103 protein-coding genes and 3 pseudogenes (2 of these 106 cut by a window edge) are annotated in these 115343 nt (G+C 38.4%); 54 read left to right on the forward strand and 52 right to left on the reverse strand.

What is annotated here, in order from left to right; all coding sequences use genetic code 11:
- Positions 1 to 178: the 5' end (the start) of a LysR family transcriptional regulator gene (locus I9192_RS16195; protein WP_200149933.1), read on the reverse strand. Its footprint begins 707 nt before the window's first position; the window shows 178 of its 885 coding nt (coding positions 1–178); its start codon is at positions 176 to 178; its stop codon lies beyond the left edge, outside the window.
- A gap of 177 nt (positions 179 to 355) precedes the next feature.
- Here I9192_RS16195 and I9192_RS16200 point away from each other — a divergent pair, with 177 nt between their 5' ends.
- A complete protein-coding gene (locus I9192_RS16200) occupies positions 356 to 937 on the forward strand; it encodes a chromate transporter (protein WP_199959930.1) in 582 nt (193 codons plus the stop codon).
- A gap of 6 nt (positions 938 to 943) precedes the next feature.
- Positions 944 to 1462 carry a chromate transporter gene (locus I9192_RS16205; protein WP_004829527.1) on the forward strand — a complete coding sequence of 173 codons (519 nt, stop codon included), beginning with the start codon at positions 944 to 946 and terminating at the stop codon, positions 1460 to 1462.
- Between the two features lie 139 nt (positions 1463 to 1601).
- On the opposite strand, the gene I9192_RS16210 is transcribed toward I9192_RS16205, so the two are convergent.
- Positions 1602 to 2075, reverse strand: a complete 474-nt coding sequence (locus I9192_RS16210) for a hypothetical protein (protein WP_005033084.1) — start codon at positions 2073 to 2075, stop codon at positions 1602 to 1604.
- Positions 2076 to 2328: 253 nt separating this feature from the next.
- On the opposite strand from I9192_RS16210, the gene I9192_RS16215 reads away from it, so the two are divergent.
- Both I9192_RS16215 and I9192_RS16220 read left to right on the forward strand, forming a co-directional pair.
- Positions 2329 to 2907, forward strand: coding sequence for a DJ-1/PfpI family protein (locus tag I9192_RS16215; RefSeq protein WP_100885734.1), 579 nt, complete (start codon positions 2329 to 2331; stop codon positions 2905 to 2907).
- Between the two features lie 179 nt (positions 2908 to 3086).
- The gene (locus tag I9192_RS16220) at positions 3087 to 3275 is read left to right on the forward strand and encodes a hypothetical protein (protein WP_004829530.1); all 189 of its coding nucleotides are present in this window, start codon (positions 3087 to 3089) and stop codon (positions 3273 to 3275) included.
- Between the two features lie 140 nt (positions 3276 to 3415).
- Here the strand turns inward: I9192_RS16220 and catM are convergent, their stop codons facing one another.
- Positions 3416 to 4330 (reverse strand): cis,cis-muconate-binding transcription regulator CatM, encoded by a 915-nt coding sequence (gene catM, locus I9192_RS16225; RefSeq protein WP_009586366.1) that lies wholly within the window; start codon positions 4328 to 4330, stop codon positions 3416 to 3418.
- Positions 4331 to 4451: 121 nt separating this feature from the next.
- Here catM and I9192_RS16230 point away from each other — a divergent pair, with 121 nt between their 5' ends.
- The 7 genes from I9192_RS16230 (at position 4452) to pcaD (ending at position 10610) form a co-directional block, all read left to right on the forward strand.
- Positions 4452 to 5561, forward strand: coding sequence for a muconate/chloromuconate family cycloisomerase (locus tag I9192_RS16230; RefSeq protein ID WP_139422395.1), 1110 nt, complete (start codon positions 4452 to 4454; stop codon positions 5559 to 5561).
- 14 nt (positions 5562 to 5575) lie between these two features.
- Entirely contained in the window at positions 5576 to 5866 is a 291-nt protein-coding gene (gene catC, locus I9192_RS16235) for a muconolactone Delta-isomerase (protein ID WP_005033095.1), read from the forward strand.
- A gap of 150 nt (positions 5867 to 6016) precedes the next feature.
- Positions 6017 to 6937 carry a catechol 1,2-dioxygenase gene (gene catA, locus I9192_RS16240; RefSeq protein WP_005033098.1) on the forward strand — a complete coding sequence of 307 codons (921 nt, stop codon included), beginning with the start codon at positions 6017 to 6019 and terminating at the stop codon, positions 6935 to 6937.
- A 133-nt stretch (positions 6938 to 7070) separates the two neighbouring features.
- A complete protein-coding gene (locus I9192_RS16245) occupies positions 7071 to 7754 on the forward strand; it encodes a 3-oxoacid CoA-transferase subunit A (protein WP_200149934.1) in 684 nt (227 codons plus the stop codon).
- The gene (locus I9192_RS16250; protein ID WP_200149935.1) at positions 7751 to 8407 is read left to right on the forward strand and encodes a 3-oxoacid CoA-transferase subunit B; all 657 of its coding nucleotides are present in this window, start codon (positions 7751 to 7753) and stop codon (positions 8405 to 8407) included. The genes I9192_RS16245 and I9192_RS16250 overlap by 4 nt, the downstream gene beginning before the upstream one ends.
- Before the next feature lie 132 nt (positions 8408 to 8539).
- Positions 8540 to 9745: a 3-oxoadipyl-CoA thiolase gene (pcaF, locus tag I9192_RS16255; RefSeq protein ID WP_200149936.1), complete on the forward strand. Its 1206-nt coding sequence runs from the start codon at positions 8540 to 8542 to the stop codon at positions 9743 to 9745.
- An 85-nt stretch (positions 9746 to 9830) separates the two neighbouring features.
- On the forward strand, positions 9831 to 10610 hold the full coding sequence (gene pcaD / locus I9192_RS16260; protein ID WP_005033106.1) for a 3-oxoadipate enol-lactonase: 780 nt from the start codon (positions 9831 to 9833) through the stop codon (positions 10608 to 10610).
- Between the two features lie 264 nt (positions 10611 to 10874).
- On the opposite strand, the gene mobR is transcribed toward pcaD, so the two are convergent.
- Positions 10875 to 12557, reverse strand: a complete 1683-nt coding sequence (gene mobR / locus I9192_RS16265) for a phenol degradation transcriptional regulator MobR (protein ID WP_005033109.1) — start codon at positions 12555 to 12557, stop codon at positions 10875 to 10877.
- 415 nt (positions 12558 to 12972) lie between these two features.
- Between mobR and I9192_RS16270 the strand changes: the two genes are divergently transcribed.
- The 10 genes from I9192_RS16270 (at position 12973) to I9192_RS16315 (ending at position 21203) form a co-directional block, all read left to right on the forward strand.
- Positions 12973 to 13263 carry a phenol hydroxylase subunit gene (locus I9192_RS16270; protein WP_005033111.1) on the forward strand — a complete coding sequence of 97 codons (291 nt, stop codon included), beginning with the start codon at positions 12973 to 12975 and terminating at the stop codon, positions 13261 to 13263.
- Between the two features lie 18 nt (positions 13264 to 13281).
- The gene (locus tag I9192_RS16275) at positions 13282 to 14283 is read left to right on the forward strand and encodes an aromatic/alkene monooxygenase hydroxylase subunit beta (protein ID WP_005033113.1); all 1002 of its coding nucleotides are present in this window, start codon (positions 13282 to 13284) and stop codon (positions 14281 to 14283) included.
- Positions 14284 to 14295: 12 nt separating this feature from the next.
- Entirely contained in the window at positions 14296 to 14565 is a 270-nt protein-coding gene (locus tag I9192_RS16280) for an MmoB/DmpM family protein (RefSeq protein WP_005033116.1), read from the forward strand.
- A gap of 69 nt (positions 14566 to 14634) precedes the next feature.
- The gene (locus tag I9192_RS16285; RefSeq protein ID WP_004829543.1) at positions 14635 to 16161 is read left to right on the forward strand and encodes an aromatic/alkene/methane monooxygenase hydroxylase/oxygenase subunit alpha; all 1527 of its coding nucleotides are present in this window, start codon (positions 14635 to 14637) and stop codon (positions 16159 to 16161) included.
- Positions 16162 to 16256: 95 nt separating this feature from the next.
- The gene (locus I9192_RS16290) at positions 16257 to 16619 is read left to right on the forward strand and encodes a phenol hydroxylase subunit P4 (protein ID WP_005033119.1); all 363 of its coding nucleotides are present in this window, start codon (positions 16257 to 16259) and stop codon (positions 16617 to 16619) included.
- 11 nt (positions 16620 to 16630) lie between these two features.
- On the forward strand, positions 16631 to 17692 hold the full coding sequence (locus I9192_RS16295; protein WP_005033121.1) for an NADH:ubiquinone reductase (Na(+)-transporting) subunit F: 1062 nt from the start codon (positions 16631 to 16633) through the stop codon (positions 17690 to 17692).
- Between the two features lie 103 nt (positions 17693 to 17795).
- Positions 17796 to 18716 carry a catechol 1,2-dioxygenase gene (gene catA, locus I9192_RS16300; protein ID WP_010590966.1) on the forward strand — a complete coding sequence of 307 codons (921 nt, stop codon included), beginning with the start codon at positions 17796 to 17798 and terminating at the stop codon, positions 18714 to 18716.
- Between the two features lie 96 nt (positions 18717 to 18812).
- On the forward strand, positions 18813 to 19694 hold the full coding sequence (locus tag I9192_RS16305; protein ID WP_004829547.1) for a SphA family protein: 882 nt from the start codon (positions 18813 to 18815) through the stop codon (positions 19692 to 19694).
- Positions 19695 to 19893: 199 nt separating this feature from the next.
- Positions 19894 to 20307: a MerR family transcriptional regulator gene (locus I9192_RS16310; protein WP_005033127.1), complete on the forward strand. Its 414-nt coding sequence runs from the start codon at positions 19894 to 19896 to the stop codon at positions 20305 to 20307.
- An 89-nt stretch (positions 20308 to 20396) separates the two neighbouring features.
- On the forward strand, positions 20397 to 21203 hold the full coding sequence (locus tag I9192_RS16315) for a type 1 glutamine amidotransferase domain-containing protein (protein WP_005033129.1): 807 nt from the start codon (positions 20397 to 20399) through the stop codon (positions 21201 to 21203).
- A 605-nt stretch (positions 21204 to 21808) separates the two neighbouring features.
- Here the strand turns inward: I9192_RS16315 and I9192_RS16320 are convergent.
- Positions 21809 to 22876 (reverse strand): saccharopine dehydrogenase family protein, encoded by a 1068-nt coding sequence (locus tag I9192_RS16320; RefSeq protein ID WP_005033131.1) that lies wholly within the window; start codon positions 22874 to 22876, stop codon positions 21809 to 21811.
- Between the two features lies 1 nt (position 22877).
- Entirely contained in the window at positions 22878 to 24119 is a 1242-nt protein-coding gene (locus I9192_RS16325; protein WP_005033132.1) for an NADH:flavin oxidoreductase/NADH oxidase family protein, read from the reverse strand.
- A 314-nt stretch (positions 24120 to 24433) separates the two neighbouring features.
- On the opposite strand from I9192_RS16325, the gene I9192_RS16330 reads away from it, so the two are divergent.
- On the forward strand, positions 24434 to 26671 hold the full coding sequence (locus I9192_RS16330) for a TonB-dependent siderophore receptor (protein WP_200149937.1): 2238 nt from the start codon (positions 24434 to 24436) through the stop codon (positions 26669 to 26671).
- Positions 26672 to 26779: 108 nt separating this feature from the next.
- Here I9192_RS16330 and zigA read toward each other — a convergent pair whose 3' ends face one another.
- Genes zigA through I9192_RS16345 form a run of 3 tightly spaced genes read right to left on the reverse strand, consistent with a single transcriptional unit; the run spans position 26780 to position 29159 of the window.
- A complete protein-coding gene (zigA, locus tag I9192_RS16335; RefSeq protein ID WP_005033137.1) occupies positions 26780 to 28006 on the reverse strand; it encodes a zinc metallochaperone GTPase ZigA in 1227 nt (408 codons plus the stop codon).
- 8 nt (positions 28007 to 28014) lie between these two features.
- Positions 28015 to 28419: a hypothetical protein gene (locus I9192_RS16340; protein WP_005033139.1), complete on the reverse strand. Its 405-nt coding sequence runs from the start codon at positions 28417 to 28419 to the stop codon at positions 28015 to 28017.
- 2 nt (positions 28420 to 28421) lie between these two features.
- Positions 28422 to 29159: a D-Ala-D-Ala carboxypeptidase family metallohydrolase gene (locus I9192_RS16345; RefSeq protein ID WP_005033141.1), complete on the reverse strand. Its 738-nt coding sequence runs from the start codon at positions 29157 to 29159 to the stop codon at positions 28422 to 28424.
- A 753-nt stretch (positions 29160 to 29912) separates the two neighbouring features.
- Between I9192_RS16345 and fimA (I9192_RS16350) the strand changes: the two genes are divergently transcribed.
- The 17 genes from fimA (I9192_RS16350) to I9192_RS16430 all read left to right on the forward strand — a co-directional run bounded on the left by fimA (I9192_RS16350) (position 29913) and on the right by I9192_RS16430 (position 47664).
- A complete protein-coding gene (gene fimA / locus I9192_RS16350; RefSeq protein ID WP_005033142.1) occupies positions 29913 to 30470 on the forward strand; it encodes a type 1 fimbrial major subunit FimA in 558 nt (185 codons plus the stop codon).
- 54 nt (positions 30471 to 30524) lie between these two features.
- Positions 30525 to 31004, forward strand: coding sequence for a hypothetical protein (locus tag I9192_RS16355; RefSeq protein ID WP_005033145.1), 480 nt, complete (start codon positions 30525 to 30527; stop codon positions 31002 to 31004).
- A 19-nt stretch (positions 31005 to 31023) separates the two neighbouring features.
- The gene (locus tag I9192_RS16360; protein ID WP_005033147.1) at positions 31024 to 31725 is read left to right on the forward strand and encodes a fimbria/pilus periplasmic chaperone; all 702 of its coding nucleotides are present in this window, start codon (positions 31024 to 31026) and stop codon (positions 31723 to 31725) included.
- 4 nt (positions 31726 to 31729) lie between these two features.
- A complete protein-coding gene (gene fimD / locus I9192_RS16365) occupies positions 31730 to 34336 on the forward strand; it encodes an outer membrane usher protein FimD (RefSeq protein ID WP_005033149.1) in 2607 nt (868 codons plus the stop codon).
- A 13-nt stretch (positions 34337 to 34349) separates the two neighbouring features.
- Entirely contained in the window at positions 34350 to 35360 is a 1011-nt protein-coding gene (locus tag I9192_RS16370) for a fimbrial protein (protein ID WP_200149938.1), read from the forward strand.
- A 189-nt stretch (positions 35361 to 35549) separates the two neighbouring features.
- Positions 35550 to 36554 (forward strand): fimbrial protein, encoded by a 1005-nt coding sequence (locus I9192_RS16375; protein WP_026040303.1) that lies wholly within the window; start codon positions 35550 to 35552, stop codon positions 36552 to 36554.
- A gap of 9 nt (positions 36555 to 36563) precedes the next feature.
- Positions 36564 to 37106 (forward strand): fimbrial protein, encoded by a 543-nt coding sequence (locus I9192_RS16380; RefSeq protein WP_200149939.1) that lies wholly within the window; start codon positions 36564 to 36566, stop codon positions 37104 to 37106.
- A 278-nt stretch (positions 37107 to 37384) separates the two neighbouring features.
- On the forward strand, positions 37385 to 38407 hold the full coding sequence (locus I9192_RS16385; RefSeq protein ID WP_005033158.1) for a helix-turn-helix domain-containing protein: 1023 nt from the start codon (positions 37385 to 37387) through the stop codon (positions 38405 to 38407).
- A 522-nt stretch (positions 38408 to 38929) separates the two neighbouring features.
- Entirely contained in the window at positions 38930 to 39133 is a 204-nt protein-coding gene (locus I9192_RS16390) for a hypothetical protein (RefSeq protein ID WP_005033160.1), read from the forward strand.
- A 549-nt stretch (positions 39134 to 39682) separates the two neighbouring features.
- Positions 39683 to 40231, forward strand: coding sequence for a type 1 fimbrial major subunit FimA (fimA, locus tag I9192_RS16395; protein WP_005033162.1), 549 nt, complete (start codon positions 39683 to 39685; stop codon positions 40229 to 40231).
- A 55-nt stretch (positions 40232 to 40286) separates the two neighbouring features.
- Complete coding sequence (locus I9192_RS16400; RefSeq protein WP_005033165.1) at positions 40287 to 40778, forward strand: hypothetical protein; 492 nt, start codon at positions 40287 to 40289, stop codon at positions 40776 to 40778.
- Positions 40779 to 40797: 19 nt separating this feature from the next.
- The gene (locus tag I9192_RS16405) at positions 40798 to 41502 is read left to right on the forward strand and encodes a fimbria/pilus periplasmic chaperone (protein ID WP_005033167.1); all 705 of its coding nucleotides are present in this window, start codon (positions 40798 to 40800) and stop codon (positions 41500 to 41502) included.
- Positions 41503 to 41507: 5 nt separating this feature from the next.
- A complete protein-coding gene (gene fimD / locus I9192_RS16410; protein WP_200149940.1) occupies positions 41508 to 44123 on the forward strand; it encodes an outer membrane usher protein FimD in 2616 nt (871 codons plus the stop codon).
- Positions 44124 to 44134: 11 nt separating this feature from the next.
- Positions 44135 to 45145 carry a fimbrial adhesin FimH gene (locus I9192_RS16415; protein WP_005033170.1) on the forward strand — a complete coding sequence of 337 codons (1011 nt, stop codon included), beginning with the start codon at positions 44135 to 44137 and terminating at the stop codon, positions 45143 to 45145.
- 5 nt (positions 45146 to 45150) lie between these two features.
- The gene (locus tag I9192_RS16420; RefSeq protein ID WP_005033173.1) at positions 45151 to 45687 is read left to right on the forward strand and encodes a fimbrial protein; all 537 of its coding nucleotides are present in this window, start codon (positions 45151 to 45153) and stop codon (positions 45685 to 45687) included.
- A 257-nt stretch (positions 45688 to 45944) separates the two neighbouring features.
- Entirely contained in the window at positions 45945 to 47003 is a 1059-nt protein-coding gene (locus tag I9192_RS16425; RefSeq protein WP_005033175.1) for a helix-turn-helix domain-containing protein, read from the forward strand.
- 454 nt (positions 47004 to 47457) lie between these two features.
- Positions 47458 to 47664 carry a hypothetical protein gene (locus tag I9192_RS16430; RefSeq protein WP_026040301.1) on the forward strand — a complete coding sequence of 69 codons (207 nt, stop codon included), beginning with the start codon at positions 47458 to 47460 and terminating at the stop codon, positions 47662 to 47664.
- A gap of 83 nt (positions 47665 to 47747) precedes the next feature.
- Here the strand turns inward: I9192_RS16430 and cntB are convergent, their stop codons facing one another.
- The 6 genes from cntB to I9192_RS16460 all read right to left on the reverse strand — a co-directional run bounded on the left by cntB (position 47748) and on the right by I9192_RS16460 (position 55261).
- The gene (gene cntB, locus I9192_RS16435) at positions 47748 to 48704 is read right to left on the reverse strand and encodes a carnitine monooxygenase, reductase subunit CntB (protein ID WP_005033180.1); all 957 of its coding nucleotides are present in this window, start codon (positions 48702 to 48704) and stop codon (positions 47748 to 47750) included.
- Between the two features lie 105 nt (positions 48705 to 48809).
- Complete coding sequence (locus I9192_RS16440) at positions 48810 to 50261, reverse strand: NAD-dependent succinate-semialdehyde dehydrogenase (protein WP_005033183.1); 1452 nt, start codon at positions 50259 to 50261, stop codon at positions 48810 to 48812.
- A gap of 63 nt (positions 50262 to 50324) precedes the next feature.
- A complete protein-coding gene (gene cntA, locus I9192_RS16445; RefSeq protein ID WP_005033186.1) occupies positions 50325 to 51440 on the reverse strand; it encodes a carnitine monooxygenase subunit alpha in 1116 nt (371 codons plus the stop codon).
- Positions 51441 to 51505: 65 nt separating this feature from the next.
- Positions 51506 to 52459: an alpha/beta hydrolase gene (locus I9192_RS16450; protein WP_005033189.1), complete on the reverse strand. Its 954-nt coding sequence runs from the start codon at positions 52457 to 52459 to the stop codon at positions 51506 to 51508.
- The gene (locus I9192_RS16455) at positions 52456 to 54111 is read right to left on the reverse strand and encodes a BCCT family transporter (protein ID WP_142952384.1); all 1656 of its coding nucleotides are present in this window, start codon (positions 54109 to 54111) and stop codon (positions 52456 to 52458) included. The genes I9192_RS16450 and I9192_RS16455 overlap by 4 nt, the downstream gene beginning before the upstream one ends.
- Before the next feature lie 37 nt (positions 54112 to 54148).
- Positions 54149 to 55261, reverse strand: a complete 1113-nt coding sequence (locus I9192_RS16460) for a tartrate dehydrogenase (RefSeq protein WP_005033195.1) — start codon at positions 55259 to 55261, stop codon at positions 54149 to 54151.
- 100 nt (positions 55262 to 55361) lie between these two features.
- Between I9192_RS16460 and I9192_RS16465 the strand changes: the two genes are divergently transcribed.
- Positions 55362 to 56342, forward strand: coding sequence for a LysR family transcriptional regulator (locus I9192_RS16465; protein WP_004829585.1), 981 nt, complete (start codon positions 55362 to 55364; stop codon positions 56340 to 56342).
- Positions 56343 to 56420: 78 nt separating this feature from the next.
- Complete coding sequence (locus I9192_RS16470) at positions 56421 to 57254, forward strand: DMT family transporter (protein ID WP_005033197.1); 834 nt, start codon at positions 56421 to 56423, stop codon at positions 57252 to 57254.
- A gap of 121 nt (positions 57255 to 57375) precedes the next feature.
- On the opposite strand, the gene I9192_RS16475 is transcribed toward I9192_RS16470, so the two are convergent.
- The 8 genes from I9192_RS16475 to I9192_RS16510 form a co-directional block, all read right to left on the reverse strand.
- Positions 57376 to 58560: a TonB-dependent receptor gene (locus I9192_RS16475; protein WP_005033200.1), complete on the reverse strand. Its 1185-nt coding sequence runs from the start codon at positions 58558 to 58560 to the stop codon at positions 57376 to 57378.
- A gap of 394 nt (positions 58561 to 58954) precedes the next feature.
- Positions 58955 to 59440: a DUF4189 domain-containing protein gene (locus I9192_RS16480; protein WP_010590958.1), complete on the reverse strand. Its 486-nt coding sequence runs from the start codon at positions 59438 to 59440 to the stop codon at positions 58955 to 58957.
- Between the two features lie 542 nt (positions 59441 to 59982).
- Complete coding sequence (locus I9192_RS16485) at positions 59983 to 61041, reverse strand: 2,3-butanediol dehydrogenase (RefSeq protein ID WP_005033205.1); 1059 nt, start codon at positions 61039 to 61041, stop codon at positions 59983 to 59985.
- 122 nt (positions 61042 to 61163) lie between these two features.
- Complete coding sequence (locus tag I9192_RS16490; protein ID WP_005033207.1) at positions 61164 to 61949, reverse strand: acetoin reductase; 786 nt, start codon at positions 61947 to 61949, stop codon at positions 61164 to 61166.
- Between the two features lie 11 nt (positions 61950 to 61960).
- Complete coding sequence (lpdA, locus tag I9192_RS16495) at positions 61961 to 63361, reverse strand: dihydrolipoyl dehydrogenase (RefSeq protein WP_005033210.1); 1401 nt, start codon at positions 63359 to 63361, stop codon at positions 61961 to 61963.
- A 10-nt stretch (positions 63362 to 63371) separates the two neighbouring features.
- A complete protein-coding gene (locus tag I9192_RS16500) occupies positions 63372 to 64937 on the reverse strand; it encodes a 2-oxo acid dehydrogenase subunit E2 (RefSeq protein ID WP_005033212.1) in 1566 nt (521 codons plus the stop codon).
- 1 nt (position 64938) lies between these two features.
- Positions 64939 to 65958 (reverse strand): alpha-ketoacid dehydrogenase subunit beta, encoded by a 1020-nt coding sequence (locus I9192_RS16505; protein ID WP_004829597.1) that lies wholly within the window; start codon positions 65956 to 65958, stop codon positions 64939 to 64941.
- 15 nt (positions 65959 to 65973) lie between these two features.
- On the reverse strand, positions 65974 to 66936 hold the full coding sequence (locus I9192_RS16510; protein ID WP_004829598.1) for a thiamine pyrophosphate-dependent dehydrogenase E1 component subunit alpha: 963 nt from the start codon (positions 66934 to 66936) through the stop codon (positions 65974 to 65976).
- A gap of 360 nt (positions 66937 to 67296) precedes the next feature.
- On the opposite strand from I9192_RS16510, the gene lipA reads away from it, so the two are divergent.
- Together lipA and I9192_RS16520 are read left to right on the forward strand one after the other, a co-directional pair.
- Positions 67297 to 68289, forward strand: coding sequence for a lipoyl synthase (gene lipA / locus I9192_RS16515; protein ID WP_139420353.1), 993 nt, complete (start codon positions 67297 to 67299; stop codon positions 68287 to 68289).
- Positions 68290 to 68544: 255 nt separating this feature from the next.
- On the forward strand, positions 68545 to 69642 hold the full coding sequence (locus I9192_RS16520; protein ID WP_004829600.1) for a helix-turn-helix domain-containing protein: 1098 nt from the start codon (positions 68545 to 68547) through the stop codon (positions 69640 to 69642).
- A 16-nt stretch (positions 69643 to 69658) separates the two neighbouring features.
- Here the strand turns inward: I9192_RS16520 and pdxR (I9192_RS16525) are convergent, their stop codons facing one another.
- A complete protein-coding gene (gene pdxR / locus I9192_RS16525; RefSeq protein ID WP_200150432.1) occupies positions 69659 to 71137 on the reverse strand; it encodes a MocR-like pyridoxine biosynthesis transcription factor PdxR in 1479 nt (492 codons plus the stop codon).
- A 162-nt stretch (positions 71138 to 71299) separates the two neighbouring features.
- Between pdxR (I9192_RS16525) and I9192_RS16530 the strand changes: the two genes are divergently transcribed.
- Positions 71300 to 72490 carry a benzoate/H(+) symporter BenE family transporter gene (locus tag I9192_RS16530; protein ID WP_151960502.1) on the forward strand — a complete coding sequence of 397 codons (1191 nt, stop codon included), beginning with the start codon at positions 71300 to 71302 and terminating at the stop codon, positions 72488 to 72490.
- A gap of 234 nt (positions 72491 to 72724) precedes the next feature.
- Positions 72725 to 73180, forward strand: coding sequence for a GNAT family N-acetyltransferase (locus I9192_RS16535; protein WP_042066058.1), 456 nt, complete (start codon positions 72725 to 72727; stop codon positions 73178 to 73180).
- A 563-nt stretch (positions 73181 to 73743) separates the two neighbouring features.
- Here I9192_RS16535 and adeS read toward each other — a convergent pair.
- A complete protein-coding gene (gene adeS / locus I9192_RS16540) occupies positions 73744 to 74814 on the reverse strand; it encodes a two-component sensor histidine kinase AdeS (RefSeq protein WP_026040291.1) in 1071 nt (356 codons plus the stop codon).
- 146 nt (positions 74815 to 74960) lie between these two features.
- On the opposite strand from adeS, the gene I9192_RS16545 reads away from it, so the two are divergent.
- Positions 74961 to 75224 (forward strand): transporter suffix domain-containing protein, encoded by a 264-nt coding sequence (locus I9192_RS16545; RefSeq protein ID WP_010590925.1) that lies wholly within the window; start codon positions 74961 to 74963, stop codon positions 75222 to 75224.
- A gap of 15 nt (positions 75225 to 75239) precedes the next feature.
- On the opposite strand, the gene adeR is transcribed toward I9192_RS16545, so the two are convergent.
- Positions 75240 to 75986, reverse strand: coding sequence for an efflux system response regulator transcription factor AdeR (gene adeR, locus I9192_RS16550; RefSeq protein ID WP_200149941.1), 747 nt, complete (start codon positions 75984 to 75986; stop codon positions 75240 to 75242).
- 146 nt (positions 75987 to 76132) lie between these two features.
- On the opposite strand from adeR, the gene I9192_RS16555 reads away from it, so the two are divergent.
- From I9192_RS16555 to I9192_RS16570, 4 genes are all read left to right on the forward strand, one after another.
- Entirely contained in the window at positions 76133 to 77320 is a 1188-nt protein-coding gene (locus tag I9192_RS16555; protein ID WP_009586780.1) for an efflux RND transporter periplasmic adaptor subunit, read from the forward strand.
- Positions 77320 to 80442: an efflux RND transporter permease subunit gene (locus tag I9192_RS16560; protein WP_005033224.1), complete on the forward strand. Its 3123-nt coding sequence runs from the start codon at positions 77320 to 77322 to the stop codon at positions 80440 to 80442. Before I9192_RS16555 ends, I9192_RS16560 begins: the two co-directional genes overlap by 1 nt.
- Before the next feature lie 82 nt (positions 80443 to 80524).
- On the forward strand, positions 80525 to 81934 hold the full coding sequence (gene adeC / locus I9192_RS16565; RefSeq protein WP_026040293.1) for an AdeC/AdeK/OprM family multidrug efflux complex outer membrane factor: 1410 nt from the start codon (positions 80525 to 80527) through the stop codon (positions 81932 to 81934).
- Between the two features lie 316 nt (positions 81935 to 82250).
- A complete protein-coding gene (locus I9192_RS16570; RefSeq protein ID WP_005033226.1) occupies positions 82251 to 83402 on the forward strand; it encodes a DUF1624 domain-containing protein in 1152 nt (383 codons plus the stop codon).
- A 109-nt stretch (positions 83403 to 83511) separates the two neighbouring features.
- Here I9192_RS16570 and I9192_RS16575 read toward each other — a convergent pair whose 3' ends face one another.
- Positions 83512 to 84456: a LysR family transcriptional regulator gene (locus I9192_RS16575; protein ID WP_004829611.1), complete on the reverse strand. Its 945-nt coding sequence runs from the start codon at positions 84454 to 84456 to the stop codon at positions 83512 to 83514.
- An 89-nt stretch (positions 84457 to 84545) separates the two neighbouring features.
- Here I9192_RS16575 and I9192_RS16580 point away from each other — a divergent pair, with 89 nt between their 5' ends.
- Positions 84546 to 85187: an alanyl-tRNA editing protein gene (locus tag I9192_RS16580; protein ID WP_005033227.1), complete on the forward strand. Its 642-nt coding sequence runs from the start codon at positions 84546 to 84548 to the stop codon at positions 85185 to 85187.
- Between the two features lie 54 nt (positions 85188 to 85241).
- Here the strand turns inward: I9192_RS16580 and I9192_RS16585 are convergent, their stop codons facing one another.
- The 7 genes and pseudogenes from I9192_RS16585 to I9192_RS16610 all read right to left on the reverse strand — a co-directional run bounded on the left by I9192_RS16585 (position 85242) and on the right by I9192_RS16610 (position 89445).
- Entirely contained in the window at positions 85242 to 85967 is a 726-nt protein-coding gene (locus tag I9192_RS16585) for a GAD-like domain-containing protein (RefSeq protein ID WP_005033229.1), read from the reverse strand.
- Between the two features lie 210 nt (positions 85968 to 86177).
- Positions 86178 to 86273 (reverse strand): annotated as a pseudogene (locus I9192_RS22595) (RHS protein); the annotation flags it as partial.
- 153 nt (positions 86274 to 86426) lie between these two features.
- On the reverse strand, positions 86427 to 86819 hold the full coding sequence (locus I9192_RS16590; RefSeq protein WP_005033231.1) for a hypothetical protein: 393 nt from the start codon (positions 86817 to 86819) through the stop codon (positions 86427 to 86429).
- Positions 86820 to 87183: 364 nt separating this feature from the next.
- Positions 87184 to 87687 carry a hypothetical protein gene (locus I9192_RS16595; RefSeq protein WP_005033232.1) on the reverse strand — a complete coding sequence of 168 codons (504 nt, stop codon included), beginning with the start codon at positions 87685 to 87687 and terminating at the stop codon, positions 87184 to 87186.
- A 386-nt stretch (positions 87688 to 88073) separates the two neighbouring features.
- A pseudogene (locus I9192_RS16600) lies at positions 88074 to 88534 on the reverse strand (RHS repeat domain-containing protein); the annotation flags it as partial.
- Positions 88535 to 88616: 82 nt separating this feature from the next.
- The gene (locus I9192_RS16605) at positions 88617 to 89168 is read right to left on the reverse strand and encodes a hypothetical protein (RefSeq protein WP_200149942.1); all 552 of its coding nucleotides are present in this window, start codon (positions 89166 to 89168) and stop codon (positions 88617 to 88619) included.
- A gap of 40 nt (positions 89169 to 89208) precedes the next feature.
- Positions 89209 to 89445 (reverse strand): hypothetical protein, encoded by a 237-nt coding sequence (locus tag I9192_RS16610; RefSeq protein ID WP_005033238.1) that lies wholly within the window; start codon positions 89443 to 89445, stop codon positions 89209 to 89211.
- 322 nt (positions 89446 to 89767) lie between these two features.
- Here I9192_RS16610 and I9192_RS16615 point away from each other — a divergent pair.
- Positions 89768 to 90927 (forward strand): IS3-like element ISAbe12 family transposase gene (locus I9192_RS16615; protein WP_100250477.1). Its coding sequence is split into 2 segments (ribosomal slippage): positions 89768 to 90005 and positions 90005 to 90927, totalling 1161 coding nucleotides; the frame shifts between segments, so codons are not numbered across the junction.
- Between the two features lie 3 nt (positions 90928 to 90930).
- A pseudogene (locus I9192_RS16620) lies at positions 90931 to 91029 on the forward strand (IS5/IS1182 family transposase); the annotation flags it as partial.
- A gap of 143 nt (positions 91030 to 91172) precedes the next feature.
- On the opposite strand, the gene I9192_RS16625 reads toward I9192_RS16620, so the two are convergent.
- From I9192_RS16625 to I9192_RS16690, 14 genes are all read right to left on the reverse strand, one after another.
- Entirely contained in the window at positions 91173 to 91511 is a 339-nt protein-coding gene (locus tag I9192_RS16625; RefSeq protein WP_005033244.1) for a hypothetical protein, read from the reverse strand.
- Positions 91512 to 91706: 195 nt separating this feature from the next.
- Positions 91707 to 92153 (reverse strand): hypothetical protein, encoded by a 447-nt coding sequence (locus I9192_RS16630; RefSeq protein ID WP_005033246.1) that lies wholly within the window; start codon positions 92151 to 92153, stop codon positions 91707 to 91709.
- A 9-nt stretch (positions 92154 to 92162) separates the two neighbouring features.
- Complete coding sequence (locus I9192_RS16635; protein WP_005033247.1) at positions 92163 to 97040, reverse strand: RHS repeat-associated core domain-containing protein; 4878 nt, start codon at positions 97038 to 97040, stop codon at positions 92163 to 92165.
- A gap of 10 nt (positions 97041 to 97050) precedes the next feature.
- The gene (locus I9192_RS16640; RefSeq protein WP_005033249.1) at positions 97051 to 99984 is read right to left on the reverse strand and encodes a type VI secretion system Vgr family protein; all 2934 of its coding nucleotides are present in this window, start codon (positions 99982 to 99984) and stop codon (positions 97051 to 97053) included.
- 181 nt (positions 99985 to 100165) lie between these two features.
- Positions 100166 to 100768, reverse strand: coding sequence for a hypothetical protein (locus tag I9192_RS16645; protein WP_005033250.1), 603 nt, complete (start codon positions 100766 to 100768; stop codon positions 100166 to 100168).
- Positions 100769 to 101089: 321 nt separating this feature from the next.
- The gene (locus tag I9192_RS16650; RefSeq protein WP_005033251.1) at positions 101090 to 102397 is read right to left on the reverse strand and encodes an aminotransferase class I/II-fold pyridoxal phosphate-dependent enzyme; all 1308 of its coding nucleotides are present in this window, start codon (positions 102395 to 102397) and stop codon (positions 101090 to 101092) included.
- Positions 102398 to 102417: 20 nt separating this feature from the next.
- Positions 102418 to 103116 carry a glutamine amidotransferase gene (locus I9192_RS16655; protein ID WP_005033254.1) on the reverse strand — a complete coding sequence of 233 codons (699 nt, stop codon included), beginning with the start codon at positions 103114 to 103116 and terminating at the stop codon, positions 102418 to 102420.
- 10 nt (positions 103117 to 103126) lie between these two features.
- The gene (locus I9192_RS16660) at positions 103127 to 104302 is read right to left on the reverse strand and encodes an aspartate aminotransferase family protein (protein WP_005033256.1); all 1176 of its coding nucleotides are present in this window, start codon (positions 104300 to 104302) and stop codon (positions 103127 to 103129) included.
- Positions 104299 to 104559: a hypothetical protein gene (locus I9192_RS16665; RefSeq protein ID WP_005033258.1), complete on the reverse strand. Its 261-nt coding sequence runs from the start codon at positions 104557 to 104559 to the stop codon at positions 104299 to 104301. The genes I9192_RS16660 and I9192_RS16665 overlap by 4 nt, the downstream gene beginning before the upstream one ends.
- 6 nt (positions 104560 to 104565) lie before the next feature.
- On the reverse strand, positions 104566 to 105303 hold the full coding sequence (locus I9192_RS16670; protein WP_005033259.1) for a YggS family pyridoxal phosphate-dependent enzyme: 738 nt from the start codon (positions 105301 to 105303) through the stop codon (positions 104566 to 104568).
- A 186-nt stretch (positions 105304 to 105489) separates the two neighbouring features.
- A complete protein-coding gene (locus tag I9192_RS16675; RefSeq protein ID WP_005033261.1) occupies positions 105490 to 106470 on the reverse strand; it encodes an aliphatic sulfonate ABC transporter substrate-binding protein in 981 nt (326 codons plus the stop codon).
- 119 nt (positions 106471 to 106589) lie between these two features.
- Positions 106590 to 108188 (reverse strand): sensor domain-containing diguanylate cyclase, encoded by a 1599-nt coding sequence (locus I9192_RS16680; RefSeq protein WP_200149943.1) that lies wholly within the window; start codon positions 108186 to 108188, stop codon positions 106590 to 106592.
- A gap of 537 nt (positions 108189 to 108725) precedes the next feature.
- A complete protein-coding gene (locus I9192_RS16685) occupies positions 108726 to 109334 on the reverse strand; it encodes a GNAT family N-acetyltransferase (protein ID WP_005033266.1) in 609 nt (202 codons plus the stop codon).
- 34 nt (positions 109335 to 109368) lie between these two features.
- A complete protein-coding gene (locus I9192_RS16690) occupies positions 109369 to 110007 on the reverse strand; it encodes an FMN-binding negative transcriptional regulator (protein WP_005033268.1) in 639 nt (212 codons plus the stop codon).
- A 125-nt stretch (positions 110008 to 110132) separates the two neighbouring features.
- Between I9192_RS16690 and pdxR (I9192_RS16695) the strand changes: the two genes are divergently transcribed.
- Positions 110133 to 111635 (forward strand): MocR-like pyridoxine biosynthesis transcription factor PdxR, encoded by a 1503-nt coding sequence (gene pdxR, locus I9192_RS16695; RefSeq protein WP_171498291.1) that lies wholly within the window; start codon positions 110133 to 110135, stop codon positions 111633 to 111635.
- 124 nt (positions 111636 to 111759) lie between these two features.
- Here pdxR (I9192_RS16695) and I9192_RS16700 read toward each other — a convergent pair whose 3' ends face one another.
- From I9192_RS16700 to I9192_RS16715, 4 genes are all read right to left on the reverse strand, one after another.
- On the reverse strand, positions 111760 to 112146 hold the full coding sequence (locus tag I9192_RS16700) for a carboxymuconolactone decarboxylase family protein (RefSeq protein ID WP_004829624.1): 387 nt from the start codon (positions 112144 to 112146) through the stop codon (positions 111760 to 111762).
- Complete coding sequence (locus I9192_RS16705) at positions 112143 to 113600, reverse strand: NAD-dependent succinate-semialdehyde dehydrogenase (protein ID WP_200149944.1); 1458 nt, start codon at positions 113598 to 113600, stop codon at positions 112143 to 112145. The genes I9192_RS16700 and I9192_RS16705 overlap by 4 nt, the downstream gene beginning before the upstream one ends.
- A 142-nt stretch (positions 113601 to 113742) precedes the next feature.
- A complete protein-coding gene (locus I9192_RS16710) occupies positions 113743 to 114915 on the reverse strand; it encodes a hypothetical protein (protein ID WP_005033273.1) in 1173 nt (390 codons plus the stop codon).
- Positions 114916 to 114947: 32 nt separating this feature from the next.
- Positions 114948 to 115343, reverse strand: partial view of a purine-cytosine permease family protein gene (locus I9192_RS16715; protein WP_005033274.1) — the 3' end only. The gene runs 999 nt beyond the window's last position; 396 of the gene's 1395 nt are visible here — the last part of the coding sequence; its start codon lies beyond the right edge, outside the window; its stop codon occupies positions 114948 to 114950.

Genomic DNA, 115343 nt, shown 5'->3' on the forward strand with positions numbered 1-115343 from the left:
CAGTTGCCTCAACTCCACGAGGTAATCGCTTTAATAATTGGGTATCTAATTCACCTTCCAGACTTTTGATTATGCGTGTTAATGGTGGTTGTTGCATATTCAAACGTACGGCTGCACGAGAAATATTACTTTCCTCAACCACAGCAACAAAAGCATTGAGTTTATGAATATCAATCATGTGGCTCCCTTCATATAAAAATGTATCAAGCGAATAATGCGTCATGTTGTAGAAAACAATTCAATATAACCATACTTTTTAGGTATGAATAACAGCAAAAATAGCATTTTTAATTATAACTCAACAAGCAGATAATCGCATTCAATCCACTCAGCACAGCAAATTGAAGAGGTCTAAATGAATAGTGAAGCAATGCCAATGGAGCAAGCCATTGAAACACCGAATTGCAAAGCATTATTTTTAGGCTTTATGAAGCTTGGCTTAATGGGGTTCGGCGGTGTACTGCCACTGGCTCATCGTTTAATTGTTGAAGATCAAAAATGGCTAACGGCTGAAAAATTTACAGACTTGCTTGGGGTCTGCCAAATTCTACCTGGCGGCAATATTGTCAATATGGCTGTCGCGATTGGTTATGATTTTGCTGGTGTTAAAGGTGCATTCAGTGCAGTATTCGGATTGATGTTGGCACCCACATTGATTGTGATTTCACTGTATCAAATGTATGTCAATTTCCAAGATATTGTCCTCGTTCGCCACATGATCCAAGGTTTAGCGGCTGCAGCAGCAGGTTTACTGTTTGCCACAGGCTTTAAAATGTTGAAACCAATCATGAAAAGTAAACTGACTTATTTCACCATCTTGCTGACCATTATTTTCATGTTGCTGATCAAACTGTCTTTGGCATTGACGTTGTTGATTTTAGTCACTGTGAATATGGCTGTTTTAGCCTTTAAACAACGTAGATTCACTCAGGAGTAAAACAAAATGTATGTCCTTATCGCACTCACTTTAGTTTTTACTCAATTGTCTTTACTGGCATTTGGCGGTGGTAATGCCATTTTGCCAGAAATGCAGCATCAAGTTGTGGTGGTTCATCAATGGATGACCGCTGAACAATTCAGTTCTATGTTTGCTATGGCACAGGCTGCGCCTGGTCCAAATATGATGATTGTGCCTTTAGTCGGCTGGCATGTTGCAGGACCGATGGGATTGCTTGTTACATCTTTTGCTAAATTCGGACCTTCTTCAATTATCACTGTCTATGCACTGAAATTTTGGAATAATTTTAAAAGCCATCCATTACGTGCGAGATTTGAAAAAGCATTAAAGCCCATTACTGTAGGTTTAGTGCTTGTCAGTGCATGGATTATTGCTCAGGCATCTGCACAAAATATTTTACTGATTGCAATCGTTGTCCTGACTATAGTACTTAGTGTGTTTAAGAATGTTCATCCAGTTTGGTTAATGTTGATTGGTGCAGGAACAGGTGTACTGATTCTGTAGTCACGTTATTATTAGGTTTAACTGTCTTCAATTGAACTTGGAAATCTCGACTTCTTTAAAATGCAACGTTTATAAAACACATCGCGAATAAAACCCAAATCCCCTTTAAAGAGGATTTGGCGAATGAATTGAATGCAAATTACTGCTGGTTTTCTAGATCTCGTTCACGACAAGAAAGTTCATAATATTGTGCTTTTGGCAGTTGTTTCAGCTTGTAATAATAGTAGTCTGTACTGCTTCGATCCATTTCAGTCAATGAACATTGATTGGCTTTTGCAAATTGAGTTAATTGTTTTAAATCTGTATTTTTTGCGACAAGTGCTCCCCACCCCTCACTTACACAACACCCAGCGTATTGAGACATATACTCATCTGAAACCAAAACGACGCTTTGTCCCATAAAATTTAGGGGTTTCTTGAGTCGATAGACATCATTGTAATCATATCTAGAAACTTCTGCCTTTTTATTGATCAGTCCATCTTTGAACATTTTCTTAAAACTTGGAAATTGTGAAGATGCCTCCCCCATTCCCCGATACACTGTTTGTTGCGCCGCAGCATGATTTACTGTTGCTGCAAGCACTAAACCAATACCCAAAAGATACTTTTTCATATTTTTCCTTTTTAATCCTGTATTCATCACTTTTAAAATAAGTCGGCGACTTCTTCCTGTTGTGGATTGAGCTTCAAGCGTTATTTTCTCAAGCTGAAAAGTCTTGCTTTAGAATAAGAAATTTACATATCTATTGATTACAACGTTCTGAATAAAATTAAGACTAAAGCCGCATAAATTCAACTTAAAACTGCAATCTGAGCATGTTATTTTACCTGAAAGGAGAACTATTTTTTGAACAGCAGGTGAAAAAATGTCTAAACAAATTTTGATGTTAGTCGGTGATTATGCTGAAGATTATGAAACCATGGTTCCTTTCCAATTCCTTACAGGATTAGGTTATACCGTCCATGCAGTCTGCCCAGATAAGAAAAATGGTGACAGTATAGCCACGGCAATCCATGATTTTGAAGGTGAACAAACCTATAGTGAAAAACGTGGTCATAACTTTGCAATTAACTATGATTTTGACCAAGTTGATGTGCAAAATTATATCGGCTTGGTAATTCCTGGTGGTCGTGCGCCTGAGTATTTGCGAATGAATGCACGTGTTGTTGAAATTGTGCGTGAATTCGATACTGTAAAGAAACCGATTGCCGCAGTCTGTCATGGCGCACAACTACTGGCTGCTGCTGATGTATTAAAAGGTCGTCTATGTTCTGCCTACCCTGCTTGTGCTGCTGAAGTTAAACTAGCAGGTGGTCAATATGCAGATATAGCTGTTACTGAAGCCGTGACTGATGGTCATTTGGTGACTGCGCCTGCATGGCCTGCACATCCTGCTTGGTTAGCCCAATTTGTTAAAGTTCTTGGTGCTAACATCACTTTGTAAACATGAAAAGCTAGATTTTGCATACACATCAAAATCTAGCTTAATCTTGATCAATATTCTTTAGATTACATATATATACATTAAATTGAACCTTTTTAATTTAAATTTCAGCCTCAGGTCTTCATTTATGTCATGATGAATGAATACGTTTTTAGTCAAACAACAGGTTAATTTAAAAAATGGAAATCATTGAATTACTTCAACCCGTTACATTAACGAAAGAAAATTTACGCCCGATCACCATTGAAGCAGGAACCTTATTAAAAGTCCTCATGGTAAATCCATCTTCTTATCTGGTTGGTGATGAATCGGGAACATCTTTTTTAATCAATTTTGATGAAGAAAATCTGCAATGGAAAAAAATTTAAAGCATTGATCAATGGTTTAAAAATGAATTGCACTATTTCATCAAAACTTGAAGTGTTAAATGGAAGCGTTCTAAGCACATGTATTCCAAATCCAGAATATAAGAACGTTTCCATGCAGTAGTTGCATAGATTGAGACCATTTACAGATTCATTTTTAAGCTAATGTTTTCTTGCTCAAAAACCTCTCTCACACATGCAAGTATGTTCGGCACATAACTACTTTGATCCATATTTCGAACTGATAACGAAATTGGACTATAGGCTTCCAAATCTAAAATAGGCACATAAACTAAATTCTTCATCCCAATATCACTGGCACTTTCAGGAATCAAACAAATCCCCTCGCCTGATGCGACCAAGCCTAAAGCCATATGAATTTCACGCACTTCAACCATATTTTTGGGTACCAATCCCAGTTCAGTAAAAATCGACTGAATTAAGGTAGAGAAATTGGGTTTTTGAGTTGCGGGATAAGAGAAAATCGTTTCATGAGTAATTTGTGATAAATAAACACCTTGGTCGATATATTCAGCGAGATGATCATTTTTATGTACAGCCAATTTCAGCTTTTCTTCACGGAGTACAATACGTTTAATCGCAGGGTCACTAATTCTTAAACGACCAAAACCTAAATCAATTTTACCTTGCTTTAATGCTTCAATTTGGTCTTTGGTCCCACATTCAATTAATTCCACTTCAATATCAGGATGACGTTGACGAAACAAGTAAATGATTTGGGGCAACAGCGCATATAAAAGTGAACTGACATAACCAATGCGTACAATTTTATTGACTGCACTAATTCGTTTTGCCATAGATGCCGCTTGAGCTGTATGGGTTAAAATTTGTACCGCATGTTGATAAAAAAACTGCCCTGCTTCCGTTGTTCTTACAGGTCTCGAACCACGTTCAAATAATAGGATGCCCAGTTCTTGTTCAAGATTTTGAATCTGTCGGCTCAGGGGCGGTTGCGCAATACATAATTTTTCAGCCGCTTTGGTAATACTTTGCTCTTCAACCACAGTCACAAAGTAACGAAGATGTCTTAATTCCATTTTATCTATCTCGCACCAAAATATACCTTTTAAGTATCTAAAAATACCAAATCCAGCCTAGTTAAAGATATTACATTAATTTAGGGTATATAAATAGATTAATACTTAAGAAATTCGCAGTATGTATAAGTCCATAGAAACACTTTTAGTCGAGATCCCGACAATACGCCCTCATAAGATGGCGGTTGCGACGATGCAAACACAAACTTTGGTGCTGATTAAAATCACGACTGAAGATGGTTTTGTTGGCTGGGGGGAAGCAACCACAATAGGTGGTTTAGGTTATGGTGAAGAAAGCCCGGAAAGTGTTCAAACCAATATTGACACGTATTTTGCACCTTTGCTCAAGACTTTGTCTGGATTGAATATTGCACAGACCATGCAAATCATTCAACGCAATATCAATGGTAACCGTTTTGCAAAATGTGCCATTCAAACTGCTTTATTGGATATTCAATCTCAACGTTTGGGAATTCCTGTCAGTGAATTATTAGGTGGGCGTTTACGTGACAGTATTTCAGTATTGTGGGTATTGGCTTCTGGTGATACCGAAAAAGATATTGCTGAAGCCAAGAAAATGATTACCGCAAAACGTCATAACATTTTCAAATTAAAAATTGGGTCACGACCTTTAGAGCAAGATATTGAACATGTGTTGGCCATTAAACAAGCATTGGGCAGTGAGATTTCAATTCGAGTCGATGTCAACCGAGCATGGTCTGAATTAACCGCAATTAAAGGCATCAAAATGCTTCAAGATGGCGGGGTTGATTTGATCGAACAACCTTGTGCAATTCAAAATATTGATGCTATGCAACGCTTAACGCGAAAGTTTGATATTGCGATTATGGCAGATGAGTCCTTGATGGGACCACAAAGTGCTTATGAACTGGCGAAATGCAATGCAGCATCTGTTTTTGCAGTGAAAGTCGCTCAGTCAGGTGGCTTAATTGAAGCATGTGAAGTTGGAAAGTTAGCCAATCTAGCGGGAATCGATCTCTATGGCGGCACCATGCTGGAAGGACCTGTAGGTACGATCGCCTCAGCCCATGTTTTTTCAACATTCAGTAACTTGGCTTATGGCACTGAACTATTTGGTCCATTGCTGCTCACAGAACAAATTTTAAAAAAACCACTTCAATATGAAAATTTTGAGCTGAAAATTCCGACAGCTTCTGGGTTAGGTATTGAACTGGATGAAGACAAAATTGACAAGCTACGTCGTAAATAATTCAAGGAGTTCCCATGCTTTACCAAGTCAGAATGGATGTAAATATCCCACTGGATATGCCTGCTGAAAAAGCCAATGAAATTAAAGCTGTTGAAAAGGCATATTCACAAGATTTACAACGACAAGGCAAGTGGCGTCATATTTGGCGCATTACAGGACAGTATTCAAACATCAGTATTTTTGATGTTGAGAGCAATGAAGAACTGCATAGCATTTTACAAGGTCTTCCACTGTACCCTTACATGAATATTGAAGTAATGGCTTTAAATCGTCACCCATCATCTGTGCGTGAAGATGACAGTTAAACTGTATTGATCATTTTTTTATCACCGTAATTAACAAGGACTGTGGTGAGCAATGGAGCAAGCAAAGCTGTTGGTTTAAATATTTCATCAATCAACCATGAGTAAGCAAAGCAAGCCACGTAACACCTTTCATACTTCAGGAGAATCAGTATGAACCGCCAAGAAATAGATAAATTAGTTCAACAAATGAATGTAGACACTGCAACAGGTGAAGTGAATCCACGTGTTCAGCAAATTGTCGTTCGTCTACTCGGAGATTTATTCCAAGCTATTGAAGACTTGGATATATCTCAAACTGAACTTTGGAAAGGTTTAGAATACTTTACCGATGCTGGTCAAGCCAACGAGCTTGGTCTGTTGGCAGCAGGATTAGGTTTAGAACACTATTTAGATCTGCGTGCTGATGAAGCAGATGCGAAAGCTGGTATTACAGGCGGAACACCACGCACGATCGAAGGTCCATTATATGTTGCAGGTGCACCTGAATCTGTCGGCTTTGCACGTATGGATGATGGTTCTGAATCAGATCATGTTGATACCCTGTTTATCGAGGGGAAAGTCACAGATGCAGATGGCAACATTATTGAAGGTGCTAAAGTTGAAGTTTGGCATGCCAATAGTCTAGGCAACTATTCTTTCTTTGATAAATCTCAATCTGATTTTAATTTACGTCGCAGTATTTTAACTGATGCCAATGGTCAGTATGTTGCTCAAACCACCATGCCAGTGGGTTATGGCTGTCCACCTGAAGGAACAACACAAGCGCTACTCAATTTGCTGGGACGTCATGGCAATCGCCCATCGCATGTTCACTATTTTGTCTCTGCACCAGGTTATCGCAAACTCACCACTCAATTTAATATTGAAGGTGACAAGTACCTATGGGATGACTTTGCATTTGCTACACGTGAAGGTTTAGTTGCTACTGCTGAAGATGTCACTGATGAAGCTGAACTTGCTCGTCGTGGTGTTAACAAACCATTCAAACACATTACTTTCAATGTTGAATTAGTAAAAGAAAAAGTAGATGCACCAACGACTGAAGTAGATCGTCGCCGTGCAAGTGCTTAATTAGAAATTTTTTATGCGTGAGGTCGTGAGATAACAGCGTTTATCTCATGACCTGTTTTAGATCGCTATGCATAAATATGTTCTGACTCATTTATGCATAGCAATTTGGAAACATAGACAAAGGTTAAGTCTTATGATTGATAAAAGTTCTTTATCCATGGTGGAAGTCCTATCAAAAATCAAGGATGGTTCAACCATTATGATTGGCGGCTTTGGAACGGCAGGACAACCCGCAGAGCTAATTGATGGATTGATTGAGCTTGGCGTCAAAGACTTGGTCATTGTCAACAACAATGCAGGCAATGGAGATTATGGTTTGGCAAAACTCCTCAAATCAGGAGCTGTACGTAAGATCATCTGTTCATTCCCGCGCCAGTCTGATTCATGGGTATTTGATGAACTCTATCATGCAGGAAAGATTGAACTAGAACTTGTTCCTCAAGGAAACTTGGCATGCCGCATTCAAGCAGCGGGGATGGGTTTAGGGGCAGTATTCACACCAACAGGTTTTGGTACATTGCTTGCCGAAGGAAAAGAAACCCGTCATATCGACGGAAAAGACTATGTGCTTGAGTATCCGATCAAAGCTGATTTTGCCTTGATCAAAGCCCATCAAGGCGATCGTTGGGGCAATCTGGTCTACCGCAAATCTGCACGAAACTTTGGACCGATTATGGCGATGGCTGCGGATGTCACCATTGCACAGGTTTCTGAAATCGCAGAACTCGGTCAACTTGATCCTGAACATATCATTACACCCGGGATTTTTGTACAGCATGTGGTTGCTGTCAATGCGGGACAGGGAGAAGCAGCATGAGCTATCAAAAACTAAGCCGTGACCAAATTGCAGAACGTGTTGCACAAGACATTCCCGATGGCGCTTATGTGAATTTAGGTATTGGTTTACCGACCAAAATCTCGAAATACTTACCTTCAGACAAAGATGTATTCCTACATTCTGAAAATGGTTTGTTGGCGTTTGGTCCACCCCCTGCCAAAGGCGAAGAAGACCCTGAACTGATTAATGCAGGTAAAGAATTCGTTACCATGCTTACAGGCGGAAGCTTTTTCCATCACGGCGATTCTTTTGCCATGATGCGTGGTGGGCACTTGGATATTGCAGTATTGGGTGCCTTTCAAATTGCTGAAAATGGTGATCTTGCCAACTGGCATACAGGCGCACCTGATGCGATTCCTGCGGTGGGTGGTGCGATGGATTTGGCAGTCGGTGCCAAGAAAGTCTTTATCACCACTGACCATGTCACCAAACAAGGCGAACCCAAAATCGTGGCTGAGCTGACCTATCCTGTGACTGGCAAAAAATGTGTCGACCGTATCTATACCGATCTATGTGTGATTGATGTTACTCCAAACGGTTTAAAAGTGATTGAAAAAGTAGCGGGTCTCAGCTTTGAAGAATTGCAGTCGATGACGGGTGCTGAATTGATTGATGCAACACAGCAGAATTAATGGATGAAATCCCCCTAAATCCCCCTTTGTTAAAGGGGGACTTCACCTAAATAAACAATGGGCTGAAGTCTCTCTCCTTTTTAAAGGGTTAGAAGCACTGCTTCTTAAGAGAGATTATTTAAGGAAAAACACATGAAAAATGCTTATATCATTGATGCCATTCGAACTCCATTTGGTCGTTATGCTGGTGGACTTGCAGCTGTAAGAGCGGATGATTTAGGTGCAGTGCCAATTCAAGCCTTGATGCAACGCAACCCGACTGTGGATTGGCAAAAAGTCGACGATGTGATTTATGGCTGTGCCAATCAGGCAGGTGAAGACAACCGAAATGTGGGTCGTATGTCGGCATTATTGGCAGGGCTGCCTGTTGAAGTGCCTGCAACTACAGTCAATCGTTTATGTGGTTCTTCACTAGATGCGATTGCGATGGCAGCACGGGCGATTAAAGCCAATGAAGCCGATCTGATCATTGCTGGTGGTGTGGAAAGCATGAGTCGAGCACCCTATGTGATGGGCAAATCCGAGAGTGCTTTTGGGCGTAGCCAAAAGATTGAAGACACCACCATGGGTTGGCGCTTTATCAATCCAAAACTAAAAGACATGTATGGTGTAGAAACCATGCCACAAACGGCTGAAAATGTGGCTGAGCAATTCAACATCAACCGTGCTGATCAAGATCAGTTTGCATTGAACAGTCAGCAACGTACAGCAGCAGCACAGGCACAGGGCTTTTTTAAACAAGAAATTGTTGCTGTGACCATTCCTCAGCGTAAAGGTGATGCTTTGCTGGTGGATCAAGATGAGCATCCACGAGCGTCAACCACATTGCAAGCCTTGCAAAAATTAAAAGGTGTGGTGAAAGCAGAAGGTACGGTGACTGCGGGCAATGCTTCAGGAATTAACGACGGTGCAGCCGCTTTACTGATTGCATCAGATCAAGCCGTTGCACAGTATCAATTAAAACCACGTGCCAAAATCATTGCAGCGACAACCGTGGGTATAGAGCCTCGAATCATGGGATTTGCACCTGCACCAGCGATCAAGAAATTACTTCAACAGGCACATCTGAGTTTGGCGCAGATGGATGTGATTGAGCTGAATGAAGCCTTTGCTGCCCAAGCTTTGGCAGTGACTCGTGATTTAGGCTTGGCAGATGATGATGCACGGGTCAATCCGAATGGTGGTGCGATTGCTTTGGGGCATCCATTGGGTGCATCAGGTGCCCGCTTGGTGACAACCGCCCTCAACCAACTTGAACAGATTCAAGGGCAATATGCCTTGTGTTCAATGTGCATTGGTGTGGGTCAAGGCATCGCCATGATTATTCAACGCGTTTAATTTTAATTTAAAACAAGATTTTGTATCCAACCACCAAAGTTGTTGGTCTTTCAATATCATCAAACAGGCAAAAGGATCAGTTTCTATGCCAACATTCCAGTCAGATGATGCTGTCATTCATTATCAAACATGGGGTAAGCCGACTCAGCCTGCCCTTGTATTTTCCAATTCGTTGGGTACTCAACTGAGTATGTGGCAGGCACAAATTGAATATTTTCAAAAAGATCATTTTGTCATAGCCTATGACACCCGCGGTCATGGGCAATCGACAGCACCACAAGGACCCTATTCTATCGAACAGTTGGGTCAAGATGTCATTCATTTATTGGATCAGCTCAATATTCAAAAAGCAGATTTTTGCGGAATTTCAATGGGTGGCTTAACAGGTCAATGGTTGGCGATTCATCATCCGCAACGATTTAACCATGTTGTGATCTGCAATACTGCTGCAAAAATTGGTCAGGAATCTGCTTGGTTAGCACGTGCCGAATTGGTGCGTGAGCAAGGCTTAACCCCGATTGCAGAAACAGCAGCACTTCGTTGGTTTACCGAGCCCTTTATCCAAAGTCAAACAGCGATTGTAAAATCCATGAGTAACGACCTCGCAGCTAGCAGCACAGAGGGTTATGCAAGTTGTTGTGAGGCTTTGGCTAAAGCGGATTTAACCACTCGAATCAATAGCATCACGGTACCTGTCTTGGTGATTGCTGGTGCACAAGATCCAGTGACAACTGTTGTAGATGGGCAATTTATGCAGGAGCAAATCCCTGAGTCTGAACTCTTTGTGATTGAAGCATCGCATATTTCCAATGTAGAAAAACCGCAACAATTTAATCAAGCCTTGGCAGATTTTCTAGTCTCTTGATGATTTTAAATCTTCTTTGAATCTGTAGTTTTAAATAAAAACTCACACTGGTGAGTTTTTACTGTTCAATTCATTGGTTTTTAGAATATTAATTTACATGCGAAGTCTCATTCTTTCCACTCAACATCTTAGCTTCGCCATAAAGTAGACAAACTGCACCAAGATATTTTGAATATGATTCAAACCTTTGATTTATTAAATAAATTCATATGGCGATATAGCTATGGATTGAATCTGTTGTCATCTCGATGCATGCTGATCTCTTTATAGTAGATCAATTTTCTTTAATCGATAATCCAAGGTCGCCCGACTAATTCCCAAAATTCGAGCAGCTTCTGAAACATTTTGGCGACTTTTGTCCATAGCAGTGCGAATAATGTCTTGTTCAAATTGTTCCAAGGAAAAATGTTCAGTCAATAATTCATCAATATTGATATTCATGTTTGTCGAATGAGATGTACTTTCCACATCTTTCTGCTGTGGAAATAAACTGTCTAATTTTATTTCCTGTTGATGATCCGTCAATAACGTTGCACGTTCTAACAAATTTTCTAATTCACGAATATTGCCCGGCCAATCATATTTCATCACGAAACTTTTGGCTTTATCACTTAAGCCTTTTAATGTTTTGTCGTACATATTTTCAAACCGTGCCAAAAAGTGATTGATCAATAAAGGAATATCTTCTTTACGCTCACGTAAAGGTGGAATCAAAACAGGAAAAATATTAAGGCGATAATATAAATCTGCTCGAAACTTGCCATCTTTCACAGCTTGTTCCAAATCCTCATTGGTTGCTGCAACAATTCTGACATCAACTTGACGTGTACGAGTATCTCCTACCCGTTCAAACTCACCCTCTTGTAACATTCTTAACAATGCAGCTTGCGCACGTGGTGAAAGCTCAATGACTTCATCAAGAAAAATCGTTCCACCGTGAGCACGTTCAAATTTTCCCATTCGAGATTGAGTCGCCCCTGTAAATGCACCTTTTTCAACACCAAAAAGTTCTGACTCAATCAAATCTGGAGGAATACAAGCACAATTGACCGCAACAAAAGGTTGGAGTTTACGCTGACTGGCATTATGGATACCACGAGCAAATGCTTCCTTACCTACACCTGTTTCACCTTGCAATAAAACAGCCACTTTACTGCCTGCTGCTTTTTTCAGTAAATCACATACTTGACGGTAAGCCACTGATTCACCCACCGCATTGAACATGGTGTAATCACTTTCTGCGTCTGTGTAAATATTCTTTTTCAACGCATTGAGTTCAGCCTGTAAGGCAATGATTTCATCTGAAACAGGATCTGGTGACATAAAACGAATAAGCTCATCAGCATTTTCCCATTCACTTAAAGGTTTGCCAATAATTCGACAATGGTCATCCCCTTGAGCGACACAATGTGTTTCCTGATAGATAATGGTCTGTCCCATCACAAAACTACTGTAACCACAAGCATAACCCAAGAGCATCCAACAAGCTGGTTCATCGGAAGAACCAAACTCACTCAAATGAACTTCAGCTTCAAATGAGTTCAGCCAATTAAAATCCGCATAAAACTGCTTTAGATCATGGCTGAGGTGCAACTCATTGACTTCTACCTGCACCATGCCACGAATACCGTGCATTTGTGGTCCCGCCATAAATGCTTCAGCTTCATTTAAATTGGGGCGAAGTTTAGAGGTCACTTCTGCGTCACGCATGCCAGCCTGATAACCACAACGAATAAAAAAACGTTTGGTTCTTTCAAGCCCTAACATCTGAAACAAATCTTTTCTTAAAAACCCCATGATACTGGTATGCATCAACAACATACGATTTTCATCAAACCAGATTTGACCATGTCGGGTATCAAAAACGATTTTATCTAATAGATCTTGAATATCTTTGTTTTGTTCAAGTATCTGCTTATATACCTTCACATTTTTGGCTTGGGGCATGATATCCATCCTTGGCTATATGTCTTTTGTGAATGCAACCTTGATATTACCTAATTCCGACTAAAAAGCTTTACTACCTTATTCTTATATTTTTATACCTTAGAGGTATATTATCTTAATTTTGAGCTATATCAGTCGCTTAAAAAAATCTTATTTCATAAATAAAAAATGAACGAATGGATCAATCAATAAGGTGTTTATTGTTTTGATGAAATCTGATTCAAACAGTATTCATCATTTGATGAATATCTCAATCAACCTCACCTCTTTCAATCGGCAAAAAAACCTTAAACAATTGTATTTAAATATAAAAATAAAGTTGGCACGACTTTTGAAATATCTACAGGGAATTATCCGAAGAGCATGACGCTCTGCATCAAAGCTGTTGTTGATGTTGACCAAAAGGATTCCACTTATGGTAGATGCCACATCCCCTCACCCACTGGTGAAATACATTCGAATTACTGGTGATCGTTATGCCAAATTCGTTGAGTTTGATTTTGCAATTCATGATCCAACCCTATTTGTTGAATTGGTTTTACCCCAACAGGCATTTCAGCACTTTTGTGAAATTAACCAAGTAATTGAAATGACCGCAGAACAACAGGCTTGGAATGACGCGCAGGAAGATAAATGGCGCTACGGCATTGAACCCACTGTTCTCAATCATACGCGCCAATATGCTGATCAAGAAGATCAGGCTTAAGTCGAAAAGGAGAATGAAATGACTTTAGAAATTAAAACATCCAATTTAGAGCCGATTCGCCAAAGCTATGCCTATATCGAACGTCGCTTTGGTAGCAAACCTGCCACCCGTTATCAGGAAGTCAGTTTTGATGTACAGGCATCCACCAACTTTCACTATCGTCCATTGTGGAAGCCTGAAAAAACGTTAAATGATCAAACCCATACAGCTTTGAAAATGCAAGACTGGTATGCATTTAAGGATCCTCGTCAGTTCTACTATGGTGCTTATGTGCAACATCGCGCACGTATGCAAGATACTGCTGAAAGTAATTATTCATTTTTTGAAAAACGTCAATTGGTTGACAACCTCAGTGATGCAGTCAAACAAAAAATCATCACTTGTTTATTACCATTTCGCTATGTCGAACAGACTGCCAACTTACACATGATGTCAGGGAGTGCTTATGGCTATGGAACCGTGATCACCCAAGCCTGTATTTTTGCAGCAATGGATCGTTTAGGGATGGCGCAATATATTTCCCGTATCGGTCTGATGCTCGACGGTCATACAGGTGAATCCTTAGCGCAGGCGAAACAAGCTTGGATGAATGATGAGAGGTGGCAACCTCTACGCAAACTTTGCGAACACAGCCTGACAGAGCAAGATTGGTTCAAACTCTACATCCTGCAAAATCTGCTGATCGACACCTTCTTACAAGAACTGGTCTTTGGACAACTCGATCAATGGCTTGTTGAACATGGTGGGCGTGATATCGCCATCCTCACCGAACTTGTTAAAGACTGCTTAACTGATTTACGAAAGTGGTCTGACAGTGTTTTAAAAACTGCTATTTCAGAATCAGAAGAAAACAAAACTTTAATTCAATCATGGATAACCGAAATGCTTCCAAACGTTCAACTGGCATTTCAAAGTTGGGCACAAAACGCACTACCTGACAGCAATATTGATACTGCACTGAATGCTCTTTCAGAACGCAGTAAAAAGGCAGGTTTGGTTTTACTTGATTCAGCAGCATAAGGAATTGCCATCATGAGTTCTAAAGTTTATTTAGCCTTACAAGACAATGACACCTCACGTTACATCATTGAAGCCATTGAACAGGACAATCCTGAAGCAAACATCCAATATCTCCCAGCCATGATACGTGTAGAAAGTACAAGCATTTTGGTGATTCGAGCTGAAACAGTATCAGAAAAGCTCGGACAGGATTGGGACATTCAAGAACTGCAACTCAACATGATCACATTGGGTGGCAATGTAGAGGAAGATGATGACAGTTTTACCCTGAAGTGGAATTAAACCCGTCGCCCTACATCAAAGCAAAACATCAGAAGCAGGCAGCTTCAAGCCATTGAAAGGATAATCAAAATGAATAGCCAAGCTAAAGTCAGCAATAAAAAACTCAATGCCAAAGAGCGTTATCGAATATTGACCCGTGATCTGGACTGGGAGTTTTCCTATGCAGATCGAAAAGATGCCTTTCCTTATGAAGAATTCGAAGGCATCAAAATCACTGACTGGTCAAAATGGGAAGACCCGTTCCGTTTAACCATGGATGCCTATTGGAAATACCAAGCTGAAAAAGAAAAGAAACTGTATGCCATTTTTGATGCATTTGCGCAAAACAATGGACAAATGAATGTTTCGAATGAACGTTATGTCAATGCCATCAAACTGTTTTTAACCGCAGTGACTCCGTTGGAATATCAAGCTTATCAGGGTTATGCACATGTTGGACGCCAATTTGGTGGAATCGGCGCTCGGATTGCTTCACAGATGCAATCCATTGATGAATTACGTCATGTACAAACCCAGATTCACGCGATGAGTCATTACAACAAGTTCTTTGACGGTTTCCAAGATTGGGCACATATGCATGATCGTGTTTGGTATTTATCCGTTCCGAAATCATTCTTTGAAGATGCCCGTTCAGCTGGACCGTTTGAGTTTTTATTGGCGATCAGTTTTGCTTTTGAATATGTACTGACCAATCTGTTATTCGTACCATTTATGTCAGGCGCCGCCTATAACGGTGATATGGCAACTGTCACCTTTGGCTTTAGTGCCCAATCAGATGAAGCACGCCACATGACACTCGGTTTAGAAATCGTAAAATTCTTACTTGAACAGCATGAAGATAATGTGCCAATCGTTCAAGAATGGATTGATAAATGGTTCTGGCGTGGCACCCGTTTGCTCTCCATCGTCGGCATGATGATGGACTATATGTTGCCAAATAAAGTCATGTCATGGAAAGAAGCTTGGGAAACCTACTTTGAAGAAGCAGGTGGTGCATTATTCAAAGACCTTAGTCGCTATGGCATTCGTATGCCGAAATACAGTGAGGTCATCACCAAAGAAAAAGAGCATGTATCACACCAAGCATGGTGGATTTTCTATAACTTTGGTCATGCGGCTGGCTTCCATACTTGGATTCCAACAGATGAAGAAATGGATTGGTTATCTGCAAAATACCCTGACACTTTTGACCAATACTATCGCCCACGCTGGGAACTGGCACGCAAAATGGAAGCCGAAGGTAAACGCTTCTATAGCGCAGGCTTACCACAACTTTGCCAAGTCTGCCAAATTCCAATGACATTTACAGAGATGGATGGCGACCAAACCATGTTCAGTTATCGTGAGTCAATTTACCAAGACGAACGCTACCATACCTGTTCAGATGGCTGCCATGACATTTTTGAAAGAGAGCCTGAAAAATACATCCAAGCTTGGTTGCCTGTTCATCAGATTTTACAAGGCAATTGCGGTGGTCCTGACTTAGAAAGCATTTTAAGGGACTACTACAATTTCAATGTGGGTGCAGACAATCTTGACATAGAAGGTTCCCCAGACCAAAAACGCTGGAAAAAATGGAAAGGTAACGCGGCTTAATCCACCACTCAAAACAACAGCAACAAGGAACGGATGTCGTCGCTAACGACTGCATCCTCTCAAGGATTTATTCAAAAAATTTGAGGAATTACCCCATGACCGTAAAAGCGATTGTAGAAAATTATCAATTTGAACCTTTAGATCTCCAGCAAAAATACGGCGACAATATGCTGCTATTTATTGGTTGGGACCATCATACACTTTTTTGTTCTGCCCATACTTTTGTCGTTTCAGCTCATCAAACTTTTCAAGAGTTGCTTGATGGACAGATTCAAGTAGGTTTCGAGCAACATCCTGACTTTGCAAATATTGATTGGTCAAAAGTTGAGTTTTACCTTAACCAGCAACGGTTAAACGTGGACTTCTCTAAATCATTAGCGGATTTGGGTTTTGATCACAAATCACTCCTACGCTTTGTTACGCCTGAATTACAGGGTTACAACGGCACACACGTTTAAGGAGAATGAAGATGAGCTATCAAGTTACCATCGAACCCATCGGTACCACGATTGAAGTAGAGCAAGATCAAACTATTTTGGATGCGGCATTACGCCAAGGGGTTTGGCTACCCTTTGCCTGTGGGCATGGCACATGCGGGACTTGCAAAGTCCAAGTCACAGACGGTTTCTACGATGTTGGTGAGGCTTCACCGTTTGCATTGATGGATATTGAACGAGAAGAAAATAAAGTTTTGGCCTGCTGTTGTAAACCTGAATCTGACATGATCATCGAGGCAGATGTGGATGAAGATGAGGATTTCTTAGGTTACTTGGTTCAAGACTACCAAGCAAAAGTGGTCGAAATAACCGACTTATCACCGACGATTAAGGGCATCCGTTTTGAAATTGATCGTGAGATGGCATTTCAAGCTGGACAATATATCAATCTCCATATCCCCAATGTCGAAGGGACTCGTGCATTTTCAATTGCAAACTCACCCAGTGAAACCAATATCATCGAATTGCACATTCGTAAAGTCGAGGGCGGTCAGGGGACACAGTATATCCATGAACAGTTAAAGCTGGGAGATAAACTCGTACTTTCAGGTCCATATGGGCAATTCTTTGTACGTAAGTCTGACCCACAAAATGTCATCTTTATCGCAGGCGGTTCGGGGTTGTCTAGTCCGCAATCCATGATCATGGATCTGCTTGAACAAGGTGATCAACGCATCATATATCTTTTCCAAGGCGCACGTGATCTGGCTGAATTGTATAACCGAGAAAAATTTGAACAGCTTGTTAAAGAATATTCAAATTTCAGATACATCCCAGCGCTTAATGCACCCAAATCAGCAGACGATTGGACAGGTTTTACAGGCTTTGTTCATGAAGCTGTAGCCAATTATTTCGAGCACAAATGTGGTGGACACAAAGCCTATTTATGTGGACCGCCTCCGATGATTGATGCAGCTATTTCTACACTGATGCAAAGCCGTTTGTTTGAAAAAGATATTCATACTGAACGTTTCTTGAGTGCTGCGGATGGTGCAAAGGAACAATCACGTTCAGCACTTTTCAGACACATTTAGACCTAACGCATGTCTTTATACAATTTTAGTCAAAGATACAGTTGAGTGATCTCGACAAAACAAGATCACTCCCGACAGTCATATCAATCAAAGGAAGATGATGATGAACCGCCAAGAAATAGATAAATTAGTTCAACAAATGAATGTAGACACTGCAACAGGTGAAGTAAATCCACGTGTTCAGCAAATTGTGGTTCGCCTACTTGGAGACTTGTTCCAAGCTATTGAAGACTTGGATATATCTCAAACTGAACTTTGGAAAGGGTTAGAATATTTTACCGATGCTGGTCAAGCCAACGAGCTTGGTCTGTTGGCAGCAGGATTAGGCTTAGAACACTATTTAGATCTGCGTGCTGATGAGGCCGATGCAAAAGCTGGTATTACAGGCGGAACACCACGCACGATCGAAGGTCCATTATATGTTGCAGGTGTACCTGAATCTGTCGGCTTTGCACGTATGGATGATGGTTCTGAATCGGATCATGTTGATGCGTTGATTATTGAAGGTATTGTCACAGATACGGCTGGAAATAAAATTCCCAATGCCAAAGTAGAAATTTGGCATGCCAATAGTCTAGGCAATTATTCTTTCTTTGATAAATCTCAGTCTGAGTTTAATTTGCGCCGTAGTATTTTCACAGATACCAATGGTCAATATGTCGCGCAAACCACTATGCCAGTGGGTTATGGCTGTCCACCCGAAGGTACGACACAAGCGCTACTCAATTTGCTGGGACGTCATGGAAATCGCCCATCTCATGTTCACTACTTTGTCTCTGCGCCGGGTTATCGCAAACTCACCACCCAATTCAATATTGAGGGTGACAAATACCTGTGGGATGACTTTGCCTTTGCCACACGTGAAGGCTTAATTGCCACGGCAAGTGAAGTTACAGCTGTTGAGGAGATTAAAAAATATAATTTAGATCAGCCTTTTAAGCACATTAACTTTCATTTTCAATTGGTCAAAGACACTCAACAAGTTCCCTCAACAGAAGTTAATCGCCGTCGAGCAGCAGCTTAACCTCAAACATCACGATTTCATCTAACACAATGTACCTATACAGAAGCTTATAGGTACAGCTCGATGTCATAAAAATATCATTGAAAAGGATTTTCTATGAAACAACTCATCTTAAAACTTTCACTTACATTAATGCTCGGTTTAAGCACGCACATCGCTCATGCTACGGAAAATGGTGCAGACTCATTTGCCTTAGGTGCAGAAGGTATGATGGCAGGTGCCTTACCTCCACCAGGTGTTTACTTATTGACTTATTATCAAAATTATCATGCAGGACATTTTGATCAAGGTCCTCCCAATTTCCATTTAGACGTCAATGCTTTTATTCCTCGACTGGTTTGGATGACAGAGCAAAACTATTGGGGAGGTCAACTTGGATTCTATGCGATTCAACCGATGGTCGATTTGCGCCTTTCAGCAGCAGGTATGTCAGACCATAACACCGCCTTGGGTGACCTAATGCTCGGTTCAATGCTTGGTTGGCACCGTGGTAATCATCACTGGATTGGCGCAATTGAAACAGTGCTTGCTACTGGAAAATATGACAAAGCAAGCATCACTCAACCTTTGGTTGCCAATATAGGAAAAAACTACAATACCGTACGACCAATTTTTGCCTATAGCTATGCACCTGAAAATGGTTTAGACCTTTCTACGAAAATCTCTTATAGCTTTAATACAGAAAACGATGATACACATTATCGATCTGGAGATTATTTTGCAGGAGATTACAGTATAGGCTATAAGCTTTCAGATCATGTTAAAGTTGCTATTGAAGGTTATGCGTTTAAGCAAACCAAGTCAGATCGTCAACATGGTGACAATATTGGTATGCGTGGTCAGGTCTTGGCTGTTGGTCCTGCCGTACAATATCAAGATAAAAACTGGTCGATCGAAGCGAAATATTTAACCGAGACTCAAGTTGAAAATCGCCCAGAAGGTCATACCGGATTATTAAAATTTGTTTGGGCATTCTAATTTTAAACGGGTCTGTTTTGATCATAGGGTATTCACCAATCTTGTATTTTCATGACGCTACTGCTGAAAATACAAGATCCTTTCCCTGACCCACTGTTCTTGCCCTTACACTCAATGAAATTCAGATTGATCTTTTCATCTTGCTTTTGATGATGTGAAAGCCTAAAGTAAACTTTAGTGTTAAAAAGAAATTAGTAAAATGAATATCAGTCAATTATCTAAACAAAGCGGACTAAGTACGCCGACGATTCGTTATTATGAGCAAATCAAGCTACTCCCCAAAGCAAAAAGAAAATCAAATGGTTATAGAGAATATAGTGAAGATGATCTTAAACAGCTTTTTTTGATTCAACAGGCACAACAAGTCGGTTTTTCATTGAATGAAATTAAGTCTTTCTTACCCTCTCAAGTTGGACAATGGAATCACGACATATTGATCGGAATTTTGGAAAGTAAAATCAAAGATATTGAAGAATTAGAGCAAAAGTTAAGTCTCAGCAAACTGAATCTACGCACCATGATTCACGCAATCAATAACAAACCTGATGAAATTACTTGTGCGGAAAATGCACAACGCTTGCTGAATCTTTACTATGCAAAGGAACAAATATAGTTCAGTTATCTATAAATCATAAAAGTGCTTGACCTTAAACCTCACTTTAAGCATAGCATTGAATACAGGTGGACGATTAGGAAGCTGTTATGTTTAAACGTTGGAATCTTTTTTATCGGTGGATGGGCATTTTTATGGTGATATTCGCAAGTGGTCAAAGCACTGCATCTGAATCTACTCAACAAACTAACCCATTAAAATCAAAAGGAAAAATTTTGGTGGTTATGACCAATCATGCAACGTATCCCTCACGTTCCGATACGACAGGATTGTGGCTGACTGAGCTTACTCATTTTTATGATGTTGCTCAAGCGGCAGGATACGACATGGATTTTGTCAGCCCTCAAGGTGGTACTGTTCCACTGGATGAACGGAGTTTAAAATCTATCTACATGGATGCATCAGCTAAAGCACATCTAGCAGACCCAAATTTTGTACAACGGCTGAATACCACACTGGCACCTAATGCAATTGATTCAGCACATTATCAAGCCGTTTACTATACTGGTGGGCATGGGACGATGTGGGATTTCCCCAACAATCAAGCCCTACAAAAGATCAGTGAAAAAATTTATCAACAAGGTGGGATTGTTTCAGCAGTATGTCATGGGGTCGGTGGATTATTGCCTTTAAAAAAACAAAATGGACAACCACTGATTGCAGGAAGAACTGTGACCGGTTTTGCAAATATTGAGGAAACGCTGTCAGGAATTAAATCTCAAGTTCCCTTTTCTTTACAAAACAATTTAATACAACACGGCGCTCAATATAAACGAGGGTTTTTCCCTTTCACCTCTTATGTGATTTCTGATGACAGGATCATCACGGGACAAAATCCTCAATCCAGTAAAGAAGTTGCTGAGGCTGTGATAAAACGATTAAAAAGTCTAAAGTAATGTGAGTTCGACGTAACCACATCCTTAACTAGAAGAAAAAAATAAATCTCTGCGGAATCTTACTGAGTTTTCATTCAATTTTAGGATGAGGAGCGGTGCTCCGCAAGCGCAACCATCAATAGCGTTTCATTTCTCTTGATCAATAAAATGAAAGCGATCAATAGATTGTTTGATGATCTAAGGCTTGCACAGCCACGCTTTATTTCTAAAGTTTAAATTGTTTTGCGTAGGCGATGGCTCACTTTTCAGAGATGAAAAGTGACAAAAATCTTTCGTTGAGCGAGGGGTACATCCTATATACCCCCGCTCAACATGGCGACATCCATGTCGCTTCACGATAGCAAGACCATCTATAGATTCAAAAGGGCGAAATAAATGAATCATCCAAATCACTTGTATGAATAATCAGGAGGTTTGGCTGTATCATCTTTCATCAATGATTTTTATCGAACTCAGGTTAAATTAATTTCTTAAAAAAATTGCTCGATGTTATAAAAAACCAGATCACTTGATCTGGTTTTTCTTTATTCATACATTTTAAGTCAATTAAGAGTGAATAAGAAGTACAACTCAATCGATATCTCACTTCTCTCAACTTTTGAACATTAGCAAATCACCAATTCGCCTGAACCTTGAAGCTGAGTAACAAGCTGATAACCCATCAATTTGGCAGGCGTATATGTTCCACCATTAACACGCTGATCAAGTAGATAACTCACCACAGCCAATGAACCATTCACCGTCAAACTATAAGCATTTTCAGTTTGGATTCTTGCTGTTTTGGTCTGCCCCTGTGCATTACGTACCTCCCCCCAAACATAAGTGGGCATCTTGGCACGTCCTTCTGCATCAGGACCAGTAATCGATTTACCAATCAGTAATTTCATTATTTTCTGTACCCACTGCAACTTAAATACTGGGCGAATGTGATTCAACATTTTCGCTCCCCTAATCAGCTTAGGTGCTGCAGGTACAAACACTTCAATATTGGGAATTCCTGTGGTGTAAAATGCAGTCGCTACATCTCCCCACGGCACACTCATTGCGCTTTTTTGCCCATGTCCAAAATCAATCTGACGAACATGATGAGCCAAAGGAACATTGATAATTTGACCATTTTTACGGACCTTACCACCTTCAGCCATTCCTTCTGTACTGGTTTTTGCAGTTCCGGGGGAAAGCCCTGTTTTTGAATCAAAGCCTAATGCCAGATGTGTCGCATCGGGTAAAGCGTCCTTTAAAGCAGCTGCAATACAATCCGTTGGAATAACATCAAAACCAACTCCAGGACATAGTACGACATTTGCCTTTTGTGCTTGTGCATTTAGAGATTGTGCCCACTCAAAAACGGCAATCTCGCCTGTAATATCTAAATAGTGCGCACCTGCTTGAATACAGGCTTGCATCATGGGTTTCGATGTCAAAGAAAAGGGACCAGCACAATGTAGCACTAAATGCAGTCCCCTTAACTGTGCACTGATAAGGTCAATATCATCTAATCCAAAAGCTCGGAACTCAAGTGCAAGTTCTTGTGCCAAAGCCTCCACCTTGCTTTGATTACGCCCTGCCAATATCGGTCTAAGTCCTTGTCGAACAGCTTCACGGGCAATCAATTCACCGGTATAGCCATTTGCACCATAAATCATCCAATTCAAATCATGATTTTGTCCCATCTTACCCCCTCGCTTTTAAGATATTTGCCATCGCATGCTTATACTGACGAGTACGACTTGCCATCGCAGTTTGCTGTAAAATCAATGCCCATAAGGGGGACACTTGAGGATTGGGCTTTTTACCTAAACTGAGTTTACGTAGCTGAAATTTAACTGTTGCCATATTGGCAAGTGATGCAAGCGTTTTATTCTTCCATGAAATTGGCTTCAAAGTTGGTGTTATATTTTGTCCTTGCTTCCATGCATTAGGTAAGTTTGGATCAATGGCTAAAGCCGTAGCAATTCCAACCATATCGACACCACTTTCTATGACCTGTTCAGCAACTTGTTTACGGCGAATACCTCCTGTAACCATCACGGGCATTTTGGCAATCTTGCGAATCTCTTGCGCAAATTCTAAAAAATAGGCTTCACGTGCCAATGTTCGACCATCTCGCGCTTGTCCTTGCATCGCAGGGGCTTCATAACTGCCACCTGAAAGTTCAACCAAGTCGACCGCCAATTCATTCAACATTTCGACTACAAGTTGAGCATCTTCAGCACTAAAACCTCCACACTGAAAGTCTGCTGAATTAAGTTTCACTGCCACCGTAAACTGATCTGAGACCACGGCTCGAACCGCTTTGACAATTTCAATTAAAAGACGTGCACGATTTTCAAGTGAACCGCCCCATTGATCTTGGCGTTTATTACTCAGTGGTGATAAGAACTGGCTCAATAGATAGCCATGCGCTGCATGGATTTCGACTCCCGTAAAACCTGCTTTTTCACCTAATCGAGCCGTGTTAGCGAAACGTTGAATCACTTCATTGATCATGGTTTGAGTCATTTCAATTGGTAAACTAAAACGATCTGACATTTTGCCTAAATCTAATCCCACAGCAGATGGTGCCCAAGTTGCTTGACCCAGATTGGACTGCATTTGGCGACCAGGATGGTTGATTTGCAACCAGACTTGTGCCCCTTGAGAACGTGCTATCTGAGCCCAACGTTTAAAAATATCCAAGTGTTTATCATCTTCAAGTACCACACCGCCAGGTCCAGTCATTGCACGACGATCCACCATGACATTACCGGTAATAATCAGTCCTGCACCACCATCAGCCCAAGCTTGATATAAACGCATCAATGCTTCAGAAGGTGCATGGTTTAAATCTGCCATATTTTCTTCCATCGCAGCTTTCGCTATACGGTTGGCAATCTCAGAGCCATTTGGAAATATCAATTTTTCGAAGACTTTCATTTTTATCGCCTCATTGGGTATAGCTCTACTTTAAGTTTAAAGTTAACTTTAATGTCAATCTTTTTTTGGAACAATTTTGCTTCCAATCAATTTACTTTCTGATACATTTAATCATTATGAGTTTAATGAAATGAACAATAAATTTTCATGTATTTAATTTTAAAAAATTACATATAAAATAATATATTACATAAATTTAAATCTTCTTTTCTCTTTAAATATCAAAATAATTATTCATAAATTATGACATTTGCGTAGCTTTTTGCAATCTTATTGATAATAATAACAATTCTTATTTACACAATTTAATCATTATGGACAAGCAACTTAGACAAACGGCATTAAATATTGCAATCAAGTCATTCTTGATATGTGGTGCAATTTCCCATACTGCTTTTGCACAAGAACAATCATCCAATACTGATCTATCTGTTCTCCCAACCATTACCGTCAAAGCAGATACCCAAGATGAAAAAACTGAAGGAAGTGGCAGTTATAAAGCCAATTCATCACGATCATCTTCGAAACTCAAGTTATCTTTAAAAGAAACACCACAATCTGTCAGTGTAGTCACACGTGAACAAATTGAGCAACGTGGTCTCACTATTTTGGATGATGTACTTGCTGCCACTCCTGGTGTAACAGCAACAAAGAATGACAGTGAGCGTTCTAACTACTATTCCCGTGGCTTTGCAATCAGCAACCGACAAATTGATGGCATGCCTGTAGGTGACAACGCTCCTCGCTTCGATAGCTTTTTCTTTGACCGTATTGAAGTCGTCAAAGGTGCATCAGGTCTAACAGGTTCAACAGGAAGCCCTTCTGCAACCATCAATATGGTTCGTAAACGTCCTGAAAAAGAGTTTAAGGGCAATGTCAGCTCCACCTATGGCTCATGGGACAACACCCGTGTTGAAGCCGATGTTTCTATTCCACTCACTCAAGATGGCAGTGTTAGAAGCCGATTCATGGCAGCTTATACTGACAAAGAATCTTATATGGATCGTTATAAACTAAAGTCAACAGCCGCGATGGGGATTATCAGTGCAGATTTAACGGCAAACACAACTGCCTCTGTTGGGTTCCAATATCAAGACAATGACCCTAAAGGCTCAACGTGGGGAACAGTGCCCTATTTCAATGCTGATGGAAGTAAAGCGAATTTTTCGCGAAACTTTAGCTTGTCTGCGGACTGGAGCTCAATTGCCAATACAGATAAAACAGTTTTTGCAGATATAGAACATACTTTTGCCAATGATTGGTTGGTAAAAGCTGCAATTGCACACAGCACTTCGGATAACAGTTGGATCGTGGCTTATGGCGGAAGTGGCTTTCCAGACCCTAGTACTGGTAAAGGCTTGAGTCTATGGAGTATGGTTAGCCCATATGCTGAAAGTAAAAAACTCAATATTGATTTTTATGCAACTGGTCCATTTCAATTGTTAAACCGCCAACATGATTTAATCATTGGTTATAGTGGATTCAAAAGTGAAAATACTTCATTAAGTGTTAACAGCAAAATAGCATATCCTGCTGCGATACCAGATTATCGAGAGTGGACAGGAAATATTCCCAAACCGACATATGAAAAAAATGGTGCAGGTAGTACCAATACCACAGAACTTTACGGCGTATATTCAACTTTACGTTTAAATCTGACTGACCCGCTTAAGTTAATTTTAGGCGCACGTTATAGTTCCTATGATTACAAAGTCGATAAATGGGATCCTAACGCTGCTGTTTCTCCTACAAAGCCACGTAATTTTGACCAGCTCATCCCCTATGCAGGGATTTTATATGACCTCAATGATACTTATACTGCTTATACCAGCTATACCAAAGTATTCAATCCATCTACACGACGAGATCGCTTTGGTGACTATTTAGATCCCGAAATGGGCAGTACCAGTGAGCTTGGTTTAAAAGCGGATTTATTGGACGGTAAGTTACTGACCAGTGCGGCTTTATTTTGGTCAGATGTCAAAGACCTTGCTGTAGAAGATGTTGAATACCGTGAAGGAGTAAAAAACGGCACCATTGCTAAAGTTGATGAGATGGATACTGCCTATATGTCAACGGGCAAAGGGCTTAAAGTCAATGGTTTTGAATTAGAAGCCATTGGTAAATTACAGGAAAACTGGAATCTAAGTTTTGGTTATACTTATGTCAATAGTGTCAGTTCTGCAAATGCTAATGCTTTAAGCAATATTCCTCAAAACCAAGTGAAATTATTTAGCAGTTATACCCTGCCTGAAAATCTTTGGTCAGGTTCAGAAAAACTGACGATAGGTGGTGGCGTCAACTGGCAAAGTGAAATCTCACAAAGATGGGGAGGAGCACCTGCAAATGCCTACAACGGTGGTGTAGTCACTCAGAAGGCTTATTACTTGGCAAATGCTTTTGCCAGTTATAAATTGAGTGATGAGCTGACTGCAAGTCTAAATATCAATAATTTATTTGATGAAAAATACTACTTAAATGTCGGTTTTTATAACGGCGTTTATTGGGGTGAACCGCGTAATGTTACCCTTACATTAAGAGCAAAGTTTTAATTTAATCTAAGGTTTTCATTGATCAAAAGAATAAAGGAGTGCTTGACTAAAAGCACTCTTTTTAAACCACACTCACAACTAGACTGTGACTGAGCTATACATCATGGATTAATGGGTTGTGATAGAATCCGCCCAACCACTAAATGGATTATCAAAAGTTTGCCATTTTTCTGCACCCAATGCCATTTCTGTATCCGTCAACAAACATGCATCCAATTGATTAATTAATTCAGATTGATTCATATCCAGTCCGATTAAAACAATTTCTTGGCGAGCATCACCTGTTTGTTCATCCCAGTTTCCCTGAATGACATCCAGACTGTGTTGATCTTCTGGCCAATGTTCATCAGACACGGCTGCCCACCAATATCCAGCCACCCCATGTCTTGCCAACGCACCTGCTTGTGACCAAGATCCTGCCAACTCAGGATTTGATGCCAACCAAAAGTAACCTTTAGAACGAATGACACCTTGCCATTCAGTTTGAATAAAATCAAAGAACCTTTGCGGATGAAATGGTCGTCTGGCACGATAAACGAAACTTTGAATACCGTACTCTTCTGTTTCTGGGGTATGTTCACCGCGTAACTCTTTGAGCCAACCTGGGGCTTGTGCCGCTTCATAAAAATCAAATAAATGAGTATTTAAAATTCGATCCAAATTCACTTGACCAAATTGAGAAATTTCAATTTTTGCGCGAGGGTTCAACGATTGTAAAATTTTAAAGAGCTTTTCTTGCTCTGCTGGCTGAATCAAATCAATTTTATTCAGCACAATCACATCACAAAACTCAATTTGATCAATCAATAAATCCACCACATTACGACTATCAAGTTCCCCTAATGACTCGCCTCTCGCTTGTAAACTATCCAAAGAGCTATAGTCTTTTAAAAAATTATAGGCATCAACCACCGTCACCATCGTATCAAGACGGGCAAATTCATTCAGTGAAATGCCATTTTCATCTTCAAAAGTAAAGGTCTCTGCAACTGGTAAAGGTTCAGAAATACCTGTAGATTCAATCACCAATTGATCAAAGCGCTGCTCCTCTGCCAAACGTCGGACTTCAACCAATAAGTCTTCTCTTAAGGTACAACAAATACAACCATTACTCATTTCAACCAACTTTTCATCGGTCCGTGAAAGTTCTGCACCGCCCTCTCGAACTAAAGCAGCATCAATATTGACCTCAGACATATCATTGACGATCACTGCGATCTTACGATCCTCACGATTATTCAAGATATGATTCAGTAAAGTCGTTTTTCCAGCACCTAAGAAACCTGATAAAACAGTGACAGGAAGCTTTTTGGGAGTGGCTAATAAGTTATTCATTGGCATTCTCACTTTAAAATTGTATGGCTTTCATGCGCCGATACACACGAAAAACACTGACCGAGGACTTCTAAATATTCACATTTGGCGTTAAATTTTTTTGCGTTTAAGGATTGTTTGACACATCTGTCAAAATGGGGAATGACAATACTTTGCACCTGTTGACAATGGGTACAGACCGTTAAGATTTGATAAGGCGTTTCCAAATTTGCAACTGTGGCGATATATAGATTTAAACTATTCAGTTTAATAATAAGTTTCTGCTCACACAGTTGTTTAAGTACTCTATAAATCTGCATAGGGGCTTGAAAACCATAAGGCTTGGCTTTTTCCAAAAGTTGATATGCGCTCATTGCCTTATGTTCTGCCTGTAAAATTTGCAAAAGCTTTTGCTGCGCCTGAGCTTGTTTCATTTTTATTGATCCTGCTTTTTATGATTGTTTAGAAAAGTATTCATACATGGAGATGAGTGATAACGATGATCTGCTCCCCAAGTGCGATAACCTGCACTATCAATATGGATTTGCCCCGATGGATAGACGCCTAAACCCATATTGAGTTGTTGACCATAGTCATGCCAAAACTTGCAAAGTTTTATTTTTGTGCCTTGAATAACAACCAATTCTTTTTCATCTGGCATTTCAGAACCAATTCGAAAGTCTAAAGCCGCATTAAAAATATGTTTTGAAGCGCTTGCACCATTGGCGCATCGGTTAAGATTTAAATTTCGATAAACTGAAGTCACTGTGAAATCATTCAAAATCTGCTGATCAATCAGCTGGTCCAGAATGTTGAGTGTAGGCACGATATTGCGCCACAACGCTTGAGGAGGAATTTCAAATTCAGTTGCATTGCATCTTTGCCAATCTCTCGCAGTTTGGAAAAACTCAAAATTAGGCACATAAGTATGTATACCTTGTTGTTTTAAAAATTTTTTATAATGTTCAATCGCTTGTTGGTTAACTGCATCTTGCTCCCACACCAAAAAGGAAGCCGGCACGTTTTTGATAGGCTGTTTATCTACTTGATGATTTGTCCTAACGAGCTTGGATAAAGACTGGTTGATCGTCATGAGCTGTTGTTTTGAGTCTAATCCGTTTTGGCTACATGCCGAAACGCATCCAATCAATCCAATAAAGTAGCATCGTTTCATTTCACTGATATCCAAACTCAAAAGACAATCTTCAATCACCAACAATTTAAAGTTATGTTATAACATAACAATTAATGAATGCAAATATACCTAAAGCATCAACATACAAGCAACTCATATAATCGTTAATTTTTTTTAAACAAATGAGGCATCAAGTCATCCAAAGAATGCGGCTAAAATTATTTTTTTAACGGATTAAAAGTATTTTCATTTAAGCCTTGTAAATATGTATTATTCAAAAACCACAATCTCAAATAAATAAATTCTCAGCCACCAGTTTCTGTTTAAAAAACCACAATAATAAATTTTAATTTAAATTAAAAATACTAAACAAATGCATACCTTTTTATAAAATTACAACACCGTAATAAATTAATATTTCAAAACTATTTTAAATATAATATTTTTCACATATAATTTTCATTATCTACATAATATTCAATAATAATTTTAATTTTAAATTATGATTTTAAACATTAAAAATAAACAAAATTAGAGACTTAATTCACAATAATAATAATTAATAAAAATAAAGTCACAAAAATAATAATCGTCGTTAAATACAATCTAATCGCGTTCAAAATACAAAGTTTTCCCTTGCGGTAAATATCAATATGTTCGTGTGTTTATTACATCTGTCACTATTTTTAAAAACAGTACGAATAAACAGAGTTTATTGATGCCATAACAAATGAAGTCAATAAACAAAAAGAAAGTGTTGGATATCAATTTTTTTAACGAATAGGTTTTACTATGAAATTTAGTACATTAGGTTTAATCGCAATCTCTACATTAGGTGTTTCTGCATCTGCTTTAGCTGCTGCTGTTGAAGTAAAAGGTGGAACAGTCAACTTTAAAGGCGATCTTGTCAATGCTGCATGTGCAGTAAGTACAAGCTCTACAAATCAAACTGTAACACTGGGTCAAATTCGTACAGCAAGCTTTACCAAAGCTGGTGATAAAACAACTGCTGTACCTTTTGAAATCAAACTTGTCGACTGTGACACTGCAGTTCAAGCAACTGCAGCGGTTGCCTTCCAAGGTAATGCTGTAGGTGGTACAGCTGGCGCTAAGCTATTAGCAGTGTCTGCTGCTGATGCAAACGGCACCGCAGCAAAAAATGTCGGTATTGAAATTGCGGACCACACTGCAAAAGTATTGGGCTTAACAGGTGCGGATTACTCAACAGCAAAAACACTTATTACTGGTGATAACACGCTTCAGTTCAGTGCACGTTATGTAGCTACAGATGCTGCCACTACACCTGGTCAAGCAAATGCAAATGCAACCTTTACAGTGAAATATGAGTAATTATTCTTTCGAGAATAATTTCTAAGCAATTGACTAAATGAGCTTATTTTACCCATGAAAAAATATATAGCCCTGATTGCTGGGATATTGGTTAGCACTCATATTTATGCTGAAAGTTATGTATTTGGTGGAAAAGCTCAATTTCTGGGGGCTTTACTCAATCAAAGTTGCTCAATTTCGATTGAGAGTATTGTTGATACTTCGACTAGAGCTCCCCAATCCCCTATTCAAATTAACTTTTCAACCTGTTCTGTTGACTACTATAGCAATCTCATTATCAGTTTATCTGAACCCAATCAGTTAAAAAAAGAGATGTTTACCACCACAGCACAAACAAAAAGTGAGTTTGATAAAGAAATTAATATTCAAAGTGCTGAACATAAACGTTTAGGTGAAAGATTTATCCAACATATTGATCTACCTAAACATTATGACGATGAATCACCAAAAAGTGTACGTGTTTACTTAAACAAGCCATTTGAAGATTCACCTACTCAAGCACCACATTTTTTAATTTCTATTTTTTATCCATAAGTAAATTCTAAAGGTTTATATGAACTTGAACTTATTTAAACAAGGTCTTCTTGGTATAACCTTAGCCTGTATGACTGCAACAAGTTTTGCAAACACGAATGGTTCTGGTGGTATTTCACTGGGCGCAACCCGTGTGATTTATCCTACGGATGCAAAACAAGTTTCACTGCCAATTATCAACAGCAATAGCAAAGAGCGCTTCTTGATCAATGCATGGGTAGAAGATTCTTCAGAGAATAAATCTAAAGATTTTCTGATTACGCCACCGTTATTTGTTGCAGAAGCGAGTGCTGAAAATACCTTGCGTATTATCAATGTTGCACCAAATCTCCCTCAAGATCGTGAATCTGTGTTTTGGATCAATGTCAAAGCGATTCCCTCGATTGATAAGTCAACATTGACCGATAAGAATGTTTTACAGCTTGCGGTTTTATCTCGCATCAAACTTTTTATTCGACCTACAGGTTTAACCACTAAAGCTGAAGACTCATTGAATACACTCAAGTTTTCTAAAACTGCTGACGGTATTACAGTCAATAACCCATCTCCCTATCATGTGTCTTTTGTCAATCTTTATTTAGATGACAAAAAATTACCCAATGTGATGGCCCCTCCATTAACGCAGACAAAAATCGCAGACAGCTCTGGCGGTAGCTTGAGCTATCAAACAGTCAATGATTATGGTGGTTTAACGTCTAAAGTGAATTTAGAACTGAAGTAAGCATATGAATACTCTACATTTAACATCATCCAATACGTTACGTATAAGGAAAATTATTAAGCGATACCCGATGGGTATGGCGATAACGATGCTTATATCCGCAGTGATGGTGAGAGAGAGTCATGCTGAACAAGTGTTTAACCCTGAATTCCTGTCAGATGGGTTGCCTGACACACAAATCTCCGACTTAAGCAGATTTGATAAGTCCACCCATCAGTTACCTGGTGTGTATCGTGTCGATGTATATGTCAATGATCAATATGCATTTACACGTGATATTAATTTTATTGAGAGTGCTGACGCTCAGGATTCTACAGGCTTATTGCCTTGTTTAGACATCAAAACCTTAAAGGGTTTTGGTGTCAATATTGCCCAATATGAAGGCTTTGCAGATACCACTCAACAATGTGTAGATTTCACCTCGATTATTGAAGGTGCAACAACCCAATTCCACTTTGACAAACAAAAACTCAATATTAGTCTGCCACAAATATCGCTCATGAATCAGGTCAGAGGTTATATCTCACCAGATCAATGGGATGAAGGCATCAATGGTTTATTTCTCAATTATAATATCTCAGGTTATAACAACTCTAAAACAGATTCCAATAGCGCATTTTTACGTCTGGACAATGGACTCAATATTGGTGCATGGCAATTTAGACACTCTGGAAGTTGGAGCTATAACACTCACCAAGGCAAATCGTCAAACCAATGGAATGATTTAAGCACTTATGCGCAAACCATCGTAGCTCCTATCAAAAGTCAACTGATCATCGGGGATAGCACAACTTCAGGTGAGATTTTTGATAGCTTTGGTTACCGAGGTGTACATTTATCTACATCTGAAGCCATGTATCCAGATAGCCAGCAAGGCTATGCGCCCTCGATCCGTGGTGTTGCGAAAACCAATGCCAAAGTGGTCATTAAGCAAAATGGTTATGTGGTTCATCAAATCAACGTTGCGCCCGGTCCTTTTAAGATTGAAGACATCAGTACAGCATCTTTAAATGGTGACTTGGTCGTGACCATTGAAGAAAATGATGGCTCTCTACAAACCTTTAAAGTTCCATTCTCAACACTACCTATTTTACAACGTGAAGATCGCACCAAATATAGTGTTGCACTTGGTGAGTACCGCAGTGGGTTAAGAAACCAAGACAATCCATTTATTGCTCAAGCAACAGCAATCCATGGATTGAACAGTGGTATGACGGTTTACTCTGGTACTCAACTTTCCCAAAAATATAAAAGTTTTTTATTGGGTTTAGGCGCCAATCTTGGACACTATGGTGCTTTCTCGTTTGATATTACCCATGCAAACAGTGAGTTAGCAGATAAAAGTTCATCTAGTGGTCAATCATTACGCTTTTTATATTCAAAATCACTACTTGGTTCGGGTACCACGTTCCAGCTTTTAGGCTATCGTTATTCGACCAAAGGTTTCTATACCTTAAATGATGTCACCAATAAAAACATGAGTGGCTATAACACAGGTAAAGATCAAACTGATCTTCCTAATATTGAAGACTACTACAATTTAAATAATGCCAAAAAGGGTCGCTTCCAAGTCAATATTACCCATTCTCTAGGGGACTATGGCGCACTGTTTCTTTCAGGAAATCAACAAACTTACTGGAACACGGATAAAAAAGATGAGTGGTTACAGGCGGGTTATTCCAATGCATGGAAATCATTGAATTATTCTTTTGCTGTCAGCCGTAACAAATACTCTGCGCGTGACATTACTGACACCATGTATACCATGAACCTTTCTTTTCCTTTGGACAAAGTATTGGCAAAAGCCAAGTTTACTGACAATCCAATCCAGAATAGTTATGCCTCTGTTTCAAGTACCCGAAATTCGAATGGTGATGAAACCTATATGGCAGGCGTCAGTGGCACTTTGCTAAAAGACCGTAATTTAAGCTACAGCTTTAACCAAGGCAAAATCAGCCAACAAGGTGACATTGGTTCATTGAGTGTGACCTATAACGGCAGCTACGGAAATGTTGGTGCAGGTTATAGCTATGAAAAAGACTCTAATCAATTTACCTATAACGCATCAGGTGGCGTGCTTGCACATCGTGATGGGATTACCTTTGGTCAACCTTTAGGTTCAAGCTCTATCTTAGTCAAAGCATCTGGGGCAAAAGGTGTCAATATTGAAAATCATATTGGGGTCAAAACCGACTGGCGTGGTTATGCGATTGTGCCTTATGCCAATGAATATCGCTCTAACCGTGTCGCACTAAACGCGGACAGCTTTAGTAATAATCTGGAAATTCGTAACAACGTTGAACATGTCGTTCCAATTAAAGGCGCCATTGTTCGAGCAACCTTTGATACCAGTATCGGTGTCAGAGCTTTGGTGACCTTATCACGAGCAGGAAAACCTGTACCTTATGCCAGCAGTGTGATCGAAACAGACAGTTCTACCCGTAGCATGGTTGCCGATGACGGTCGAGTTTACTTAACAGGTTTACCACTTAAAGGCACCTTAGAAGCCTATTGGGGTGGAAACACAGGTGAAAAATGCAGCACGGCTTATGACATTTCTCAAATGGATCTGAGCAAACCTGTTATTCAATTTGATCTTGAATGTCAATAAGGAGTTGCACACAATGAAATTCAAAACTTTATTAATGATCTTCTTGTTGCTCAGCTCCACCCAATCCTTTGCACGACAATGTTGGAATGTAAAAGGATACTATGTAACCGACAAAGTTCACTATGACTTATCAAACACATTCTCTCAAACGAATAATGTCTTGGGACAAACAAAAGATCTACGTTTCAATTTTAACTCTGGTGTGAAAGCCGTATGTTCATCCGCTCCATTTCCAGGCAGCGCCAGTACAACCGTTCGTTCCTATGAAACAGATCAAGCGATTGCTCAAAGAGATGGTAATTTTCAATATATGTGGATTAATGAGTATTTACTAGGCGCTATGCAAATTTATGATAGTGCTGCTAGGTACTTTTATCCTCCTGTTCAAAAAACTATGGGGTGGGATCCTAATGTTGCTGACGGTAATCCCTTTGAAGTACGAGATTCAGATTTAACATTACGCCTTAAAGTGATCAAGCCCTTTGTTGGCAATATTTCGATTCCATCTAAAACCATGTTTACAGTTTATGTCACAACAGCAGCGAATGACCCACTCGTTTACCCTGTCTATACCATTAGTTATGGTGGACGAATCACTGCACCTCAATCTTGTACTGTTAACTCAGGAACTGTTTTAGATATTAAATTTGGTGACATTCTTGCCTCTGAATTTAACCAAGCAGGTGCAGGCAATAAACCCGCTTCTGTCGACCCACAAACCAGAAGTGTTTCAGTACAGTGTTCCAATATGAATGCTGCGGCAACACTGACTTTCCGTATTGAATCAGACAAGTCTCAAGGGGACATGTTGGTCTCTAACAATGATAATGTCGGCTTTAAAATTTCCGATTTTAACGACAAAATATTGATTCCAAACAATTTATCCAGTTTTTCTGAATTTCAGTTGAACCAAAACCAAACTGCGACAATTTCTTTTAAAGCATGGCCAGTCAGTGTAACAGGAAAAAAACCAGCCGTTGGACCATTTAGTTCCAGAGCATATATCCGGATTGACTTCCCCTAGGATTGGAATATGAAAAATCACACCACATACCTATCCAGTCCAATACAAGCGCTAAATGTAGCGCTTCAACAGCTTTCTTATACATCAGCGTTCAGTTCAAAACTTAATGTTTTAGCTCTTTATTCCTCAAAAATACTTAGACAAAGTATTTGTAATTTTTTTAGCAATTTAAGTGTCAAGCCATATACGATGAAATTCAAGTTTTTATTACTCACCCTGTTAGTACTCGGTTCAACCCAATCTTTTGCACGACAATGCTGGAATTCGAAAGGATATACTGTAGTCGATTCAATTAATTATGATTTATCCACCGCATTTGACCAAAACAATAATGCTGTGGGTCAAAGCAAAGACATTACTTTAAATTTCAATAAACCCATTCAAGCAATATGTGAAACGGCGTCCTTTCCTTATGGTTTGACAGTTCGTTCCTATATAACCAATGAGCCGATCGTTGAAAATACAAGTACTTTTAAATATCTACGTATCAACGACTATTTATTGGGTGCAATGAAAATTAATGACAGTGCAGTAAATACTTTTTATCCTCCTATAAAAAAAACTATGGGTTACGATCCAAACTCAGACAATGGCAACGCATTTTCAATCAGAGACTCTGACTTATTGCTACGCATCAAAGTGGTTAAACCTTTTGTAGGAAATGTTTCCATTCCATCAAAAACTATGTTTACAGTTTATGTAACCACTAGTGATACAGATCCACTTAGATACCCTGTGTATACCATTAGTTATAGTGGGCGAATTGTTGCACCGCAGTCTTGTACGATCGACTCAGGCAAGGTTTTAGACATTCAATTTGGTGACATTCTTGCTTCTGAATTTAACCAAGCAGGTGCAGGCAATAAACCTCATTCAATCAATCCTGAAACAAGAAGTGTATCAGTACAGTGTTCCAACATGAATGCTGCGGCAACACTCACCTTCCGTATTGAATCTGAAAAGTCTCAAGGAGATATGTTGGTCTCTAACAATGATGATGTCGGCTTTAAGATTTCAGACATGAGCGATAATATATTGATTCCAAACAATTTATTAAGCTTCTCCGAATTTAAACTCAATCAAAGTCAACAGGCGACACTATCTTTCAAAGCATGGCCAGTCAGCGTAACAGGGAAAAAACCTGCAGTTGGACCATTTAGTTCCAGAGCCTATATCCGAATTGACTTCCCTTAGGAGAAAAAAATGCAAACCATAAGCAAATATATGATATCTGTGCTAAGTATTTTTTACTTAGGTTGCGCTCAAACAACCTATGCACAAGACCTGAAATTAGATGCAATCAACCTTACCCTTTCAGTCAAGGTTACAGAAAAGACTTGTGGTGTATTAAGTACAGCACAAGATAAGAAAATAGAACTGGGAACCATCAGACTAGGCAAAGGCATGAATAAAGATGATCGTTCCCCACGTGTTCAGATTCCTTTTGATGTCAGCAGTTGTCCTGCAAATGGTCTTGTCACCATCACCTTTACAGGGACCAATGATACTGTCGATACTCAGTTACTTGCCATAGATAATGTGCCGAAAAAAGCCAAAAATGTTGCCATTGAAATTAGCGACAAAGATAAGAACAGGGTTGTATTGGGGACAAAAAGTAAGCCAATCACAGCCGATGCCAATGGAAATGCATCATTGATGTTTTATGCCAATTATATTGTGACTAAGGACACAGCAGAGCCTGGTATTGGCAATGCAAAGATGCAATTTTCTGTTCAATATGAATGAAAAAACATCATGCTTAAATTTTACCAACAAGTATATAATAACCACCCTTCAATTTTAGGAGCATGTATATGATTTAGAACAAATGAATAAATAATTTTAAATTTTAATCATATTTTATTTTTTGGTAAATCTAGTTGATTTTGCCAACAGAGCTACTTGTCAATTTTTTAGGCGATTATATTCAGTTTGTCTAAATTTGATGAGTCGCCTATCCCTACAAATTTTTCAGCATATTAAGCCCAATTTACGATCAAGTCAATTGGAAACTTGGAGAAATTATGAAGTCTTTTTTAAAAATTAAAAGCGTTCGTAATAGTTTAACACTTTTATTAGATGATTTTTGTAAAAAACATGGCTTAGATTCACCTAAAAGCTATAACAGTACATTTAATGATCATATTCCGTTTGGAGAATGGCTCAATAAAATCAAAGACATCAATGAACAATATTCCAAAGAAGGCTTAGGTTTAGAGATTGGCGCCATGGTTCAAGCCAAACACATTGGTATCGTGGCATACATTGCCCAGTCGTGCAATACATTCGCTGACTATATCGAAATACTCTCGAAGTATGAACGCTTATGGTTTAACTACATTCCTAAAAAAATTAATTTCGATGACGATTTTTTTTCAATTTCTTGGGAAAAACCAGCCTATGTTCAAGCAGGCTTATTTATAGAAGAAACGTCAATTGTTGAAGAGATGCAAGTTTCGATTATCTATCATCACTTACAACAATTGATGGATTCAGCAAAAAATGCATTCTATCGTCTCGAACTCGCAATTCCTGAACCTGAAAATATTGAAAAATATACTCAACTTTTTAACTGCCCTGTTTACTTCAATACAGAACAAACCAAAATTGTTTTTTCAAATACTTTATTAGACAGCAAACTTAAATGTTATGACCCGACACTGTTTGAAATTTTGTCAGATCATGCCAATATTTTACTTAAAAAAATGCCGAAACAAGATTCATTAATTGAATTGGTGAACTTGAGTGTGATCCAAGCGCTTGAGCATAACAATGTTCAGATTAATTTTGTTGCGCGATCATTAAATCTCAGCCCAAGGATGTTACAACGAGATTTAAGAGACCGAGGCTCATCTTTTAAATTAATCCTTGCCAATGCACGCAAAAATCTTGCGAAAAAGCACTTAAAAAATGAGAGGTTAGCGATCACTGAAATTGCTTTTTTATTGGCATATAAAGATCAAACCTCATTCAATCGTGCTTTTCGCGGATGGACAGGTTTCTCTCCTTCCGAATGGCGCAAGCGACATCTCGATAAGCGAATGTAATCTATAGTGAGTTGAAATTTAAATGAGGAAAATATCAGTTACTACGAAATGCTTGTCGTGGTTGATATTCATTTTTCGATTGAAGTAAATTTAAGTGCCTATTTTTAATCAAAATCATATTTCACCTCTATCTCTATAGTGCTCCCTCAACAAACTATCCCCCCAATAAACACGGTAATGAATAGATCTCTGAGATAAGCCAAAGCAAAACTCTTGCTCAATCGCTTATGTTGGTGAAAATTCAAACAATAATCATCTATGATTTACGTGTATGTACTTTATGTCATCATATTTAATACATGGTTTCTAAAAGCATTAAATCTAAATGCTGTAAACATATGCCAAGTGTTGACTTAGAACTGAACAACAAATTCAGTGATTAAATCATAGGCTTTAAAATCTGTATCCAACTCAGTAAGTGTAATAATTTTTATGCTTTAAATGCCAAGCAATCGTGCATAAGAGGGAAAGTTTCAGACTGATTTCTGCAATACATTAGAAAAAAATCTTGAGGATATTAAAGTGCTAAATGTATCAGCAGAAAAGCGTAAACTTAAACGAACGTATTTAAGAAAAGGCGACCCAAGTTTGGTGTTAATTTCAAGCTTCGTCACCCATGTAAAATATTTGGGTTGGAGCAATGAACGTATTAAAAAAATATTGGCTGATGCAAGAAGTCAAAACTACAACTATTTGTACTCAACATTAAAAAGAGCCATTGAATAATGGTAAATCCATCTACATATAAAAAATATTTAAATTACAATTGCTTCACTATAAAAAATAGTTTTCCAAATTTTAGTTTTTATTATCCTGTATTTTATTACCTTTTTCACATATCTGTATTTTGTTTACTTTTAGATCAATAGGAATATAAATAATTATATTATTTTTTATTTTTCAGTCATTAACATCGTATTAAAAATATTACACTTTCAAAAAAAATGTGACAGTATTCAAACAAAATTTCTACTTAATAGAAATTCTATTTTTAAAAATAATTAAAAAATAAACAAAATAAAATCACAAGATATTGATTTTTAATAATAAATATTAAATTACATTAAAGTAATATTTTTCGTCAAATACAAATAATCATCCAGAAACTACAAAGATATTTCACATAATTCAAACTACCATGAACCTACATTTATTTAACTGTGTCACTTTTTTTTAAAACAGTGAGACTAAATGTAGTTTATTGAAGTCAGTCAACCGAACTCAATAGATTAAAAAAATTGAAAATCAACCTTTCTAAAATAAATAGGTTTTACTATGAAATTGAGTCTATTAAAAATTGCAACTTTATCTGCTTTGGCTATTTCTGGATCAGCTTTTGCTGCCGATGCTGTAACAGTGAATGGCGGTACAGTTCACTTTACGGGTGAATTGGTAAATGCTGCATGCGCTGTGAGTACAGAATCTGCAAATCAAACTGTAGATTTAGGTCAATATCGTATTGCACGTTTAGAAGCAGCTGGTGACAAGACCACGCCAGTACCATTTCAAATCAAACTTGTAGACTGTGATCCGACAGTGCAAGCAACTGCTGCTGTCGCATTCTATGGTCAAGCTGAAACATCAAATCCAAACTTACTTACAGTTTCTGCTGGTTCAAATGCTACTAGTGCAACAAATGTCGGAATTGAAATTTCGGATGATACTTCAAAAATCTTAGGTGTGAGTGGCTCAAGCTTCTCTACACCAAAAAACCTTATTGCAGGTGATAACACTCTTCAATTTAGTGCACGTTATGTTGCAACAGGTAAATCTACACCTGGTCAAGCCAATGCTGATGCAACATTTGTTGTGAAATATGAGTAATTATTTACTTAAAAATTAATTATTTCCCAAGAGTAATTATAACGTACTAAACATAATGGGCTTATTCATCATGAAAAAATATATAACGCTGTTCGCTGGAATATTGGTTTGTTCTCATATTTATGCTGATAGTTATGTATTTGGTGGACGGGCTCATTTTCGTGGGGTTCTAGTCCATGAAAGTTGTGCTATTTCTGTAGAAAAAAATAGACTGACGACGAAAACTCCACACATCCCTGTTCAAATTCATTTTTCGTTTTGTCCCATGAGCATCTACGATAATCTTGCGATCGGTTTATCTGAACCAAACAAACATACACAAGAAATTTTCTTTACAACGCCTCAAGCAAAAAATGATTTTGATAAAGAAATTAATATTCAAGGCTACGAGTATATCAGCATAGGGCAACGGCTTATTCAATATATTACTTTGCCTAAAGATGATCAAAATATTAAAGAAAAGAGCATAAATCTTTTTATTAATCATAACTTTGAAAATACTCTCGCACAATCACAGCATATTTTAATTTCTGTATTTTATCCATAAATGAATTCTAAGGGTCTATATGAACTTCAACTTATTAAAAAAAGGTATTCTGAATATAACCTTAGTCTGCTTGTCTTCTACAGGTTTTGCCAATACTGATGGTTTAGGCGGAATATCTCTTGGATCGACACGCGTAATTTATCCAGTGGATTCAAAACAAGTTTCACTTCCTATTCTCAATAGTAATGATAAAGGGCGCTTTTTAATTAATGCATGGGTTGAAGATCATAATGACAAGAAATCTAAAGATTTTCTTATTACTCCACCTTTATTTGTAGCAGAAGCAAAAACTGAAAACACACTCAGAATTATTAATATAGAGACTTCAGATTTGCCTCAAGATCGCGAGTCTGTATTTTGGATCAATGTGAAGGCAATACCATCGATTGATAAGTCGACATTAGCAGATAAGAACATTTTACAGCTTGCTGTATTATCTCGAATCAAGCTTTTTGTTCGTCCAACAAATTTAAAAACAAAACCTGAAGCCAGCTTAGAAACACTTAAATTCTCAAAAACTGCAGAGAGCATAATCGTCAATAATCCTTCGCCCTACCATGTCTCTTTTGTCAACCTTTATTTAGATGGTGAGAAGCTCCCTAATATTATGGCGATGCCATTTGCAGAAACAAAAATTTCGAGCACTTCGGGAATCAACTTAAGTTATCAAACCGTTAATGATTATGGTGGTTTAACACCTAAAGTCGATTTAACACTGAAGTAATCGCCATGAATAATTTATTTTCAATACCATACAACAGTGTATGTATAAGCAAAAATATTTCACGCTATCCATTTGGGATTGTTGTGACAATGCTTATTTCAATCATTACAATCAGAGCTAATCATGCTGAGGAAGTATTTAACTCCGCATTTTTAACAGATAATTTATCCAATACTCAAATTTCTGATTTAACCCGATTTGAAAAATCATCGCATCAACTACCTGGTCTTTATCGAGTCGACGTATATGTCAATGATCAATATATGTTTACTCGTGATATCAACTTTATTGAAAAGCCAAACACTCAGGACACTACGGGACTATTTCCTTGTTTAGACACGAAAACTTTACAAGGTTTTGGCGTAAATATAGCTCAATATGAGCAATTGTCTACAAATAAACAGTGTACTGACTTTAGCACGATCATTGAGGGTGCAAATAGCCAATTTCAGTTTGATAAACAAAAATTGATGATTAGCATACCTCAAGCAGCATTAAGCAATCAGATTCGTGGTTATATTCCTCCAGATCAATGGGATGAAGGAATCAATGGCTTATTTACCAACTACAGTCTTTCTGGTTATGACAACTCAAAAACGGATACCAACAGTCTTTTTTTACGTTTAGACAGTGGCATAAATCTTGGATCATGGCAATTGAGGCACTCAAGTAGCTGGAACTATAACACCTACAAAGAAAAAACATACAATCAATGGAATAATTTAAATACCTATCTACAAAAAACGATTATTCCATTAAAAAGCCAATTAATTATTGGAGATGGTTCAACAAATGGTGAGATTTTTGACAGCTTTGGTTACCGTGGCGTGCATTTATCAACATCGAGTGCGATGTATCCAGACAGCCAACAAGGCTATGCTCCAACTATACGTGGTGTAGCCAAAACCAATGCTAAAGTGGTGATCAAGCAAAATGGCTATGTGATCCATCAAATTAATGTGGCGCCTGGACCCTTTCATATCCAAGATTTAAATCCTACCTCGATGAGTGGCGACCTTCTGGTCACTATTGAAGAAAACGATGGCTCAATTCAAAGCTTTGTTGTTCCCTATTCCACACTCCCAGTCCTACAACGTGAAGGTCGAACCAAATACAGTGTTGTTTTTGGTGAATACCGCAGTGGTAGAGATTCTCAAGATAATCCTTCCGTGGTGCAGGCAACTGCGATTCACGGACTGAAAAATGGAATCTCTGTGTATGCAGGAACACAATTTTCTCAAAAATATAAGAGCGCACTTATAGGTTTAGGCGCAAATCTTGGAAATTATGGTGCATTATCTTTTGATGTGACTCATGCAGATAGTGAATTAGCGGATCAGTCTACACACAGTGGGCAATCATTACGCTTTTTATATTCAAAATCGCTTTTAAGTTCTGGTACGACTTTTCAACTTCTTGGTTATCGCTACTCAACTAAGGGCTTTTATACCTTGAATGATGTTAGCTATAACAATATGAGCGGTTATGAACTTTCTGAAACGCACGATGGCAATCAAGCCAATACACCAATCATTACAGATTATTACAACTTATATAATCCGAAAAAAGGGCGGCTAGAAGTCAATATTTCTCATTCTTTAGGTAACTATGGCTCACTGTTTGTCTCAGGAAATCAACAAACCTATTGGAATACCAATAAGAAGAATGAATGGGCGCAAGCAGGCTATGCTAACTCGTGGAAAGGATTAAATTATTCATTTTCAATCAGTCGTAACAAATATTCAGAAATTAATCAAACTGACACCATGTATGCCATGAATATTTCCTTCCCTCTGGACAAATTATGGCCTAAAGCAAACTTCCAAAATAGTCCTGTGAATAATGCTTATAGTACTTTTTCAACTACTCAAAACTCGAATGGTCATGAATCTTACTTAACGGGTTTAAGTGGAACGTTACTCAAAGACCGAAATTTAAGTTATAGCATCAACCAAGGTCATGTCAGTAACCAAGGAAGTATCGGTTCAGTCAGTTTAAATTATGAGGGTCGGTACGGCAGCATTGGTGCTGGCTATAACTATGATCAAAACTCAAATCAATTTACCTATAACGCTTCAGGTGGTGTGCTTGCCCATCGTGATGGTATTACTTTTGGTCAACCCTTAGGTGCTACCTCAATTTTGGTCAAAGCACCGGGCGCAAAAGGGGTCAACATCGAAAATTATATTGGTGTGAAAACAGATTGGCGTGGCTATGCGATTGTTCCTTATGCCACTGAATACCGTGCCAATCGTGTTGCACTCAACTCAAATAGCTTCAGCAATAATCTTGAAATCAGTAATAACGTCGAAAATGTAGTACCTATTCAAGGTGCTATTGTCCGAGCAACCTTCGACACCAGTATTGGGATGAGAGCACTGATTACGTTAACTCATAATGGCAAGTTTTTACCTTACGCAAGTAGCGTAGCTGAAATAGAAAGTTCAGCTCGAAGCATGGTCGGAGATGATGGTCGGGTCTATTTAACTGGGCTCCCGCTTAAAGGCACATTAGAAGTGAATTGGAATGAAACTGATGGAGGAAAGTGTGTGGCTAATTACGATATTTCAGAAATGGACTTAACCAAACCCGTTATTCAATTTGACCTTGAATGTAAATAAGGAGAGTGTATATGAAAGTTAAGCTTTTAATCTCTTCCCTATTATTACTTGGTTCTACCCAGTGTTTTGCAATTTCATGCTGGAATAGTAAAGGGCAAGGCGTTGTGGATGAAGTTTTCTATGATCTTTCCAATAGCTTCAGTAGTTCCAATAATGCTGTTGGACAAATTGTAGAAATCAGAAAAAACTTCTCGGCACAAGTATATGCAGTATGTGAACCCCATAGTTCAGGTATCAGTGGTAATCGAACTAAGCGTAGTTATGTTACAGATTTGCCAATTGTTGAAACAATCGGACGTTATCAATATCTACCTATTAATGATTATTTGGTCGGTGCAATGAAAATTACTGATAGTATCGCTGGTGATTTTTATCCGCCAGCAAATTATGTACAGATGGGCTATGACGCCAATGTCAGTACAGGCAGACCTTTTGGAGTTAGGGATTCAAACTTTACCTTTAGGCTTAAAGTGATCAAGCCATTTATTGACTTTGTCCCTATTCCTAAAAAGACCATGTTTACCGTATATGTCTCAATAGGCACAGGCGATCCATTAACTTTTCCTGTTTATACAGTGAGTTACAGCGGTTCTGTCAATGTACCTCAAAGTTGTAAAATTGGGACAAGTGAAATTGTAGAAATTCCTTTTGGCGATATCCCAGCAGTTGCATTTAGTAATGCAGGACCTGGAAATAAACCAAGCAATGTCAAGGTAGAAACACGGACACTAGGAATTCAATGCACCAATATCAATGCACAAGCCATGCTGACACTTCGAATTGAAGCAGAAAGAGCGAACGGAAATATAATGATTTCAGATAATCCAGATATTGGATTTCAGATGGCAGATCAAAACAATAACATTTTGACTCCCAATAATATTAACAGTGTCATTCCCTTTAATCTGCAGCAACAACCTGCCAACGTAACCATTAAAGCTTGGCCTATCAGTTTAACAGGCAAAACACCTCAAGTTGGACCTTTTAAATCAAGAGGTTATCTCCGAGTAGATTTTGAGTAGAAAAAATGAAAAATATAGTAGCGTTTATGGTGATTTTTTGTTCCAGCATTCATCAACACTCTAATGCTCAAGATTCCAGCGTTGAATTAGGGCGTGTAAACATTGAACTTTCTGGCAATGTAACGACTGTAACTTGCGGTGTCTTAAATTCTGAGCAAGATAAATATATTCATCTTGGCACAATTGCAACCAAAGATTTACCGTCTGTTGGCAGTCAATCCAAAGCCATCCCAATTCCTTTTGAAATGAGTAATTGCCCTCCAAATGGAAGCGTGACGATTACTTTTGAGGGGGTGCGTGATTCTGATAATGCTGAACTGCTTGCCATCGATGATTTGGTAAATAAAGCCGAGAATATTGCAATAGAAATTAGAGATCAAAACAAGAAACGCTTAGCTTTGGGCAAAAAAAGTGAAGAATTCATCGTAGACAGTAACGGTAAGGTTTCTACACTATTTTATGCTAATTATATCGTAACCAAAGCGCAAGCAAAAGCAGGGCTAGCGAATGCAAACGCTCAATTTTCTATAGAGTATCAATGAGAGAACATTATGATGAATCTACGTAAATTAATATTATAGTAAATCAGTAAAAACCAGAATAAACCCAGTTAAAACAAAAACTTAGGATTTATTCTAAACTTAAAAACTTAACACACTAAATGGACTGATTTTCTTAAAAAGCAATTTGTCTTTTTATTTGTTTTGCCTCTGTAATCAAAAAACAAAAGTTAAAATTTACCCCTAATGATTTTAAATCAAATTAACAAGTATGTCAAATTAAAGTAATTGGAGGAGTGATGAAATCATTTTTAAAAACCAAAAGTGTAACAACAAGTTTAGCGGGCTTATTAGATGAATTTTGCAAAAAAAATCATCTAATATCACCTAAAAAGACTCAAAGTAGTTTGAATGATCACATTACTTTTGGAGAATGGTTGAAGAAAATCAAAACCATTGATAAGCAGTATCCTCATGAAGGTTTAGGGTTGGATATGGGTAGATTATTTCAACCTAATCATATCGGTGTCGTTGCTTATATTGCACAATCCAGCAATACGCTATCAGACTACATTCAAATCTTACCTAAATATGAAAAACTTTGGTTCAATTATCTTCCCAAAAAAATTCGTGTTGAAACCGATACTTTTTCAATATCGTGGGAAAAACCCTCCTACTTACAAGCAGGTATTTATATTCAAGAAAGCAAGGTTGTTGAAGAAATGCATGTAGCAATCATCTATCAACAATTCAAACAACTTCTGGACGATGAAGAAAATATTTTCCTGAGCTTAGAACTAGCGATACCCGAGCCGAAAGATTTGGAAAAATATATGCGATATTTTAAGTGCCCCATCCAATTTAATACTGAACAAACTAAAATTATTTTGTCCAGTTCTCTTCTGCATATTCCATTTAAAAGTCATGACCCCAATCTTTTGACAATTCTGACTAACCATGCCAATACATTACTCAAAAAAATGCCGAAACAAGATTCATTAAGAGAACTTGTCAATTTGAGTATTTTACGAGCTTTAGAAAGTAGTGATGTTAAAATTCAAACAATTGCTAAGTCTTTAAATACCTCACCTAGACTATTGCAAATTGATTTAAAGAAGAATGGATTATCCTTTAGAAATATTTTAAACAGTATCCGTCAAAGTTTGGCAAAGAAATATCTGAAAAATTGTAGCCTACTGATTGTCGACATCGCATTTTTACTCGGCTATAAAGATCAAACCTCTTTTAATCGAGCCTTTAAGGCTTGGACTGGAATATCACCTTCAGAATGGAGAAAACGTCATATCGATAAAAATATGAATGCAATAAATCCTAAATTTTGTTCTTATACGGAATGATCAAAGTATATGATTTATAACTAGTTTAATTTAATCTTGAAAGCGCTTTCACTAGATCAAATCACAATTTCACAACTACTGAATATCTTGAATATAGATCCATACAAAAAGTGTATGAGGCAATTTTTCATACAAGATAATGAGACTAACTATGTTTGTTTAAAAACATAATTTTCCGCTAAGTATTATATTTTCTTGATAATATTAGGAATCATTAAGCTTATTATTTGAATTATTTTTACTTCTCTCCAAAAATCACCTTTGGATTTCATATTTGCAAATATTTTTACCATATTAAACAATATATTGATATAAATTCTCCTCCAACTCATAAATGCTAAACATCTCTATAAAAAAACTCATTTTGTTAAAAATGACAAGAAATCATGTGCAATATGGAAAGTCTATTGCTCTTTTTTTAAATAAAATTATTAAAAAATGGAGGTATAAAGTTTTGCTAAAAAAAGTAACCAAACAAAAACTGAAACGTACCTATCTACGAAAAGGTGATCATAGTCTAGTCTTGATTGCAAGCTTTCTGACGCATGTTAAATATTTAGGTTGGAGTGATGAGCAAATTAAGGAAACATTACAAGATGCAAGAAGTAAAGACTATGAATATTTATATGAAACATTAAAAAGAGCTGTAGAAGTACAATAAGGACTAAGCTACAGCTCTTAGATTTTTATACTATTATTAAAATAAATAGCTACATTAAATTAAAAGTAAAATCATCATTCAACTTATAAATCCAGTACTAATCTCCGACCTTTGGCACGAGAAACGCAGATCATCATCGACTGTTGAGAAGACTTTTCATCATCGCTCAAATACTGATCAAAATGTTCTGCTTCACCCTCAATAATTGTAGTTTCACAAGTCCCACAAACCCCTTCACGGCAGAGACATTCCACATCAATATTTAATGCTTCAATGGCTTGTAGAATCGTTTGATTGCCTTGTACTTCAACTTCCTGATTAGATTTCGCCAGTACCACCGTAAAAGCTTCACCCTCTTCAGGCACAGTTGAAGCAAATTGTTCCCAATGAATATATTCATCACGATAACGATGAAAATTACAACGATCAATCACAGCATCAATCATCGGCTTAGGTCCACATACATATATATGTGTTGCTTTAGGTTGTGATGCGATCAGTTGATCGAGGTCAAGGCTTTTGCCTTCTGAGTCGACATAGCTAAAAATATGTGCTGAATGTTTTTGTTTAAGTTCTTCTAATAATGCTGCATGTTCTGGTGAACGAAAAGCATAATGCAACTCGTAGTCTGCGCCACGCGCCGCCAGCTCCTCCATTTGAGGTACAAACGGCGTAATACCGATCCCACCAGCAATTAAAATATGCTTGCTACCATTTTCAGCCAGAGGAAATAGATTTTTAGGCTCAGAAATGACGATTTCACACCCTTCTAGACACTGATCATGCATATACACTGATCCGCCTTTGCCTTCGACATCCTTACGCACACAGACCTGATAAGTCGAGAGATCTTCAGCACAACTCATCAGTGAATAAGCATTGGAAAGCTGATCATTCATTTTCACAATGATATGGCTACCGCCATTGAATTGAGGGAAATTTTGTCCATCCTGACGTTTAAATGTAAATCGTTTGATCAATGGGGTGAGTTGTTCTACTCGAGTAACCACTGATGGAAACATTTCATAATGACTTGCCATGTCTAAATCCTCTTTACCACATGCTGCTTCATACAAGCATTTCTTAATTTTAAGCGCAGATTTCAGGCTGGCTAATCTTCACTGATCGACCAACCTGTGTTGTTGCTATAAGCCTAAACACATATATTTAATGGTCATGAATTCTTCTAAACCATATTTTGAACCTTCGCGCCCCACACCCGATTGTTTAACACCACCAAACGGAACGACTTCATTGGAAATTGCGGTGGAGTTCATTCCCACCATGCCATATTCGAGTTGTTCAGCTACGCGCCAAATTCTCGAAATATTTTCACTGTAGACATAAGCCGCTAAACCAAAAATCGTATCATTGGCTTGTGCAACGACATCTGCTTCTTCACTGAAGCGAATCAGTGGTGCAACAGGTCCAAAGATTTCCTCTTGTACGATTTCCATCTGCTGATTTACACCAGTTAAAACCGTGGGTTCAAAGAATGTTTGCCCCAATGCATGCGGTTTACCGCCACAAGCCACTTGCGCCCCTTTTTCACAGGCATCATCAATCAATTGCTGGGCTTTTACGACCGCTTTTTCATTGATTAAAGGACCAATCTGTACGTTTGCTTCAAGACCATTGCCAATTTTGAATTTTTGCACTTCTTGCACAAACTTTTCAGTAAATGCCTGATAAATCTTGTCATGCACATAAATACGATTGGCACAAACACACGTTTGTCCAGCATTACGGAATTTAGCAAAAATCGCACCTTGAACAGCTTTATCGAGGTCAGCATCATCAAAAATGATTAACGGTGCATTTCCACCCAATTCCAATGCCAGTTTTTTAATGGTGCTTGAACATTGCTGCATCAATAAACGACCGACAGGCGTAGACCCTGTAAATGTTAATTTTTTAACTTTTTCATGACTGGTAAATACCGCACCTATTTCTTGTGATTTACCGGTTACAACATTGATTACACCAGCAGGAATACCTACCATTTCAGCTAACTTCGCCAAGGCTAAAGCACTGTATGGTGTTTCATTGGCGGGTTTAATCACAATGCTACAGCCTGCTGCTAAAGCAGGAGCTGCTTTACGGGTAATCATCGCAATCGGAAAGTTCCAAGGTGTAATTGCAGCAACAACACCGACAGGCTCTTTACTGATGATAAAACGTTGTTGATTGTTGGTGGTTGGAATTACATCACCATAAACACGTTTTCCCTCTTCAGCAAACCATTGGATAAATGAAGCCGCATATTTCACTTCACCCAATGCTTCAGCCAAAGGTTTACCCTGTTCAACCGTCATGATATATGCCAGCTCATCTGCATTCGCCAACACCAACTGATACCAAGCAAGCAATAAATCCGCACGTTGCTGTGCAGTTAACGCTTTCCATGAAGCCAATGCTTGATAAGCAACTTCAATGGCTTGTGTTGCTTCAGCTGTTCCCATATTCGGAATCACACCAATTTCTTCACCTGTTGCTGGATTGGTTACAGGTACAGTGTCATGAGATTGAGCATCGATCCATTGACCATTGACCAATCCACGTTGTTGAAATAACTGACGACCTTGCAAACTTGTCATGTCATGATCCTATAAAGTGACAAGAAGGTACGGCTAGATTTGCCGCACCTCTAAATTGATGAATTACTGATGGTATTGCGCAACCAGATTTTGGAAATATGCAATACCATGTTCGCTGATACCTGAACGTTGTCTATCAGTCATAATACGACCTTGACCACGATATCCCCGTGATTTCAACCCACGTTGCACACTTTCAACCAGATTTAAATCTTCAGGACGGAATACATTACGATACCATTCAATCAAATCTTTCTGATCTTGAGTGAGTTCTTCATTGGTAAAGTAAATGTCATAATGTTGTAAGGTCGTTTCAGCATCAACAGGAAATTCATAAATCACTGTCATAAAATTGCTACCTGGTGGAACATTAAACATGGTGCATGGCCACGTCCAAAAACCACTGAAGGTTGGGTCTTGAACAGATGGATCTAATTTGAATGATTTTTCTGAAGAACGTGCATAACCGTATTGTAAAGTCCAGTTTTGATGTGTGGTGTGCCAATATTTATCGACTTGCACTGAATCTGCAAAACCAGGATGCGCAGGACCACAGTGATAACATTCCATATAGTTATCAACGATCACTTTCCAGTTTGCTGGTGTTTCAGTGACAAAACGTGCTGCAAGTTTTAAATCTTTGATGACTGCACAGCTTTCATTGAGCTTTTGGGCAAATTCAGGTAACTGATCTTCTACACAAGTTGCATTTTCATCCATATTGATAAAAATAAAACCTGCATATTCTTCCACCTTTAACGGCACCATACTTGAGTTTTGTTTATCAAATGACTCAACATGGTCACAGTTACGTGCCAAAGCCAAGCTACCATCTAACTTAAATGTCCATGCATGGTATGGACAGGTAATCACGTTTTTTGCTTTACCACTGCCACTGAGCAACTCATGACCACGATGTGGGCATACATTATAGAAAGCGCGTAAAATATTATCTTTACCACGGATCACAATGATGTTTTCACCAATCACCTTGCGGGTAATATAATCATTGGCTTGTGCAACTTCACTGCCATGTGCCACACAAATCCAGCTTTTTGCAAAAATTTCTTCTTTCTCACGTTCAAAAACTTGTGAAGATGTATAGAACACTTTTGGGAAGGTCCATGCTACATCTGGGTTTGAGCAGAAATCTTCGGGTAATTTTTCAACTGCATTCATGGTTTTACTCCATTAAACTCTTTTGTCCTAACGACCGTTTCATTAAAAATTGGCTGATGCCCAAATCAATTGAGCATTTGCTTTATTGAACTCAGCATCTGCTGATATAAATCCTGTACGACTGGGCAATCACGAACTAAGCGTAGACTGCCATGTAGCAATCCCTTTCCAAGATAAAATTCCGTTTCGATATTGGCTTGTTTTAAGCTGTCAGCAAAAATACGTCCTTCATCACTTAAAGGGTCATACTCTGCTACAGCAATAAAACTCGCTGGCATACCAGAAAAATCCTGAGCGAACAACGGCGATAAACGTAAGTCTTGCCAATCATTTTCATTGGGTGCATAAGCTGTTAAGTAATAACGCATGTCTACTACGCTCAGTAACGGTGCTTGTCGATGCCGCAGGCAAGATTCGCTATCAAACTGGGTGGTTAGACTTGGATAAATCAGTACAAGACCACATGCTTGATTTGCCGTATGTTGTAACTGAACTGCCAGTGACGCCGCTAAATTACCACCTGCACTATCTCCTGCTAATACGATTTGATCTGGATTAATACTCCATTCAATCGCATGTTGTTTAAGCCAGAGGTAAACCGTTTCACAGTCTTCATAAGCTGCTGGAAAGTGATATTCAGGCGCTAATCGGTAATCGATACTCAGTACCACAACATTGAGATCACGACACAGATAACGGGTGATAAATTCATGTGAATCTAAATTTCCCACCATCCAACCACCGCCATGAATATAAACAACGCATGACCACCCTTTTTCTGGTGCTTCACCAAGTGGGTAATACAATCGAACATTCACTGGATGCGTGATATGCGGTACGACTCTATCTTCAATATTGACTGTGCCATCTCTTGGCAAAGTGTAGTGTAAACACATCGCATCATAGGCAGCACGTATTGAATCAATATCCTGATCCGCAGGTGAATAAATACTGCTCCAATATACTAAGCTTTGCATTTCTTCACTTAATTCATAGTTCATGTTCGATTGTGCTGTCATGACAATTCCTTTTGACTTGCCTTATCTGCAATCGGCTCAATGGCAACATCAATATGCATATGCTTATTGGCTTCTGTATGATCCAATGATTGCAATTCATTAAAGCTACTTTGCTCAATCAGATGTGATGGAATCTTTGAATAATCCTCAATCAACCATTTCACTAAGCCATACGTCTGTATCAGAATAATCACGATAAAAGGCAAGGCGGTCACAATCGTTGCCGTTTTCATAGTGTCTAAAGGTGCTTTAGAAAAAATCATCGCAATGGGTACCAAGGTCAGCATCAAGCACCAGAATAACCGAGCATTTGGTGATGGATCTTGTCCTTCACTTAAGCCACGTGTACAGGTTGCCGAGACGGCATAACCAACCGCATCCATATGCGCTGCAAGGAAAATCACCATAATGCCGAGGAAGATCCACATCATCAGCTTGCCTGCTGGTAAAAGACCCAACAGTTGACTGATCGCAACTTCACCGCCTTGCTGACTCAAGACTTGGGGAACATTCACCATGCCATGAATAAAGTTATATACACTGTAGTTTTCAAATACACCGAAGATGAACCATAAACCAACGCTACCACCTATCACCATGGCAAGAATCACTTCTTTAATGGTGCGTCCTTTTGAAACTCGGGTAACAAAAAGTGCGACACCCGGTGCATAAGAAATCCACCACAACCAATAGAAAACCGTCCATTCACGGGTGAACTTTCCATCGCCCATCGGGTCTGTAAATAAACTCATATCAACAAAGTTGGTTGCCATAAGACCAAAACTCATCAATGAATTATTCATAATGAATTGGGTCGGTCCAAAGCACAGGACATAGATTGCGAACAGTACCACACCCAGACAAACCATATGGCTGAGACGCTGCATCCCTTTGTCCATACCGACATAAGAACTCAAGGCAAATAAAATCGATACCGCAAAAATGATGACGACCTTGGTCATAAAGGTATTTGGAATACCGGTTAGCTGCGACAAAATATTGGTAAAGGTCACTGCGGTCAGTACCAATGAAATGGTTAAGGCACCAAACATACACAGCAAGAACATTAAATCAACCAAACGTCCAACGGGTCCTGTTGACTTAAACCCTGTGACCGCCTCTATCATCGAAGCCAAGCTCAAGCCTTTATTCTTTCTCACATGATAGCTATAGCACAGTGAAATAGACGCAAGTGCATAGATCGACCATGCGCTTAAACCAGAGTGAAAGAATGAATATGCCACACTGTATTTGAGTGCTTCGGCAGATTCGGGTGCTAAATTTAAGCCCGGGGTTTGGTAATAATATGCCCAGTCCAAAAAGCCCCAATACAATGTCGAAGAACCAATGCCCGATAAAATGAACATAAAAATCCACGACATGGTGCTGTATTCAGGTTTTCCCTCTCCCAACTTGATTTTGCCGTATTTACTAAATGCCAAACCAAAGGTAAAAATAATTGATAAAAAAGCAAATAAAAGCACCGGTGTGGTAAATACCGAAGTCGTCCAGTGCATCCATTTAGAAGCCAATTCTATTGATTCAGATGAGTAGATCGCTAAACCAGCCACCGAAATAAATACAACGGCAAGACTGGTTATAGCTAAGGTCTTATCTGTATAGAGTTTTGTATTTTGATTATCCATATCTATTCAATCCATCTTGGATTTTGATCATTCCATATGGTGGTTATTCCATAGCGAATAAATCCATTTTCTCGTGAGTTACAAATGATGCAATGGCATCTCCAACTTGATAAGTTTTTGCAGTTCCGCCAACATCCGGCGTTTTAGGTCCATGAACCAAGATATGTTCAATCGCCTGCATAATGTCTTGCCCTGCCTGAATCACCTGTTCATCCCCATCTGCCAAGAAATCCAACATCATGGCACCTGACCAAATTGCAGCGATCGGGTTGGCAATTTGCTGACCAAAAATATCTGGAGCAGAACCATGTACAGGCTCAAACAATGACGGGAACTTACGTTCAGGATTGAGATTTGCAGATGCTGCTAAACCAATCGTTCCTGTACAAGCAGGTCCCAAATCAGACAAAATATCGCCAAACAAATTCGATGCAACCACTACATCAAAACGTTCAGGCTGTAGTACAAATCGGGCAGCTAAAATATCAACATGTTGTTTATCTGCTTTGATTTGCGGATATTGTTTTGCCATTTCATCCACACGTTCGTCCCAATATGGCATGCTGACAGCAATTCCATTGGACTTGGTTGCAGCTGTGATCTTTTGAGCATCACGTTGACTGGCAAATTCAAATGCATATTTCAAAATGCGATCTACCCCATGACGAGTAAATACCGCTTCCTGTAATACGAACTCTCGATCAGTGCCTTCAAAAGCTTTGCCACCTATTGCGGAATATTCGCCTTCACTGTTTTCACGCACCACATAAAAATCAATATCACCTGGCTGTTTACCTGCAAGTGGGCATTTCACCCCTGGCATTAATCGAACTGGGCGTAAATTCACATATTGATCAAAACGACGGCGGAACTGCAGCAATGAGCCCCAAAGTGAAATATGATCGGGTACTTTTTCAGGCCAACCTACAGCACCAAAGAAGATTGCATCATATTGCTGTAAAACCTCAAACCAGTTATCCGGCATCATTTTGCCGTGTTCAAGGTAATAATCGCAGCTTGCCCAATCAAAGGTATCCATTTGAAGTTCAATACCATATTTATCAGCTGCTGCCTTTACAACCTTGATTCCTTCTGGTAGAACTTCTAAACCAATCCCATCACCTGCAATCGTGGCAACTTTATACTTTTTTGCCATAACGCTCCCTTACACCTTTGGTTAATATCCTTAGATGTAAACATGCTGTTTTCAGCAAAAATGATCAATAAGAAAACTATCACCCCAATGGACACGGATCGTGAATAATCTACCTAACCTATCGGATTTAAAGGTTTTTTGCACAGTCGCAAAACGTAAGAGTTTTGTCGATTCTGCGGATGAGCTTGGCGTTTCGCCTGCTTTTATTAGTAAGCGGATCAACATTTTAGAGACCAATTTAAATTGTAAATTGTTTCATAGAAGTACACGCCATGTCAGTTTGACGGAAGATGGCAAACTTATACTCGATCGTGTTGCGCATATTTTGGACGAGTTTGATGAGATTAGTGAACTGGTCAATAACCCATTAAGTACGCCAACAGGACATCTGGATATTGTCAGCAGCTTTGGGTTTGGTCGAAAACATGTGGCGCCCATCTTGTCAAAACTGATGACCATGTATCCAAAACTGGAGATACAGTTTGATACCATTGATAATACTAAGGATCTGATTCAACACAGTATTGATTTGGATATTCGTATTGGTAACGAAATTGCACCCAATATGATTGCAAAAAAACTGGTGCCTAATTTTCGAATTTTTTGTGCTGCACCCAGTTATATCCTTAAAAATGGTGCGCCTGAAAATTTAGAAGATTTACGGCATCATGACTGCTTAACCATTAGTGAGCGTGATCAATCCTCTGTATTATGGAAATTACGTCACGCATCAGAAGATATGTCGGTACATGTTACACCGCGCTTTATTTCAAACAATGGGGAAATTATTCATCAGCTTGCTGTAGAAGGTCACGGGATTATTTTACGTTCAATTTGGGATGTTGCCGATGAATTGATTAGTGGACAGTTACAACACATTCTTCCAGAATATTGGCAAGATGCAGATGTATGGGCAGTCTATCCATCACGTTTGAAAAGTTCATCCAAATTACAAACCTGTATTTTGTTTATTCAAAATGAATTATTGAATCGTTTGCAACATATCCAAAACCTATCACGAGGACAGTTGATTCAACCTGTAGAATCTGTTCAACACAGCGCTGAGAAGGTATTTTTATAGGTATGCTTAGATTTTTGTTTTTTTAAATATCATCAATCATCAGCTTGATAAAACTGATGATCTACTGACGCTTAAACTATGAGCACAACGATATTTGGTCTAATTTTACTGGCAGCAGTATTTCATGCAACATGGAATGCGATTGTCAAAGCGGGCTCAAATAAGTTCTTAACCACCGTACTGGTTACTACATCAGCAGCAGTTTTAGCCATGCTATTGCTGCCCTTTTTTCCGATGCCCAACAGTGCAAGCTGGGTTTATATTTTAGCATCTACAGTGATACAAATTGTCTATTTTGGTATGGTCGCAAAAATCTATCATATCGCAGACATGGGACTGACCTACCCGTTAATGCGAGGTACTGCACCGCTTATCGTTGCTGTTTTAGGGACATTGTTGCTGGATGAAAAGCTCGAATTCTATGCATGGCTTGGTATCATCACGATTTCCATCGGCATTTTATCCATGATCTTCGCTGCACCTAAAAAGGGACGAAAAGGGATTGGTTTAGCCTTGTTAAATACAATCTTGATTGCGAGTTATACCTTGGTGGATGGACATGGGATTCGCCTTTCTGGATCAGCTATTTCTTATATCTTATGGAGTTTTGTACTTTCTGGACTGATTTTTTTTATTTTTGCCTTAAAAATGCAGTATCGACAGATGGGGAATTATTTCCGTTTAAATTGGCATCTTGGTTTAATCGGTGGAATCGGTTCATTTTTCTCTTATGGTCTCGCCTTGTGGGCAATGACACTCGCACCTGTTGCCATCGTTGCCGCATTGCGTGAAACTTCAATTTTATTTGCGACTTTAATTGCGATTTTCATTTTAAAAGAACGTGCTACGATCACCCGAATTCTATCATCCTGTATTATTTTAATCGGTGCACTAATTTTGAGAGTTAGCTAACGCTTGATCACCAACAGCTCATTCCCAAATAGGCATCAATTAAACATCACTCTCTTTAAACCTCAGTTCAATTAAAAAGCCAGCTTATTTGGATAAAGCTGGCCCAATGGTCATGCTTTGTTTAGAAATAATAGCCTAGTGATAAATAAAACAATTTATTCCACTGATTACTTTCTCCCTGTGCAAGACCGTTTGCACCGCCTCCAGTCATCGGATCATTGCGACTCCAAATATATTCGCCCTGAATGCCAATTGCTTTGTAGTTAAAATACACCCCAGCGGTGAGTCGATCTGAATCTTGGTAACCTGTTTGATCTTTAAAGTAGCGACTATAAGCCAAATAAGGTTTTATATTCTCCAACTGATGAAAAGGCTGTGCCAATGTATAATTAATTTCATTAGACATAAACTTGCCTTTATTTGCCACTTGGTATGGATAATCGAAGGCTCCCATAGTCGAACTATTTGGTAGCAAATTGTCCGCATTGTTAATATTTTGCTCACCTGCCAAAAATAGCCATTGCCATGCTTGGTAGTTCAAGGTGTTAAATACAGCCCATGTACGACGATGTCCATCTTGTTGAGTTCGGTTGTTTTCCAATTCTGAATACCAATATGAACCACCGATTTCAGTCGAAAAGTTTTGTGATTTGTCCAAATCAAACTTTCTAGACAAACGTGTGATCCACATATTTTTTTCTTCAATATCTGTACCCTGACTTAAATCATCTGCTTGAACAAAATTGCCACTGTATCGACTTGCATCTTTGGATGTGCCTGTATAATTTCCACCATCAGTAGGATAGAAACCTAAATTAAAATTGTATTGATCATTTTTAAATTGATATTTTAGCCCTAGATTTTGTATGTCTTCAAAACCCACAGTGTTCAGCAATGTTTCATAATAACTATTGCCCCATAATCGACCAAAACCAAAATCTACAGATTGAAACCCGACAGACAAACGCTGCTGATCTGAAAACTTATAGCCTGCCCATGCATCTTTTAAAAACCAAGCATCACATAAACGACTGTATTGATAACAGCGAACATCCATCGAAGCGATCCAATTGGGGTTTTCATAACTCAAAACAGCTTTAATATCTGCAAGTTGCCAATCCTGATTTTTAGAGCCCTCATTTGCCTCGACAACATAATCTTTGTACATATAGCGTGTTCGAATTGCGCCTGTGAGTTTCAGTTCCCCTGATTCTGTTTTAGGATCGCCTATACTTAAATCAGCTGCTAAAACAGGCATATTCGCTAACATACCCATTGATCCCAAAATTAAGAGTGCCTTCTTCATTATTCTACTTCCTTGTTTATCCTGCTAAGAAAATGAACAAATTCAACAAGACAAACAATGCTGAAACTATGTCGTCAGCATTTACAAAGTGTGTTTAATTTATGCTAATTATATTTAAATCATGCAAAATACTTTATTTTTTTAAATGAATATTCAAGTTATAAGTCGATATTTAAACAAAAATTACAATATTGAAAGATGTGTACCAAGGATGATCATCTTGTTTATCAACCCAGATCATATTTTAAGGTTTTATAATTTTAATAGAAAAATACTGTATAAGCTGACAATGCACATAAGATTCTAAAAATACTGATTTTGAACTTTTTGATCAGTTTTCAGTTTTTATATTTCTGGCTTTGTCAGTCTCTTTAAAAAAAAATACATTTTAGTATTACATGATGCCGCTACAGCGCTCGTAAACGACCTCACATTGATCTTTTCTAAAACCGTCACGTTGGCATTGTGATAACACACTCTCACGTCCAAATTTCTTTCTAAATGTATGATCTCTACCCGTGACTTGTCCATATAATTTGGTTGTGCCCTTCGCTTGACCGACGGTAGCGCATTGGGTTTCTTGGTAAGTAAACCAAACCTCACAGTGCGTTCCACCCTTTTCCTGACAGTCTTTTACAGCTTTTGCACGGAGATCTCCACGGAATACTTTAGCGAAAGAATGTCCAACTACCCCATTACTGCCTGAAGCAATTGCTCCGACAACAGCATAAGTGTAATAAGTTGGCGCTTGATAGCCACCCCCTCCACCACCGTAATTAGGAATTGGTGCGCATCCCATGACACCCTGCCCACCCACTGGATACATACCCTGAGGACAATTACCTTCAGCCCACGCCAAATGGCTTAAACTGCTGAACATTAATAGGCTGCATATCGACAGTAAATACTTTATTTTTTGATTCAAGAATATCCACATAAGCTTCCCTCTTTTTTCATTTTAAGCATGAGCATTTTCACCCAAGATTATTTTTTGTTCAATAAATATCATGATTATTTACTTGAAATATTGACTTAAAATAATTTAAAAATTCATATTAATTTTTGATAATTAATGTCTTTTAATCATATTTAAAAAAATAATTTCATAAAAATTTTAGCTTTTTTATTTAAAATTTATTTAATTTTAAATTCATAATTATGGAAATATACGCACAATTTCTCTCATATTTTATCTCAATCTGATGAATCAAATCTCACTTAACCATTTAAGTCATTTTGCTTTTTACACCATTCATCACTTTTATAAACTGGTTTCAAAGCATCATTCAACAAATAAAAGCCCATCATCCTTTATCTTCTCCCAAAGGGAGAAGACCGTTTTAATATCTATAGGATTGATAGCTGATCATTACAGTTTGATTGTTCAAAGACGCTGTTGTCTATTCAAGTGCTTTTACCCCTTTAAGGATGTACAATAATTTTTACCGCAGATTCATTGTTATGAATCAAAGTTTCAAATCCTTGCGATACCAAATCATCTAAAGCAATGCGTTGAGTGATAAATGGTTCTAGATTAATTTTACCTTGCTCAACCAAACGTATGGTTTCTTGATGATCGTTGACATAAGCAATCGTGCCACGAATATCCAATTCTTTCATCACCACACTATGCACATTAATAGTGGCAGGATGACTCCAAATTGACACGATCACCACCACACCTGTAGGCTTCATGGCTGCAACCAAAGTATCCATGACTTTATTGACGCTACTACATTCAAATGCAACATCTACGCCTTTATCTTGAGTCAGTTTCATCACTTCTGCCACCACATCCACTTGTGATGGATCAAGCACATAGTCCACAACACCTGCTTCTAAAGCTTTTTCTTTACGTTTAGCGCTCAGTTCAGTGATGATGACTGTTAAACCTTTGGCTTTTAAAATTGCAGAAAGTAATAATCCTATGGGACCAGCACCACCGACCAAAGCAATATCACCAGCCTTTGCCCCACTTCGCACAAAAGCATGATGCCCTACAGATAAAGGTTCTATCAGTGCAGCTTGATCCAATGGAATTTTGTCAGAAATCGGATGAACCCAGCGTCGTTGTACAGCGATCTTTTCCGATAAACCACCACCCCGTCCACCTAAACCAATAAAGTTCATATTTTTTGACAAGTGATAATGATCATTGGGGCCCGTGGGTACATCATCTGCAATGATATAAGGTTCGACCACAACATGCTGCCCCACCTGAATATCCTCTACTCCCTCACCGACCGCATAGACCACACCTGAAAATTCATGCCCCATGGTCACAGGTGCAGATTCGCCAGAAATTGGATGCGGATGCCCACAAGGTGGGATAAAGATCGGACCTTCCATAAACTCATGTAAATCTGTACCACAAATGCCGCACCATGCGACTTGTATCCCCACAGTTCCGGGAAGGACTTGAGGTTCTGGAATATCCTCAATACGAATATCCCCTTTGTCATAAAAACGTGCCGCTTTCATAGAACTATTCCTTATAAAGATAATAGAAAACTTAACCAAGACATCGCCACTATCTGCATCTCATGCTTTGTTTATGTCGTTCTAACCGATCACCCAATACATCATTGAAATGTCCTCAGACTCTAACGATAAACCATGCCACCGTCAGTCAAAATTGATTGACCAGTAATATAATTTGCATCCTCACTTGCCAAAAAGGCAACCAAAGCAGCCACATCATCTGGGGTTTCAGCTCGACCTAAAGCAATGCCATCAACATATTTCTTATAAGTTTCACCTACAGATGCGCCTGTGATTTCAGCAAAGCGTTGGTCAATTTCGACCCACATATCAGTTCCCACGACTCCCGGACAATAACTGTTGACCGTAATACCTGCACTGGCATACTCCTTGGCAGCAGCTTGTGTCAATGCTCTAACAGCAAACTTCGTTGCAGAATAGACACCCAACAAAGCAAAACCTTCATGCCCTGCAATCGAGCAGGCATTGATAATTTTTCCCTGCTGTTGTCGTTGTTTAAATTTATTCGCTGCGGCTTGAATTCCCCAAAGTACACCACCCACATTGACATTCATGATTTGGTTAAACTCGCTGGGTGTAACTTCAGCTAAAGCTTTAACCTGCGCAATGCCAGCATTATTGATCATGATATCAAAACCATTTAAAGATGATTCTGTATGCGCAATAGCTTCACTAATCTGTATTGGATCAGCAATATCGGCAATAAATGTGGTGGCCTTTACACCCAATGCTTCAATTTCTTGTTGCACAGCATTTAACTTTTCTTGATGAAGATCCACCAGTGCAATATGTACGCCTTCTTGTGCCAAACGTAAGGCAATGCCTCGTCCTATTCCTTGTCCTGCACCTGTAATCAGTGCAACTTTGTTGTTTAAACCTTTAGGCATATTGTGACTCCTTAGATATGGATTGCACGTTGCATTGCCGATAAGACCGACTCATGCATCGCCTCAGATAAAGTAGGATGTGGGAAAATTACTTGCGCTAGACTTTCATCTGTAGCTTCTAAATATTTGGCAATAGCAAAGCCTTGAATATGTTCAGTAACTTCGTGCCCAACCATGTGTGCGCCCAACAACTCACCCGTTTCTTGATTAAAAATGGTTTTAACAAAGCCTGCCGTTTTACCCAACGCCAATGCCTTACCATTGGCTTGCAATGGAAACTTACCGACATGGATATTCAATCCTGTTGCTTTGGCTTTCTGTTCAGTCAAACCGATACTCGCCACTTGCGGATGGGTAAAGATACAACCAGGGATTTGAGTACGATCTAGTGCATGTACATGTTCAAGACCTGCAATTTTTTCCACACATAAAATAGCTTCATGACTAGCTTTATGTGCCAAACACGGTGCACCAGCAACATCACCGATTGCATAAACACCAGCAACATTGGTTTTGCACCATGGATCGACTTTGATAAAACCATGTTCAAACTCCATCCCCAGTGCTTCTAAACCTAAATGCTGTGTATTCGGTTGAACACCTATTGCTGAAAGCACCTTTTCGACAGTCACAACTTGCACCCCTTGTACAGTTTCAATATGGCAATGTACCAAGTCATGATCCCGTTCGATTTTTTGTACAGCAGCTTCTGTTAAAACCCTCATTCCTTGCTGTTCAAATTGCTTTTGTACATATTGAGCAACCTCAAGGTCTTCGCTGGGTAAAATCTGTTTGGCTATATCCACCAAAGTCACTTGACAGCCCAAGTCTTGATATAAGCTTGCAAACTCACTTCCAATTGCCCCAGAACCAATCACCAATAAGGATTGAGGTAATTGTGTAGGAACTAAGGCTTCTCGATAACTCCACACCTGCTCACCATCTACAGGGATATGCGCTAAGTTGGCGGCTTTAGCACCTGTTGCGACAATAATATGTGGTGCTGAAATCTGTTGTTTTTGTCCCTGCGTATCAGTCAGCTCTAACTGTTGTTTGGCAGTGAATCGTGCAGTTGCATTAAAAACTGTCACTTGATTTTTCTTCAACAACTGTCCAATACCCTGCACCAATTGCTCTGAAACTTGTCTGCTATGTCGAACCAATTGCTGAATATCAAACTCAACTGCACCCAAACGAAAACCAAATTGCTCCGAATGTTTAAACTGTTGCGCCAATCCTGCTCCACTTAACAATGCTTTCGTGGGAATACACCCCCAATTGAGGCAAATCCCACCCAAATGTTGTTTTTCAACAATTGCGGTTTTTAAGCCCAGCTGTGCTGCACGAATCGCAGCAACATAACCACCTGGACCTGCACCAATCACGATAAGATCAAATTGTGTCTCTGACATATTTAATCTCCTACACTAAAATCAATGCAGGATTTTCAACAAACTGCTTAAATGCTGCCAAGAATTGCGCCCCCAATGCACCATCAATCACACGGTGATCACAAGACAAGGTTGCGGTAACCATTTGACGAATCACAATCGAGTCTTGTTCAATGACCGCACGTTTTTCTGCTGCACCTAACGCCAATATTGCACCCTGAGGTGGATTGATAATGGCATCGAATTGCTGAATGCCGAGCATGCCTAAATTAGAAATACTGAAACTCCCCCCCTGAAATTCATCAGGCGCTAATTTTCCAGTTTTGGCACGTGTCGCCAAATCACGCATTGCATTTGAAATTTGTGCCAAAGACTTACTATCGGCCGCTTTAATAATCGGTGTGATTAATCCATTCTCGATCGCCACTGCAACTGAAATATCGGCTTGTGCAAACTGTAAAATCTGTTGATTCTTTTCATCATATTGTACGTTGACTTGCGGTACTTTCATCAAAGCAGCGGCAGCAGCTTTAATCAGCATATCGTTAATCGACAACTTCACTTGGGGGACAGTGCTATTGATTTGCTGGCGTAACGCTTGGATTGCTTCAACATTGAGATCTACAGTTAAACGGAAATGTGGTGCATTACGTTTTGCTTCCTGTAATCGTGATGCAATGGCTTTACGCATACCGTTCATGGCAATTGTGGTAGGTTTTGCTGATTGCGTTATATTGTCCTGATCGCATTTTTGTGTCTGTACAGGGTTTTCACGCTGATAAACGGCTTCTACATCTTCTTTACAGACTCGACCTCTGGTGCCTGATGCGCGACAATCATGCAGATTTATGCCCCATTGTTTAGCTAAACGGCGTGCAACAGGTGTTGCTAACACTAGACTGTCATCTGCTTTAGATTTCGCTGCTTTAGCACTGGCTTGCTGGCGAATATCTGGCCATGAGCCTCCAGCAGCTTGAACGGCTTGTTGAATATCATGGACACTGATACGCCCTTGTCGTCCTGTACCAGTAATTTTTGCCAAATTGACCTGATGCTTTTCAGCCAATTTCAAAGCATGCGGTGTCGCAAAAATCTCTTCACGCTGTTGATAACCTTGCAATACGACGGGAATTGAATAACCACCTTGAGCAATAGATTTCTGAGTATTTACAGCATTATTCTGTTCAGTCAAATTATTCGGTTGAGTCACAGTAGCGACTGTTGTTTCAACCTGAGTCGCAGATACTTTTTCTGATATTCTTTCTGATGCATTTGTATGGGATTGCTTTTCACTGACTGTCGATGTGCCCGTTAAAGATTGGGCAAAAGCATCAATTTCTGCATCTGAAACTTGTGAATCAGCACAAATCGCAATTAATCCGCCCACCAGCAAAGTATCGCCTGCTTTGGCAATGATTTTACGCAAAGTACTATCAAAGGGCGCTTCAAGCACGTTGACGATTTTGGTGGTTTCAATTTCACAAATTTCTTGTCCTTTGCTAAATGGCGTCCCCTCTTCAATCAGCCATTGCGCAATCGTCCCCTCTTCCATGGACAAACCCCATTTTGGGATTTCTAAAGTTTTGATTTCGCTCATCCTAAGCCTCCAACGTTTTACGTACAGCCTGTTCGATACGCTCTACACTTGGTAACCATTCTTTTTCCAAAACGGGTGAGAAAGGTACAGGAGAATGTGGTGGTGTCACCAACTCAATCGGTGCTTTCAAATAATGAAAACCTTTTTGCGCGATCAATGCAGCAACATCATGCCCAAAACCACAGCGCGCAGCCGACTCGTCCACAATGACCACACGACCTGTAGACGCGACTGACTCTAAAATCCCATCCTCATCCAAAGGTGAAATCGTACGTGGATCAACGACTTCAACAGAAATGCCTTCTTTTGCTAATTTATCAGCAACCTCATTGGCGCGATGTACCATTAAACTCAACGCAATAATGGTAATATCCGTCCCTTCACGTGTGTAGTTGGCTACACCAAATGGAATGCTATATGACTCGTCTGGCACTTCTCCCTTGATGTCATAAAGCAACTTATGTTCACAGAAAACCACTGGATCATCATCCCGAATGGCTTGAATCAGCAAGCCTTTCACATCATAAGCACTGGATGGTACAACCACTTTTAAACCCGGCACAGCGGCAAACACGTTGTAAGGTGATTGTGAATGTTGAGCAGCCGCAGAAAAACCTGCTCCGATCATGCCTCTTACCACTAAGGGTGCTTTGGCTTTTCCACCAAACATATAACGGAATTTAGCGGCTTGGTTATATAACATGTCATGACAAACGCCATAGAAATCCATAAACATCAGATCTGCTACAGGGCGTAAACCTGTTGCTGCGGCACCTGCTGCCATTCCAATAATGGCTGACTCAGTGATTGGCGTATCAATTACACGTTCTGAACCAAACTCAGTCCATAAACCTTTGGTGACACCCAACACACCACCAAAACCTTCAAGCTTATTGTCATCTGTGTTTTTGCCACCATGACCACCACGTACGTCTTCACCTACCACAATCACCGTGGGATCACGACGCATTTCTGATTCAATCGCTTCTTTAATCGCGTTTCGATAACTTTTATTTGGCATTGTTTTACTATTCCTTTAGTAAGAGACGTAAACGTCAGTGAGAAGTTGAGAAGCTTCTGGATAATTGGCTGCACGTGCTTTTGCTACCGCTGCATCCACATTGGCTTTTGACTCTGCATCAATCGCATCCAGTTTGGCGTCCTCTATTTTCCCTTTGACTTTTTCACGAAAAATTTTCAGTGGATCTTTATGCTCTTTGACATAATCAAGTTCTTCTTTTGAACGAATTAAGCCAGGATCACCTTCAAAGTGCCCGTAAAAACGATTGGTAATGGTTTCGATCACACTCGGACCTTCGCCACGACGTGCACGCTCAATGGCTTTTTGAGCGACTTCATAAACAGCAAAGAAATCTGTACCATCAACTTTTTCAGCAGGCATGCCAAAAGCAGCTGCACGACCCGCAATATCCTTGCTACCAACGGCATAGTCATGTGCTGTGCCTTCACCAAAACCATTGTTTTCAAAAACAAAAATAACAGGTAATTTTAAGACCACTGCCATATTCATGGCTTCAAAAGTTAAACCTTGGTTAGAGCCTCCATCACCTGTAAAAGACAAACCGATTCCACCTGTTTTTAAAGTTTTAGCAGTCAAAGCTGCACCAATTGCCAAAGGAGGTCCTCCGCCCACAATACCATTGGCGCCAAGCATGCCTTTGTCTAAGTCAGCAATATGCATTGAACCGCCCTTACCTCGACAAAGTCCGTCATCCTTACCGAAAATTTCCAACATCATCCCGTGGATATCGCATCCTTTGGCAATACAATGCCCATGCCCACGATGTGTTGAGGTAATAAAATCTTTGTCCGTCAAGTTTTCACATATTCCAACGGCTACAGCTTCTTCACCACTGTAAAGATGAATAAAGCCGGGAATATCACCTGTATTGTTTTCATCGTGCAGTCGATCCTCAAACTCACGAATATCTCGCATCCGTCGGTATGCTGCTAGCAATTGCTCTTCCGTTAATTGCATATCCTTAATCCTTAATGTTCACATTTAGAATAAAAAACCAGATATTTAAAATAAATATTGGTATTTAAAACCTGTATATTTATATAAAATTATTTTAATAAAAATTAATATTAGACTAAAAAAATATTCATTTTAAAAAAGCACTAAAAATATTAAAAACAACTATTTATGAGTCAAAAAATATTTGTAATTTTTTATAATTTTCAAAAACTTAAAAAACCAAACCTTTAACCAACCTTTATTTTATAATATTAATATTTTGCTTCAATTTATTCACAGTTAAAATATTTTAAATATAATTGACACATAGAATAAAAGTGTCATTTTATATTCATTATTTTATTTAATGGACTATTTAAAATGGATTTAAAACGTTCAATCACCACAGGTGAAAAGTTACGAGGTGCTGATAAGCTGGCACGTATTCCAGTCAAAATCATCAGTACTGAACAAATTCCACAGAAACCAGAATGGATTCGTGCCAAAATCAGCCATCCAGAAGAAATACAACGCATTAAAGACTTATTACGCCAACAAAAGTTGCATACTGTCTGCGAAGAAGCCGCTTGTCCCAACCTACCGCAATGCTTCGGAGGTGGAACAGCAACATTTATGATTATGGGAGACATCTGTACACGCCGATGTCCTTTTTGTGATGTTGCGCATGGTCGCCCAAATACTTTAGATCCTGATGAACCTAAACATTTGGCGGAAACTGTTAAAAACTTAAATTTGAAATATGTGGTGATTACCTCTGTAGATCGAGATGATCTTAAAGATGGTGGCGCGCAACATTTTGTCGACTGTATTCAAGAAATTCGCCAAAGTAGCCCAGATACATTGATTGAAATTTTAGTTCCTGACTTTCGTGGCAGGCTAGATCTTGCACTTGAAATTCTCAGTGAAACACCACCAGATGTATTTAATCATAATATTGAAACTGTACCACGCTTATATCGGGCAATGCGTCCAGGCTCTGACTATCAACATTCTCTTGAGTTGCTTAAAAAGTTTAAACATTTGCGTCCTGATATTGCGACTAAATGTGGTTTGATGGTGGGATTGGGCGAGGTAGAAGCAGAAGTCATTGTTCTACTCAATGATCTCAGTGATCATTTGGTTGATTACGTGACGATTGGTCAGTATTTACAGCCGTCAAAGTCCCATGCCCCCATTCACCGTTTTGTATCGTTGAAAGAGTTTGAACATTATCAGACACATGGACAATTATTGGGATTTAAAAATATCTGGAGTGCACCTATGGTACGTTCGAGTTACTTTGCCGATCGTCAATATAAAGGCGAGCCTGTTCCTCAGCCATTTAAACGTGAAAATATCTTAAAAAGTGGCTAAAACTCAGTATCTTTGATCAAAGTTGAATAGCTTTGGAAGGGTAACTTTATTTAACATTTATGCGCAGAAAACTCATTTTAAATTGAGCTCTGACATTTTAAAGTAGATGTAGATCAAGACAAAAATACCCGAATTTTAATGCCATCATTTTGCTGGATTTAATGCGTCTTGAATGTGATGTCAAAACCGAACTATACAATGACAATGAATACAACATATTAATGGCGATAACCGCGCATCATAAAGGAATATGATATGAAGCTATTGAATCAATCGCGTAATCAAACATCAACATTACAAACCACACATTTATTCAATATCGCGCCAATGAATGCTGCGCCACTTTTAAGCCTGCCCATGGAGCAGGAACAATCATTATTTCGCCGTTCAATCCAACATAACTATGCAGATTTATTGAAAATTGCAGATGACTCAGAAATGGCGATTGGGATCACTGACCACCATGGAACATTATTATGGACATGGAGTAGCCGTTCTATGCTTTCGTCCGCAGAACAAGTCCATTTTGTTGAAGGGGGTCATTGGTCAACTCAAGCTGTTGGTACCAATGCAATCGGTCTAGCGCTGAATAATCATATTTCCAGCTGTGTGTATTCTCATGAAAATCAAATGAATAGCGTACAAGATTGGGTTTGTTATGCAGCGCCAATCGTTGACCCTGTTTCTGGTCAATTTCACGGCATTATTAATTTATCCACCAAATATAAAAAACATACCTCGCTTGGTGTATTGGCTGTCGAGCGATGTGCCGAATTGGTTCAACGCGCAATCCAGTTTGAACAAAAAAATATGCTGTATCTGAAAGTTTTTGGTACACCTAAAGTACAGTTCAATCAACAACTTCTAACACTAACTCACAGACAAATTGAAATTTTGTGCATTCTCATTTTGCATCCGGATGGAATAAATTTAGATGAATTGCATTATGCACTGTATGGCGATCGTGACATCAGCGAAAAAACCTTAAAGGCAGAAATGTCACAACTCAGAACCTTGCTTCCGAATTGTATTTTATCGCGTCCCTACAAACTGATTTGTGAAATTCAAACTGACTTTATCCGAGCAGAACAATCACTCAATGCTGGTTTTCTAGCCAGCACATTTTCATTGTACAAAGGTAGTTTCCTCGCAAAATCAGAAAGTCCATTATTGACCACATGGCGAGACTGTTTCGATGCTCGTTTAAGTCATTTGATCTATCAAATGCAAGATATTGATCCATTACTCAAAATTATTCGCCATATGCCAGAACGAATTGACGCCATACAACGAGTACTGGAATTATTGCCACAGGAAAGCCAACACCGTGATCGTTTTTTAAAACTGCTTTGACCTGAACTGTATAACATCAATATGATTCAATATGCTGTGCTAAGCGTTGAATATTAAAGCGGATTTCCTCAGGGCTGTGCGCGGCATAGCCAAATAAAACTGCTGCTTTTTGAGGAGGACTTTGGCAGTAACGAGATAAAGGCTGTACAGCTAAATCAAGTTCTGCGCATATTTTTAGGAAATCTTGTTCTGTCCATCCTTGATTGAGCCAACACACCAAATGAATCCCGGAATCTGTCGGCTGTACAGTCAAGACATTCGCAAGTCGTTGTTGGATTTCTGCAATAAGCACCTGCTGTCGTTCATAACAAGCTTTGCGTACTTTTCGTACATGCCTCGCATAATGCCCCTCTTGAATAAACAATGCCAAAGCAACTTGTTCCAGATAAGCGCTTCGTGTATCGGTGTAGTATTTGGCGAGACTAAATGTCTCAATCAATGCTTCTGGAACGACCATGAATCCTAAACGGAACTCTGGAAACATCATTTTTGAAAATGTTCCAGAATAAATCACTCGTTGATGTTGATCTAAACCTTGTAAAGCCTGAATAGGATGCGTACCATATCTGAACTCACTGTTATAATCATCCTCAAAAATCCATTTTTGCTGACTCACTGCCCATTCCAGCAATGTCAATCGGCGACTCAAACCTAAAGTTCCCCCAAGTGGAAACTGATGCGATGGTGCCGTATAAATGAGCTGACTTTCTGGATAATGTTGAATGATTTCATTGATCTTCATTCCATCATCGTCACTCGCTATGGGATTCACAGTCATGCCAAAGCTGCGGAAAATATTCAATGCTGCATCATAACCAGGCTCATCCAAACAGACTTGGTCTTGCGCTTGCAATAAAGCATATGCAGCCAAATGAATCGCCTGCTGTGTGCCATTGACCACAATAATCTGCTGTTCATGGCAGTTCAGTCCTCGAGTCGAACGGACATAGTCACAAATGGCTTGGCGTAAAGGTAAATAGCCTCGACAATCATGAAACTGCCCCAACTGTCGATAAGACTGACGCCATGCTTTTCCCAGCAACTTTCCCCAAAGTCGGTGTGGAAATAAATCAGTACAGCCCACACCGACATGAAAGATTTTCTCTCCCTGTCCAGAAACATTTTGTTTTTGCCATGCGGGCAACAAATTTGCGATGTGCGGATTAACCTTTAATTGCTGAGGAGGCTGGACTGAAGTCGAATTTGTATCAAAGGGTAAATTGATCAAATGATCAGGGATAATTTCAACAACATAGGTTCCAGAACTCGGTTTGGTCTGCAAATAACCTTCATCCAGTAAACGTTCTATCGCAGCCAGAACTGAGTTTCTAGAAATAGACATCATCTCTGCCAAAGCACGGCTTGAAGGCAGTTTGCTTCCTGCTCGCAAACGCCCATCCAAGATAGCATCACGCAAAACACGATATAAGCCATCTTTGATCTGTCCTTCTGGCAAAATCAAATGTGGAAAAACAGCTGAAGATGGTGAACGCATAAGAAAACTGGTACTGTCAAAAATATCAAAAGTGTACCTTATAAAAATACCACAATCAAAACTACACTCAATCGGACCATCCCAAATCATTGAGAAAAAAGACATCTTTTACTCAAGTGATTGGGCTCTAAACACATGATTAAAAATCTTTGGGGTTGACTCATGCACGCTCAACAGCGCCCATTTCAAGTATTTTCTTCTGATCTGATCCATCCTGTTGTCGCAGGATTGATTTCGGTGATTGTCAACTATGGCGGTACTTTTATTCTAATCTTTCAAGCTGCTCAAGCAGCAGGATTAAGTGCTGAACTGACTGCTTCATGGGTTTGGTCTATTTCCATTGGTGTTGGGATTTCAGGCATTCTACTAAGTTGGATCAGTCGAGAACCAATTATTACGGCATGGTCAACACCAGCAGCCGCCTTTTTGATTACAGCATTGCTCACCATTCCTTATGCGGAAGCCATCGGAGCTTATTTGATTTCTGCACTGGCTTTTGTGATTTTAGGCATGACGGGATATTTTGAAAAACTGATTGCTTATATCCCTCCAAGCATTTGTTCAGGTCTGCTCGCTGGAATCTTATTACAATTCGGCATTTCTGCATTTTCCAATATCAGTATTGATCCCGTCTTAGCGATCAGTATGCTATTTGTTTACATGCTGACTAAACGAATTTCTGCTCGCTATGCTGTTGTCAGTGTACTTGGGCTAGGTTTGATATTTTTAATTTTACAATCCCGTATTGACTTCTCAGCATTTGAACTGCAATTGGCTGCGCCTGTCTTTACCGTACCTGCATTTTCAGTCAATGCACTTTTGAGTGTGGCACTGCCTTTATTTTTAATCACACTCACAGGTCAATATATGCCGGGCATCTTGGTACTTAGAAATGATGGTTATCAAACCAGTTTAAAACCGATATTTACGATCACTGGTTTGGGCTCTTTTTTAATGGCTCCTTTTGGTTCTCATGCATTTAATCTTGCCGCAATCACTGCAGCGATTTGTACAGGGAAAGCATCTCATACTGATCCGTCTAAACGCTGGATTGCAGGTATTGCTGCAGGTATATTTTATATTTTGGTTGGAATATTTGGGCTAACGCTTGCAAGCCTCTTTAGTGCTTTCCCGAGTGTTTTTATTGCAACGTTGGCTGGACTTGCTTTACTGGGAACGATTGCAGGAAGTTTGGCAAATGCAATGCATGATCAGGACACACGGGAGTCTGCACTGATCACCTTTTTAGCCACTGCTGCAAATATTCATCTGTTGGGCATTGGAGGGGCTTTTTGGGGACTAGTCATTGGATTAATGTCCTATGTGATCTTAAATGGAAAATTTAAAAGATAAACCATTGTTTTACCATTACACTTTTATCGTGCCCACTATTTGCCATAGTTGTGATTTAGACATTATGGAATTCTATGACATACCTGACTAAAACAAGGGAGACTAAGACTCCCTTTTTTAGGTCTCAAAGCAACTGGTACTCTCAAAAAGATCAAAACTGTATCTTATGAAGATACCACAATAAAATTACACTACTTTCTCTGCTTTCAAACTTATACCGACTGGAGAATACCTGTGGAAAATTTATCAATTCAAATTGTACCTGTCACCCAAGTGGACTACACACAGTGGTTAGGGTATTGGTTAGCCTATCAAGAATTTTATCAAGTCAGTTTATCAAGTGCAGTCACTCAAACCACATGGCAACGTTTTTTTTCTGATGCCGAACCTGTTTATTGTGCTGTAGCAAAACATGGAGACACTGTATTTGGCTTCGTTCACTATGTCATTCACCGCTCGACATGGGCTGAGCAGGATTATTGTTATCTTGAAGATCTCTATGTTTCACCAAAATCCAGAGGTCAACAGATCGGTAAACATTTGATTGAATATGTTAAACAACAAGCTCAAAAATCCCGATGCGCACGCCTGTATTGGCACACTCAACAAAGTAATCATACAGCACAAAAACTGTATGACTGGGTGGCAGAGAAACCTGGGGTGATTGAGTACCGTATGCCTTTAAATTAATTTAACGTGAATTCGATGCAATTAAATCTTCAACTCATTGAAAGATAATAAATCTATGTGGATTCTTGCTGGATTTTCATCCGATTTTAGGATGAGGAGCGGAGCTCCGCAAGGGCTCGCCATACTTGTTTTGGCATGAGGAGCGAAGCTCCGTAAGCGCAACCATCAATATAGCTTCATTTCTCTTGATCAGTAAAATGAAGGCGATCAATAGATTGTTTGATGATCTAAAGCTTGCACTGCCACGCTTTAGTGCTAAAGTTTAAATTCTTTTGCCTAGGCGATGGCTCACTTTTCAGAGATGAAAAGTGACAAAAATCTTTCGTTGAGCGAGGGGTACATCCTTTACCCCCGCTCAACATGGCGACATCCATGTCGCCTGAAGATAGCAAGACCATCAATAATTCAAAAAGTACAAAATAAATGAATCATCCAAATCACTTGTATGAATAATCAGGCGGTTTGACGGTATCATCTTTCATCAAGGATTTTTATCGAACTCAGGTTAATTCCTCCTTGCCAGAAATCAGTCAATTTCTGGCAACACTTTTGCTCAGCGTCGCTTATTCATTGCGCTCAATTTGGATGGTAAAAACACTATTCGAATCTTTATTTTGATATCTAATCGTGCCCTGATGAGCAATCACAATCGCGTGTACCACAGCCAGCCCTAAACCAGTTCCACCAAACTCTTTATTTCTCGACTGTTCTAATCTAAAAAATGGATCGAACAAATGGTCTTGATACTCTTGTGCAATGCCTGGTCCTTGGTCACCAATCTGTAAAATCCAGTTATGATCAATCACTTTTGAAGAAATAGTCAATTGACCTGCATGTGCATATCGTACTGCATTATCAATCAATGCCATTAAAACTTGCTCAATACGACGTCGATCGCAATATACAGGTGTTGTGGTCAAATCCAGCTGAGGAATAAGTTGGGCTTGAGCCAAACGATCATCAAACAGTTTAATTACACGTTCAATACTTTCCTGTGTATTGACCCATTGATAATTTAATCTTAACTGCTGATTTTCGACCAAACTCAATGTGCGTAAGTCTTCAACTAAATGAGATAAACCTTCAACTTGATTTAACAGGCTTTTAAATAAGACCACATTGGGTTCAAAAACACCATCGATAATGCCTTGTAAGCGACCTTGTAAAATCGTCATTGGCGTTCTAAGTTCATGCGCAATTGCAGCATTCCAAACCTGAGCATTTTTAACTGAAAGCTCAAGTTTTTGTGCCATATGATTAAAGTTATGCATCAATTCAGAAATTTCAGCAGAATGTATCTGGCGGTCATCTGCTCGTGCTGAAAGGTCACCTTGGCTTATTTTCTCAGCGGCTTCTGCTAAAAAATTAATCGGCTTAATAAATCTTTGCGCAAGATGCATCCCGATAATCAATGAAATCACTGACCCGCAAAAAACAACCGTAGACAACCAGATCCAATCGACAAAATGAAAGTCGGTCCATTCCCCTTGCAATGAACTTAAAGTAATCCAACCGACATCAATGGCATAGTTATAAATAATATAACCCAGCAAAACCGAGAATAATGTTACGCTCAAATTCACAATACTGAGTGCAATGAACAGCTGCTTACTGATTCCTGACTTATTCTTCATAAGCTTTCCAGCTTTATTCACCACGTGTTGATCCATATCATAGGTTCATTTTTTCTGATCTTACACACTTTTTCCAGACTTTAAAGATCATTTCTCCGCAAACCTTGCAAACAATAACAGGACCAAATGTTATAGAGTTAAGTGAGATGATTAAACAAAAGCTAAATCTACGCAAGAAAATCGGTTTTATACTTTTAGCGATTGCCGTGGCGTATTGGATTGCCTTTCCTATCATTCCGTTCTTGGAGATTCCTCATAAAGCTTGGGTGATGACAGTCATGGCAATTGGTGGTGAAATTTTATTATTGATCGTCATTGCCTTATTCGGAAAAGGATATTGGCACAGCATGAAACACAAATTTAAACGTGTATATTCAACATTTAAACATCGACACAAGAAAATCAAATGACCTGAATTAAACCGATCAAGATTCAAAGTAGGATGATGCTGAGGGCTGATCTAGTCGGTAACCGACTCCACGAACATTGATCAACATCTGTTGCAACCCAAGTTCTTCGAGTTTTTTCCTTAACTTGCTGACATGGCTATCTACCGTTCGTTCCAATGCATCACTGTCAGGCAAACAATGACTCATCAATTCACTGCGAGTAAAGACTTTATGCGGATGGTGAATCATCAAACTGAGAATCTTATATTCAGTTAAGGTCAGATTGAGTAAAACGCGTTGATCTTGTTGATAGACATAGGCGCTATGAATCTCAGCATTGATCTCTATATTTTTATAAACGAGGTGGCTATTTTGAACCGAAATATTCTGTTGTGTCCGTCTCAACACTGCTTGCACCCGAGCAACCACTTCATTGGGATTGAATGGTTTGACCACAAAATCATCAGCGCCAATCCGTAGTGCCATCACCTTATCAATATCTTGATCTAATGCTGTCAGCATAATGACAGGGGTTTGCGCCTTTTGACGAATTTTACTCAGTACTTCCCAACCATTCATTTCCGGCAATTTAATATCTAAAAGAATTAAATCAATCGGTTGAGCTGAATGGATTTCAATTGCATGCCGCCCATTCATCGCTCGAATTACCCGCATTCCTTCACGTTTTAAATAACGCTCAATAATATCGCCAATATCATATTTATCCTCAACAACAAGGATCTGTTTATCGCGGCAATCAAAAGAAAATGAGGCTTCAAACATGAATGAATCATCAGATAATTTCTGTCAATCTGCATGATACGCTGATTTATCTGTTTTTCTCCACACTTTTTCCACACTTTGCTGATCAAGGTTACACAAACATCAAAAATAATGTGAACATCAAAAACTCCCAAGGCTTGGACAGAATGCAAAAGCATCTATTACTTCCATTATTTTTATCCATCGGGCTACTGATGCAAGGCTGTGGCTCCAAGGAGGCAGCTCAACCAGAAACACCACCTGCAAAAGTCAGTGTACTCAACATTCAACCTCAATCAGTCAATTTCAGTGAGAATCTCCCAGCACGTGTACAAGCATTCCGTACGGCTGAAATTCGCCCCCAAGTCGGTGGTATTATTGAAAAAGTGTTATTCACTCAAGGCAGTGAAGTAAAGGCAGGACAAGCACTCTATAAAATTAATTCGGAAACATTCCAAGCGGATGTAAACAGCAATCGTGCATCGCTCAATAAAGCAGAAGCGGAAGTGGCACGTTTAAAAGTCCAGTTAGAACGCTATCAACAATTGCTACCGAGCAATGCCATCAGTAAGCAAGAAGTCAGTAATGCTCAAGCAGAATATCGACAGGCACTTGCAGATGTAGCACAAATGAAAGCCTTACTCACACGTCAAAATCTCAATTTACAATATGCCACTGTTCGCGCACCGATTTCAGGTCGAATCGGACAATCCTTTGTCACTGAAGGAGCCTTGGTTGGTCAAGGTGATAGCAATAAAATGGCTACAGTACAGCAGATTGATAAAGTCTATGTCGATATTAAACAGTCGATCAGTGAATATGAACGCTTACAAACTGCATTGCAAAATGGTGAACTGTCTGCAAATGATCAAAAGACTTTCCGAATTTCCAACAGTCATGGTCAACCCTATAACGTTACAGCAAGAATGTTGTTTGAAGACATCAATGTAGATCCTGAAACAGGTGATGTCACTATTCGTATCGAGGTCAATAATCCTGAAAGAAAATTACTCCCTGGCATGTATGTTCGTGTAGACATTAACCGCGCTTCTGTTCCACAAGCTTTACTGATTCCTGCTCAAGCCATTCAACGTAATATCAACGGCGAACCGCAAGTCTATGTGATAAACGCCAAAGGTACAGCTGATATTCGCCCAATCGAGCTGGGACAACAATATGAGCAATATTACATTGCCAATAAAGGTTTAAAAGCCGGAGATAAAGTGGTGGTTGAGGGTATTGAGCGTATCCAACCTAACCAAAAACTTGAGCTAAGCGTATGGAAAGTTCCTGTCAATACAACAGCGAATACCTCTGTACATGCCGAATCAGCTGCAACACAAGGAGCTCAATGATGATGTCACAATTTTTCATACGCCGCCCTGTGTTTGCATGGGTGATAGCGATTTTCATTATTCTATTTGGGGTACTGAGTATTCCTAAATTGCCGATTGCACGCTTTCCAAGTGTTGCTCCGCCGCAAGTCAATATCAGTGCGACCTACCCAGGGGCTACTGCCCAAACCATCAATGATAGTGTCGTCACTTTGATTGAGCGAGAATTATCGGGGGTCAAGAACCTGCTTTACTATAGTTCAACAACCGATACTTCGGGTACAGCTGAAATTTCTGCAACGTTCAAACCGGGTACTGACGTTGAAATGGCTCAAGTGGATGTACAGAACAAAATCAAGGCGGTGGAAGCGCGGTTACCACAAGTTGTTCGTCAACAAGGTTTACAAGTAGAAGCTTCTTCATCAGGCTTTTTAATGCTGGTCGGTATCAACTCACCCAATGGACAATACTCAGAAGTTGATTTGAGTGATTATCTGGTACGTAATGTGGTTGAAGAACTCAAGCGTGTTGAAGGTGTTGGTAAAGTTCAATCTTTTGGTGCTGAAAAAGCCATGCGAATCTGGGTTGATCCAAATAAATTAATTTCTTATGGTTTATCGATCAGCGATGTAAATACGGCAATTCGTGAAAACAATATTGAAATTGCACCGGGACGCCTTGGAGATCTTCCAGCGACAAAAGGACAATTGATTACCGTTCCTTTGTCAGCTCAAGGTCAATTGGGCAATGTAGAGCAATTTAAAAATATCAGTTTAAAAAGTAAAACCAGTGGTAGCGTGATTAAGCTTTCAGATGTTGCAGAGGTTGAAATGGGTTCACAAGCCTACAACTTTGCCATTTTAGAAGATGGTCAACCTGCTACAGCAGCTGCAATTCAGCTCAGCCCAGGGGCGAATGCAGTCAAAACTGCTGAAGGTGTAAGAGCCAAAATTGAAGAATTAAAATTGAATTTACCTGAAGGTATGCAGTATAGCATCCCGTATGACACTGCACCTTTTGTTAAAATTTCGATTGAAAAAGTGATTCATACATTACTTGAAGCCATGGTTTTGGTGTTTATTGTGATGTATTTATTCTTACACAATGTCCGTTATACCTTGATTCCAGCCATCGTTGCACCTATTGCCCTACTCGGGACTTTCGCAGTGATGCTCCTTTTGGGCTTTTCCATCAACGTTTTGACCATGTTCGGGATGGTGCTTGCTATCGGGATTATTGTCGATGATGCAATTGTGGTGGTTGAAAATGTCGAACGGATTATGGCGACAGAAGGCTTGCCACCCAAAGAAGCTACCTCTAAAGCAATGAAAGAAATCACCAGCCCAATCATTGGGATAACACTGGTGCTAGCTGCGGTATTTTTACCAATGGCCTTTGCCAGTGGCTCTGTCGGTATTATCTATCAGCAATTTACACTGACCATGTCTGTGTCGATTTTATTCTCTGCACTCTTGGCATTGATCTTAACACCTGCCCTATGTGCCACGATTCTAAAACCAATTGATGGTCACCATCAAAAGAAAGGCTTTTTTGCATGGTTTGATCGGAGTTTTGATAAAGTCACCAAAAAATATGAATTACTGTTACTCAAAGTCATTAAACATACCATTCCAATGATGGTGATCTTTGTGGTGATCACAGCAATCACCTTTGCAGGCATGAAATATTGGCCTACCGCATTTATGCCAGAAGAAGATCAAGGCTGGTTTCTGACCTCCTTCCAACTTCCTTCAGATGCAACAGCAGAACGTACTCGCAACGTTGTCAATGAATTTGAACAGCATCTAAAAGACAATCCCAATGTAAAAAGCAATACAGCAATCTTAGGTTGGGGCTTTAGTGGTGCTGGTCAAAACGTTGCGATGGCATTTACTACGCTTACTGATTTCAAAGACCGTACTTCTACGGCAACAGAGATGACCAATTCAGTCAATGCTTTCATGGCGAATAGCAAAGAAGGCGCAACCATGGCGGTGCTACCTCCTGCCATTGATGAATTAGGTACGTTTTCAGGTTTTAGTTTACGTTTACAAGACCGTGGAAATTTAGGTATGCCTGCATTACTGGCAGCTCAAGATGAGCTGATGGCAATGGCAGCCAAAAATAAAAAGTTCTATATGGTCTGGAACGAAGGTTTACCGCAAGGGGACAATATTTCTTTAAAAATTGATCGTGAGAAACTCAATGCTTTGGGCGTGAAGTTTTCTGATGTCTCTGACATTATTTCAACCTCAATGGGTTCAATGTATATCAATGACTTTCCTAATCAAGGACGGATGCAACAAGTCATTGTTCAAGTGGATGCTAAATCACGGATGCAATTAAAAGATATTTTAAGTCTCAAGGTAGCAGGCTCAAGCGGACAATTGGTTTCTCTGTCTGAAGTGGTCACACCTCAATGGAGTAAAGCACCGCAACAATATAATCGCTATAACGGACGACCATCTTTAAGTATTGCAGGTATTCCAAACTTCGACACTTCCTCAGGTGATGCAATGCGAGAAATGGAACAATTGATTGCTAAATTGCCCAAAGGTATAGGCTATGAATGGACGGGTATTTCTTTACAGGAAAAACAAACCGAGTCTCAAATGGCATTTTTACTGGTACTTTCAATGTTGGTCGTGTTCCTTGTATTGGCTGCACTTTATGAAAGTTGGACGATCCCGCTTTCTGTCATGTTGGTGGTTCCTTTGGGCATTTTTGGAGCAATTGTTGCGATCATGTCGAGAGGTATGATGAATGATGTGTTCTTTAAAATTGGCTTAATCACCATTATCGGTTTGTCGGCAAAGAATGCCATTTTGATTGTTGAATTTGCCAAGATGCTCAAAGAAGAAGGCATGAGTTTAATTGAAGCCACAGTTGCAGCAGCTAAACTCCGTTTACGCCCTATTCTGATGACTTCACTGGCGTTTACCTGTGGTGTGATTCCTTTGGTGATTGCATCAGGTGCAAGTTCTGAAACTCAACATGCATTAGGAACAGGTGTATTTGGAGGCATGATTTCTGCGACGATTTTAGCGATTTTCTTTGTCCCGGTATTTTTTATTTTTGTCTTAGGCGCAGTAGAAAAAATATTCTCTGCAAAATCACCATCAAAACAAGACCCGCAACTTTAATACAGCACAATAGATCAGAAGAAAACTGATGTTTTCCTCTGATCTTGCTGATGTTTTCACCTTTTATAAATGGGTAAAAATCATGCCTAAATCAACACTCCTATTGCGTGGATTGATTGCCTCCACACTATCCATTGCTTTGACCGCTTGTATGAATTTACAAGCACCAAAGCCTGTCATTCAATCTAATATTCCTGAAAATTTTACTCAAAATTCTGCTCTAAATCGCTCAGAAATCTCAATTGCCCATCAAGGCTATTCAGATTTCTTTTCGGATACCCGTTTATTGCAAGTCATTGAAATGAGCTTAGCGCATAACCGTGATTTGCATACAGCAACGCTCAATATTCAACGAGCGCAGCAACAATATCAAATCACTAAAAATGATCAACTTCCGACAATCGGTGCCAATGGCAGTGCGCTTAGACAAGTCAACCCAACGGTTAATCCCAATAATCCTTATTCATCATTCCAAGTCGGACTGGGCATCACAGCCTATGAAGTTGATTTTTGGGGACGTGTAAAAAGCTTAAAAGATGTGGCTTTAAATCAGTATCTTGCCACTCAAAGTGCGCAACAATCCACCCAAATTAGCTTAGTCAGTCAAGTGACTCAAGCTTGGTTAGATTATGCTTTTGCACAATCTAATTTGAGCTTAGCCAAGCAAACACTAATCGCCCAACAGGATTCTTACCATCTGAATAAAAAGCGATTTGATGTAGGGATTGAGAGTGAAGTTCCTTTACGTCAAGCCCAGATTTCTGTGGAAACAGCTCGAAATGATGTTGCCACCTATAAAACGCAAGTCGCACAAGCCCAAAATCTGCTGAACTTATTGGCAGGACAAAGCGTTCCTCAAAGCCTACTCCCCAATCAAGCAGTTGAACGTATCAGTACACAAGCTACTTTTGCTACGGGTTTGAGCAGTGATTTACTCAATAATCGACCTGATATCAAAGCTGCCGAATACCAACTTCTTGCCGCAGGTGCCAATGTGGGGGTGGCAAAAGCAAGACTGTTCCCCACGATTAGCTTAACGGGTTCTACTGGCTATGCTTCAACAGATCTTCAAAATTTATTTAAATCAGGTGGCTTTGTTTGGTCAATTGGACCTAGTCTGGATCTACCCATTTTTGATTGGGGGACTCGAAAAGCCAATATAAAAATTTCTGAAACAGATCAAATGATTGCACTTGCAGATTATGAAAAAGCCATTCAATCAGCATTTCGTGAAGTTAACGATGCTTTAGCAGCACATGCTCATCTAGACGAACGTTTAGATGCGCAACGTCGACTTGTCTCGGCAACGCAAACCACTTATCGACTTTCTTCGGCTCGCTTTAAAGCAGGAATCGACAATTATCTTTCAGTTTTGGATGCTCAACGTTCTGCTTATACTGCTCAACAAGGTCTACTCACATTAGAGCAAAGCAAATTGAACAATCAAATTGAATTATATAAAGCTTTGGGTGGAGGATTAGATCAAAAATAAAAAATGTTGGCTCAAGTAAAGTACGAAAATTAAGTACTAGAACGATACTTTCGCCATAAAAAATTCGGTATGGCTCAAGCCTTATTTTATTAATAAGGCTTGAGAAAATCAAAAGCTTGGTGAATAGATTAAATACATCTCTATGAATATCCATAAAAGCTAATAGTATTGATCATTTAAATAAAAAATTTATTTCGCTTAGAACCAGCAATATTTTGAATTTTAAAAACATCAACTTTACTGATCATTTTTTAATTTTAAAAGCAGAAAAATTAATGTTACAGTATATCATAACACTATACCTTATCTTTTCTTTATGTCTACGTCCCCTTCCCAGCGCTTACAAGCCATTGATGCATTAAGAGGTTTAGTTATCTTAATCATGATGGTTGATCATGTCAGAGAAACCTTTTATCTGCATCATCAAGTTCCAGATCCGATGATTATTTCAGCAACAGAAGAACCCTTATTCTTCAGCAGAATTTTGGCTCATTTATGTGCGCCTGTCTTTGTCATTTTGACGGGTTTATCGGCATATCTTTATCAAGCAAAAAATAATAGCCTTCAGATGACCCGTGAATTTTTAATCAAACGTGGGCTTTTTTTAGTTTTTCTGGAACTGCTAATAATCAACTTTGCATGGACTGGGAAATTTCCACCCGATGTCATTTATCTACAGGTGATTTGGGCAATTGGCATAAGTATGCTTGCTTTGGCAGCACTGATTGGATTACCGCAAAAACTGCTGTGGTGTATCAGCTTGATGATTATTTTTGGTCATAACCTACTTGATCAAATCTCTTTTGAAAATATCCCAGTTTTACACCAACTTTGGCTCATCTTACATGACCGTGGATGGATCGAAATTGGAGACATCGTTCGTTTAAGAACCTCTTATCCTGTTTTGCCTTGGATTGGTGTGATTACACTGGGATATTGTATTGGTCATCAGGTTTTTGCCCCATCCAATGATACGGCAAAAAGAAATCAGATCTTGCTCCGCTTTGGTTTATCCAGCATTGCACTATTTTTCATACTGAGAATCATCAATCTCTATGGTGATCAAGCATGGCAAGTTATGCCAGCATTCTCAGAAACATGGATGAGCTTTATGAACCTCACCAAGTACCCACCGTCGTTACTGTTTATTCTTTGGAATGCAGGTATGGGGCTTATTCTTTTGGTACTTTTACAAAAAGTTGAAACACAAAAATGGGTTAAACCGTTAATTATTTTTGGTTCAGTTCCAATGTTTTTCTACATCGTTCATTTATATCTTTTAAAAGTGTTGTATCTGGTTGCAGTGCAAATTTTCGGTACGACACAAGGTCAATACTATGGTGTAGATCAGGTCTCTACCTTATGGTTGATCTCCATACTATTGAGTATTTTGCTCTATCCATTGATGCTCAAATTTTCCAAGTTTAAACATCAAAACAAACACATCCCCATTTTAAAATATTTATAAAATGCGTTTGGGTTAAATCAGCACATATACATTCAACACACTGATGCTAAATGATTTTAGCATCAGTTTTTCTTAAAATACCACCAACGCATTAGAATCATAGCATCCCTTAAATATGGGACTCATCATGTTTCAGTGTTGGTTCGGATTTTAATTTCTGGGCGAGAAATTGAATAAATACTTCTATTTTTGGCGCTAAATAGCGTGTCGGTGGATAGAGTAACCACGCAGCACCACTGTAATAGGTTTTAAAATACCATTCTGGCAGAACTTGCAGCAAAGTATGGTTTGCCAAAGCCTGACGGGCAACAAAGTAAGGTAAACTTGCAATCCCCATATGATTTAATGCTGCATCTAAGCGTATACCAGTATGATTTGCAGAATATCTTCCTTTAACAACAACACTGGTGGTTTTATTGCCTTTTTGAAACTTCCACTTTGAGTCGCTGGCTTGCTCACCCAAATAGATACATTGATGATCCACTAAGTCCTGAGGCTTTCGTGGAATGCCATAACGTTTGAGATACTCTGGAGTTGCGACCAGTACATGATCAATCTGAATTAATTTTCTTCCCTTTAATCCCAATGCTGGCTCATTGGTAATCCGTATCGCCAAATCAATCTCATCATCAATAAAATCAACAATGCGATCTTCCAATAACAGTTGAATATCGACTTTGGGGTATCGCTCTAAAAATTCAGCAAGATGTGGATGAATCATATAGTGTCCCACTGCTTTGGGTACGCTGATTCTTACTGTACCACTGGGTTCACTGTTTAATTTTCCTGTGTTATCGATTACAGCCTGAGCAGCATTGAGCATTTCGAGACAATGTCCATAAATTTGCTGACCACTTTCGCTCAAACGTAATTTTCGTGTAGTTCTTTGCAACAGTCTGGTTTCTAGTGCCTGTTCAAGTCGAGTAATGGCCTTACTGATCGCAGAAGGTGTATTGCCCAGTTGTCGTGCTGTTTCTGAAAAACTTCCTGTCTCCACAACCTTGACGAAAATAGCCATTTCCTGAAGTAATGCAATGCTTTGATTTGTGCCCATGAGGAAAAAGTAAATTCATTTTTTACTAGATTATCATCAATAGGATTGCTTCATATAATTCTTTCTTAGAAATTTGCGTAGAAGTTAATATGACTCAGGCTTTATATTTATCTGACCAGACCAGTGCAGACGTTCAGGTTTTATCCTGCGAATTAAATCAAGATGGCTTATTTGCAGTTCGGCTAGAACAAACACCTTTTCATCCTCAAGGCGGTGGACAACCGAGTGACTTAGGTACAATCAATGATGTGAATGTCGTGCATGTTGTACAACAGGATGGTGATATTATTCATTATTGTCAGGGTGAAATTGCTCTGGGTCTGGCTTTTGCCCAAGTTGCCCAGAAACAAAGACATTTTTATAGTCGTCTCCACTCCGCAGGTCATTTGATCGGGCATATCATGCAAAGCTTTGGGTGGCATCCTGTGAAGGCACAGCATTGGCCTGAAGATGCAAAAGTGCAATTTACGCAGTCAGAAAACGCTCAAGATATCGATCAAATCCATCTTCAAGAGATATGTCAGCAATACATTCGCCGTGATTTGCCCCGTATGATGCAACAAAATGACCAAGGTTATCGTGAGGTTGGTTTTGGCGACCTGCCTAAATTTCCTTGTGGTGGAACACATGTTCAATCTTTATCAGAAATTGGCAATATCGAAATTACTGGCTATAAAATAAAAAAAGGCAAACTCACTGTTGCCTATAAAGTTACAGAGATGTGCCTATAATATTTAGGCATTTTATAAGTTGGCAATATTTTCCCTAAAAATACACCCCTCTAATTAGATCGATAGTATCCAATTTTCAGGCTGCAATTCATTCAAGCTTTCTTGGTCTATACCTTGTTCATCTACATACTTACCAATATCCAACATCATACGTGGAGTATCGAGTGAGGCTAAAAATTGTAAATGCGAAATGATAGGTAACTTACGTACATTTTCCAGCTTGGCTTGACCGCCTAAAACAAGAGCAGGTTCAAATCCAAACATTTCATTTTTCGTAAGTACTCCATATTTTTTTACAACACGTTCAAATAAAGGTTTATTTCTATAATCTTTTAAATCCAAATATTTTTTATTTTGTGTAGCAAAAAACATTTGAACCAAAAAATCCTCTTCATTTTTTTTCATTTCTTCCATATTTGGAAATATTTGATTCATTATGGAGGAAATTGTAAGACATCTTCCATGTAGAGTTCCCCATACCTCTAAATCTCCAAATGCACTTCGAGCAATGACAAAATATTCCTCATGTGGTTGGGTTTCGATATTTTCTAACCATACATCCAGTACATCTTGATATTCATCAGGGTTAACCAACCAAAATAAACCATTTCCCCAACCTGAAAAACCAAATGCTCTCCAATACTCTAAGAGTTGGGTTGGTAGTTTTCCTTTATATTTATTAATAATGCTATCTGAAACAGGTTCTGAAAATACAGGTGGACCAAAACCTTTATCATTATAAAAATAGTCAAAATCTTCATCTACTATAAATTCACTCATTTTTTACACCTTTTCAAATTTGCATTCATACTTTTACTAGCATTGATCAAATGAAGACTGACTGAATCGTTTGATGTTTAGTGTATATTGTTTGAGATAATTTCACTGTTTTTTAGAAAAAACTAGAGATTCATCTTTTCAGACTTACCACTTCAAGCATAGCTCTCGTCTTGCGCTCGTGCAAAGCGTTGCTTTGCTGACACGAGCTCACCCCATGCCTTTATATTCAGCTTTCCAAATGATCAAACCTGTATGGTCGGTCATTTCTTGCAGTGTACCCATTAAAAATAAGTGGTTACAAAAATAAACATATATAATTAATTTTAGTAGTGAGGATTCAGCGGATGCCCATGATATGAAAAAATGGTCAGGCTATTATCATAAAAGTTTAGTTGAAACCAAGATCAGGATTGTTAGGCACTATTAATCCTTAGACTATAATTATATTATTAATTTAGACTAGCTTTCAAAAAAAAGATAGTTTTCTCTGAATCCATATTTAAACTTAATATATTCCAAAGCAGCCACATAACTAAATTGGCTTAATTTAAAAATGAGCTCAATCAAATCAGGCATATCAAAATTTTTATTAACAATATATATTTCTTCTTTATTCAAGCTATATATTTCCAAAAAAATACCAGCATCAGTATTCTTAATATTAAAGCATGGTGAATCAGCCAAGTCTTCTTGTTGAACAACAACAACTTCTTTATCCATTAAATTTCCACTATTCAAAAATGGATTCAGTTTAATACCATATTCATTGTTAAAATCTTCACCAGCTAAAATATAATAAAATTTATTAGACTCTGTTTGATATTTAAACTTTTTCCAAGGTTTATTTTTCATTAGTATTTTTTTCCATTAACGATTAGCCCCTTCTTATATAACAAATACACATTCTCTACTCCTCCTAGCTTATTCCAAGCATTCAAATGAGATGGTATTTCGGTTTTACCATTTTTATCGTTAAATGAATGACCTGGTGAATCATCTCGCCAACCAGAGCAAGGATTATCTCCTCCACTATTCTTTCCGATTACACCATACCATTACAAGACTTTGTTGCATAAATATGTAAACAATTTATTTTAATAAACTCAATTTCAGATCAAGAATAAAAATTTAAAATCAAATAGTTATGAAATTTTTATGCAACAAAGCCGTGAAAAATTAGAGATAACTACATAATTACAACCTGTAATTCGTATTACTAAACCTTTATTATCTTTTCACCTAGATTCAGTGAATTAACAATACCTTCTAAAGCAATACTAATTTTAAAATCATTACTTTCAATATGATTTACCAAATCTAGCGATACATGAGACATAAATTTATCAATTATTTTTGATAAATTACTTATTTTTTTCACTTCAAATTCAATCGTATCTAAACTTTCATTTTTTTTATTTAAATTAATTAAATTTACTGTAAGCTCATACTCAAAATCTAAATATATATCATTTTCAATTATAGGAATAATATATACATCTAAAATTAATTTATATCTAACTGATTTCACATCAACTTCACTTGACGCATAAAAAATATTTGTATAAAAGTATGCATCTATTACATCAAACTTCTCATCATCATCTAATGAATTCAACCATTGTAAATCTACGTTATATAGATAATTTTTTACAATCATCCAGTTTCTAGTCACTTTTAATGGAAGCAAAAAATTTTCATTTAAAAAAGCTTCATAACTCATACTTATTTAATCCTTTTACGATAATAACCATTATAACGTGCTTCTGATATTGGATGCCCATGAAAATCGTTAGTACTTGAAGAAGCTTCAATACGCATATATTGTTTTGGTTTTCCTTCATTGTAGCCAATTATTCTTCCGGCATCATAAATATAATAATGTGAACCTTTACCATCATTCTCATATTCTATGCCTTGTGATAAGCCTTCTTTTTCAATTTTATTTCTGAAAGCTGTAACTTGTGGTGTTGTCGCACTACAACCTAAACTATTCCCCAGTATTGAACAGTTTTTCCATAACTAGAATATTTTATTGCAGTATCTTTACATTTTTGCTTGTATATGTTTTAAATACACTCCTGATTTAGAATTTTCTCTACGTCGCCTATCTGCTTTTATTTCATCTAAACTTCTTTGTTTCAATCCTAGAGGGTCAACCCAATCTATAGGGTTATGTGTGTATTTATAAAAATTAAGACCACCAAATAAACCCACTGGATCTTTACTAACAAACCTCCCTACATAAGGTAAGTAATAACGATAACGGTTATAGTGTAAACCCGTTTCTTGATCCTTGCGCTTCAGACAGAGCAATGCTCTGTCTTTGCTCATGCACCTTGGAAGCGAATATTGTTTGAAATAATTTCACTGTTTTCAAAGAAATTCGACTTGGCTTTTTCAGCCTTACACTCACCCCAAGCCTTATATTGCGCTTTCCAAATGATCGAACCTGTGTGGTCTGTCATTTCTTGTGGTGTACCCAAATGGTCACAGTGGTAGAATCTTACGTCATCGAAACCTTTGCTTTGCTTAGTAGTTTTCGATAGCAAATTTTGGCGTACGTTATATGAATCATTAAAATAAAAATAAGCTCAATGAAGCTATCATTGAGCTTTGTATAGTTTGAAATAACTTAACTGATTTTAAATTTTATTGATTAGAAAAAACTACAATTTTCCCTTCAGGTAGATGGCCATCCCATCCACAAGAAAAACCACCATTTAAATATACTTCTAAAATTTCTTTCCAGATTGTAGGAAAATAGTCATTTGCATAACATTGAAATATTATACCTATATCTCTATACATTAACTCTACTATCAGACAAGCTTCACCCGTTATCCATTTTTCTTTAGCTCCGTTAAAGTCTTGATTTTCAAATCCAAAATAATTTTTTTGTTTTAGTTTATATTTAATCCGATCGCTCCATTCAAAGCTTTCTGGAAAAATATCGGGGGTATCAGTCACAGTTTCCCATTCATCAAAATCATCAAAATCATCAAAATCATCAAAATCATCAAAATCATCAAAATCATCAAAATCATCAAAACTATCATTAGTCGCATAATCTATCCCTAAATTAGCATCAAAAATAATCTTGTAATCTTTTTCAGTACTAAACTTAGTATTATAAAAATTACCTTTTTCCAAAAAAGATATAAATTCAACTGCACCTTCTATTACTTGATCCCAAGTCTTCATTTATGTTCCTTTCACATGGTCTCTTATCGTATTATTGCCTTTACTCCTCTTCAAAAATATCAAATGAATGTAAATTTAAATTATCTAAACTCGCTAATTGTTTTTTCATAAATTCATACTTACTTTGTTTTTCTTTATTTTTTCCATTAAAAAAGCCCAATTTCAAAATAGTTTCTATTCCACCGTCATTTATTTGCAAGTCACCATCAGGTAACTTATTTTGCAATATTTTAAAATTATCACAAAATAATCCCTCATAAGAGTAATAATTTCCCAAATAATCGCTGCTATGTTCAATAAAAGAAATATCAAATTTTTTTTCAAAAATTCGAACTAAATCAATTGGGTTTAAGTTTGTCGTATATGCTAAAAAAAACTCTTTTTCATTTTACACCTTACATACAGTTTGCTGGAATTCTTGTACCTTCCGCTTTAGCTTTGGCACTTTCTAGACTATCAAATATCATAACATTTACATCCCGTCCTCCCGCGAGTTTTGACATCTTTTGAAGTACACCATTAATACCCTGATCCTAGCCAAAGTAATGGACACACTGTCCCTCTGAAGATAATGTAACGTTAACTTTGGAGATGTACACATGGCTAAACGCTTTAGTCCAGAATTTAAACAGCAAGCAATTGATTATGCACTTGCGAACTCACATGAATCATTAGCATCAATTGCGGTAAAGCTTGGTGTTGGTTACTCGACACTTGATAAATGGATTCGTACTGCTAATCCAGAAGGATCAAGCAAACGTCAGTTAACACCTGAGCAACAGCGAATATTAGATCTAGAAAAAGAAGTCAAACAACTCAAAGAGGCAAATGACATACTAAAAAAAGTGCATGTGTATTTCCTCACCGATCAAGGCAAGAGAAGTACACGGTAATCAAAGACTTTGCAATGGAAAAGGTTAAAGTCACTGTACTGTGCAAACAATTAGGTGTCAGTACTTCGGGGTTCTATGCATGGAGAAAACGTCAGGTACGTATAGCAAAGCAGTATGATGATTTACAAGCGGTGTATTGGCAGCACCACGCTCGTTTAGGTGCACCATCCCTCGTTCATGATATGCATGACCTAGGTTACAGCATGAGTGTGCGCACAATAGGTCGAATGCTTAAAAAACCAGGATTACACAGTAAAATTGCCCGTAAATATAGGCATACGACTGATTCAAATCATCGTTTGCCAACAGCACCAAATTTGTTAGATCAACAGTTCACTGTAACTGAGCCAAATAAGGTCTGGACGACTGATATTACGTATATTCGAACGAAGGAAGGCTGGTTATATTTATGCGTGATACTAGATCTATTTAGCCGACGTATCGTCGGTTGGCAGACAAGTACACGAATAGATCGTCAATTGGTATGTGATGCGTTTAACTATGCACTTGCACGTCAGGGTTATCCAACAGGCTTGATGATTCATTCGGATCAAGGCAGTCAATATTGCAGTCGCGATTTCAGAGCTGTATTACTGACAAATAAGGCAATACAAAGTATGTCACGTAGGGGAAATTGTTGGGATAACGCAGTAACAGAAAGTTTTTTCCATACATTGAAAGGGCATGTGGTACATGACAGTGTATTTTCTACAAGAAAAGAGGCAAATTCGGTCTTGTTTGAATATATTGAAGTTTACTACAATCGAATCAGAAGGCATTCTGCAAATGGTTGGTTAAGCCCTGAAGCTTTTGAGCAGAAATATTTTAAGAATTTAGAGGGAAGTACTGTCCACGATAGTGTCTAGGATCAGAGTTTCCCTAGTCAGGTGAATGAGATTCATGCACGCGTAGCAGTCTTGAATAAATTCACAGAATTAGGTCGCCCTCATACTCAAGTTATGCCTTAAATTTGAGTGACTTGGGTAAATATTAACTTTTAAATCTTTGTGCAACAAAGCCATTCAGAACTAATTTGGTGAGGAAACTTCATTTAAAACCTGAATCTACCAAAGGATTATCTCCTAAACATCAAAGTCTTTTCCTTTAATTTTTAATAAATAATATACAAATTTTCATTATTTTTTTTTGTATCCCCCATAATAAATATTAAATCTTTAAGTATTTTTTTCTCTTCAAAAAATTCATCCTCACTAAATTCTTTTAAATAATTATTTAAATTTTCTAAGATAACATTCATTTCATTGTTGAAAAATGTAATTGTTTCATAATCATCATTTTTATCTAAAAAAAATTCTCTTTTAATAGAAGGATATTTTTTTAGATTAATATGATTAACAAATATGGATTCATAAATAAAATCATCAATACTTGACTTCAAAGTTAAATTAGAATTTTCAAAAGGATTTGTCCCACTATAAACAAAATACATATTAGAACCTCAACTCTATAGGCATTAAATCACCAGTAGCAAAAGTACCTCCACCTTTTATTGCTTTTGTATCAGAATCAGTATTCTTTAATCTGAAGAAAGGTGCAACAGTTTTTCCTTTTGGTGGATAGCTTGCTTGTTTTTTGCATGTTAATAGTAATCATCACTACCTTTTCTATTAAGTATCCAATCTGTCTATTTAGTTAAAATACTTTCCAAAACTTCAAAAATACTGCGACAAAAATCATTTTCTAAAGATTCAGGTAAAACTAATGTATACTGAAATGAATTCTTTAATAATATCTTGTAAGAATTATATTCATCATTATCAAATTCTAAATCATCAGTATCTAAAGAAATTTTTCTAGTATTCACGTCCATAGAAATATTTTCATAACTATTTGAAATCAGTGAAAATGGACCATCCCCTTCTCTTGTTATTGAGTAAGCATGTTCATCAAAAAAAACTTCCATTTCATTATTTTTGATATATGTAATAAAACAATTCTCATCATTTAACTCTTCCATATAATGAGTTTGAACATTGTTCCACATTGATTTAATTCTATGATTAAACTCAATAACAGCAATATTTGGTGAAACATTAGATATAATTACGTAATCATAACCTGTAATCTGCATTATGCCCCCTTATTTATCAGTTTTCCCATGTGAAATAACACTAGTACGTGGAACTATTAAATCATGATCTATATAGTTTACATGTGAACTTCGTCCACCCTTAATTTTTTTCAGCTTACATTTCTCTATCTTAAATTTAAAATAATATTCCGATTTATCACTAGTTAGACCTAAATAGCTTTTAAAGCCACCAGGTTTATGCAAAAGTTGTTCAGGTGACATCGTAGTTACATAAACTCCTTTTGGATGACCTTTATCTGGTGCAGAAGATTTAAAAATATAAGGAGATTGTGAAGAAATAGCATTGTATCCTTTTTTGTCAGTATAGTGATAAACATCAACCATTTCAGGTAATTCACATACTTCTTGCTTTTGTTGCTGTCGCTGTAGACCTGAAGGATCAATCCAAAATATACTATTAGGAGCATATTGATATAAGTTATTGCCTCCATCAAGCCTAATTGGATCTTTACTTACAAACCGCCCCACATAAGGCGAGTAATAACGATAACGGTTATAATGGAGCCCTGTTTCTTCATCAAAATATTGACCTTGGAAGCGAATATTGTTTGAAATAATTTCACTGTTTTCAAAGAAATTCGACTTGGCTTTTTCAGACTTACCACTTCGAGCATAGCTCTCGTCTTGCGCTCGTGCAAAGCGTTGCTTTGCTGACACGAGCTCACCCCATGCCTTATATTGCGCTTTCCAAATGATCGAACCTGTGTGGTCACTCATTTCCTGTGGTGTACCTAAGTGGTCACAGTGATAATACCAGACATCATTAAAGCCTTTGCTTTTCTTCGTTGTTTTCCACAATGGATCACGATAAATGCTATAAGGTTTATCATTCCAATCTACACTCTGATGTACTTCTACCTTACCCAAATAAACCGCTTGAACTAAAGGAATAAAACTGCCTTTTTCATAAATATAATGTTTGGTGTAATCTTCAGTGGATTCAAAAGCAACTGAGTCACCATCCCATCCATAAATCACATTTTGTTCAGCGCCTGTATGATGATGCTTACTACGTTTTTGAATACGTCGACCTAAGGCATCATAACGATACTCTGCCGTATATTCAGAATTACGGCTTTTAATCAAACGACCAAATACATCCCATTCAAGATGTAAATCACCCTGAGCAGTCTTTTGACGAATGAGCTGCCCAAACTCATCATACTGATACTGTTGTTCTAAATATTCTTTAACAACGTTATTGACCAGACGGTTATAGCCATAATGTCCTTCTTCTGTATTTTGCTTAGATGACTTATCAGAAGCCATATTATAAGGGTCGATAATATTGTTGGCAGGGTCAAAACGGAATGTTTCCTTGCCTAATTTGCTCGTTGCATCCAATAAACGTCCGACAGGGTCATATTTGTAGTTAATATTCCCGCGACGTGTATCTTGAATACCTGTAAGCTGTCCTGTTTTATCGTACTGATATAAACGCTGAATCAGTTGCTGGGTTTTATTGATTGCATTATTTTGCTGTTGGGTAGGAGATTGATAACCAAATTCATGACCATTGACAATCCTTTGCTGTGTTAAGCGTCCGATATCATCATATTTCTGTTCTTGGCTAATTCCATTGGCATAGTGCCGTGTGGTTTCTCTGTGTAAATCATCACGCTCAAAGCTAACAACATCTTCACCATTTAAGATCAGGCTTTGAACATGACCACTGCCATAAGTGAGCCAGTCGATATTTTGCCCATCAGGTCGAATCGTCTGAATCCGCACATTCAGCTCATCGTAAGTATGTTTCCACACGGCTGTTTTATTGGTTTTTAAATCCTGATGATGTTCACGGATTTGATTACCAACCGCATCATAGAACCAGTGTGCAGCACTGTCTGCATTTCTTGCTAAGACAAGTTGCCCATTGCTGTCATAGGCAAACTCTTCTATTTGTTGCTGTTCAACTTCATGAGAGTCGTAGCCATAACCTGCAGTACGCTGTTCAAGTCGTCCCATACTGTCAAATACAAATTGCTGTATACGGTCTTTCTGTGCAACACGGTCTTTTAAATCCTGACCATAAGCAGATGCAACTTCGATACTGGTTGTCAGTTGTTTAGTTCTGTCATCGTATCTATAGACTGTTTCTTTTCCATCGAAATCAATTTCTTTCAGCAAACGCCCCATGACGTCATAGAAGAACTGGTAACTTGCACCATTTTCATTAATTAACCTTTGCAGGCGACCAAGCTGATCCCATTTGTACTTAAGCTTATGACCTAATGCATCTGTTCGCACAGTGATTAGACCCGACTCATCATACTCGTATCGGGTTTGTTGTTGATTTGGATCAAGGTGCGCAAGTAACCGCCCTTCGGCATCATGTACAAAATGTTCTTCAGTGCCATCAGCATGTTTGATTTTTTCAAGTTGTCCTAAAGCATTTAATGGAACGCCTTTAATAATGACCATTCTTTGTTCAGTGTCTGATCCAGTATAAAAGTATTCAACTTTTTGTTTTAATGCATTCTCGGCAAACTTAACCCGACCACGCTCATCATATCCCCATTTGGTTTCTTTGCCTGAACAATCCTGATAACTGAGTAAATTACCCTGTGCATCATATTTAAATGATTTCGAGCCACCTTTAGCATCAATAATACTGGTCGGTAATCCTTGAGCATTATAACAGTATGACGTTTCACGCTGTAACGGATCAATCTCTTTAGTTAATTGATCTTTGTCATCATATTCATTTTTCCAGATAGCCCCTTCAGCATTTTTAATTTCTACTGGATTACCATTTTCATATTTATATTCGACTGAACTGCCATCGGGATTGATAGATTCTAATAAATCCCCTTGATCGTTATACCGATAAATATAGACTTCGCCAGTCGTTGTAAAGTGCTGAGTGATTTTTGAATTACTATCACGGATAAACCATTCTTCTAGTTCATCAGGGTAAACAATACGATAATTATAACCTTCAATATCATAATGATACTGAGTTACGTTACCTTCGCCATCAATCACTAAGGTACAACGCTTATCATCTAGCCATACTAAAGATAATTCTTGGCTACCGTCGTCTGCCCATTCATGAAATGCTCTGGCTTCATATGTTTCACCATCCCATTCTAGATTTATTGCTCGATTTGTTAAGTCCGTATAACGGGTAAGTAAGTGTTTATGATAAGAATAGTGATAATTCGCATGATCCCGAGTGGTTGCCTGTATTAAATCACCTTGCTGATCATAAAAATAACTTGCTATATCCAAGCACTTACCATCTTTGTTTAGAATCAGCTTTTCAATTTTTTGATTTGAATTTTTTATGCATTCAATATAACAGTCCAGTTTTTTATCATAAAAAAACTCGATCTTATGTAATATACCTTCTTCATGCCCAATAAGTATGGTGCTTTGATCAGATTTTACAATTGCTTTCAGAATGTAGTGATCTTTATATTTTTCAAATAAATATTGTTCCTTATTTTTATACTCAATGACCAAATTATTACCAAGATTGGTAATATACAAATTTTCAGCAACTGATAAATAAGTTGTATTTTCAGCGAGTTTAGGAAGATGAATAATTCGCCCTGTCTCATCGACAAATAAAAATTTGTCATCTTCAACAAAAATTTTCAGTGTCCAAGGTGTAAGCCATCTTGCACCAAACTCACTCTTATCATAGCCTTCCAAATTAGAAGCGTAGCTTCGAGTTTGGAAAATTCCTCTTGTTGAAAATATGTCAGCATCAAGATGAGTGAGAGATTCAACACCAGTTATGAAACTAATACTTTTTTTACTTGCGACAGCCCCACCACAATTACATGGATTTGGATCTTTTTTAGGTTTTGTAACTTTTGATTTACTTTCCAAAGGCGACGCGGGTGTAACACTTTTAACTTGTGTTGTTGTATTTGGTTTTACAGCACCACCTTTTGGTCTTCTTTTTAATACTGATTTTAATATTTCAATAAATTTTAATAGATAAACCTTTGCTTTTGCCTTAATTGCTTGAGCAGCTTTTGCACCAAATGTTTTTATTTTAGTTGCAACTGCTAAAAGTGCTGCTTTCCCGGCTGCACCCAATCTTGCCAAGATTTTTTGTAAAACTTGATTTGCAACTTGTCCTACTTGCGCTGAGGCAGATAAGGTGAGTGCTTTAAACAAATTATCAAAAGTATTTTTAGGGTCTCGGATTAAACTAGTTGTAGTCACCTTGCTAAAACTTTTCTGTGCATCTTTTTGAGCATTTGCAATCGCTATAGGGTTAACAGCCTGACCATTTGCAATATTGATTAAGCCCGATGAAAAATCATTAGATATTTTCATCGCATAATCCGAACAGCCATTAATTAAAGTATCAATTTGCCCTGTCGCTTTATCTACGAAAGGTTGTATTTGACCCGCAAGAACATCATTTAAACTAGCTTGTATTGCACTTTCCACAGCCAAAGCTAAAGTTGTTTTACCTGTAGATACTGCATTTCTTGCCGCCATGACCATCGGCCTTAGGGTCATACGAGCTGTATTCATTCCTGGAGGGACTGGGATAACACCAATCAAATTAATACAAAGATCTACCCAATCTAGTATGGCTGGATTTGGATTGTTAACCAAATTGATAATACCTTCGACCACATCAACAAGAGCAATAATATTACCGACTACAGGAATAACGCCTGCAACTTGAGCAAGAGTATTTAAATCAAAATCAGGACTAATATTTTGTTTTAGCCAATCATTGATGCTATTTCGACTTGATACAATATCTTGAGGTGCAATACTTTGAAGTGGGGCAACCACTACTTGTGTTTTTAAACTATTTGCTAATGTTATTATTGCTTGTTTTTGTTCTGGAGTTTGGTTTCCTGGCTTTGAAGGAACCATGCCTAATAGACCCATGTTTTATTCCTTATTTTTTTAATTTATGAAGATTAGCTACCAAACTTGAAGCATTACTAAATGCCTTAGACACATCTGATCTTGTATTTTTCATTTTTGAAATTGAATTAAATATCATATCTGGATTAAAACCTTGCAATTGTTGTGCTGTTGGCCATTCAGCTTGTCTTTTTAAATCACTAGTTTCAGCCCAAGGGTCTCTTTGATCCCCCTCAAAAAAAACTTTCACAGAACCAGGAATAATTCCCGAAATGCGTGCAAACCCTTTATCATCAAGAACACCTTGATGTTCTTTACCTTGCACATCTACTACTTTAAATTTACCTTGTTTAATCGCTTCACCATGAATGTAATTATTAAATAGTTCCAACACACCTTTGGCATTGCTTGATTTCAATGCTTGTTGTGAAACATTGACATGCACACCGGGTTTAAACAGATGCTGCCCAGCATTGACCTCAAACTTTCCACCCGTTTTGGGGAAAATTCCAGAATTATTCAATGCGATTTGCGATGAACCACCTGTAATCACAACTTCTTTAGGGCTACTAATCACAACTTTATCATCGGTCGATGAAATGGTAATACCTAACTTGGCAAATACATTTAAAGCATCTGACTGCGCTTGAATCTCTACTTTACTTTGCGCTGCAATCGCTTTAATCCCACCTTGCGCAGCAAATAAACTCAGTTTGTTTTGCGCATGTGCAATCCAATTCTTTTGCGTACTTAGATTAATACTGTTTCCTGCAAATTGATTTATTTGAGCATCTGCAGAAATATGAATGTCTTCTGCGGTGCTCAAAGCGATCCCATCTTGCGAACTTAATAAAAGTAGCGATTTTTTGAATATCGCAATTTTTTGTTCAAGCTGTTCTTTAAATTCTTTCAGCTGCTCAATCGACTCAATTTCATCGGTCTTTTGGTTCTTGGCAATATCACTTAAAGCTTTGCTGTTGGTCTGACTGCTTTCAAGTTGCTTTTTGACAATCTCACTCTCTAAGTGATCACCTTTGGCTTGATCTTGAGCATAGGTCGAAATCAGTAAGCCTTGCCCTGCTCTTACTGCACCCCAATGATCAGTTCTTAGTTCAAAGCCTTCACCACGATCATCACTTTCCGCTTTATCTTTTGGATGACTAAGCTTTCCGAGATTCAGTTGACTCGCGCCATGACTACTGTGCAACTGGCTGCTGATCTGATTGGTCGTATCGTCAAATCTCAGTTGGTTGTAGCCACTACCCTGATATTCTTTACTTTTAATGCCTGAAAGTTTTTTGGTCTCTGGTAGTTTGCCTTTGTCATCAAACTTAGTCGGATGGCGGTGTCCTTCATGGATACGTCCCACCACGAATGGTCTATCAAGGTTACCATCAAAGAAATCTATAACGACCACCTCTCCTGCTCTCGGTAGGAACCGTGCCCCATAGCCTTCACCTGCCCAAGGGGTGAGTACATCGACCCAAGCTGAATCTGTGTCATTGTCGTTAGAACCTGCACCACCATCATGGCTATGATCTTCACTGCGAGTAAATAGGAAGCGAACTTTAATCCGTCCCCATTCATCAACATGAATTTCTTCCCCACTTAAGCCAACAACTCTGGCACGCATTGGATGGGCAGTTGGTCTTTGAGTTAAGGGATTATATTCAGGAACAATCTTAATATTGCGTCGTTGTAGAACCAATTCATTGGCTTGGCGTTCTTCACTGTTGTTTGTGATGATATTGCTGGTTTGCCAATCACTTTGTTTGAGTAAAGTTTCAACTTGGTGGGTCAAGTCTTTCGGTAAATTATTCTGATTATAAAAGCGCTTCGATATGATCAGAAACTGCTTATCATGGGACTCTAATTGAGATATGGTTGGATGTTTATCTAGCTCAAAAAAATAACCAACATGTGCATCTCGAACAGTGGAAGTAGCTGTAAATCGTTTGGCTTGTGAGTCGTAGTAGTTGCTTAGGTTTTCATTGAATTTTTCAATCTGACTGTTGCCTGATTTGGTTGCACCATCTTCACCATTCAAGTCTTGTATCCATGCTGGGCTAAAGTGCCAAGCTTGTTCTAAACCTAAACTGGTGTTGTCGTAGTTTTCACTGTGCTGATGGTTACTTTGAACTGAGCCTGCACCCTCTTCTGTTTCCAATGCATCTGCTTGCCATCGTTGGATATGCACTGCCGTCGGTTGGATTGAGCGTTGTCCGATAAACGTCGTAATACTGTCCGTGAGTTCTGTCGCGGAACTGCGATGAAAACGGATGTTCTTACGATCTAAACTTTTATATTGGGAATTATCATCGATTAAACGTAGCTTTTGAGGTTGGATTTGTTCACTTGAATTAGAAACTTTAAGCTGTGCTTCATCGATTAAAGTTGTAATCCCTTCCTCAGAAAGAAGTCTTTGAATGAATTCGCCATCCAGTTCATTATTCTGCATAATGAATGGTCTGACGTCATAGACTTTAGTTAGTCCACTCAGATCTAAAGTGAGACTTGAAGCAAACAGCGGACTACGTTGCACCCATTCCTGAAATACGGTTTGAATTACCTCAATAGCCGACTTCGCCATAAATACCCGAGAATTTCTACGCTGTTTCCATAAAGCAGTTGGATCTTCTACAGTTAAACGATAAATTGTAAGAGAGCCATCAGAGACACCCACATCGGCTTTGGTCACAATGCCTGAAATTCGATTTAACTCAGACCGATCATTAACAATATCAATGGCAACTTGAGCACCTATAAACTGTTTTAACGGTATTGCTCCATTCGTTGAGAGGCAAATAAGTTCTAGATGAACACCTTTATTCAGTTCATGTGTTCCATTAATACGTTGCAGAAAAACTTGATCGTTTAATAACGAATTTGAAAAAGACGCATGGATCGCACGTTTTTGGGAGCTTAGTCCTATTTGATCCAAGGCAGCATAAATATTGTTAGACATAGTTTATTATTGGATTTTAAATTGTGATGTAGTGTACTAAAAATTACAATCCAAGTCTAGACAGACCTGTCTAATTCATCTCTATATAGATATTAAAATAAACATGCATATCTTTGATTTCACGCATAGTTTGATGACTGACTGATAGAGTTATCACATCTCAATAAAGCATCCATATTAATCAAATATTCATTTTCAAATTGGCAAGCCTTTTTAACTGCTTTCTTGCAATCACAATTTTTTCTTTGGTGGTTTGCAATTGTTCAGCAATCTGTTGCATGGTCATTGTTGAGCTGGTAATGATTGCTTGATTTGCCAAAAGCCAACGCTTATTTTCGATACGTTGTGGATGAGGTTTTTTGACTTTTGCATAACATCTTAAATAGCGAGCATAACTACTGACTTGATCTTTGTTTAAACCATATTGTTGATACAAATCTTCAAAACCATCCCCCAATAACTCATCTTTATGTTCGATTGCCCATTGATGATTTAATACCACTTTTTCCCGTTGAATATTCAATTCTTTTCGAAGTCGAGAAACTTTGATGCCTGAAAAATTCAATTGCTTCATCACAGCTTGACGGGAGTTTTGCCGTATAAAATCTGCCAGTTCTGGTGTTAGGATGCAGGCATAACTGCCACGGGTCGTACTATACGCCCGACCTTTGTAAATGATTTGACCGATCTCTGTCTTATATTCTTCATAGACATCCCAATCCTCACCTTGCCAATCTTTAATGACTTTAATAGGGTTAAGTTTAGGTTTATATTGAGAAGTCATCACAGCAGCCTTTTTTTAATACGACTATACTGTTTTATAAGTTTACCTTTATAATTTCAAGATATATTGTCTAAAAAATGAATTATTATTTTAATTTTTTTTAACAATTTGCTATTTTATGAGACAGTTTAGTAGAAATCATCCAATATCTTGAAAATCTTCCGTTCGCTTTAATATTGAAATGATCTCAAGCAGAACTGCTCAATCGCGAAACAAGTACCCGCCATACCCTAAAATTTAAATTGAGTACCGTCAAAATTACCCACAAATTTCCTAAAATAAGTATAAGTTAAATCCATTGTTATTAAATAACTAATTGATTTATAAATTAATAATAACTTGATAAATCTGTTCAAATTGTTGGCAAAAGTCTTTCATCTGTTGTTCTGTCATATCAGCCGTACTGATTCTTATGCCTTCAATTTCTTGATTGACGCTAAAATCTCGTCCTGAACGTACCAACCAACCTCGTTGCGATAAAATCTTGCTGATTTTGTCTGCATGTGGCAATTCAAGCCAGATATTTAGACCATCATAATGCATCGCACAAGGGATATTAAACTGTTGTAAATACTGCACAATTTTTTGATTCTGTTGTTGGTAATAAGATTTTGCCTGATTTAAGTTGACTGAAAATTTTTCAGCACTGAACAACTGGAACACCATTTCTTGGATGATATGACTGACCCATGTTGAGCCTGCATTCAATTTTCGTCGCAATCTATCTGAAGTTTCAGCATCACAACCAACAAATGCAAAACGAAAATCTGGCGATAAGTATTTGGATACTGAACGTACTACAGCCCAGTGCTTCGTTGTGGTTGGAATGATATGTTGGTAACAGGTTTGAGAAAGCACTGAAAAATGGTCATCAACAATCACCAATACATGTGGATAGTTTTGCAATAGTTTTGAAATTTTCTCAGCCTGAGTGCGATCTAAACTATAACCTGTTGGATTTTGCGCACGTGGCGTAATAATCAATGCTTGCGCGCCTGCATATAAGGCTTGTTCAATTGTATCAAGAACAAAACCATCGCTCCTGACTGTAAAAGGTTGCATTTTAAATTGCTGATGTTCAATTGCAGAGATACTGGTGATAAATCCTGGTTGCTCAACAGCCACTAAATCGGAAGGAACGAGGTAGGCAGCGAGTATTCGCTCAATCGCATCGACTGCACCGTAGGTAAATTCAATTGAAAATGGTTGAGGAAGATCTGCAAAAACCTGTTGTTGGGCAATATTTAATAATTCAGCATGATAGATGTTTTCACCATATAAACTGCTGTTCAGATGACCAAAATTGATTTGACTTAGAGTTGGTAACCATTCTCGGTGGGGATTACCATGAGCCAAATCGACTGTGCCCTCATTTAATGCTTGAAAGCCTTCTGATCTGCGACAAGATTGTTTTGATTTGACTTGTGTGCCTAAACGTCCTTTAGACACCACAATGCCCATCGACACTAAACTTTTATAGGCAGCAGCCACCGTATTTCGGTTCAGCCCAAGTTGTTCTGCTAACTCACGGACACTGGGCAAGAAGTCGCCTTCATTTAACTGCCCTTCATTGATCAGTGTACGAATATTATCTTGAATATCCTGAGCGCTGTTGCCTTTAATTTTCATAAAAAAATCTATATCGAGTTTTATACAGGAATGAGGTGATTAAGCCAATCACGTAATAACAGCTTGGCTTTGTCCTGTAAGGATTGCCCATATAGTACATTTTCTTGACGTAACTTTAAAATATCAATCTTCGCCTGATTGAGTTCAGTCGCATGTCCAATCAACCAACGCTCTAATGTTTTTGGATCAACTTCAACATGAAATTGCAATGCCAGAATATTGAGACCCACAGCAAAGGCTTGGTTAGGATAGTAAATTGAACCTGCTAAGCGTTTAGCGGATTCAGGTAAATCAAAGGTGTCGCCATGCCAGTGTAAAACCTGAACATTTTCCAAATGCTTTAAAACTGAGGCAAAGCCTTGACTGGTAATGGTTAATCGACTCCAACCTATTTCTTTGATATGCCCCTGATACACCTTTGCACCTAAAGCCGTTGCTATTAACTGAGCACCTAAACAAATACCCAGTGTTGGATAGTGATGAGCGAGACGGGTACGTAGTGCATGAATTAAATCCGATAAATAAGGATAATTAGCCGTTTCATATACGCCGATCGGTCCACCCAATAAAATAACAGGATGTTTTGAAGCAAGAGCCTCATCCACGGCATCGACACCTAACTGTAAATACTGAATTTGATAATTTAAGTCATTCAGCGTCTGTGCAAAACTGCCTAAATCTTCAAATGCCAAAGTTTGAATTGCATAGATTATTTTCATTGTGCTCACTCTACTTGTCACTTAGATAACAGGCTTTCAGCAAGCCGTATATTTGCTGGGCTAAATATTCAATTTGTAGATCAGTCATGATCAAAGGAGGCAGTAAACGAATAATTTTTCCCTGAGTAACATTGAGCAATAGATTAAACTGTTCACTGGCAATTTTTGTCAGGTTTTCAATCGGATGAATCAGTTCAATTGCAATCATCAACCCCACACCACGTACAGATTTGATGTTGTGTAACCCTGTTAATTTAGATTGCAGTAAATCGAGTAAGTGATATCCTTTTGCAGAAACTGACTGTAAATACTGCGTTTCGAGTAAATCTAAAACACGATAAGCCACTCGACATGCCAACGGATTCCCACCAAAAGTTGAGCCATGTAAGCCAGACTGCAATAAATGCCCCAACTTAGGATGGGTTAAACAGGCACCTATCGGTAATCCATTGCCTAAACCTTTTGCAATGGTAAGTACATCAGGACAAATTTCAGCTTGTTGATAATAGAACCATGTTCCTGTGCGCCCCAGTCCACATTGGATTTCATCTAACATCAACAACCAATTCTGTTGATCACATAGTACTTTGAGCTGCTTGAGATAAAATGTTGAAGCAATATTCACCCCAGCTTCACCCTGAATTGGCTCGAGTAATACTGCCACAACATCGGGATCATTTTGATAAGCTTCGATCGCAGCCAAATCATGAAATGCAACAAACTCAAAACCTGTTAATAAGGGACCAAAAGCCTGACGATAATCTGGCTTAGCTGTTGCAGATAACGCTCCTAATGTGCGTCCGTGAAATGCGTGTTGCATGACGATTATTTTGGGACATTGAATGCCTCGCTGATGACCATATAAACGAGCTAATTTAATTGCCGTTTCATTGGCTTCTGTGCCTGAATTACAAAAAAAAGTCTGGGTTAAACCCGTAATCTGTGCCAGTTTTTCAGCAAGACGTTCATTCCAAGTATGTTTAAATAAATTGGAAAGATGTAAGAATGTTTGGGATTGTGCCACGATTTCCGTATGAATATCAGGATGAGCATGCCCAAGTAAGGTGACACCGACACCTGAAATAGCATCCAAATAACGCTTATCTTGGTGATCCCATAGATAGCACCCTTGACCACGTTGAAATTCAATGGCTAAAGGTTGGTAAACGGGCATTAAATAACTCATGTCATCTCCTGCGACAAAATATTCATCGAACAGGGCTGATAGATATATTCACTTCCCAAGAGCTGCATCGTCCCCTCTTTTTGCATAAGAAAACGCGAATCTTCAATCACTTGATGTAACTCATAGCTTAATTCGGTTGTATGCTGTAAATAACTCAACAAAGTATTAATTTTCATTAAAGCGTGCATAGAACGGCTTTGAAAATGTCCCAATAATTTGCCCTGTTGATAGATGGTTAATTGAAAATGTTGACTCATCTTGGCTTACTCCGCCCAGTAATAATGATCAGGCAGTGCTCTTGCACCAAAAATAGCCTGCCCAACGCGAATATCCGTTGCACCTTCTTCGATGGCAATTTCAAAATCTCCAGACATCCCCATAGATAAACGCTGGACATCAGGATAAATTTTTTGAATTTGATCTCTTAGTACACGTAAAGTCTGAAAACATCGCCTCACCTCAACAGCATCTTGACTGTGAATAGCCAGGGTCATTAATCCAATTATTTTGAACTGCGTAAACTGCTGACACTGATCAATTAAAGCTAAGGCTTGTTCAGGTTCAACACCAAATTTACTGTGTTCATTGGAGGTATTTACCTGAATAAAAACAGGAATTTTACGTTGTTCGAGTAATAAGCGATGATTTAGTTTTTCTGCAAGTTTTAAACTGTCTAAGGCATGAAACTCATCAATAAATTTGGCAACATACTTCACTTTATTGCTTTGTAAATGCCCAATTAAAATCCAATGAATCGGTAAATGTTGTAGCGCTTCATATTTGGCTTTCGCCTCTAACACTTTATTTTCACCAAAACTACAAAAGCCTAATTGATATGCCTGTTCAATTTTTTCAATCGCTAAAGTTTTGGTCACAGGCAATAAGCGAATCTCTGCGGGATTACGTCCTATTTTTTGGCATATCGCTGTAATCTGTTGCTGAACCTCACTAAAGTTTTGCTGCAACCCAATTAAATTGCTCGGCGTAACAAAGTGCTCCATAAAAAACCCATGACAAATTAATTTTGTCCTATGACAATAATATGGTTTAAAAAATTGCGCAAGCTTTTTATCGTCTTGCTCGACAAATTAGCTTGCGCTTACTCAATAAAACCCATTCATCACCGTGACTAAATCACGCGCTAAGAATTAAAGTTATTGCCATTTTTTACATACCCAATGCTCATATTATTGAGCAGGTTTCCAAACAAATTGTGCAGCTTCAATTTGATTAGGAATCAACTTTTGACTATAGAAGAGGTCTGCAATCTTTTGTTGAGATTGAATAGCCTCTGAACTTAAAATCGCAACAGGATTTGGTTTTGGTTTTTTAGCAATCACTTTTTGCGTCACTTTGACATCTAAACCAGTGCTCTTCGCCAAAATCTCAGCTGCTTCTGATGGATGAGCATTAATCCACTGATCACTTTGATTTAATACAGCCAATACTTTTTCTGCATCCTTTGGATGGTTTTTGACAAAATTAGGCTGCGCCAAATAGTAGCTATAGGTCGTTGGCAAATCTGTAGACTCGAATAAAATCTTTGCATTTCCATCAATTTCGGCAGCGCTAATATAGGGGTCCCAAACAGCCCAAGCATCAATTGCCTTTTTATCCAAAGCAGCACGTGCATCTGAAGGCGTCAGCCAAACAGGTTGGATATCTGCCCATGATAGATGAGCTTGCTTTAAAGTTTCAGCCAAAAAGTTATGCGCACTTGAGCCTCGGGTTAATGCAATTCGTTTTCCTTTCAAATCCGCAAGACTTTTAATCGAACTCTGATTCGGCAATAAAATCGCATGAGCCTGTCGTGAGGATTGCTCATAACCTAAATAATTCAATTGTTTCCCCGCGGATAATGCAAATACAATCGGTGCATCACCGGTATAACCGAAATCAATTGAATTGACAGATAAAGCCTCTAAAGTCTGAGGACCCGCGGGAAATTCTTTCCACTCAATTTTTACATGAGGGAATTGTTTTTCAAACAATTGATTCTGCTTCGCCACGATCAATTTTAATGCTGCTTTTTGATAACCTATATTGAGTGTACTGATCTGATTGCTATCAATGGATTTTTTATCATCCTGTGTCTGTTTTGAACAACCTGAAAGCAGTAACCCTGTACTAAAAATGGTAATCAATCCATATGCTAATAACTTATTCATACTCACTCAAATCATCTAATATTTCATCGAGTGTATACAGACAATAAAATATTGATAAATATATAATCTTTATATATTTATCACATAATATTCACAAAGGTTTTTAACGCTTCAATGTTCTATTTTTTATAGCGAATACAATTACGTCCTTCTGCTTTGGCTAAGTATAAATATTCGTCAGCAGCTTTAAATACCTTATGAATATCTGTAGATATTTCAGGCCAGTGTGCAATACCAATTGACACAGTCACTGCGGGAATATCATCAATTGGACTTTTTTCCAACAGTTGGCGAATTCTTTCAGCAATATTGATACTTAAATTTTGGCTATCTATCGGACTTAATATGACAAATTCCTCGCCACCAATTCGACAACAAATATCAATATTTCGTACACAGTCCTTGATATGCTGTGCCGTACGCTTTAACACCATATCCCCCTTTTCATGCCCATATTGATCATTGATTTTTTTAAAGTAATCAATATCTACAGCAATAATGGCAAAAGGAATATTGGATTTCATCAAGCGTTCAATATGCAGCTCCATCCCACGACGGTTATACAGCCCTGTCAAAGGATCAGTATTCACATAATGGTTGAGTGTGGAAATTCGTTTGCTAAAATTTGAAGAACTTTGCAACAAGGATCGTTTAAAATTCCTGACTTCATAATACAGCGCATCAACATCTTTAATTTGGTTGGCTGTTTCTGGATTGTTTAAATGGCTCGCCATCGTTGCCAAGCGGTTTAATGGCGCAGAAATATAATAGGAAATTTTCCAGATAATTAAAAAAATTAGAATATAAAAAACAAGCATATATGCAATAATTTTATAGATAAGGTTGGGTACTTTTTCTAATAGTTTATGCGTGGGTTGTTGCGAAACAATAATCCAATCGGTGTGTTTCACTTTTGCAAAACCCGCTAAATTATCAACCCCCTTACTATTGATCAATCTGATTTTTCCTATCGAATGTTTCTCCATATAATCCAGACCTGTATTGTCTGTTGCATATGTTCCTATTCGATGAACATCAGGATGAAAAATGATTTTATGCTGGCTATCGAGCACATACATATAGCTGTCTTTATAATTAAAACTAATCGTCAATAACTCATTGATAATATTTCTTTCTTTTAAATAAATCGCACCACCTACAAAACCTAGATAGTTCTTATGCCGATCAAAAATTGGTTGTGAAATAAACACAATCAAATTCTTTTTGACTGAGTAATACGGACTTGTAATCACGGTCTTTTGGGTATCTAAAGATTCAGTAAAGCCCAATGTTCTATTGATTACATTTTTATTCAATGCAATTTTCGATGGTGAAAAATTCAGGATTCGACCATGTTTATCAGAAATAATCACACTATCAAAAAAGTTAGACTGAAATTTGAGGCGGTCTACTTCTGATTGTTTAAATTTTTCGTCATCAAATGATTGCCCCAATAACATGGCACTGTAATCAAGTTGTTTTAATACCGTCTGAATTTGAGAATCTGTTTTTTGCGCAATCTTCGTTGCATACTCCATATTCACAGACAAAGACGTATCTAATAATTCTTTTTTTTGAATAGAGTAGTTTACGAATAAAGATGCAATAAAGAGGATAACAATACTGAAAACAGCCAAAAATAGAATAAGTTTCCTTAGGTTTAATTTTAAACAAAATATGATTTTTTTTAGTTTCATTGAGTCAATTGCAAACAGCATTTGCTTGAATTTTATGCTCTTTTAATCATTATTACTACAATATTTTTATTATTATTAAACTTATTTCCAATCTCCTTAAAATTAAGATGCGCATAATATTATCAACAAATTATAAGGGTCATTCCATATAATAACACTTAAAAATAATTATAACCCTCTGTAATATAAATAAGAAATTCAATTCACTTACTCATTATACAATATACTCAGGGGATGTATTTTTTACCTTCTAGATTTAATGTAAAAATATATTATTCTTATTAACATGACTTTAATCATATATTAAGCTCTACTTCGCATATTCTTTATATCAACTAAATTAATAGATTTTACAACGACAGCAATTTGCCTAATTGTCTTGAATTGATGTCTGATCAAGAGTCATAACATTACTATGTTTATCGAATAAAAAATATTTAATCAATCAGTGATTTGACCGACACGAATGTTTATCAATCAAAAGCAATCAACAAGTGACTGCCATGAATATAGAGCATCCTTGGCAATCAAGTTGATTTTCATGGTGATTTAAGCTGCTTAGATACTTTTGGAATTATTCGACTTGCCAAGCAAAAAATTTAAATGTTGTCGTACCGCAGCCCATTCACTTTTTAAAATACTATACACATATGTATCACGCAAAATATCATCTTTCACAATTTGATGGCTACGCAATATGCCATCGAGTTTTGCACCTAAACGTTCAATCGCGGCTCGACTTTTGAAGTTAAATGAGGATGTGCGAAACTCAACTGCAATACAATCCAAGTGATCAAAAGCATAACTTAGCAGTAACTGCTTACATGCTGTATTGATATGTGTTCGTTGCACAGATTGTCGATACCAAGTTGAACCAATTTCGACACGGCGATGGACCGCTTCGATATTCATAAAACTGGTCATGCCTAAAACTTGAGCTGTTTGTTTTTCAATGACGGTATAAGGCAACATCTTGCCTTGAGTCTGTAAGTTCAATCGTCGATGAATCTCAGCCCCCATTTGCTCAGGCGTTGGGATATGTGTAAACCATAAGTTCCATAGTTCTCCGTCACATACAGCTTCTATCAGCGCTTCCATGTGTTGTATTTCAAGCGGTTTTAAAATGACATGATCATTTTCTAAAACCTGAGACGTTAGCCAAGTCATTCAATTCTCCTTCTACCTACATAGAGATAAGTATTTATTTATTTTTCTCTGCTGCAACCTGATACATTGCATCAGCAATTACACCATCCTCCGTTTGAGATAATGCATTGGCAACGCCAACAATATCTCGATGATCTTTGTTCTGACCGAGTTTTGCTTTGCCTTGCAGTCTCGTGATTTCTATTTCAATACCAACAATTTCCTGAAGCATCGGTTCTAAATAATCTTTGGGAGCATCAGACATTTTCCACGGGGTAGGTTGAGTTGCTTCATGTGTCCGAGTTAAACGAGCAACTACACCTCGTACATAACGCTCGTCATCATGAATACGGATTTTGCCATGCGCATGTACAACCCTGTAGTTCCATGTTGGCACCTGTCGCTGGTGTTCATGTTTACTTGGATACCATTGAGGTGAAATATAGGCATCTCCAGCACGGAATACCACCAACACCTCATCACCGTCATGAAGCTGCTGCCAGATAGGATTCTGTCTTGATACATGGGCATGGAGTGTACCCAACTCTGACTGTTCTAACTGTAGTTCAAAAGGTAAATGGTTAGCATCTAGACCCTGTGTGCTATGACTCAACAGTATTCCCAGCGGATATTCACACATCAGTTGATGCATCTCTTTCACTTCAGTGATTTCAAAATCTTTAGGGATATACATGGTCGACTCCTCTCACTCTCAATCATTAAAACTGTCATTAAACATGAACTTTCTGTTGTAAATTTTCTGATTTAATTGGATTATTCAAAAGTACCAGTTTGTATTTATTTAAGTAGTCCAGAATTATGGCGAGAATGGCAAAAGTGGTTGAGCTTCCTTCAATTTCGAAGCTCAACAAACAGCAAGGCAAAGTGACTGCGCAACTGATACAGATCCTCAGAGAAGCTGTACAACAAGGAGATTTAAAGGCAGGTGATCCTTTGCCCTCGTCACGTGAATTGGCGCTCAGCTTAAGTGTTTCCCGTGGAACGATAATTGAAGCATATGATCAATTACTGGCCGAAGGTGTTTTAGAGGCACATCCACGTAAGGGAACCTTTGTTGCACAGTCTTTAATCAACACGCCACATCAACAACATCAAAAAGACATTGTTACCAATACATTTAAATCAAATCTGACAGCAGCCGCACAAGCCTATGCCGAGATATTAAAAGAATTTAAACCTTTGCCCCATTTACCCTTTGCGATATCTGTTCCTACCGGACGTACTCAACCCAATGATGTCTGGCGCAAATTTGGCAATCGCTATCGCGCTCAAGGAGAAGGCTTACCCTCAGGCTATGATGATCCTCAGGGCGTATGGTCATTGCGAGTTGCAATTGCAGAGTATGTTCGTCGTTCTCGTTCAGTTCATTGCCAACCTGAACAGATTGTGATTACCAATGGCATACAACAAGCTTTATATATTTGCAGTCAAATTTTATTTGAACCGAAGGATCAGGTATGGCTCGAAGATCCTGCTTATCGTGGAACGTCAGCCATTTTAGAAAATGCTATACAAAACATCCAAATTATTCGTGTTCCTGTTGATGAGGAAGGATTGCAAGTCAATACAGCCATCAACCTTGCTCCTCATGCACGAGCAGCTTTCGTTACCCCTTCTCACCAATACCCGATGGGTATGCCAATGAGTTTATCTCGTCGTCATGCCTTATTGGCATGGGCATCACAACAACAAGCATGGATTATTGAAGATGATTATGACAGCGAACTACGTTATCACGGGCAACCTTTTCCAGCCTTACAAGGTTTAGCACCTGAACGTGTCATCTATTTGGGTACTTTTAGTAAAGTGCTTTTCCCTTCACTTCGACTGGGTTATGCGATTTTACCGCAAGCCTTAGTTGCACCTTTCTGTGGTTTAAGAGTGTTGATCGACCGTCACCCTGCTTCAGCAGATCAACATGTGCTCGCCAAGTTTATTGAGCAAGGGTATTTAGAACGACATATCCGTAAAATTCGCCAAGTTTATGCCGAAAATCGTCAACATTTGATGACGATAATTGCAAGACATATCCCTGAACATCTCGGTTATTTAGAGTCAGGAGATCAAGGCATGCATATGGTGCTTTGGCTCGCAGAACATATCAATGACCTTGCCATTGCCCAAGCAGCCGTAGACATGAAAATTGCAGTGAAAGCTATTTCTCCAACTTTTTCAGCACAACGAAAACGTTCAGGTTTAATTCTTGGCTTAGGTGATTTTAATCTCAAGCAAATGGAAAGTGCGGTCATAATTTTAGCTGATCTTATTCAACAAGCTAATGTTAAATCAGCATCCATCTAGTCAATCAGTTAAAAACATGTATCGCAAAATCGAATTTCTGTTGATCAATATGAATCTGCGCATATCGATCTATACAGACCAGTTTAGATCTAAACCCAACTGCACAGAGTCAATTCTTTACAGTTTAGTGCTGTTCTTCTTGATATTCCTGAATAGCTTCTTTGGCTATACGAAAACTGTCTACCGCAGCAGGTACACCACAGTAAATTGCAACTTGTAACAGCACCTCACGAATTTTGTCTTTTGGTACACCATTTCGTAATGCGCCTTTAACATGTAATTTTAGCTCATGTGGACGATTTAATGCAGAAATCATGGCAAGATTAATCAGACTACGCTCAGGTTTGCTCAGTTCTTCACGTCCCCACACTGCGCCCCAACAATACTCAGTGACCAACTCCTGTAAGGGTAAATTAAAATCATCCGCATTGTTGATCGATTGATTGACATAATCTTCACCCAGTACTTGTTTACGAATCACAAGACCTTTTTCAAATTTTTCATTACTCATCTGTTTAATCCTCCAAATAAGGTATATTTAATTTCAAGGTAATCTTCAATGCCATACTTTGAACCTTCACGCCCTAAACCTGATTGTTTGATTCCGCCAAATGGTGCAACCTCATTAGAAATCAATCCTTTATTGATACCTACCATGCCGTATTCCAATTGTTCACTCATACGCCAAGCACGTCCAAGGTCTTTGGTATAACAGTAGGCTGCTAAACCAAACTCTGTTGCATTGGCCATCTCTAACACCTGTTGCTCGGTTTCAAACTTAAATACAGCGGCAAGCGGACCAAAAGTTTCCTGAGTTGCCACATCCATGTCTGCGGTCACATCTGCAATAATGGTTGGCTGATAAAATAACTCTCCTGCGCTGTGACGTTGCCCCCCTGTCACCAAACGAGCAGCTTTGGATAAGGCATCTTGTACATGGGCTTCAACTTTCTTCACAGCATTCAGATTAATCAGTGGACCAATTTCACTACCAACATCCAAACCATTGCCAATTTTAAAAGCACTGACTTTTTCACTTAATGCGTTGATGAATTTATCGTAGATGCCTGCTTGAACCAAAAAGCGATTTACACAAACACAGGTCTGCCCTGCATTTCGATATTTTGCAATCAATGCGCCTTCAATGGCGTCATCCAAATCTGCGTCATCAAAAACAATGAATGGTGCATTACCACCCAATTCCAAAGAGACTTTTTTTAAGGTTTGTGCAGAACGTTGATAAAGCATTTTTCCCACAGGTGTAGATCCTGTAAATGTAAACTTTCGCACCACATCACTTTCAAAAATAGCATCTCCAATCGTGACTGCATCCCCTGTAATCACACTGAAAATTTCGGCAGGAATCCCAGCTTGCACAGCTAAATCAACCAACGCTAAAGCTGTAAATGGTGTTTCAGGTGCAGGTTTAACAATACAAGGGCAACCTGCCGCCAATGCAGGCGCTACTTTTCGTGTAATCATCGCTGCCGGGAAATTCCACGGCGTAATCGCTGCAACGACTCCGATCGCTTGTTTTTGTACCATAATACGTGCATCTGGATATGGGCTTGGCACGATATCCCCATATACACGCTTTGCTTCTTCAGCAAACCACTCCACAAAACTGGCAGCATACAAAATCTCTCCTCTCGCCTCTGCCAATGGTTTGCCCTGTTCACTGGTGAGAATAAAAGCAAGTTCATCTGCCTGCTCAACCATCAATTCAAACCAACGTTTTAAAATGATTGAACGATCTTTTGCTGTTTTATTTTTCCAAGCTGACCAAGCATTTGCAGCAGCTTGAATTGCTCGTTCTGCTTCGGTTTTCCCCATATTGGGTACTGTCCCAATAAGCACTTGAGTTGCAGGATTATAAATATCTGTTCTTTGAAGGTTGTCAGCATCGCACCATTGCCCAGCGATGAAGGCTTGTTGGTGAAAGAGAGACATGTCTTTGAGTTGCATATGGATCATCCTGTTTAGATGCAAACATCCGTATGTGCTTATAACGCTATGGTTTGTATAAGCAGATACTTAGTCTTGTATTATGGCATACCAAGAAAATGATGAAAAAAATTTTCGGTTGCCCGAATGTTATGATTCAACGTTAAAAATAATAGAATAAAGTCAAATTCAATAGCTTATTCCACTTATTATCATCCCCCAATGCCAATGATGCTGCATTGCCACCGATAAAAGGATCATTTTTACTCATGATATATTCAGCAAGCAAAGAAAGCTTTTTATGATCAATGGAGACACCCAAGATATTTCGAATGGAATCCTTTGCTTCAGCCTGATCTTTGTTATATCGGCTATGCATGAGATAAGGGGTAATATTGCCAATTTTTCCGACATCTTTAAATGCATACCCCAGATCAGCCGTGTAATAACTGGCTTTGTTGGCGACGGCATATTCAGTGTCATAAGACCCCATGAGCGAAGTGTCAGGTTGAATTAAATCTTTATTGTTGACATCATTTTTGCCTCCAGTCAAAGTCAACCCAAGCAGCCCATAATTTACTTTGGTAAATACTGACCAAGCATTACGTCGTCCAGTCTGGTTGGTTTTCTTATTGTCTATTTGCGAGATCCAGTAAGACGCACCAAGCTGCGTATCTAAACCATCGATACCCAAAGGAATATCTTGACTCACCCGCCCCACCCACATGTTTTTCTCTTGTAAGTTGGTTTGTGTCACATCATCGGAACGTACATAATTGGCTGTGTAACGACCTGAATCTGGCGTATAGGTCCCTGAATAATGACCACCATCAATCGCAAAATAACCAAAATCAAATTTGGTCGCTGACGATAATTCAGCATGATAGTTCACACCAACATTATGCACATCTTCCAAACCCGCAGTAGTATTAATACTACCATACAAGCTATTACCCCAGAAACGTCCGGGTCCAAATGGAATGGCTTGCATACCCACCACAAGTTGATCTGTTTTATTCAAACGATAACCTGCATAAGCATCAATCATGCTGGAAAAATCACAAAACCGCTCATATTGATAACAACGATATTCTGCGTGTCCAAACAGATTTCCACGTTCATAATCCAATTTAAGTTGTGCTGCATCGAAACGGATTTTCTGATCATCAGCATTCTCACCATAATCTTTGACTTGGTAATTGCCCCGTACATAACCAGATACAGTGAGCTGACCTGTTTCACTATTGGATTCACCAAAACTGATTCCAGCATAACTTGGTGAAATATATTCAACCAAAATTAAAGCGATAACCCATTGTAAATTATTATTTTTCATCGTGAAGATTCCTTTCACATCACATTTTAATGTTAAACTTTGATATCCAAAGCTGAGTCTGCGTATTTAATCTTGCTGAAATTAAACAGGTAATACACGATAAAACTCACCACCAATCCAATCACCCAAGAAACATCAACATCAGGGATCACATTGGCAAATGGTCCTGTAAAAAAGGCATTGGTCAAGAAAGGAATCTGAATCATAATCCCGATAAAATAGGCGATCAGCGCTTTGGCATTAAACTTGCCGTAAATACCACCATCTTGGGCAAAAATAGACTGAATATCATAAGATTTCTTGTTGACCACATAGAAATCCAAAAGGTTGATCGACACCCAAGGTACTAAGATAAACAACAAGGCAAAAATCACATTCAGGAAGAAACTGATAAAGTTGCTCGAAGCCCATAATGCAGTGAAAGTTGC

Origin of the sequence: Acinetobacter bereziniae, assembly GCF_016576965.1 — a bacterium.
In the GTDB taxonomy this organism is placed as follows: domain Bacteria; phylum Pseudomonadota; class Gammaproteobacteria; order Pseudomonadales; family Moraxellaceae; genus Acinetobacter; species Acinetobacter bereziniae.

What these genes read in the sequence shown, in the direction of transcription:
- I9192_RS16200 (WP_199959930.1), top strand. Translation starts at nt 356, where the DNA reads ATGAATAGTGAAGCAATGCCAATGGAGCAAGCCATTGAAACACCGAAT.
- I9192_RS16205 (WP_004829527.1), top strand. Translation starts at nt 944, where the DNA reads ATGTATGTCCTTATCGCACTCACTTTAGTTTTTACTCAATTGTCTTTA.
- I9192_RS16210 (WP_005033084.1), bottom strand. Translation starts at nt 2,075, where the DNA reads ATGAAAAAGTATCTTTTGGGTATTGGTTTAGTGCTTGCAGCAACAGTA.
- I9192_RS16215 (WP_100885734.1), top strand. Translation starts at nt 2,329, where the DNA reads ATGTCTAAACAAATTTTGATGTTAGTCGGTGATTATGCTGAAGATTAT.
- I9192_RS16220 (WP_004829530.1), top strand. Translation starts at nt 3,087, where the DNA reads ATGGAAATCATTGAATTACTTCAACCCGTTACATTAACGAAAGAAAAT.
- catM (WP_009586366.1), bottom strand. Translation starts at nt 4,330, where the DNA reads ATGGAATTAAGACATCTTCGTTACTTTGTGACTGTGGTTGAAGAGCAA.
- I9192_RS16230 (WP_139422395.1), top strand. Translation starts at nt 4,452, where the DNA reads ATGTATAAGTCCATAGAAACACTTTTAGTCGAGATCCCGACAATACGC.
- catC (WP_005033095.1), top strand. Translation starts at nt 5,576, where the DNA reads ATGCTTTACCAAGTCAGAATGGATGTAAATATCCCACTGGATATGCCT.
- catA (WP_005033098.1), top strand. Translation starts at nt 6,017, where the DNA reads ATGAACCGCCAAGAAATAGATAAATTAGTTCAACAAATGAATGTAGAC.
- I9192_RS16245 (WP_200149934.1), top strand. Translation starts at nt 7,071, where the DNA reads ATGATTGATAAAAGTTCTTTATCCATGGTGGAAGTCCTATCAAAAATC.
- I9192_RS16250 (WP_200149935.1), top strand. Translation starts at nt 7,751, where the DNA reads ATGAGCTATCAAAAACTAAGCCGTGACCAAATTGCAGAACGTGTTGCA.
- pcaF (WP_200149936.1), top strand. Translation starts at nt 8,540, where the DNA reads ATGAAAAATGCTTATATCATTGATGCCATTCGAACTCCATTTGGTCGT.
- pcaD (WP_005033106.1), top strand. Translation starts at nt 9,831, where the DNA reads ATGCCAACATTCCAGTCAGATGATGCTGTCATTCATTATCAAACATGG.
- mobR (WP_005033109.1), bottom strand. Translation starts at nt 12,557, where the DNA reads ATGCCCCAAGCCAAAAATGTGAAGGTATATAAGCAGATACTTGAACAA.
- I9192_RS16270 (WP_005033111.1), top strand. Translation starts at nt 12,973, where the DNA reads ATGGTAGATGCCACATCCCCTCACCCACTGGTGAAATACATTCGAATT.
- I9192_RS16275 (WP_005033113.1), top strand. Translation starts at nt 13,282, where the DNA reads ATGACTTTAGAAATTAAAACATCCAATTTAGAGCCGATTCGCCAAAGC.
- I9192_RS16280 (WP_005033116.1), top strand. Translation starts at nt 14,296, where the DNA reads ATGAGTTCTAAAGTTTATTTAGCCTTACAAGACAATGACACCTCACGT.
- I9192_RS16285 (WP_004829543.1), top strand. Translation starts at nt 14,635, where the DNA reads ATGAATAGCCAAGCTAAAGTCAGCAATAAAAAACTCAATGCCAAAGAG.
- I9192_RS16290 (WP_005033119.1), top strand. Translation starts at nt 16,257, where the DNA reads ATGACCGTAAAAGCGATTGTAGAAAATTATCAATTTGAACCTTTAGAT.
- I9192_RS16295 (WP_005033121.1), top strand. Translation starts at nt 16,631, where the DNA reads ATGAGCTATCAAGTTACCATCGAACCCATCGGTACCACGATTGAAGTA.
- catA (WP_010590966.1), top strand. Translation starts at nt 17,796, where the DNA reads ATGAACCGCCAAGAAATAGATAAATTAGTTCAACAAATGAATGTAGAC.
- I9192_RS16305 (WP_004829547.1), top strand. Translation starts at nt 18,813, where the DNA reads ATGAAACAACTCATCTTAAAACTTTCACTTACATTAATGCTCGGTTTA.
- I9192_RS16310 (WP_005033127.1), top strand. Translation starts at nt 19,894, where the DNA reads ATGAATATCAGTCAATTATCTAAACAAAGCGGACTAAGTACGCCGACG.
- I9192_RS16315 (WP_005033129.1), top strand. Translation starts at nt 20,397, where the DNA reads ATGTTTAAACGTTGGAATCTTTTTTATCGGTGGATGGGCATTTTTATG.
- I9192_RS16320 (WP_005033131.1), bottom strand. Translation starts at nt 22,876, where the DNA reads ATGGGACAAAATCATGATTTGAATTGGATGATTTATGGTGCAAATGGC.
- I9192_RS16325 (WP_005033132.1), bottom strand. Translation starts at nt 24,119, where the DNA reads ATGAAAGTCTTCGAAAAATTGATATTTCCAAATGGCTCTGAGATTGCC.
- I9192_RS16330 (WP_200149937.1), top strand. Translation starts at nt 24,434, where the DNA reads ATGGACAAGCAACTTAGACAAACGGCATTAAATATTGCAATCAAGTCA.
- zigA (WP_005033137.1), bottom strand. Translation starts at nt 28,006, where the DNA reads ATGAATAACTTATTAGCCACTCCCAAAAAGCTTCCTGTCACTGTTTTA.
- I9192_RS16340 (WP_005033139.1), bottom strand. Translation starts at nt 28,419, where the DNA reads ATGAAACAAGCTCAGGCGCAGCAAAAGCTTTTGCAAATTTTACAGGCA.
- I9192_RS16345 (WP_005033141.1), bottom strand. Translation starts at nt 29,159, where the DNA reads ATGAAACGATGCTACTTTATTGGATTGATTGGATGCGTTTCGGCATGT.
- fimA (WP_005033142.1), top strand. Translation starts at nt 29,913, where the DNA reads ATGAAATTTAGTACATTAGGTTTAATCGCAATCTCTACATTAGGTGTT.
- I9192_RS16355 (WP_005033145.1), top strand. Translation starts at nt 30,525, where the DNA reads ATGAAAAAATATATAGCCCTGATTGCTGGGATATTGGTTAGCACTCAT.
- I9192_RS16360 (WP_005033147.1), top strand. Translation starts at nt 31,024, where the DNA reads ATGAACTTGAACTTATTTAAACAAGGTCTTCTTGGTATAACCTTAGCC.
- fimD (WP_005033149.1), top strand. Translation starts at nt 31,730, where the DNA reads ATGAATACTCTACATTTAACATCATCCAATACGTTACGTATAAGGAAA.
- I9192_RS16370 (WP_200149938.1), top strand. Translation starts at nt 34,350, where the DNA reads ATGAAATTCAAAACTTTATTAATGATCTTCTTGTTGCTCAGCTCCACC.
- I9192_RS16375 (WP_026040303.1), top strand. Translation starts at nt 35,550, where the DNA reads ATGAAATTCAAGTTTTTATTACTCACCCTGTTAGTACTCGGTTCAACC.
- I9192_RS16380 (WP_200149939.1), top strand. Translation starts at nt 36,564, where the DNA reads ATGCAAACCATAAGCAAATATATGATATCTGTGCTAAGTATTTTTTAC.
- I9192_RS16385 (WP_005033158.1), top strand. Translation starts at nt 37,385, where the DNA reads ATGAAGTCTTTTTTAAAAATTAAAAGCGTTCGTAATAGTTTAACACTT.
- fimA (WP_005033162.1), top strand. Translation starts at nt 39,683, where the DNA reads ATGAAATTGAGTCTATTAAAAATTGCAACTTTATCTGCTTTGGCTATT.
- I9192_RS16400 (WP_005033165.1), top strand. Translation starts at nt 40,287, where the DNA reads ATGGGCTTATTCATCATGAAAAAATATATAACGCTGTTCGCTGGAATA.
- I9192_RS16405 (WP_005033167.1), top strand. Translation starts at nt 40,798, where the DNA reads ATGAACTTCAACTTATTAAAAAAAGGTATTCTGAATATAACCTTAGTC.
- fimD (WP_200149940.1), top strand. Translation starts at nt 41,508, where the DNA reads ATGAATAATTTATTTTCAATACCATACAACAGTGTATGTATAAGCAAA.
- I9192_RS16415 (WP_005033170.1), top strand. Translation starts at nt 44,135, where the DNA reads ATGAAAGTTAAGCTTTTAATCTCTTCCCTATTATTACTTGGTTCTACC.
- I9192_RS16420 (WP_005033173.1), top strand. Translation starts at nt 45,151, where the DNA reads ATGAAAAATATAGTAGCGTTTATGGTGATTTTTTGTTCCAGCATTCAT.
- I9192_RS16425 (WP_005033175.1), top strand. Translation starts at nt 45,945, where the DNA reads ATGAAATCATTTTTAAAAACCAAAAGTGTAACAACAAGTTTAGCGGGC.
- cntB (WP_005033180.1), bottom strand. Translation starts at nt 48,704, where the DNA reads ATGGCAAGTCATTATGAAATGTTTCCATCAGTGGTTACTCGAGTAGAA.
- I9192_RS16440 (WP_005033183.1), bottom strand. Translation starts at nt 50,261, where the DNA reads ATGACAAGTTTGCAAGGTCGTCAGTTATTTCAACAACGTGGATTGGTC.
- cntA (WP_005033186.1), bottom strand. Translation starts at nt 51,440, where the DNA reads ATGAATGCAGTTGAAAAATTACCCGAAGATTTCTGCTCAAACCCAGAT.
- I9192_RS16450 (WP_005033189.1), bottom strand. Translation starts at nt 52,459, where the DNA reads ATGACAGCACAATCGAACATGAACTATGAATTAAGTGAAGAAATGCAA.
- I9192_RS16460 (WP_005033195.1), bottom strand. Translation starts at nt 55,261, where the DNA reads ATGGCAAAAAAGTATAAAGTTGCCACGATTGCAGGTGATGGGATTGGT.
- I9192_RS16470 (WP_005033197.1), top strand. Translation starts at nt 56,421, where the DNA reads ATGAGCACAACGATATTTGGTCTAATTTTACTGGCAGCAGTATTTCAT.
- I9192_RS16475 (WP_005033200.1), bottom strand. Translation starts at nt 58,560, where the DNA reads ATGAAGAAGGCACTCTTAATTTTGGGATCAATGGGTATGTTAGCGAAT.
- I9192_RS16480 (WP_010590958.1), bottom strand. Translation starts at nt 59,440, where the DNA reads ATGTTCAGCAGTTTAAGCCATTTGGCGTGGGCTGAAGGTAATTGTCCT.
- I9192_RS16485 (WP_005033205.1), bottom strand. Translation starts at nt 61,041, where the DNA reads ATGAAAGCGGCACGTTTTTATGACAAAGGGGATATTCGTATTGAGGAT.
- I9192_RS16490 (WP_005033207.1), bottom strand. Translation starts at nt 61,949, where the DNA reads ATGCCTAAAGGTTTAAACAACAAAGTTGCACTGATTACAGGTGCAGGA.
- lpdA (WP_005033210.1), bottom strand. Translation starts at nt 63,361, where the DNA reads ATGTCAGAGACACAATTTGATCTTATCGTGATTGGTGCAGGTCCAGGT.
- I9192_RS16500 (WP_005033212.1), bottom strand. Translation starts at nt 64,937, where the DNA reads ATGAGCGAAATCAAAACTTTAGAAATCCCAAAATGGGGTTTGTCCATG.
- I9192_RS16505 (WP_004829597.1), bottom strand. Translation starts at nt 65,958, where the DNA reads ATGCCAAATAAAAGTTATCGAAACGCGATTAAAGAAGCGATTGAATCA.
- I9192_RS16510 (WP_004829598.1), bottom strand. Translation starts at nt 66,936, where the DNA reads ATGCAATTAACGGAAGAGCAATTGCTAGCAGCATACCGACGGATGCGA.
- lipA (WP_139420353.1), top strand. Translation starts at nt 67,297, where the DNA reads ATGGATTTAAAACGTTCAATCACCACAGGTGAAAAGTTACGAGGTGCT.
- I9192_RS16520 (WP_004829600.1), top strand. Translation starts at nt 68,545, where the DNA reads ATGAAGCTATTGAATCAATCGCGTAATCAAACATCAACATTACAAACC.
- pdxR (WP_200150432.1), bottom strand. Translation starts at nt 71,137, where the DNA reads ATGCGTTCACCATCTTCAGCTGTTTTTCCACATTTGATTTTGCCAGAA.
- I9192_RS16530 (WP_151960502.1), top strand. Translation starts at nt 71,300, where the DNA reads ATGCACGCTCAACAGCGCCCATTTCAAGTATTTTCTTCTGATCTGATC.
- adeS (WP_026040291.1), bottom strand. Translation starts at nt 74,814, where the DNA reads ATGAAGAATAAGTCAGGAATCAGTAAGCAGCTGTTCATTGCACTCAGT.
- I9192_RS16545 (WP_010590925.1), top strand. Translation starts at nt 74,961, where the DNA reads ATGATTAAACAAAAGCTAAATCTACGCAAGAAAATCGGTTTTATACTT.
- adeR (WP_200149941.1), bottom strand. Translation starts at nt 75,986, where the DNA reads ATGTTTGAAGCCTCATTTTCTTTTGATTGCCGCGATAAACAGATCCTT.
- I9192_RS16555 (WP_009586780.1), top strand. Translation starts at nt 76,133, where the DNA reads ATGCAAAAGCATCTATTACTTCCATTATTTTTATCCATCGGGCTACTG.
- I9192_RS16560 (WP_005033224.1), top strand. Translation starts at nt 77,320, where the DNA reads ATGATGTCACAATTTTTCATACGCCGCCCTGTGTTTGCATGGGTGATA.
- adeC (WP_026040293.1), top strand. Translation starts at nt 80,525, where the DNA reads ATGCCTAAATCAACACTCCTATTGCGTGGATTGATTGCCTCCACACTA.
- I9192_RS16570 (WP_005033226.1), top strand. Translation starts at nt 82,251, where the DNA reads ATGTCTACGTCCCCTTCCCAGCGCTTACAAGCCATTGATGCATTAAGA.
- I9192_RS16575 (WP_004829611.1), bottom strand. Translation starts at nt 84,456, where the DNA reads ATGGGCACAAATCAAAGCATTGCATTACTTCAGGAAATGGCTATTTTC.
- I9192_RS16580 (WP_005033227.1), top strand. Translation starts at nt 84,546, where the DNA reads ATGACTCAGGCTTTATATTTATCTGACCAGACCAGTGCAGACGTTCAG.
- I9192_RS16585 (WP_005033229.1), bottom strand. Translation starts at nt 85,967, where the DNA reads ATGAGTGAATTTATAGTAGATGAAGATTTTGACTATTTTTATAATGAT.
- I9192_RS16590 (WP_005033231.1), bottom strand. Translation starts at nt 86,819, where the DNA reads ATGAAAAATAAACCTTGGAAAAAGTTTAAATATCAAACAGAGTCTAAT.
- I9192_RS16595 (WP_005033232.1), bottom strand. Translation starts at nt 87,687, where the DNA reads ATGAGTTATGAAGCTTTTTTAAATGAAAATTTTTTGCTTCCATTAAAA.
- I9192_RS16605 (WP_200149942.1), bottom strand. Translation starts at nt 89,168, where the DNA reads ATGAAGACTTGGGATCAAGTAATAGAAGGTGCAGTTGAATTTATATCT.
- I9192_RS16625 (WP_005033244.1), bottom strand. Translation starts at nt 91,511, where the DNA reads ATGTATTTTGTTTATAGTGGGACAAATCCTTTTGAAAATTCTAATTTA.
- I9192_RS16630 (WP_005033246.1), bottom strand. Translation starts at nt 92,153, where the DNA reads ATGCAGATTACAGGTTATGATTACGTAATTATATCTAATGTTTCACCA.
- I9192_RS16635 (WP_005033247.1), bottom strand. Translation starts at nt 97,040, where the DNA reads ATGGGTCTATTAGGCATGGTTCCTTCAAAGCCAGGAAACCAAACTCCA.
- I9192_RS16640 (WP_005033249.1), bottom strand. Translation starts at nt 99,984, where the DNA reads ATGTCTAACAATATTTATGCTGCCTTGGATCAAATAGGACTAAGCTCC.
- I9192_RS16645 (WP_005033250.1), bottom strand. Translation starts at nt 100,768, where the DNA reads ATGACTTCTCAATATAAACCTAAACTTAACCCTATTAAAGTCATTAAA.
- I9192_RS16650 (WP_005033251.1), bottom strand. Translation starts at nt 102,397, where the DNA reads ATGAAAATTAAAGGCAACAGCGCTCAGGATATTCAAGATAATATTCGT.
- I9192_RS16655 (WP_005033254.1), bottom strand. Translation starts at nt 103,116, where the DNA reads ATGAAAATAATCTATGCAATTCAAACTTTGGCATTTGAAGATTTAGGC.
- I9192_RS16660 (WP_005033256.1), bottom strand. Translation starts at nt 104,302, where the DNA reads ATGAGTTATTTAATGCCCGTTTACCAACCTTTAGCCATTGAATTTCAA.
- I9192_RS16665 (WP_005033258.1), bottom strand. Translation starts at nt 104,559, where the DNA reads ATGAGTCAACATTTTCAATTAACCATCTATCAACAGGGCAAATTATTG.
- I9192_RS16670 (WP_005033259.1), bottom strand. Translation starts at nt 105,303, where the DNA reads ATGGAGCACTTTGTTACGCCGAGCAATTTAATTGGGTTGCAGCAAAAC.
- I9192_RS16675 (WP_005033261.1), bottom strand. Translation starts at nt 106,470, where the DNA reads ATGAATAAGTTATTAGCATATGGATTGATTACCATTTTTAGTACAGGG.
- I9192_RS16680 (WP_200149943.1), bottom strand. Translation starts at nt 108,188, where the DNA reads ATGCTGTTTGCAATTGACTCAATGAAACTAAAAAAAATCATATTTTGT.
- I9192_RS16685 (WP_005033266.1), bottom strand. Translation starts at nt 109,334, where the DNA reads ATGACTTGGCTAACGTCTCAGGTTTTAGAAAATGATCATGTCATTTTA.
- I9192_RS16690 (WP_005033268.1), bottom strand. Translation starts at nt 110,007, where the DNA reads ATGTATATCCCTAAAGATTTTGAAATCACTGAAGTGAAAGAGATGCAT.
- pdxR (WP_171498291.1), top strand. Translation starts at nt 110,133, where the DNA reads ATGGCGAGAATGGCAAAAGTGGTTGAGCTTCCTTCAATTTCGAAGCTC.
- I9192_RS16700 (WP_004829624.1), bottom strand. Translation starts at nt 112,146, where the DNA reads ATGAGTAATGAAAAATTTGAAAAAGGTCTTGTGATTCGTAAACAAGTA.
- I9192_RS16705 (WP_200149944.1), bottom strand. Translation starts at nt 113,600, where the DNA reads ATGCAACTCAAAGACATGTCTCTCTTTCACCAACAAGCCTTCATCGCT.
- I9192_RS16710 (WP_005033273.1), bottom strand. Translation starts at nt 114,915, where the DNA reads ATGAAAAATAATAATTTACAATGGGTTATCGCTTTAATTTTGGTTGAA.